Raw genomic sequence first — 115,343 nt, forward strand, 5'->3', positions numbered from 1 at the left:
ACAAGTTTGAAGAAGCTAAAGGAGAAAGTGAAACCTTAGCAGGTTTTATTTTAGAGGTCTCAGGAAAGTTCCCAAAAAAAGGCGAAAAAATAAACTTCAATAATTATACGTTTACTATTGAAGCGTTGGCTAAAAAGCGTATAAAACAAGTAAAAGTTACCCGAAATGCGTAAATTATTTTTGCTGGTATCAGCAATACTTTTAATTAGTTGTGGTGAAGAAACTTTACCCAAACCCAAAGGATATTTAAGTTTAGAATACCCAGAGAAAACCTATAAGAGAATCACGCTTCATAAACCATATTCGTTTGAAACGGCGCAAATAACCGAATCTAAAGATTTACCTAAAAACTGGATGAATGTTGAGTATCCAACGTTAAAAGCATCTGTTGACATAACGTACCGTCCTATTGAAGGAAATTTAAGAGAGTTGTTAATGGAATCAGAAAAATTAGTGTTTGAGCATGCTATAAAAGCAGATCAAATTACCGCACCAGTTGAATATGCGAATCCAGATAAAAAAGTATACGGTAGTGTGTATCAAATTTTAGGGAATGCAGCTTCACAAGTCCAATTTCATGCGACAGATAGTTCTAAACACTTTTTAAAAGGGTCTTTATTTTTTTATACCAAACCAAATTACGATTCTATTTTACCAGCAGTTGAGTATATCAAAAACGATATGATTCATATGATGGAAACGTTGGAGTGGAAGAAATAAATTAGCCAACTTTTCTGCTCTGCAACCACAAATAAAACTGCAATCCAAATAAAATAGCACCTGATAATAGGTGTACAGCTTGGGTTCCTAAAGGGAATTCAGCATAATACATTAAAATACCCGTAATCGTTTCTAAAAAGATTAAAGCAACAATCCAATTTACCAATTTATACCCCAAGCCTTTTACCTGATTTAAGTAAAACAAACCTAAGTTTACCAATACAATTGCTATGGTAAATGAACGGTGGATATAAAACTTTAAACTAGGGTTCATTAAACTATAATGTTTGTTTTCAAATCCGTGTAGCTTAACTTGCTCATCAATAAATTGTCGTACTTGTGTACCTAAAGCAATTTGAATTAATGAAAATACTGCGGAAATAATAATTAGTTTGCTAAACAATGAGTTATAAGCTCCTTTTTTTCGGTCAGAAAGGATAAAAAGCAACCATAATAGCAATGCTACAATAATTAAACCTCCTACCATATGAATGGTAATAATGGTAGGTTTTAGGTTAGAATCTACCACTGTTTTACCTAACCATGCTTCAAAAAGGAGTAAAAAGAAAGCTCCAAATGATAATAAAGTAATTTGCTTATTTTCTCTCCAAAAAGAAAGAGAAATAATGATTAAAAACAAAAAAGGAATACCCGCTAAAGCAGAACTTAATCGGTTGATATATTCTGTCCAGGTATGATATTTGTTAAACTTAGCGTAGTTGTGTTTGGTGTATTTTTCCCAATTATTAGCGTTGAACTCTTCGGTAGTTTTTATATTGTGTTCAGCAACAAACAGCGCTTCATCTTTTACAATAATCATCCCTTTTTTATACTCAGAGTTTGGTTGCCATGTAATTTGTTCTTCTGAGGTAGGAGGAACGTAATATCCAAAACATTTAGGCCAATCAGGACACCCCATTCCAGAACCCGTCATACGAACAACTGAGCCCGCTAAAAATATAACGTATACAGAGATTAACGCAATTTTTACAATGAGAGGAAAGTGTTTTTTCATGCTACGAAAAGTTTTAGCAAAGATACAATAAACGCATAAAAAAAGCTCCTCATTTGAGGAGCTTAGTGTATATGCTTATAAGATAATTATGCTTTCTTTGTTTCAGCACAACAAGGCTTTTCACAATTTGTAGCGCAAGCCTTTTTCTCAGTTTCAGTTTTTGCACAACACTCTTTATCACAAGCAGCTTTTTCTGCATCAGTTTTGTTTGCGCAACACTCCATTTCACACATTTTTTTCTCAGCTTCTTTTGTAGCACAACAAGCTTTTTTACAATCTGCTTTGCAAGCTTCTTTGCTTATTTCAGAAGTTTTATAAGCTTCATTAATACCATCAACAAAAGCCATCAATTCTGCTTTGTTAGTTTTGTTAGCATCAAACTTTACGTTAGCAATACTATCGTTAAATATTACGTTAGCTTCTAAAACGCCTTCTTTTTTATTTAAATCTGAAGCTATTTTTCTTGCACAACCTATTTCGCAGGTCATTCCAGAAATAGCAAAACTAGCTTCTTGTACATTTGCAGCTACCTCTTCAGTTTTAGGAGCTTCTTCTTTTTTAGCTTCGTTTTTACAAGCAACCATAGCTAAACTTACAAAAGCAGCAACAAAAAATATTTTTAAAAACTTCATCATTTTTATTTATTGAGTTATTCGGCAAATTTATCAATAAAAACAAAATTAAAAATAGAAATGAACGACTTTTGTGTTTAAATAAGCTGAGAATGAATAATCAACAACAAAAATGGTTGTTTTTAATAGTGCTTTCGCTCGTTTGGGGAAGCTCTTTTATTTTAATGAAAAAGGCACTTATCGGTTTAACTCCAGTTCAGGTAGGTGCATTACGAATGTTAATTACTTCGGTTTTTTTATTGTTAATAGGGTTTAGAAGTTTAAAAAGAATTGAAAAAAGACATTGGAAATATGTAGCTATTACGGCTGCTTTAGGAACTTTTTTTCCAGTGTTTTTATTCGCTTTTGCAATCAAAGGAATTGACAGTTCAATAACAGCAATTTTAAACTCTCTCACCCCGTTTAATACGTTTATTTTTGGAGCGATGGTGTTTGGGTTTGCTTTTAAAAGGAAACAGTTTATTGGAATTTTAGTTGGTTTGGTAGGTACTTTGGTTTTAATCTTAAAAGGAGCCGAATTAAACCCGAATCAAAACTACTGGTATGCATTGTTGGTTATTATAGCGTCAATAGGGTATGCGTTTAATGTAAACATGATAAAAAAATATTTATCTGATTTAGATGCATTGGCAATTACTACAGGACATTTTTTATTATTAGCTATTCCTGCATTATTGGTGTTGGTGTTTTCAGGGTTTTTCTCAGAGTTTGAAGTAACCCCAAGAACAACAAGTGCATTAGGATACATAACAATATTGTCTATTATTGGAACAGGAATAGCGAAAGTGCTATTTAATAAATTGATACATATTTCTTCACCTGTATTTTCTTCTTCCGTAACGTATTTAATTCCCATTGTCGCTGTGTTGTGGGGAATTGTTGACGGAGAAAAATTAAGCTTAATTCAACTATTTGCAGGAGGAGTTATTTTATCAGGAGTTTGGTTGGTGAATAAAGCGAAGTAGATTTTTAGAGGGAAGATTTAAACTAGTATATTTTGAATAAAAAAAGAACCTAAACAGATGTTTAGGTTCTTTTGTCTTTTATAAAAGTCTAATTTTTTATTGAAAATCAGCTTCAGAAACTCCTTCGTTTATTTTGATTTCTTTGGTAATGAATTCCATTTTCATTGGTCCCATAGTTCGAATCATTTTATGAGGGAATTTAATTCCGTCTACCTCTTTATAATCTTCAAATACTACAGGTACTTTAACTTCTCCTTGAGGCCCTTTTTGAGGAACAATTTCTTTTACCTTTAATCCAGATTTTACATCATAAAAAACCTCTTTTTTACCATACTTAATTACATAAGCGTTATTTCCGTCTATAGGCTCAATTCTATCTAAAGTTCCTTTTTTGTATGCTTTATCAGTAAAAGGAGCAGTATTGTTTTTTACCTCTTCTAAATCATCACCTGATATTTCTTTCTTTTGTCCACCAGCTTCTTGATATCCTTTAGTTCCGTCAAAAATTACTTTTTGCATCACATTGCCCATCATAGAAACTACTACTGAGGATTTGTTAGGAGTTGCAATTTTTTGAACTAAATTTAACTGCATTCCTTGAACTTCAGCATTAGAAGTGATCATTACAGAATTTACACTTGCTACTTTGTCTTTTCCTCCAATGGCTTCGAAATAATTGTCTACTACGCTAGACGCTGTAACACCGTTAGGAATTGGTAAGCTCATCGCTGGTTTTTCAGTAGGGTTACCATTTTTGTCAAAATAATTGATTTTGTAATCAGCTGTCTTTTCTAAATTCTTTAAAACATCAATTCCTTTTCCAGTAATGATAATACGAGCTTTATCTCCTTTGAAATATTTGATTGCTGCATTTTGAACTTCTTCTAATGTTACAGCGTTTATGTTTTCAAGATATTTTTCGTAAAAATTTTCAGGTAAATTATAACGAGCAATATTAAGAGCGTAACGTGCAGCAGTTGCAGGTTTTTGAACGTTTCTAACAAAGCTACCAATATATTCTGCTTTAGAATTTTTTAGTTCTTCTTCAGATACTTTCTGATATCTAATTTTGTTGATTTCTTTTTGAATTTCTATTACAGCACTATCAGTAACTATATTTCTTACAGCAGCACCAGCTTTAAATTTACCAGCTCCATCAAGTTTGTTTTGAGAAATGCTTGAATATGATCCATATGTATATCCTTTGTCTTCACGAAGGTTCATAAATAAACGTGCAGTTCCCCCTCCACCAAGGATGTTATTTGCTAATAATGCAGCATAATAATCTTTATCTCCTAAAGTTAAATCAACAGAATTAACAACAGCAATTTCAGACTGTACAGCATTTGGCATATTAATGAAGTCAATCTCTGTAGTGTCTACATTCTTTGGTGTTGGCAAAGTATAGGTAGGAATGTTTCCTTTAGCCCAATCTCCAAATAATTTTGTTATTAACTTTTTAGTGTCTTCAAGATTTATATCTCCAACCACAACTAAATAAGCATTATTAGGTTTGAAATAGGTATTGTAGTTGTTTTTAACATCTTCTAAGGTGATGTTTTTGATGCTCTCGTTAGTTATAAATTCACCATATGGATGATTTTTACCGTAAACCAAAGCGTCTTCCACTCTAGAAGCTACTACTTTTACATTTTTTTCGTTAGACTTTATTCCCTCTAAAGTTCTTTCAACCGATTTGTCAAATTCTTCTTTAGTGAATTGAGGATCTTTTACTCCATTGGCCATTAACTCTAATACTTCAGGGAAGTACTTTGTTAAAGATCGAGTAGAAGCACCGTTACTTCTAAAAGATACAGAGGCACCTAGATAATCGATACGTTCGTTATAATCATCTTTAGATATTTTTGAGGTACCATTTCCAAGTAAGTCTCCCATTAAATTAGATAAACCAGCTTTATTACCTTCTAATACAGGTTGGTTGTCAATAGTTAAAGAAGCAGATACCCTAGGGAGTTTATGGTTTTCTACCATAATTACTTTCAAGCCATTAGATAGGTTAAATTTCTCCGCTTTTCCTAATTTAACTTTAGGAGCAGGTCCTGGTTTTGGTTGAATACTTCTATCTATTTGTTGAGCTGATACAGCAAAAGACATGGTTACAACTGCTAATGCTGATAAAATTGTTTTTTTCATAAGTATGTCTAGTTACTGAATTATTTTTTAGATTCTGGTAAATACTCCATTACCAATCTTTGGTTTTTGTTTAAATATTTTTTTGCTACTTCTCTAATTTCTTCTCTTGTGATAGAACGGTAAATTTCAATTTCTGTGTTGATTAAGTTGGTATCACCATACAGCACATTAAAACGTGCTAATGAGTTTGCAATACCTTCAACACTTGAATTAGAGTTTACAAAATCATTCTCAAATTGGTTTTGAAGCTTTTGAAAGTCTTTTTCTGAGATCAATTCGTTTTGAATTTTAGCAATTTCTTCATCTATTTCTTTTACCAAATCAGTAAGCGAAGTTTTACCTAACGGAAGTGCAAATAAAATGTAAGTTCCATAATCTTCTTGACTTAAGTTGAAAGCTCCTGCTTGTAATGCCATTTTTTTATCATCAACAAGTTTTTTATACAACACAGAACTTTTACCACTACTTAAGTAAGTTGAAATCATATCTAAAACTCTAGCATCTCTAGTTTTCATAGACGGAGTTCTATATGCTTCAACAATAGCAGGAATTTGAATATTAGGGTCGTAAGCCTTTGCTGTAAACTCTTTTGTTATTGGATCTTCTTTAGGGAAGTTTCTTGTGATATCTTTCCCTTTTGGAATGGATCCAAAATAAGCATCAATTAACTTTTTAGTATCCTCAATGTTAATATCACCAGCAACAACTAAAGTAGCATTGTTTGGCACGTAGAATTTTTTGTTAAATGCTAAAAACTCATCTAAAGTAGCAGCATCTAAATGCTCCATTTTACCGATGGTTGTACCTTTATAAGGATGCTTTTTAAACATGTGCTTTTTTACATTTTCTAAGAAGCGAGAGTATGGTTGGTTATCAACTCTAAGACGTTTTTCTTCCTTTACAACTTCGTTTTGAGTATTTACTCCTTCTTGTTTTATAATTGGGTGAAGTAATCTTTCAGATTCCATCCATAAACCTAACTCAAGATTGTTAGAAGGGAAAACTTCATAGTAATAAGTTCTGTCATCTGTAGTATTAGCATTATTGGTTCCTCCATTAGAAGAAACTATTTTAAACCATTCTCCTTTTTTAATATTTTCAGTTCCTTCAAATAGTAAGTGTTCAAAAAAGTGAGCCATTCCTGTGCGGTTAGGTTGTTCGTCTTTTGCTCCTACGTGGTACATTACTGAAGTAGTTACGACAGGTGCAGTGTTATCTTGATGCAAAATAACGTGCATTCCGTTGTTTAAATCGTACTCTTCAAACTCTACTTTTTGCGCGTTAGCAGCAAGACCTACTAACAAAGCAGAAGCAAGAGTGATAACAGTTTTTTTCATTGATTGATGTTTGAATTTTATTAATTTTAATGAATGTGACGCGAAATGATTCTTTTTGTTACAATTTAAAAAGAAGAAAAAGAGCTCTTTTTTGTGTTAAAATAGTAATTTTCTGAATAATAGATTGTTTTTTGGTGTAAAAAATGTATATTTGCACCCGCATTTTCATTATGAAGATGAGAGAAAAGTATAAACGCAAAACAAATAGTATGTACGCAATCGTAGAGATAGCAGGGCAACAATTTAAAGTAGCAAAAGACCAAAAAGTATACGTACACCGTTTACAAGAGGCAGAAGGATCAAAAGTAACTTTTGATAAAGTAATGCTTGTTGAAGATAACGGAAACGTTACTATTGGCGCCCCAGCTATAGAAGGTGCAGGAGTAACTGCAAAAGTTTTAGGTCACTTAAAAGGTGATAAAGTAATCGTTTTCAAAAAGAAAAGAAGAAAAGGTTACAAAAAGAAAAATGGACACAGACAGTATTTAACTGAAATCCAAATTGAAGGAATTGCTACTTCTGGTGTTAAGGCAGCTGCTAAAAAAGAAGCTCCTAAAGCAGAGGTAAAAGCTGAATCGAACGATTTAAGTTCTATGACTGTTGCAGAATTAAAAGCTTTAGCAAAAGAAAAAGGTATTGCAGGATACACTTCTTTAAAGAAAGCAGAATTAATTGAAGCGTTAAGTAAATAATTAACTTTAAAAACTTACAAAGATGGCTCATAAGAAAGGTGTCGGTAGTTCGAAGAACGGTCGTGAATCGGAATCGAAACGATTAGGAGTAAAGATTTTTGGAGGACAAGCTGCTATTGCAGGTAACATTATTGTTCGTCAAAGAGGAACTCAACACAATCCAGGTGAAAATGTTTACATGGGTAAAGATCATACTTTACATGCTAAAGTTGATGGTGTTGTAAAATTCCAAAAGAAAAGAGATAATAAATCATACGTTTCTGTAACTCCATTCGAGGCTTAAGAGACTAACTGATTAGAATAAATAAAAACTCAAACATTTTTAAATGTTTGAGTTTTTTTGTTTTTAAAGAAATAATACTTTGTGTAAATAAAAAAAAACACCGCTCATTGAGCGGTGTTTTGTAACTTAATATCATTATTGATTAATCCCCCAATTTATCAATATGATTCCCCTTGTGTATTACACTACAAATATCGATGTAATATGCGTGTTACAGTAGGGTATTTGTATAAATGGTGTATTTTTTTGTATAAATGGTAAATAGACTACATTTCTATTGAGATTTTATATTGTTTTGTTGTAAAAATGACAATTCATATATTTTATTTTTAAGATATTATCAGTTACATTTGGGTTAAATGTATGTACGATGTTAAGAGCTGTAATTGTTGATGATGAGCCAAAGGCAATCCAAGGGCTTTCCTGGGAATTATCGAGTTTTAGTGATGATATAGAGGTTATTGAAACTTTTACTGACGCAGAGAAAGCAATTAAATATATTAATAAAAATGTTATTGATTGTCTTTTTCTAGATATTGAAATGCCTACAATGGATGGCTTTCAGTTGTTAGAAAAGCTAGAAAATAGAGATTTTGCTATTGTTATTACAACCGCATATAATGAGTATGCTATTAAAGCATTAAAAAATCAAGCGATAGACTATTTGTTAAAACCTATAGATTCTGATGATTTAGAAGAAACCATAGAGAGAATTAAAAGTCATCATAAGAAATATGACAATACGGAAAAGGTTGAAAAAATACTGTCAAACTTTAATAAAAAGTTCAATAGGAGGAAAATAACAATTAATACAGACGGAAAATTAGTCTTCCTGTCAGAGGATGAAATTTTATTTGTTGAATCAGATGGAAACTATTCGACAATACACACTTCAGGAAATAAAAAGATAGTAGTTACCAAAAAACTAAAAGAAATAGATTTATTACTACCAGACGATCATTTTTTTAGAATACATAATTCATTTATCATTAATTTGAATAAAATCAAGGAGTTTTTAAAATCAGAAGGTTATGTCGTGTTAGAAAATAACCATAAAATTCCTGTATCACGTCAAAGAAAATCGGACTTCTTAGAAAAATTTTAATGAAACAGCTAATAAAATTCTTGCTTATTTTCTTTACTGTATTTTCATGTTATTCACAACAAGAAAATAAAAGTATAGATAGCTTAATTCATACAGCTGTTACTAAAAAAATAGATGATTACTACGAATTGCATCATTTCTTTGAACAAAAACGATTTGATAAAAAAGAAATAGATTTACTTTTAGATCAGAGTATAAAAAACGACTATAAATTAGGTGAAATTTATGCCTATAATTTATTTGGAGTAGATTATAGAAACAATGCTTATTTTGATGCCTCTGTAGAAAGTTACAAGAAAGCCTTAGAGTTGGCTAGAGCGATAAAAAATGTAGATGCAGAGATTGTTACGCTCAACCAAATAGGTGTGGTGTATAGACGACAAGATAAAATCAGAAATGCATTAAACTATCACCAAATGGCATTGGAATTGGCAGATAAAATTGAAATGCCAAACGAAGATACTAAGTTAAGTATTAGTATATCCAACAATAGTATAGGTAATATATATCTTGCACTAAAACAATATCAGTTAGCATTAGAAAAGTTTAAGAAATCAATACTAACACAAGAAAAACTAGGTAATAAAAGAGGACTAGCCATCAATTATCAAAATATGGGTCTTGCTTTTAAAAACCTTGGAGATATTGATGCTGCACTAGAACACTACCAAAAATCTCTGAAATATAATTTAGAGATTAAATCAGATTTAGGAATTGTTATTTGTCACCAAAGTATTTGCGATGTTTTATTATTACAAGGAAAATATAATGAAGCATATAAATATATAAGTGAAGTTGTGCCAATTTCTGATAGAATAGGAAACCAGTACTATACTTCTGAGGTATATGCTACGCTCGGAAATGTGCAATTAAAGTTAGATAGCTTAGACAAAGCGCAGGTAAATATAGAAAAAGGGTTAGCAATCGCAAATGAGCATAAAATACCTTCAGGAATCAATCAATCAAATTTATACTTGTCTGAGCTTTATGAGAAAAAAGGAGAGTATAAAAAAGCATATGAGTTTTATAAAAAAGCTATCGAAGGAGAGCGAAAAACCTTTAATGATAAGAATATTTCATATGTAAATAACTTAATTAATAAATACGATAATGAGGTAAGTAGCAATAAAATTAGAAGTTTGGCAAAGGAAAACGAAATTGCTAAACTAAAGCTTTTAAGAAATAGAAACATTTTAATAATAACTCTGGTTTCTATAGCCTTGTTAGGGGTTTTATTATACTCAATGTATAGGCAACGATTGTTGAATAACGATAAAAAAATATTAAAGCTAGAACAAGAAGCTTTAAGAATTCAAATGAACCCTCATTTTGTTTTCAACGCTCTAAATTCAATAAAGCTATACATTATCAACAATGAGCAAAAAAATGCAGTACATTATCTAAACAAATTCTCAAAATTAATTCGCAGTATTTTAGAGTCTTCCTCTGTAAAAGAAGTAACCTTAAGTGAAGAATTAAAAACAATGAATTTATACATGAGTATCGAAAATATTCGGTTTTCAAATGAGATAAATTATGTAGAAAAGGTTGATTCTAATGTAAATATTGAAAGGATAAAAGTTCCGCCTTTAATTTTACAGCCTTTTTTAGAAAATTCTATTTGGCATGGTTTGTCATCTAAAAAAGGGAAAAAGGAAGTTGAGCTGTCCGTAAATAAGATATCTGATGAGTTTATTCGAATTGATATTATTGACAATGGTATAGGACGAGATGCTGCTATGAATATAAAACAGAGCAAATCTTTAAATCGAAAATCAATAGGAGTAGATTTAACAAAAGAGCGACTACAAAACTTTACTAACGAGTTTAAAAATAAATACACCATTGTTTATACTGATTTAACTAATAAAGAAGGAAAAATTATAGGAACTAAAGTTTCATTAATAATTCCTATGCGTTAAAAATCAAAACGTAATTGAACCCAAACAGGTTCTTTTTTTTCTGTATTTAAATTGCTAAAAGAAATACCCAATAAACGAACAGAATTATTAAGAGTGTCTTGATACAATAACTCTTTTACGATAGGATAGAACTCTTTTTTTAATTGAAGATAATGGTTGGTAGTTTTACTACGGGTTTGTAGCGTAAAATCGCTGTATTTGATTTTTAGGGTAACTGTTTTCCCCTTGGTGTTTGATTTTTTCATGCGACGTTCTAATTCATCGGCTATTTTTTCAAGACGCTCCAGCATAAAAACTTCCGAAGATAAATTTTCGCGAAAAGTAGTTTCGGCAGCAATTGATTTTCGAATACGGTCAGGTTTTACAGCTGAGTTATGTATACCTCTAACAATATTATAGTAATGCAATCCTGATTTCCCAAACAGTTTAGAAAGTTCTTCCAGCGACTTTTGTTTTAAGTCTAAGCCAGTAAAAATGCCTAAATTGTGCATTTTGGCGGCCGTAACTTTCCCTACTCCATAAAATTTATTTACAGGTAACTGTTCTAGAAATTCTAGAACTTCTTCTGGATTGATAGTTTTTTGTCCATTGGGTTTATTAATATCAGAAGCAACTTTGGCTATAAACTTATTAATAGATATTCCTGCGGATGCTCGTAATTCTAATTCCTCCCAAATTCGTTGGCGAATTTCTTGAGCAATCATACTTGCAGATGGATTCCCTTTTTTGTTTTCAGTAACATCTAGGTAGGCTTCGTCTAATGATAGAGGTTCTACCAAATCTGTATAATCGTAAAATATCTTCCTAATTTTAGATGATATTTCTTTGTAACGATCAAATCTGGGAGAAACGAAGATAATATGTGGGCATTTTTGTTTAGCTAAAATACCACTCATGGCAGAACGAACTCCGAATTTTCTGGCTTCGTAACTGGCGGCAGAAACTACACCTCGAACTTCGCTACCACCTACAGCAACAGGTTTACCTCGTAATTCAGGATTATCCAATTGTTCTACAGATGCATAAAAGGCATCCATATCTACATGAATAATTTTACGAAAGGGAGGTTTAAGTTCCATCCTGTAAAAATAATAAAAGCCCTCTTAAGATTAAGAGAGCTTTATAATAAGTCTTTGTTCTTTTTGTATAAAATTATACTTGTTTTACCTCAATAATTTTAACAGGACAGGCTTTTTTCGCTTCGTGTGAAGCCTCAAAAATACTATCGTCGTGTGATTTTATGGTAAAGAAACCTTTCTTTTCTGTGGAATGCAATAAAACTGATTTTCCATCCTTTTTCGACATTTGAAATTGTGCTGGAGCTAACTCCACACAATAATTACAGCCAATACACTTGTTTCTTTGTAAGGTAATTACAACCATTAGTTTTTAGCAAATTCAGTTTTTACAATTTTGTATAACTTGTCTGATGGGCGAATTCTGAAATCTAATTTCATAGTAACTTCATCTCCTTTGGTAGCAGTTTGTGCTTCCTTATCGTTTACAAACATGCTTTTTAATTCCATTTCTTGAGCACCTGTAGTTGGTCCTGTAATTAAAATGGTGTCACCTACCGCTAAATCGTATGCTTCTATTTTAAATTCACCAATTTCAGCTTTAGGAAAATAATGTAACCCTTTTCCTAAGTACACTTTCTTTTGAGTAGCATGAGAACCTGGTTCTTTACTCCACTCTCCTAATTTCTGACCTAAGTAATATCCATTCCAGAAACCACGATTGTACACCTTTTCAAGTTCTTGCATCCAGCTAATAACCTTTTCTTTATCGTATGTCCCATTGTGTAAGCTGTCAATAGCGTCACGATAACATTTAATTACTTTGGCAACATATTCAGGAGCACGACCACGACCTTCAATTTTTAATACTTTAATTCCAGCATCTGCAACTTGGTCTAAGAAATCAATCGTACATAAATCTTTTGGAGACATAATGTACTCATTGTCTAATTCCATTTCAAAACCAGATTCCTGATCAATTACAGTATATTTTTTACGACAATTTTGTTTGCAAGCACCTCTGTTTGCAGATGAGTTATGTGAGTGTAAACTCATGTAACATTTCCCTGAAACAGCCATACACAAAGCACCGTGACCAAAAATTTCAATTTCTAACAAACGACCTGAAGGTCCTTTGATTTCTTCTTTTTCAATTTGCTCGGTAATCTTTTTTACCTGACGTAAGCTTAACTCTCTACTCAACACTACAGTATCGGCAAACATGGCATAAAACTTCACCGTTTCGATATTGGTAATGTTGATTTGAGTAGAAATATGCACTTCCATATCTTCAGCTCTTGCCATTGCAATTACAGCTTGATCCATTGCAATTACAGCAGTAATGTTTGCTTCTTTGGCTCTTTTGATTAAGGTTTTTACGATAGATAAATCATGATCGTACACAATGGTGTTTAATGTTAAATACGTACGAACATTTTTTTCAGAACATCTACGAGAGATTTCTTCTAAATCATCTAAAGTAAAATTGATAGATGCTCGAGCACGCATATTTAATTGTTCTACACCAAAATATACAGAATCACATCCATTGTCTAAAGCTGCTTGTAACGATTCAAAATTACCAGCAGGAGCCATTAACTCAATCTTTTGCATTACTTTTTAAATTTTAAAGCTTCTGAACGCCCTTTTTTAAATATTTTATTGCTCGCGTGTTTTCCTTTACGCAATTCTTTTTGCTCTTCGTATGGTAAATGAATGATGTCTTGGCACTCAGGAGAACAAGTGTTTTCCATTTTTTCAGCGCATTCATCGCATTGAATGAATAGTAAGTGACAACCTTCGTTGGCGCAGTTGGTGTGTGTGTCACAAGGTTTTCCACATTGATGACAATTGGCAACTACATCATCAGAAATTTTTTCAGCTCTTCGGTGGTCAAAGACAAAATTTTTACCCAAAAATTTATTTTCTAAACCTTCATCTTTTACCTGACGAGTATATTCGATGATTCCACCTTCTAACTGGAAAACATTTTTAAAACCTTTGTGTTTATAGTAGGCAGATGCTTTTTCACATCGAATTCCACCTGTACAATACATTAATAAGTTTTTGTCTTCTTTATGGTCTTTTAAATCTTCTTCAATAATATCTAACGAATCTCTAAACGTATCAACATCTGGAGTTATAGCACCATCAAAATGCCCAATTTCACTTTCATAATGATTACGCATATCTACACAAACCGTATTTGGGTCTGCTAGCATTTCATTAAACTCTTTTGCATTTAAATGCACCCCTTTGTCGGTAACATCAAAAGTGTCGTCATTTAATCCGTCAGCAACAATTTTGTTACGAACTTTTACTTTTAGTTTTAAAAAGGATTTATTATCGTGCTCTATAGCCACGTTTAAGCGAATACCATTTAAAAAAGAAATACTATCTAGTTGCTTTTTTAAAGCTAGAAAGTTTTCTGAGGGAACAGATATTTGGGCGTTAATACCTTCGTAAGAAACGTAGGTTCTTCCTAATACATCTAGTTCATTCCACTCTAGGAATAATTTATTTCTAAATAAAGTTGGATTTTCTATCTTATGATATTGATAGAATGAGATTGTAATACGGTCTTTACCCGCATCATCAATTAATTTAGCGCGTTCTTCTGCGCTTAACTTGTTGTACAGTTGCATGCTATACTTTTTTAAGTTAAACAAATATGTTGTGGTTTTTCTAGAAAACCGGTGCAAATGTACTGATTTTTTGAGTTTTACTGTTTAAAACAATACTATTTAAGGTTAAATGGTATATTTTTTAAATTTTAACGTATTTTTTCTAACAAATGAGATACAACCAATTTGTTTTTTTTAAACCTTTGTAGCTGACAAACAATAAATTTTATACTCAAATAGCAAAAAAAATGAGAGTAGCAGTGGTAGGCGCTACCGGAATGGTAGGTAATGTAATGTTACAAGTATTAGCAGAACGTAATTTTCCAGTAACAGAATTAATTCCTGTTGCTTCAGAGCGTTCAGTAGGAAATCAAATTGAATTTCAAGGAACAAATTATACAATTGTTGGTTTAGAAACCGCAGTAGCTATGCGACCAGACATTGCGTTGTTTTCTGCTGGAGGAGAAACTTCTTTAGAGTGGGCACCGAAGTTTGCAGCTGTTGGAACAACAGTAATTGACAATTCTTCTGCTTGGAGAATGGATCCAACAAAGAAGTTAGTAGTTCCAGAAATTAATGGAGATGTATTAACTAGCGAAGATAAAATTATAGCAAATCCAAACTGCTCTACTATTCAGTTAGTAATGGCGTTAGCTCCGTTACATAAAGAATATACAATGAAACGTGTGGTGATTTCAACTTATCAATCTGTTTCTGGAACTGGTGTTAAAGCTGTTCAGCAATTAGATAATGAAGAATCAGGCGTTAAAGGAGAAATGGCGTATCCGCACCCTATTGGAAGAAATGCATTGCCACATTGTGATGTGTTTTTAGAAAATGGTTACACTAAAGAGGAAATGAAGTTGGTAAAAGAACCTAAAAAGATTTTACGAGACGATTCTTTTAGTATTACAGCTACGGCAGTCAGAATACCAACAGCAGGAGGGCACTCTGAGTCAGTGAATGTTCAATTTGAAAATGATTTTGAATTAGATAAAGTACGTGAGTTGCTTACACAAACTGATGGTGTTATTGTGCAAGATGATGTGCAAAATAATGTATACCCAATGCCAATTTTGGCAAACAACAAAGATGAAGTTTTCGTGGGTAGAATTAGAAGAGACGAATCTCAACCAAATACCTTAAATATGTGGATTGTTGCTGATAACCTGCGTAAAGGAGCGGCGACCAATACAATTCAAATAGCAGAATATTTAGTAGCTAACAATTTGGTGAAATCATCGGTTACTGCTTAGATATAAATTATAATAGTACATTTGAAATCCTGCGCTTGTAAGTGCAGGATTTTTATTTTTGAAATATGAATAGAGAACAAATAATACAGCATACGATTGAGTTTGTAAAAGATACCTTAAAAGGAGCAGAAGGAGGGCATGATTTTTTTCATATTGAACGCGTATATAAAAACGCATTGTTGATTGCAAAAGATGAAAGTGTAGATGTGTTTGTAGTTTCTTTAGGAGCTTTACTGCATGATATAGCGGATAGCAAATTTCATAATGGAGATGAAACTGTTGGTCCGCAAAAAGCGAGAACATTTTTAGAAAGTCAGAAGGTTCCTGAAGAAATAATTACTCATATAGAAAAGATAATTACTAACATTTCTTTTAAAGGAGGAAATTTTGAGCAAAAATTTACTTCTGCTGAACTCGATGTAATTCAGGATGCAGATCGACTAGATGCTATAGGTGCTATAGGTATAGCTCGTTGTTTTAACTACGGAGGTTTTAAAAATAGGGAATTGTATAATCCTGAGGTTCTTCCAAAAATGAATATGACAAAAGAGGAATACAAAAAGTCAGCAGCACCCACAATTAATCATTTTTATGAGAAATTATTGCTGTTAAAAGATAAAATGAATACGCAAACAGGAAAAGCTATTGCTGAACAAAGACATGCTTATATGGAAGGTTTTTTAGAGCAATTTCACAATGAATTGAATGGAAATAAATAATATGTTTTACGTTAATAATGTAAACTTTAGGTTAGTTTAATAAAAAATTAACGTTAAAATTTGGTTCTTATTGAATTTAATATATATTTGCTTCAGTTAATAATCCCCCTTTTTATTAATATAATCCCCTTATTGTAGAAAAATAGCATCTAAATATATTCAGATGCTATTTTTATTTATAGGATATTGATTGTAAGATCAGGTTATTTACCAGGAAACTCTGGTTTGCGTTTCTCTAAAAAGGCAGAGGTTCCTTCTTTAAAATCTTCGGTACCAAAACAATTCCCAAACTCAGTAATTTCAGTTTCAAAACCATTGATACCATCTTTAAAATTAGCATTTACAGCTTTAATGGCTGCACTAATAGCTACAGATGAATTGCGCATCACTTTTGATGCAATTTTTTCTGCAAGAGGAAGTAATTCTTCCTGTGGAGTTACGTGATTCACTAAACCACACTCTTTAGCTTCATCAGCAGTAATCATTCCCGCAGTCATAATTAATTCCATTGCTTTTCCTTTACCAACTAATTGAGGTAAGCGTTGTGTACCTCCATATCCAGGGATTACCCCTAAAGATACCTCAGGTAACCCCATTTTTGCATTATCAGAAGCAATTCTAAAATGACAAGCCATGGCTAATTCTAAACCACCTCCTAATGCAAAACCATTAATAGCTGCGATAACAGGAGTTGACAAATTTTCAACGAAATCAAATAACGTTTCTTGTCCTTTTTTAGCTAACATACCTCCTTCTTCCACAGAAAAATGAGCAAATTCAGAAATATCTGCACCAGCAACGAAAGCTTTATCACCGCTTCCTGTTATGATAATTGCTTTAATAGTAGTATCATTATCTAGGCTTTTAAAAGCGTTATGTAACTCTTCAATAGTCGCTTTATTTAAAGCATTAAGTTTTTTAGGTCGGTTAATTGTAATAGTTGCTAATCCGTTAGATTTTTCAACTAAAATATTTTCAAAATTCATGGTATTATGTTTTTGGTAAAATTACTGTAAAAACGGTTCCAATTCCTTCACTGGAAGTGAATGAAATGTTACCATCATACGCTTCAATTATTTTTTTAATCATTGGTAAACCTAAGCCCATACCACTTGTTTTGGTAGTGAATTTAGGTTCAAAAATGAGTTCTTTGTTGGTGTCGTTAATTCCTTTACCATTATCTGAGACCGTAATTTTTACACTATTCCCCTCAGAAGCAACTTTAACTTCAATTCTAGGATAGGTTTCAGTATCTTTTATAGCTTGTATTGAATTTTTAACAAGATTGGTAACAATACGGATAAGTTGCGTTTTATCTAAGTTAGCATATAACTCTTGTTCTTGTGGGAGGTATTGTATGTAATCTTCAGTAAAAATGTCTAATGAGTGTTTTACAACATCAACAACATTTAATTTTTCGCGACGTTGTGTTGGCATTTTAGCGAAATCTGAAAAAGCAGAAGCAATAGAACTCATTACATCAATTTGTTGAATAAGTGACTTACTATATTCTGCCATTTTTTCTTTGATGTTTGGATCTTCTGGGTCAAATTTTCTTTCAAAACTTTGTACAGATAAGCGCATGGGAGTTAATGGATTTTTGATTTCGTGCGCTACCTGTTTTGCCATTTCTCTCCAGGCTTGCTCTCTTTCACTTTGAGCAAGTTTTACAGCACTTTCCTCTAGCTGATCAATCATGTTATTATAGGCTGCAACTAATGAGTTTATTTCTGAACTTGCTGAGTCTAAATTGATTTTTTCGTTGCGTTTGTTTAAACGAGTTTCGTTTATTTTTTCTGAGATGGTTTTTATTGATCTTGTAATATAACTTGATAAAAAGTAAGCCAATACTACTCCTAAAATAAGCATGAGCACATATACCAAAAGTAAACGTGTAATAAATTCTCTAAGTTCATTTTTTTGCTCTTGATTGTCTTGTGCAATTTGAAGTTCTAAGATTCCTATTCTTTTAAAACGAGTATCGTTTATATAGGAATATGAAGATTGGTAAGTGATTCCTTTTTCGGTCCTACTTTTTAAAATTTTATGGTTCGAGTTGTTGGCAAGATCTCTTATGGTTTCTTTAGAAAGATTAAAACCTTCTTTCTTATCAAAATTATAAGGGATAGATGATTTTAATAGATTCCCTTCCATATCATACATAGATATAGTAAGCTTATGAACATAAGCAATATCATAGATACGATCTTGGAAAATTTTAGCTAAATTTTTAGTAGTTACGGCATAGGTAGTTCTACGTTTTAGCTCTATTTCTATATCTTGTTTTGTGGATGCTTCTTTACGAGAAAAACGTAAAACATTATAATCTTGAGTTTGTTCGTCATACTGAACAATGGTTACGGTAACAATTAAAATAGAAGCCAATAATACCAGAAGTATCATTGACAAGAAAATTCTAATTCGTAATGATATGTTGTTAAATAATCGCAATTTTATAATTCAATTCTTTTAGTTTTCATTAACAAAGTATCGTCATTTACTCCATCATCATCCCAATCGTAAGTAGCTATTCCATTAAAACCTTCTTCGGTTATTTTTATTGCATACCAAACTTGTACCTGTTTTCCTAAATAAGGGTAGTCAACAAATAAGCTATCTCCTTTTGTGTTCCATTTACCACCTGTTTCACCTACTTTTTTTCCATCAGGTTGCACAAACCATGCTGTAAATGTTCCATCATTTTTATAGCTCGATTGTGCTTTCCCTGAATTTGGAGCGCTAAAGTCATCTTCAAAAACAGCAGTACTATCAGTTTCGTTGGCGGTTAAATATTCAATTTTTAAATAAGTAGTTTCCCAGCTGCCTACCAAATAATCTTTTAACAAAGGTTTGGTTGTGCTTATTTCATCTACAGTTTTGGTGTTTTCTTTTTTTTCCTGTTTACAGGCAACAAAAAACATTCCGAAAATTAACGCTACAATAAAATAGTATGTTCTCATAATTATTATGATTGAAGTTTTTCTTCTTTTGTGTGTAATAAACGCGTTAGTTTGATAGATAAATCTAATAAAATAATTTTAGCGTTTCCGTTTCTTTCAATATGATATTGGGCATCACTTACTTCCTTTTCAATAGTCATGATATTACCACTGTGAACAAATGGGGCAAATTTTGATAACTCAAAATTAGCCGATTGCGTTTCCAAGAACACCAAATCAGGTGTTCCATAATTTAGTAATAAGGCTTGTCTGAAAAACTGTAAACAATATTGTAAAAATTGTTTTTGGGTTTCCCTTCCTGTTTTTGAAATTTCTTCAGACCAACCAATTAAATCTTGAATAACAGCAGCATTTCCTTTAGCTCTAAAAGCAGCACGAATCCAAGTAATAAACCACTGCTGAAAAATTAAATCGTTTGAATTGTTGTTGAGAATATGAAGCGCTTTGTTGTAATTTCCTTCAGATTGGTGTGCTATTTTAATAGCCTCATTTTCTGAAATACTTTTTTGTTGGATCAAAGTACTTGCAATATCACTTTCGCTTAATACAGGAAAGTGTAACGCTTGACATCGAGATTTTATAGTGTTTATAATTTGCTCTTCATCTTCAGTAACTAAAATAAAAACTGTTTTACTCGGTGGCTCTTCAATTAGTTTTAATAGTTTGTTTGAGGCAGCAACGTTCATTTTTTCTGCCATCCAAATAATCATCACTTTAAAGCCACCTTCGTACGATTTTAATTGTAATTTTTTTACAATATCTTCAGCTTCATCAACACCTATTTGACCTTGTTTATTTTCAACACCAATGTGTTGTAACCAATTAAACAAACTTCCGTAAGGTTGTTTATCAATGAAAGTTCTCCAATCTTCTAAAAATAAATTACTAACAGGGTGTTTTTTAACGGCGTCGCTTGTTGTAACAGGGAAAGCAAAATGTAAATCAGGGTGCTGTAATTTGTTGCATTTTATATTACAAGCTTCAGCATTATCAGAAAAATTGCACAGTAGATGCTGAGCATACGCAATAGCCATAGCTAAGGTGCCACAGCCTTCTTTACCCACAAAGAGTTGTGCATGCGGAATTCTATTATTTTCAGCTGATTGCTGTAAGTGTTTCTTTATATGTTCTTGCCCAATAATATCGTCGAAAATCATACCACAAATATAAGACAACAAGTAGAGAGAACAACCTATTGTAAATAAATGATATATTGTGTTGATATATTGTTTAGAATGATTCTATTTTAGTATATTTGCAAGCTAAAATATACATGTTTTTGAGTACAATTGCATCATTACAGATAGGGGAAAGAGGAATTATATCTGAGGAGTGCTTGGATAGAATTCCATTAAAGTTGTTAGAAATGGGGTGTTTACCAGGAACTGAAGTTGAATTACTTCAAATAGCTCCTTTAAAAGACCCTATGTATATATGTGTGAATGGAAGTCATTTAGCAATTCGAAAAGAAACGGCTTGTCAAATTTTAATTACTAAGATATAACTGATGAGCAACCGCATAAAAGTAGCGTTAATAGGTAACCCAAATACAGGTAAAACATCATTATTTAATCAATTAACAGGTTTAAATCAAAAGGTAGGAAATTACCCAGGAGTTACGGTAGATAAAAAACAAGGAGTTTGTAAATTATCTAAAAATAAAACCGCCACTATTACCGATTTACCAGGAACCTATAGTATTAACCCTACTTCTTTAGATGAAAGTATTGTTTTAAAAGCTTTGATGACTGCTCATCGTGATGAGAAACCAGACGTAATTGTGGTTGTAGCCGATATTGAAAATTTAAAACGGAACTTATTACTGTTTTCTCAAATTCAAGATTTAGAAATTCCAACGGTTTTAGCCTTAAACATGGCAGATCAACTACAACGTAAAGGAATTTCTATAGATATACCAGTTCTAGAAAAAGAATTAGACACTAAAGTGGTGTTAATGTCGGCAAGAAATAATGAAGGTGTTGATGATCTTAAAAAGATAATTGCTGATTATGAGTTGTTAAAAGTACATTCAAACTTTAATGAATTAGCTCAAAAAATTGATGCAGACTATTTTAATAGAATGGCTAGTGTAAGTAATGAATTTACAGCATATGAACTGTGGATGATGCTTACCAAAAAACACAACTCGTTACTTTCAGTAGAGGAAAAAAAGGCCATCAAACCATTTGAAGATGAAATAGCGAAACAGAAAAAATATCAGCATAAAGAAACGATATATAGATATCAAAAAATAAATGCAGTTTTAAAGAAAACATATCATGTTGATGCTTCAAAAGCAACCGATTTAAGAAGTAAACTAGATCGTGTTTTCACTCACAAGGTCTTCGGATATGTCATTTTCTTCGGATTGTTATTATTGATTTTTCAATCTATTTTCGATTGGGCATCTACACCAATGGACTTTATCGATGGGTTATTTGCTGATATTGCAGAATTTACTAAAGCACAATTGCCTGCTGGAATGTTTACCGATTTGTTAACCGATGGAGTTATTCCGGGGGTTGGAGGAGTTGTAATTTTTATTCCGCAGATTGCAATTTTATTCTTGTTTATTTCCATTTTGGAAGAAACAGGATATATGAGTAGAGTGGTTTTTTTAATGGATAAAATCATGCGTCGATTTGGAATGAGTGGTAAAAGTGTTATACCGTTAATTTCAGGTACCGCTTGCGCTATACCTGCAATTATGGCTACCCGAACCATATCGAGCTGGAAAGAGCGTTTAATTACTATTTTGGTAACCCCATTCACTACTTGTTCTGCTCGATTACCGGTTTATGCTATTTTAATTGCATTAATTATACCTGATACTAAATTACTTGGGTTTTTTAGCTTGCAAGGATTTACATTACTAGTATTGTATACGCTTGGTTTTGCAGCAGCCATAATTGCTGCATATGTGCTACACAAAACATTAAAAATCAAAAACACCTCTTTTTTTGTGGTTGAAATGCCTAATTACAAGTTGCCATCAGCCAAAAATGTGTTGTTTGATGTAATAGAAAAAACCAAAGCATTTGTTTTGGGAGCAGGGAAAATTATTTTAGCAATTTCAATAGTACTATGGTTTTTAGCATCTCATGGACCATCATCGTCATTTGATAATGCTGAAAAGAATGTGGTTGAAAATGCGACAAATCAACAACTGTCAGAAGCAGAATTGTCTAAAAAAGTAGCTTCAGCCAAGTTAGAAAATTCGTACATAGGAATTGCGGGAAAAACAATTGAACCAGTAGTCAAACCATTGGGTTACGATTGGAAAATAGGAATAGGGTTAATCAGTTCTTTTGCTGCTCGTGAAGTGTTTATAGGTACATTGGCAACGATATATAGTGTAGAGGATGATGGAGAAGATTCTACTACCATAAAGCAAAAAATGGCATCAGAAATTAATCCGGATACTAACGAAAAACGTTTTAATTTTGCTACAGGAGCTTCACTCTTGTTGTTTTATGCTTTTGCAATGCAATGTATGGCAACTTTAGCAATTGTAAAACGCGAAACTAAAAGCTGGAAGTGGCCCATAGTACAATTAGTAAGTATGGGAGTTTTAGCATACTTGTGTGCCTTTGCAGCCTATCAAATTTTAAGCTAATGCAAGAGATTATAACATATATAGTTGTTTTTGGAGCTGTAGCTTTTTTAGTGAAGAAATTCTTTTTTAACACTAAAAAAAGTAATTGCGACACTAATTGTAAGTGCTCTTAAAAGCCTTTAACAATACCTTATCATTACAATTTTTGTAAAAGATGTATGTTTGTGGTATTATACTTGGTAGAAAAAAAAGATAATCAGTAAATTTTATATGAAGAGAATACTTTTAGCAAGCGTAGCTTTTATAAGCTCTTTTGCTTATTCACAACAGGAAATTAAAGTAGATTTGTTTGATGCTCTAGCACTTAAGACTTTAGAGGTGTCATATGAGTATTACACAACTGAACGTTCATCGGTTGGGGTTTCAGCATTGTTTAATTTTGAAAAAAGATCAGCAGATTTTAGATACAACGAAAAGACTATGTTCACTCCTTTTTTTCGCCATTATTTTACCAATAGTAGTACATGGAATTATTTTGGAGAGGTTTTTATGGGGGTAAACACAGGAGAAAGAAAAACTATCATTGCCGGAACCAATAATTACGAATACAAAGACTACACAGATGGAGCGTTAGGATTAGCGTTTGGGTCAAAATATGTATCACCAGGAGGCTTTGTGCTCGATATTTATGGAGGTTTAGGTAGAAACTTATTTACTTCAGAATCGCGTTCAGTAGTACCAAGAGTAGGAATAAATTTAGGATATCGATTTTAAGACATTCAATAGATATTAAAAACAAAAAGCTCGCAATTGTGAGCTTTTTGTTTTGTAACGAAACACTTAATTAGATTAAGCTTTTATTTCTTTGATGTTTGATTACATTGGTGATCACAAAACTCAATACGGCAGGCAAAACCCAACCTAAATTTTGGTTAGCAAAAGGAATGCTATTTTTTAATCCTGATAAATATGCAGGATTCACAATAAAATTTAAAAAATCAGGAATACTGAATAGGAATGTTATTCCGACAACAATTTTAAAAACGATAGTTGAGGTGTATTTTTCTGGTAATACATTTAATACAATCAACACGATGGTAATTGGGTAAATAAACATTAAAGCAGGTAAGGCAATGTTGATGATATATTTCACGTCAAACTGACCTACAGCGATTCCTAACAAACATCCAATAATGGCTGTAATTGTAAAAACTTTTTGAGAGTTATTGTTAATTCCTTTAAAATAATCAGCTGTACCAGTAATAACTCCTACAGCAGTGGTAAAACAAGCCAAAGCAACCAAAACACTTAAAAAAACACTTCCAATATTTCCTAAAGTTTGATTGCTTAAAGAACTTAAAATTTCTGTTCTAGTAGCATTTTCACTGAAAGAGGTACTGAATAAAACTCCATTATAAATTAGTCCTGCATAGATAATTAGTAAGCCTAAACCAGCAATAAATCCGGCTTTGGTTATCAATTCTTTTTTTTCTTCAAAAGAAGTATTGGTGTTAAAGTTCATCGAAATTACTAAAACGCCACCAACAACTATGGATGCAATAGCATCAAAAGTTTGGTATCCTTCGAGTAACCCATCAACAAAAGGAGTTTTAAAAGTAGATGAAGTTATAACCTCTGGAGCGGTGTAAATTCCAACAAAAATAATAGCAAGTAAAATGAAAATAATTAAGGGAGTTAAAAATTTTCCCAACAAAGTCAATACTTTAGATCTATTCATTGAAAATATAAAAACAAGCCCAAAATAAACACTACTTGTAATTAACGAGCTGCTATTAAAATAAGGAGCTATTGCCATTTCATGAGTTACTGATGCAGTCCTTGGGGCTGGTAGAGCAATACAAATAGCGTATACAATAAAACAATAGGTAAGACTGAATGTAGGAGAGACTTTTTTTGCAAAATCATACATGGTACCTTGCAATCTAGCATGTGCTAAAATCCCTAAAAGAGGAATAAAAACAGCAGTGATAAAAAAGCCTAGGGTTACCCATAACCATAAGTTCCCAGCTCCTTTTCCTAAAAATGGAGGTAAAATTAAATTTCCTGCTCCAAAAAACATGGAAAATAAAGCAAATCCGTTTATAAATATCTCCTTAGTTTTGTGCATTGCTTAACAAATTAATAGCAAACGAATATACATTAAAAAATGATTGCAAAATTTAAAGAAACTTCGGTTTTTTATACAGATACAGGCAAAGGAAGTTGTGTTGTTTTACTACATGGTTTTTTAGAAAACAGCACGATGTGGAATGTTGTAGTTGAAGAGGTTTCTAAAAGAAATAGAGTGGTTTGTATCGATTTATTAGGTCATGGAAATACAGGTTGTATAGGATATATCCATACAATGGAAGAAATGGCTGATGCTGTTGAAGCTGTATTAAAAGAGTTGAAAATTCGTCGAGCTATTATGGTAGGACACTCAATGGGAGGGTATGTGGCGTTGACTTTTGCAGAAAAATATCTAAAGAATGTAAAAGGAATATGTTTGATGAACTCCACATCACAGGCGGATAGTGAAGAAAGAAAGAAGTTACGACTTAGAGCCAATCAAATGGCAAAAGACAATTACGAAACCTTGGTAAAAATGTCTATAGGTAATTTGTTTGCTGAAAATATGCGTTTGCAACTTTCCGAAGAAATTGAAAATACCAGAGAGGAAGCATTAAAAACTTCTGTTAGAGGATATATAGCTGTTAGTGAAGGAATGCGTTTACGTACCAATAAAGAAGAGGTGTTGCAAATGATTGATAAACGATTGATCATTGCAGGAAAGCAAGACCCGATATTGAATTATACGATTCTTGAGGAAGAAGCTGAGAGAACAAACACTCCTTTGGTAGAATTACCAAATGGACATATGAGTCATATAGAAGCTAAAGAAGAATTATTAGAAGCTTTATTGGAGTTTATAAAATCCTGATAATTTCTGCTACTTTTGTAGAAAATAAAAATAGTAGTTCATGAAAGTTCATCATTTAGCCAAACAAAATTCGATTCTTAATAAATTTTTAGCAGAACTTAGAGATGTTTCCATTCAAAAAGATTCGATGCGTTTTCGAAGAAATATCGAACGAGTTGGTGAAATTTTAGGATATGAACTTAGTAAAGAACTAAACTATGATGTTAAAGAGGTAGCTACCCCATTAGGAATTAAACAAACAAACTTATCAACTAACAATATTGTATTGTGTTCTATTCTTAGGGCAGGATTACCATTGCATAACGGTATGTTGAATTATTTTGATGATGTCGAAAATGCGTTTATTTCTGCGTATCGTCATCATCCTAATAATGATGAAGAATTCGAAATTGTTGTAGAGTATTTTGCATCACCTTCTATTGATGGAAAAACGTTGTTGTTAGTTGATCCAATGCTCGCAACTGGACGTTCAATAGTAGAGGTTTATGAAGGAATAAAAAAATACGGAACTCCTAAAGAAGTAATTATAGCTTCAGTTATTGGTTCTATGGATGGTGTTGAATATGTTGCAAAACACTTGCCAGAGAGTACTACATTATGGATTGCTGATATTGACGAAAAATTAAACGAAAAAGGGTATATCGTTCCGGGTCTTGGAGATGCAGGTGATTTATCGTACGGAGCAAAACGGTAAATTACATAATAGCACTTACCGTAAAGGAAGCTATTAAGAATAAAGTAATAATAGCATCGGCATACCATTTTTTCTGAAAAAACTCAATTCCATTCGCTATAATTACCGAAACAGGAAAGAATACATACAGGAATTCACTTCCAGAACCATCTTCAACTAGAATTAAAATTACAGATGAAATAGTAAGTTGTGTAAGAACTAGTATCCAGTTTCTTCTGAATTTATTCTTAACAGAAAATGCTCTTGGACTTTTTAAGAAAATAGAAGCAACTAAAAAGAAACCGATAAAAAGAATAGGGAATAACGATTTTTGATGAGAGTAAAAACTCAAATCAGGATGAAAATTCCAGTTAAAAAGTGCAGAGAACCTCTCAGGTTCATCGTACCAAAAGTTATAGGTATAGTATAAAAATACAGGGCCAAAAAGACCAATTATAGGAATTGATAGTGTTTGATAAGTAAAACGTTGATGTAAAAATATAGAGAGATAAAAAAGTATAATGAGTAAGCCCGTATAAGGTTCTATTAAAAACGATATACCAAGCCATAAACCTCCATCAAATAATTTGTGAAAAATATTTTTATTAGATTGTAAACTGTATACTTTTCGTAAAAAGAGCAGTACTGTTAAGTTGGCATAAAAGGTTTTATTAATAGCTATGGTATCAGGAAAAAAACCAATTAATATTACAAAAAACAAAAAAGCAAAAGAGTTGTCAAAAGTCAATAAATTTTTCGCAATGATAAAGTTGTAAACAGAAAATACGACTAAAAACCATCCTAACTCTTTTACAAGATTAAAAGACAATTCTTTAGAAAAAAGACTCAAAAAAAAGTACCCTAAAAAAAGTGCAAAGAGTACAACAAAATTTACAGGCTTAGATTTGCCGAAAAAATTGGCTAACATGGTTTCTTTTTATATTTTTGCAGTTGTAAAGATACTTAAGATATGATAGCAGGCAATATTTTTAAATGGATTGGTAGTTTATTTACCGACTTATTATTCTTACCATTTCAATGGTTACGCTTAAACGTTGCTAAAGGTGACGGTGGATGGTGGTCTTCAAACGCTATTAACTGGTTGTTTTTAGTAGTTCTATTAGTGTTATTCGCTTACTGGATGAAAGAATCAGCGAAGTTTTTAAAAGAAGGAACTGAAGATAGAGCCTAATTTCTACACACTTTGGGAAGTAAAAACAAATTAAAACGTTTCAGAGAAAATGAAACGTTTGCAAATGTTATTCAACCAACTCGAGAAGAAGTAGTCAATGATTTTCCACATAAAGGAAAATGGAGTACTTTCTTCAAAAACGACAACCCAATAGTTTTAGAACTAGGTTGTGGTAAGGGCGAGTATACAATTGCTTTAGCAGAAAAAAATCCTGATAAAAATTTTATTGGTATTGATATCAAAGGAGCACGTTTTTGGCGAGGAGCTAAAACAGCGTTGGAAAAAGATATGAACAATGTGGCTTTTATCAGAACTCAAATAGAGTTGGTCGATTATATTTTTGCTGAAAACGAAGTCTCTGAAATTTGGATTACTTTTCCAGATCCTCAAATTAAATACAAGCGTACCAAGCATCGTATGACAAACACTGAGTTTTTAAAGAAATACCACCGTATTTTAAATTCAGAAGGCGTTGTAAACCTAAAAACTGATAGCGAGTTTATGCACGGATATACCTTAGGTTTATTGCATGGTGAAGGTCACGAGATTTTACATGCGAACCACGATGTGTACAAAAATGTATACAGTCCAGAGGAAGTAACTGGAACACAAACTTTTTACGAAAAGCAATATTTAGAAATCGGAAAACCGATTACCTATATAAAATTCAAACTCAATTATTAATCCTGCATATTTGCAGGATTTTTTGTTTTTGGGCGTTACCCTTTGGGTCGCGCTTTCCGCGTTACACGGTTACTTGCTACAATCGCTAACGCGGATAGTATCTAGTGAATGTCATTTCGAGTAAAATGAGAAGCCGCAAGGTTCAACGAAGTTAAACGTTAGCTCTTTAAGTCTTATATTTACGACATGACAGATAAAAATTTCTTCGAAAAAGTATATGAAGTCGCACGTTTAATTCCGTATGGAAGAGTAACAAGTTATGGAGCCATAGCTACTTATTTAGGTACAGCTCGTTCAGCGCGTATGGTAGGGTGGGCAATGAATAATTCTTCAGAAAAGGAAGTGCCAGCACACCGAGTGGTAAACAGAAAAGGTTTGTTGACAGGAAAGCATCATTTCGATGGAACCAATCTTATGCAACAATTGTTAGAAAGCGAAGGAATCAAAGTAATTGATAACCAAATTCAAGATTTTGAAAATGTCTTTTGGAATCCAAATGTGGAGTTGTGATAAATTTTAAAGATATATCCTATTTAAAAAATGGAACTTCTAGACAAAAAGAAGCCTATAAAGTATTGTTGGAGTTAGATATTCTTGAGCTTTTGAAAAAGTTTAATCCAATTTTAGTTGGTACAATCCCTATTGATATTGATGTAGAATCAAGTGATTTGGATATTATTTGCGAATGCAAAAATCATTCAGAACTTCTTGAGATTGTAACCAAAAAGTATGGAGAATTCTCTGGATTTCACGTAAACACAATTCAGTCGTATAAAAATTTAAAAACGACAATCATTGCATTTGAGTATAACACATTTCCAATAGAGTTTTTTGTGCAAAATAAACCTTCAGAACAGCAAGATTCCTACTTGCATATGCTTATTGAGTATCAAATTTTGTTGAAAGAAAATGAGGAGTTTAAATCGGAAGTTATAGCGTTAAAACAACAAGGACTCAAAACAGAACCAGCGTTTGCAAAACTTTTAGGCTTAGAGGGAGATCCATATGAAGCGTTATTAATCTACGGATTTGAGAAAGATTATATTTCCTGATATTTCAAAAATAATTAGCAATAATCTTCGAAATCCGTGTCTATAAAACCAACTTATTATCCTATAAATATTACCAATCTAAAGACTTTATTTTCTGAGGGCTAAAACGTATCTTTGCAGTTAAGATTAAATAAAAATAAGCAACAAGAGTATTACTTGCTGCTCAAAGCATACAGCATAAAACATGAGTTTTAAAAAACAAGATATATACAAGGCATTAGAAACAATTACAGCGCCTGGAGAAGGCAAAAGTTTAATTGAAAATGAAAATGTAACTAACGTAGTGAGTTTTGGTAATGAGGTGATTGTAGATGTTACGATAGCAAACCCTTCGTTACAGGCAAAAAAGAAAGTTGAAGTTGAGATTATGAAGGCTATTCATCAACACGTTGATCAGAAAATTGACGTAAAGGTGAATGTGAAAGTTGAGGTTCAACCTAAGGAAAATCCTAATCAGATTAGAGGGAAAGAAATTCCAAATATTCAGAATATTATAGCTATTGCTTCAGGAAAGGGAGGAGTAGGAAAGTCTACAATAACTTCAAACATGGCAGTTTCATTAGCTAAAATGGGCTTTAAAGTTGGAGTGTTAGATGCCGATGTTTATGGACCTTCTCAACATTTAATGTTTGATGTAGAACAAGAAAAACCATTAGCAGTAAATGTAAATGGGCGTTCTAAAATGAAACCTATTGAGAGTTACGGAGTAAAATTATTATCACTAGGTTTTTTTACCAATCCAAACCAAGCAGTAATTTGGCGTGGACCAATGGCTTCAAAAGCATTAAATCAATTAATTTTTGATGCAGATTGGGGAGAGTTAGATTTCTTACTAATCGACTTACCTCCAGGAACAGGAGATGTACACTTATCAATAGTACAAGCTGTGCCAATTAATGGAGCTGTGGTGGTAAGTACACCGCAAAACATTGCTTTAGCAGATGCTAAAAAAGGAGTAGCAATGTTCCAACAAGAAAGTATTAACGTACCAGTGTTAGGTATCGTTGAAAATATGGCGTATTTTACACCAGCAGAACTTCCTGATAATAAATATTATATTTTTGGAGAAGGAGGAGCTAAACATTTAGCAGAAGACATAGAAACAAGTTTCTTAGGAGAAATACCTTTAGTACAAAGTATTCGTGAAGCAGGAGATGTTGGACATCCAGTAGCTTTACAAGAAAATACACCATTAGCAGAAGCTTTTACTGAGGTAACTAAAGAAATGGTTTCGCAACTATTAAAAAGAAATGCAAATTTACCACCTACAGAAGTAGTACGAATTACTACCATGAGTGGTTGTAGCACAAAATAAGTATTATGGCAACAGCAGACATAAGAAATAACGTAGAAAAAGCTTTAGAAGAAATTCGTCCATTTTTAGTAAGTGATGGAGGTAATATAAAGCTGTTATCAATTGAAGATGATACCGTAAAAGTACAGTTAGAAGGTGCTTGTAGTGGTTGTTCTGTCAATCAGATGACTTTAAAAAATGGAGTGGAAGCGACCATTAAAAAATACGCGCCAGAAATTAAAGAAGTAATAAACGTAGCCTAACTGATAAAAGTCAGGTTTTAAGCTTAACTATTACAGTAATTTTGGGCGTTCGAGCGTGCTTTCGTTACTCGCTTCCCGTTTAAAAAAAACGGGAGAGCTCAAACAAACCACTCAATCACTAACGCATAAAACATTCCTGTCTTAGGTAACAAGGCAGGAATTGTCAGTATAAAAAGACAATTTGTAACTAAAATGATACAAACAGACATATTAATTATTGGAGCAGGACCAACGGGATTATTCACGGTTTTTGAAGCAGGATTATTAAAATTACGTTGTCATTTAATTGATGCTTTACCACAACCAGGAGGGCAGTGTTCAGAAATTTATCCAAAGAAACCTATTTACGATATCCCAGCATATCCTGAGATTTTAGCAGGAGATTTGACTGATAAATTAATGGAACAAATTAAGCAATTTGAACCTGGGTTTACCTTAGGAGAACGTGCCGATACGATTGAAAAACAGGAAGATGGAACATTCATCGTAACTACCAATAAAGGAACAAAACACCAAGCACCAGTAGTAGCGATTGCTGGAGGACTCGGAAGTTTTGAACCTCGTAAACCACCTATTCCTAACATTGCTAATTTTGAGGATAAGGGAGTAGAATACATGATTAAAGAGCCTGAGCTGTATCGTGATAAAGATGTGGTAATTGCAGGAGGAGGAGATTCAGCTTTAGATTGGTCTATTTTCTTAACTGATGTGGCTAGATCGGTAACGTTAATCCACAGAAGAAATGAATTTAGGGGAGCCTTAGATTCAGTTGATAAAGTACAAGAGTTAAAAGACGAAGGAAAATTAATGCTAATTACACCAGCTGAAGTAACAGGAATTGTTGGTGAAGGTAAGGTAGAAGGTGTTGTTATTGAGCAAAAAGATAAAGAACCATTTACTTTAGCATGTGATCATTTTATTCCATTATTTGGATTGGCACCAAAGTTAGGACCAATTGCCAATTGGGGATTAGAGATTGAGAAAAATGCTATCAAAGTAAATAACGCTTTAGATTATCAAACGAATGTAGAAGGTATTTATGCTATTGGTGATGTAAATACGTATCCTGGAAAATTAAAGTTAATTTTATGTGGATTTCACGAAGCAACTTTAATGTGTCAGAGTGCTTTTCAACGTATTCATCCAGATAAAAAATATGTGATGAAATATACAACGGTTGGCGGTGTTGACGGTTTTGATGGTACTAGAAAAGAAGCACCAAAAGCAGTAGTAAAAGCAATTAACTAAGCGTGAAATTAATAGAATACATACAACAGTTATCAGAAGACAAATTATTGTACTTCGCATTGCCTATATTTTTCATTTCTATGTTGGTAGAATACCAATTTGCCAAAGAAAAATACCACGGTAAAGATACCGGTGTATCATTGTTAATGATGGTGTTTTCTGCTATTGTTGAGTTTATTCCAAAAGTTTTAGCCTTTGTAGCTTTTTTCTATTTATATGAAATAAGTCCGTTGAAAGGCATAGTACAACGTCAATGGTGGGCATGGATTCTATTATTATTGGCTGATGATTTTGCTTATTATTGGTTTCATCGTTTAAATCATGAAGTGCGTTTGTTTTGGGCAGGTCATGTACCACATCACTCGTCGATACACATGAATTTAGGAACAGCATTGCGTCAAGGAGTGGGTGAACGTATTCATAAATTTTTCTTTTGGATGTGGATTCCGTTGTTGGGATTTGACCCATTAATGATGTTTACCATGATGGGAGTTAGTTTGATTTATCAGTTTTTTGTACATACAGAGCTAGTTGATAAACTGCCAAAACCAATCGAATTAATTTTCAATACACCATCACATCACCGAGTGCACCATGCTTCTAATATTAGATATTTGGATTGTAACCATGCGGGAATTTTAATTATTTGGGATCGTATGTTTGGTACCTTTTCTAAAGAATTAAAAGATGTTGATAAACCTGTATACGGTCTTACAGTAAACATTGAAACGTTCAACCCTGTAAAAGTTGCAACTCATGAATATACTGCTATTTGGAATGATGTAAAAAGAGCAGATAAGTGGAGTGATAAGCTGAATTATATATTTAATTCACCAGGTTGGACGCATGATGGAGAAGATAAAAGAGCAAAAACACTTCGAAAAAAAATGAATTTGTAAGATGGATCAAGATATTACTATAAAAATTACTGATCGTGACGGAGTAACTCACGAGGTACAAGCCCCAACAGATATGGCAATGAACTTAATGGAAGTGGTACGCTCTTATGAGTTAGCTCCAGAAGGAACCATTGGTATTTGTGGTGGAATGGCAATGTGTGCTTCATGTCAATGCTATGTGAAATCAGATCACGTATTACCAGAAATGGGAGACGATGAAGAAGCAATGTTAGCAGAAGCTTTTTATGTGGAAGATAATAGCCGATTAGGTTGTCAAATACAAATAACACCAGATTTAGATGGTTTAGAGGTTGAATTAGCTCCAGAGAGTTAAAAGACCAAAAAATAAAATTTTAAAGGCGCAGTATTTTAAGTCAAACTTAAAATACTGCGCCTTCTTTTTTATCGAGAAATGCTATTTGCGTCATTTTAATTTCCATTTACGTCATTTAGTTTGATAGCAGGGAATATATTTTTGTTTAAAACTATTAAGACTAAATAAAAATAAATGATTCTCAAACCACACCCTTCTTTAAAGGAACTATCGTTAAATAGCTATTTGTTTAATGATGAATCAGTAAAATTATACGAAGAGTATATCCAGAAAACATTCACTTACACTCAACAATTCTTATCCAATAGAACTTTTTACCAAGGAGATAACCTTGAAGAAATTCAAAAAAATAAAGAACAAGCAAAGCTATTAAATATAGAAGAAACACACACTATAGATAGTGTTTTGGAAGAGTTAAATAACTTGTATATAAAAAATGCAATTGCTTTTCATAATCCGAATTATGTAGCGCATTTAAACTGTCCAATTACTTTGCCTTCAATCATTGCAGAAATGATTACAACCACAATTAATACTGCAGTTGAAACATGGGATCAAAGTACTTCAGCAACCTTTATAGAACAAGAAGTAATTCAATGGATAACCAACGTATTTAGTTTTTCCGATAATTCAGACGGTGTTTTTACAAGTGGAGGAACACAATCTAATTTTATGGCGCTGCTTATGGCTCGAGATAATTATGCCTTTAAAAACTTCGGGATAAACATCAAGCAACATGGTTGGAGTAATGAAATAAGTAAGTTTAGAGTTTTTTGTTCAGAAAAGGCACATTTCAGTATTCAAAAAAGTGCCGCTTTGTTAGGTATGGGCTATGATGCAGTTATTCCTGTAAAGGTTGACAAGAAAATGCAAATGGATGCCAATGAATTGGTACTAGCCATAGAAAAGACAAAACAGGAAGGAAACATTCCGATAGCGGTTGTAGCAACATTAGGAACTACCGATTATGGTAGCTTTGATCCGATACAAACCATAGGAAAAATTGCTAGAGAACATGAAATGTGGTTACATGCAGATGGTGCTTATGGAGGAGCCTATGCACTTACGAATACGCATAAAGAGTATTTTAAAGGAATTGAGTTAGCCGATTCTATTACCATAGACTTTCATAAAACGTTGTTTCAACCTGTAAGTTGTAGTGCCTTTTTAGTTAATAACAAACAACACTTTCAATATGTATCTTATTATGCAGATTACTTAAACCCTATTGAAGATAAAGATCCACAACGTCCAAATCTTATTGAAAAATCAATTCAAACAACACGTCGATTTGATGCCTTAAAGGTATGGTTGACCTTAAAAACAATGGGGACTAAAACCATTGCCAATTACTTAGAAGAAGTGCACTATTTAGCCAAAAAAGTGCATCATGTTATTCAAGATCAAGCTTGTTTTGAAACTGTTCACGTACCAGAACTAAGTACCCTAGTATTTCGATATAAAGCAGAAGGAATAATCGAGAATAGCATTCATAACACAATTAATTTATATATCAAAAATACCTTATACAAAGTTGGAAAAGCATCAATAGCAAGTACAAAATTAGACGGTAACATTTATCTGAAATTTACGCTGCTAAATCCTAAAAATACAATTAACAACCTCCTAAACATTATAGAAATGATTAAGACTACGGGAGAACAATACAAAACTACAAACTAAAAAAGATGAAGAATACTATATTAGATTTTATAGCCATAGGTGTAGGTCCTTTTAACTTAGGATTGGCCTGTTTATCAGAACCAATTGAAAACTTACATGGAGTCTTTCTTGATAAAAAAGAGAAATTTGATTGGCATCCAGGAATGTTATTAGAAGATACTACCCTACAAGTCCCTTTTATGGCAGATTTGGTAACACTTGCCGACCCAACCAGCCCTTTTAGTTTCCTTAACTATATAAAAGAACAAGGAAGAATTTATTCTTTTTATATACGAGAAAACTTCCTGTTGCTTAGAAATGAATACAATAACTATTGTCAGTGGGTAATCAGCAAGCTATCTAACATCTATTTTAACACGGAGGTTACGAATGTAGATTACGATCAAAAAGATGAAATATATGTGGTTACAAGTATTTGCACAAAAACACAGGAAATTAAAATTTATAAAGCTAAGAAATTAGTGTTAGGAACTGGAACACAGCCTTTCATTCCTGCTTGTTGTAAAAAGTTGAAAGATGTTGCAGTTCATTCATCAGAATATTTACCAAATAAAGAACAATTACAGCATAAGAAAAGGATAACAGTACTAGGAAGTGGACAAAGTGCTGCGGAAATTTTTTCAGATTTATTACAAGAAATAGACACTAAAGGATATGAATTGAATTGGATAACCCGTTCACCTCGCTTCTTCCCTTTAGAATATGCGAAGCTAACACTGGAAATGACTTCTCCAGAGTATGTAGACTACTTTTATAACTTGCCAGCATCCAAAAGGGATATGCTAATTAAAAATCAAAAGCATTTATATAAAGGGATAAATCAGGATTTAATAGGAGCGATTCACGATACATTATATGCGAAACGAGTCCTATCAAAAGAACCTTTAAAAGTTTCATTGCGTACCAATTCGGAATTGAAAACTACCAAAGTATCAGATACCGGTATTAAACTTGAACTTCATCAAGTAGAACAAGACAAATATTTTAAACATGAAACTGACGGATTGGTGCTCGCCACAGGATATGAATATCAATTACCTGATTTTATAGAAGGAATTACAGACCGAATTTTATGGGATTATCAAGATCGTTTCGATGTACAACGCAATTATAGTATAGATAAAAATCACAACGAAATCTTTGTTCAGAATGTAGAGCTACATACACATGGTTTTGTAACCCCTGATTTAGGGATGGCAGCTTATAAAAACTCATACATTATTAAAGAAATAACAGGAGTAGAATATTACCCTATTGAGCAAAAAATTGCATTTCAGCAATTTGAAGTGACGCAGGAAGAAGAAATAGAGCTCAATGTCTTTGCATAGAGGTATGAAGTTAAAAACATTTTTAATACTAATGACACTGGTTGCAGTAGTAAGCGATTATTTACTACATCCATTTTATCCGCAGTTTTTTGAGCTTCGTTTTGGAATGAAGAATCCTAAAAATGTTGGATACTATTTTGCAGCCATCTGCTTTATGGTAATGATTGCATTTCCTTTTTGGGCGTATGTTTCTAAAAAAGTTTCCGAATTAAACATTTTAGTTTACACTCAGGCAGTTGCAGGTATGTTAGCATTGTATTGCTATTATACTACATCATATATTAATTTCTGGATAGTATCACTTGTAATGGTACTGTTTAAAGGAAGCTATTTACTGGTATATCCTTACATTTTAAAAATCATTACAAAAGAAGAACATCCAAGTACAATCGGATTACTTTCAGTAGTGGTGCATTTAGGAGGAATCTTAGGAGCGGTGTTGGGAGGTTTAACAGTAGATTATATAAACCCAAGTAGTATTTTTTTAATCATGGCTGCAGGCGATTTTATTCAAATGGCTATGAGTGGTTATTTATTAAAAAGTAAAAAGTATGCTACTGATTTAATTATTTCAGAAGAGTCAGCCGTAACTGATGAAAAAATTATTCCAAAAGGATTTATTTTGAAATTAGGCTTGATTACATTGATATTGTATTTCAGTGATTTTTTAATCAGACCTTTCTTTTCATCATATTGGGAAAGTTTTTCAATGTATAAAAGCAAATTGGTTTCAGGGACTATCTATGCCATTCCAGGTTTTGTTGCCTTAGTAGCATTATGGATTAATAACAAACGAAAATCAAAAGGACACGAAGGAATTATAAACGCCTTGTGTATAGGTTTGATAGGGCTGGTATTGCAAGGAATACCCAATGAAGCAGCAGTTGTTTTAGGAAGAATTATTTACGGATGGGCAATTTTTCAAGGAGTCGTGAAATTCGATATTTTATTATTCGAGTTGAGTTCTCCAGAATCATACTCGGTAGATTACAGTAAAATACATTTCTTTCAAAACCTAGGTGTACTATTAGCTTCGCTAAACGTAGGGATTATAGTCGATAGCTTTGGTTTAAGTATACCTTTCATTATTGCTTTAGGCGGATTTACACTCACACTAGTCTTGTACTTTATCGTGTTTAAATCGGTAAGGAAAGTACACAAACAATTAGCCAAAGCTTAAATTATGAGAACAACAGAAACCATAGCTTTTTCAAAAAAATACAAAGATTTTGGAAGAATTACCATTCGTCCTTTTCAAGTAAAAAAAGACAGTGTTTTTTTACAAAAATGGGTAACACAAGAGTATGCTGTTTTTTGGGGAATGCAAAACGCAACGGTAAAAGAAGTTGAAGAAGAATATACCCAACTTATAGCCCCAGAACATTATGATGTTTTTGTAGGAATGTTTGATGACGAACCTGCATTTGTATTAGAGCGTTATAATCCGCAACTAGACATTATTCATAATTTTTATAAAGCTAAAACGACCGACTGTGGCGTACACATTATTGTGGCACCACCAAAAATCACTAAAACACCAAACTTTACGTGGTTTATGTTTCGATCTATCATGGATTTTGTTTTTACGAACCCTACTATCAATAGAATAGTAATAGAACCCGATATCCGAAACAAAAAAATGTTTGCACTGTGTCAACGCATAGGTTTTCAACTAGGAAGCGTAATAGAATTACCTAACAAAACAGCACAACTAGCATTTTTAACCAAAACCAATTACCAACAACAAATACAATCCTTTATACCATCAAAAAGAAGTGCCATGAACACCTTAGATAATGTGGTTTCTCCACAACAATCAACCCAACATATACAACCAGAGGTTTGGCAAAAAGCTAACCTATTATTAGTAAAAAAAGCACTGTGCGAGTTTTCGCATGAACTATTAATTCAACCAGAAATAATTCAAGAGCTAAGCGATGGATACAATCAGTATAAAGTTTATGCAGATGATATTGAAACCCAATATGAGTTTGAAGCAAAACCAATGGCTTTAAATCATTTGATGATTGATGAAAACTCTATAAAAAAATATGCAAAAGATGTTGAAGAAGAAATCGATGCGATTGCTTTTATAAAAGAATTTAGAAAAGCATTAGGAATTGCTGATGAAAAAATGCCTGTGTATTTAGAAGAAATTATAAACACATTATACGGAAGCGCATTTAAAATGACTAAAGGAAATCCAACAGCAGTAGCATTAGCGATAGCTGATTTTCAAACCATAGAGCAATCTATGACGGAAGGACATCCAGGGTTTGTAGCAAATAATGGAAGAATAGGTTTTGATAGTAGCGATTATCGTTCGTATGCACCAGAAGCAGGAAATTCTTTTTCGTTATTATGGTTGGCAGGACATACATCAAAAGCAGTTTTTTCAGCGATAGAAGCATTGCCCTATGAAACTTTAATACATCAGGAGTTAGATGCCGATACTATAGCACAATTCAATAAAATAATTAAAGAAAAAGGCTTTAGCCCAAAAGAGTATTTATTTATTCCTGTTCACCCATGGCAATGGTTTAACAAACTAGCTACAATTTTTGCTTCAGAAGTTGCCAAAGGAGATTTAATCTGTTTAGGATATGGACCAGACCAATACTTAGCACAGCAATCAATAAGAACCCTATTTAATATAACTAATCCACAGAAATTTTATACAAAAACGGCATTGTCTATTCTAAACATGGGCTTTATGAGAGGATTGCCATTGTATTATTTAGGAACTGCTCCTAAAATGGCAGTTTGGTTAGAAAACCTGTTGTATAATGATGCGTATATAAAGGAAAACGGATTTAGAATGTTGAGTGAAATTGGTTCGGTTAGCTATGTGAATCCATATTTTGAAGAATTTGGTCCGCACAACGATTACAATAAAATGTTAGCATCGTTATGGAGAGAAAGTCCATATTCAGTGGTTAAACAAAATCAAAAACCATTAACAATGGCAGCATTATTACATATAGACCATCACGGAAAAGCATTACTGCCAGAGATAATTAAAGACTCTGGAACTTCAATAGACAACTGGTTACGTAGTTATTTAAAAGCATATTTAAGTCCGATGTTACACTGTTTTTATGAGTACGATTTAGTGTTTATGCCCCATGGTGAAAACATTATTTTAGTATTAGAAAATAACATTCCTGCATATGTTTTATTAAAAGATATTACGGAAGAAGCATGTATTTTAAATCCAGAAGTTGAGCTGCCAGAAGACTTAAAAAGAATGTATGCACCCGTTCCGGAAGACGTAAAATTACTATCCATATTTACAGATATGTTTGATGGTTTCTTCCGTTTTTTAGCTCCAATTTTAGAAGAGCACGCTAATTATAGCGAGAACCGTTTTTGGAAGTTGGTAGCAGAAAATATTCAAGAATATCAAGAACAGTTCCCAGAATTGTCGAAGAAGTTTGAACAATATGATTTGTTTGCTGAAGACTTTAAACTGTCGTGTTTAAATAGATTACAATTAAACAATCACAAGCAGATGATTGATTTAGACGACCCCGTTGCCTTACTACAATTTGCGGGTAAACTAGACAACCCAATAGCAGTATTTAAAACTCAGGAAGTATAATTATGGTTCAAACGTTTCAAAAAGTATTTAGCAAAGAAATAACTGGATTAGGAGTAATAAGTATTCGTCCGTTTCAATTAGAAATTGATACACCAATGTTGCATAGTTGGGTAACAAAACCGTATGCAAAATATTGGGGAATGTTAGATAAGTCTTTAGACGAAGTGTATAGTGAATATCAAGAAATTGAAAACAGCCTACATCATCATAGTTATATCGGGATGTTAAATGATACTCCTGTGTTTTTGATGGAACAATACAAAGCATCAAAAGATATTATAGCAAACTATTACGATGTACAGGAAAACGATTACGGAATGCACGTTTTAGTAGCCCCAGTGGAAAAAAAAATACCACAGTTTACTTGGTATGTATTTTCAACTATTATCGATTATTTTTTCAGTTTGCCACAAATAGAAAGAATTGTCGTTGAGCCTGATGTGAACAACGAAAAAATACATACGCTAAATAAAAAAGCAGGTTTTGAATACCAAAAAGAAGTTGAGTTACCTCATAAAAAAGCGGCCTTAGCTTTTTGTACAAGAGAGATGTACCAATCAGCTTTAACCAAATTAGAACAACATGACAAATAATATAGCACATTTACAACCCGAAGTATGGAGTTTTGTAAATCGTCAATTAATAAAAAAAGCCATTAGTGAATTCTCTCACGAACTTATTTTAACTCCCGAATTTATTTCAGAAGAAGAGGATGGATGCACATACCAAATAACTTCTGATAATAAGAAGCTTATCTATCGATTTATAGCAAAAAAATATTTGCTTGATCACTGGTTGGTAGATGTAAAAAGTATCACCAAAAAGAACAGTACTTCAGAAGAAGTTTATCTAGATGCATTGCATTTTATAACAGAGTTTCAGAACACATTAGGTATTCCTAATGAGTTTTTAGCAACCTATTTAGAAGAAATAACAAGTACACTTTCAGGAGCAGCATATAAATATGTAAATGAGAAATTTTCAGCAAGTGAATTAGCAGAGAAAAGTTTTCAAGAAATAGAACAAGCGATGACTGAAGGTCACCCCTGTTTTGTAGCAAATAATGGTAGAATAGGATTCAATATTGATGATTACCATGCATATGCACCAGAAAGCAATCATCCTTTTAAACTTGTATGGATCGCGGCACATAAGGAATATGCGACCTACACAGCTTTTAAAGGTTATGAATATGAAAAACTTTTAGAAAGTGAGTTAGGAAAAGAAAAATTAACGTCATTTAAAGAAGTTGTAAAGAAGCAAAATGTGGCTCTAGACGATTTCATTTTTATGCCTGTACATCCTTGGCAATGGAAAAATAAAATAGTAGCCGTTTTTGGGGCAGACATAGCACAAAAAAATATCATTTTGGTAGGAGAAAGTGACGATGAATTTTCAGCACAGCAATCTATTAGAACATTATTTAATGCCTCAAATCCAGAAAAATTATACACAAAAACAGCTTTATCTATTTTAAACATGGGCTTTATGCGTGGATTATCTCCGTATTATATGCAAAGCACCCCACACATCACAAAATGGATAACAGATTTGTTGGCAGATGATACATACCTAAAAAATAATGGTTTTACCATGTTAGGTGAAGTAGCAACGGTAGGATACCACAATCATTATTACGAGGTATTAGGAAAAACGAATCCGCATAATAAAATGTTATCGGCCTTGTGGCGCGAGAGTCCGTTTACAAAAATTAGCTCCAATCAACGTGTGCTTACCATGGCAGCTTTATTACATGTAGATTACCAAGAAAATTCATTACTAGCATCTTTAATAGAAACATCACCATATGATACAAGTACTTGGTTTCAATGTTATTTAAAAGCTTATTTAGCTCCTTTATTGCATTGTTTCTATAAGTACGAATTTGTGTTTATGCCTCATGGAGAAAATCTTATTCTAGTATTAGAAGAAAGCACTCCTGTATATGTTTTAATGAAAGACATTACCGAAGAAGTGATTGTTTTTAATGAAGAAATACGCTTACCAGAACACGCTGAAAGATTGTTTACTAAAACTTCTGATAAAATGAAAGTGCTAACCATTTTTACAGATGTTTTTGATTGCTTTTTCCGTTTTATGGCGCAACAATTAGACAGTTATGCAAACTTTTCAGAAGAAAACTTCTGGGAATTGGTGGCAGAATGTGTGTATGAGTATCAGGAAGAGCATCCAGAGTTTTCAGAGAAATACAAGCGATATGATTTGTTTGTTGATGAGTTTGATCGCTGTTGTTTAAACAGGTTACAATTAAGTAATACAAAACAAATGTTGAGTTTAGCCGACCCAATCGAGAGCTTAAAATTGGAAGGAACCTTAGAAAATCCGCTTGCTAAATTTAAAAAAGAAGAGGAAATAGAAACTAAGATAATAATTCAAAACACGTAAAATAAATACATTACAAATGCAAAAAACACAAAGAGTAAGGGCTGTAGACTTTGTAAGAGGGTTTAGTGTTCTTGTTATGATTCCAGTGCATGTGATGATGATTTTTTCAAGTATGGATACTTGGGAAAATTCGATAACTGGAAATATAGCTCAGTTATTAGAAAGAGGATCACCTGTTTTTCTTATTGTAATGGGGATTTCATTTGCATTCTCAAGAAACTCAAATAAAAAAGGAATTCTTAAAAAAGCGTTATTCATTATTACTTTAGGGTACATTTTAAATTTCTTAAGATTTATAGTACCACTTTTGTTTTTTGGAGGTTTCCCAGAAAGCTTTGTAAAGGCAAGCGGGCTTCAAGTAAGTAATTCATATAGCATGCTAAACTACTTCTTAAAAGGAGATATGTTTCAACTGATAGGTATATCATTATTTTTAATAGGTATATCGTTTAAGTTCTTAATTAAAAATAAAAACATACTTATAGTTATTGCATTGGTTGTCATGTGGCTTTCAAAAATAGTAAGTGGTATTCAATTAGGAATTCCTGGGGTAGATTATGTTTTAAATCTTATTTGGGGTAATAACTTTGATGTATATTTTCCTTTATTTCCGTGGATTTCATTTATTCTGACGGGGTTATATCTAGGATTAAGATATCAGGAAGCACCTGAAAACGCTGATAAATCTTTATTCAGACCAATGTTGTACATCGGAATCGTTTTTCTCGTAATAGGGAAGTTACTGTGTGATTATAATTATGAATACCATTTTGGAGATTATTATCATTTAGGTCCAGGAGGAAGTATGGGGTTAATGGGATGTATTTTAGTTCTTTTCTGGGTGTATTATTTAATAGAGCGAAATCTGCCTAAGAACAATTATGTAAGTAAGTTGTTCTTTTACTGCAGTAAAAATGTCACTCCTTTTTACATTATACAATGGGTGTTAATTTATTGGTTGTTAGCGTTTACAGAATTCTCAGCTTATAGTGAACCAATGGTTTTAGCCATTATGCTAGTTGTAAATTTAGGAACTTTTAGCTTATTGTATCTGTTTAACAAATACAAGGTTACCAAGAGAAGTAAAAAAACAAGAGTGGTACAACAAATGGTATAATTATGAGGAAGTTATTAGTTATTATTGTTGTTCTATTACAGCTTAAATCCATAGCACAAGCAAAACTAGCAGGGAGCTATGGATTAGATCCTACTGTTCAAGAATTTTTAGAAGTTATCCATTCTTATCAAGGTCCACCATTGCAAAAATTACCGTTAGATGTAGGTAGACTTGCGATGGAAAACATGCAAAAAGATTCAACCATAGCTTACGACAAAGTTACTTTTACCAAAACTATTTTTAAGGAAGGGAATCGAAAAATAAACGCAGTAATAATAAAGCCAAAAAAGGCAGAAAAATTACTCCCTACATTAATATACTTTCATGGAGGAGGTTGGGTGTTCAATAGCTTTGAAACACACAAACGTTTAATGAGAGATATTGCTTTAAAAGCAAACGTAGGGGTGGTTTTTGTAGAATATTCAAGAGTACCAGAAGTAAAGTATCCTGTAGCAAATGAAGAAGGATATACAGCAGCTTTATTTATGTCGAAATATGGGAAAAGATATGGATTAGATTCAAACAGAATTATAGTTGGTGGTGACAGTGTAGGAGGAAATATGGCAACAATTGTAGCAATGAAGGCAAAAGAGGAAGGAGTTCCTAAAATTCTTGGACAAGTGTTGTTGTATCCTGTAACCGATACTAATTTAAACACGAAATCATACGAACAATTTTCAAAAGGACATTATTTAACTAGAGCTACTATGAAATGGTTCTGGGAAGTATATGCTCCTGATAAAAGTACACAATCACTAACAACTGTTGCCCCTTTAAAAGCTAGTTTAGAAGAACTTAAAGGTTTACCTAAAACTCTTTTAATAACGGCAGAATATGATGTGCTAAGAGATGAAGGAGAAGCATATGCTAAAAAGTTACGAATGGCTAAAGTACCAGTTGTTTCAACAAGATATGGAGGAGCAATACATGATTTTATAGTACTAAATGCTCTCAGGGAAACCGAAACATCAAAAGCAGCTGTAGTACAAGTGTGTACTTTTTTAAAGAATAATTTTTATAAGAATAATTAAAAATGGATTTATCGTCTATAAAAACACTTGTAGGTCAATTAGAACATATGAGTATAACAGTACTTGTTTTAATGTTAGTTGAATGGGGAATTCTTATTGTAACAAGTTATGTAGAAAAAAATAAAGAAGGTGTGGTTAGCATTGTATCTTATTTAGTACAAAGTATTCCGTATTTTCTATTGTCAAAAGTATTGATTGTAGGCACCATGTTTTTGCTATATGAAAATAAGTTGTTCAACTTGGGTTTTCAATGGTATGTGTGGATAGCAGCTTACTTGTTGTACGATTTTACAGTGTTTTTTATTCATTTATTAGGACATAAAGTTCGAGTTTTATGGTGTATTCATGGTGTACACCATACTGCAGAAGAAATGAATTTAACTGTAGTTGCAAGAGGATCAATCTTTGATGTGTTTTTTACTCCGTTCAATTTTATATGGCTTCCAATAGTAGGGTTTCATCCATTAATGATTTTTGTAATTGAGCCTATAGCAAGGCTATATGCAACTTTAACACATATAAATGAAAAAGTTATTGGGAAGCAAAAATGGTTAGATAAGATATTAATTACTCCTTCAATTCATAGGGTTCATCATGCTAAAAATCATATTTATTTAGATAGAAATTATGGCGAGACCTTTAGTATTTGGGATCGTTTATTTAAAACCTTTCAAAAAGAGTTAGAGAATGAAAAAATTCAATATGGAATTATGCATGACAAATTGAATAGTGAAAGCCTATGGGATGTACAGTTTCTACTATGGAAAGAGTTATGGTTAGATGTTAAAAAAGCGCCAAGATTAACAGACAAAGTAAATTATATTTTTAAGCCTCCAGGTTGGAACCACATTGATGGAGGAAAGAAAGCAAGAGAGTACAGAAATGAAGCTAGGTTAAATAAACTTGATAAATAAAAAAGTATAAAATTAGATTCTAATTTTTAAGAAGGGAAGAATAACTCTTTCTAAACTCTTTAGGAGTGACTTTTTCAAACTTTTTAAAAGCAGCTGTAAAATGAGTAGGGTTTTTATACCCTACCATATCAGCTACTTCATAAATAGGTTTTTGAGTGTGGATTAATAAGTTTTTAGCCTTCTCCATTCTTAATTTTTTAGCGTAATTAAAAATAGTTTCATCAAACAATTTTTTAAACTCATTTTTTAAAACATTTTGATTCAATAATACTTTACGAGCAAGTTGCTGTATGGATATTTGTTCATGTAGATTTGTTTGAAGTATAGCTTCTACCTTATATATTTTCTTAAGAATGTTTTCATTAGAACTGCTTGTTTTTTCTGTACGAATAGCTAACTGCAGGTGTAGCAATTCTAAAATTTTTGATTCTAAAAAAAGACGTTTAAGCAACCCTTTTTGTGAATTAAGGAGTATTTCGGTAACAATTTTCTCCATATTAGAAGTTAACTGTTGAGTGAAATTTTCCTTTTTTTTTAAGCCAAGAGCTTTATCATTGGACAAAAGAGCTTGCATTTGGTGTTTCTGTATGAAATAATCATACATTCTAATTTTAATCTCGTTTATAGGCTTATCTCTATAAAAAAATGTTTTATTGTCTATATTGCTATTATACAAGAGACAGCTTTCATTTTTTTCGAGGATGAGGTCATTTTTGAAATTAGAAGCACGGATAATTTTTTCTCCTTCAATTAAAACAGAAAGTTCTAAAATACTTATGTTATCATTTGAGATAAAAAGAAAATCCTCTTTGAATCTAGCATTAATAATATTAATTAATAAACCATCAAAATAATAACTAGTAACAAACCCTTTGCCATAGACGGGATTAATTGTAAATATAGAGGTCTTTATACCGCAATCTAAACTTTCAGTTTGTAGTTGCAATATTTTTTTTAACTGTGGTGTTTTGTTGTTGGCAATAGCAATTTCCATGAAATATAGGGAGACTAGGAAATGAAGAATAAGCCGATGGAACAAGTGACAAGGTTATTTTGAATATCTTGTCACTTGTGTCACGGTGTTTAAAAGGGTTTGATGAGTTAGTTAGTGGTCTTTAATCCATTTATAAATATTAATGATTAAAAATACACTAGCTATAGCTACTAAAAGAAGCATGAATATCTCAGAGATGTTACTTGCTTCATGCATAATAGCTTCAAATAAATGATATACGTTGTATAATCCAGCAATACTTGCCCAAACTAGCGAGGTTACCCTAAACCATTTTTTAGAAATCTCAATGGTTAGCAAACCAAAAAGCAAGCACATTCCTTCAAATAGTATGCGGTACATATGATGTGCAAAAGGAGCTTCACCTGTTGCGCCCTCCATTACTAAGGTTTCATTGTAGTATATATTGAACAGTCCATAAATATGGTGAACTATCCAGCCAATTGCTAAAAATATCCAAAGTATTATAATTTTTGTTCTCATAGGTATGTGGTTTTTATTTTTTAATAATTGATTGTTTTTTTCAGCGGTTAAAATTTGAGTCGTTTTTTGAGTTTCTTCAGTTAACAACTGCTTACGATTTTTGTAATCTATAGGGTGTTTCGCAAAAGCGCTTTGGGCTTTTGCTTCTGGTTTAATTTTAAAGTAGACGAATAGGGCAGTAATTGAAATGCCTATCCATAATAAATCGATTGTAAGGATATCAAATTGTTTAGCCTTGTAAGTGTTCCAAATCCAGTTGTTGGAAACTATACCACTAGCAATTGGAATTAAAAAACCAAGAATAGCTCCTGTTAGAAGAGTAATTTTGTTAGTGAAGTAATTATTTCTTTTAAACCTGAAGTAAATGGTAGCTAATAACCAAATAACAAAAAACCAAGTATATAAAATACTCATTTTTTGGGTTTGATAGTTTTCAGGCAGAATTTTCACTACTAAGAAAAACAAAGCAATAACAGGATACAAAGACAAGCAAATAGCAAGATAAATATGTCCTACTTTAGCTGTGTATAAACGTTGTTTTAAACTCATACTTTTCTTGTTACGAGCTTCTATCCATATGAGTACACCAGTAATAATTACAAAACAAGTGATAAGCGCAAGAATAAAGTAAATAACTTTTACAGCAATACCGCCAAAATTACCATAATGTAAGCGGCTTACAGAAAGTTGAATGTCATCTGTATACTTACTTTCATTAGGATTTCTTACAATCGAAGTTTCATCTGTCTCGAAATCATACAATATCATTCCAGAACTTAAAAAACGTTCTTTATAATCCAGTTCGCCAATCAAGCAATATTTCATGTTGGTACCTCCATAGTTGTTAATTAAAACATAGTTTGAATTAAAATGAGACCAACGGTTGGCGTTCTCTTTCACAAACTGGTTTACACTAGGGATTTCTTTATCTGTTTTAGCAATCCACTCATACGATTTACGGTCTGGACGTAAATCTTCCATTAGTTTATCTTGATTACCACCGTATAAAAAGTTTGCAGGAAGTAAAACAAACAAGCTTAAACAGAAATAAGCAGCAGTAACTGCGTACATAAACTGAAAAGGAAGTCCAATGATACCTAATACAGTATGAGCATCTGTCCACACCCTTTTTAAAGAAACTTTTGGGTTGAATTGATAAAAATTTGAAATAATTTTTTTCCAATGTACAATCACACCAGTAACAATGGCAAATAAAAAGAATAAGGATACAAAACCAGCAAGATAAATTCCTATAGTGGGGATTTGCGTAAAGAAATGTAAGCGGTATAAAAACTCCCCTAAACCATATTTTTCTACATAACTAGCGGTTTCACCAGTATGAATGTTTATAGCTTGATAGTTTTGATATTTCGCTTCATCAGGAATGTTTACTGTATCTTTTGCAGCTGAAGTTAATACATAGATATTGTCACTGTTATGCCCTAAATAAAAACGAATATCTCTACTTGTTAAATGATGCTTTGCTGAGAGTTTTTTTAATAAGAAATCATAATCAATATTTTCTCGAGCAATATTTTGTGAATGTTTGCCATCTTCCCAGGCTTCAATTTCATCTTTAAAAAGAGCAAAAGCCCCCGTAAAAAAAATAACATACAGGGCAACACTTATAACAATACCACTAACGGTATGTGTGTTAAAAAACACATTGTAATTTCTGTTACTCATTACATAAAGGGATTTTGTTGATTTCCGAAGTAATAGATAACATATAGGATTATTGAAATCATGAAGTACAAAATCCAAGCTTTCCATCCATTTTTAAACAAAAAAGGGACAATTAATAAAGCACCCCAAACAATAAAAATGGTATAGATAGATGTAATTAATATTTCTTTAGGATTGGGTAACCATAAAACTAAGCACATATGTAGTAAGGCACTTATGATATATCCACCTATTAAGCCTGCAGAAATTTTTGCAAACTGCTGCCAAGGTGATTGGTTTAAGTATTTAGAGTTAGCAGGCATATTATAAAAAGTATTCTATTATAAAAGTTAACGTGAATAAGACTGATAAGAAAATATAGTTTATCACTCTTAAAGGAACAATGAGAATGATAAGACTTAAAAAAAGTGAAGTAGCCACAAGCCATGTAATGATTCCAGCTGAAAGCCCAAAAAAGGTGATAGATAAGGATAATCCTACAAGTATGAAGATTAACCCAGATATCTTGGTATAAAATTTATTACTGTGAAGCCATTTTTGCAAGGAAATAGCATAAGGCAAATAAGCTTTTTCAGAAGAGTTATATAAGGCATAACATCCGAGGAAAATAATAAGAAAAGTAACTGTTTTCATAGTGGTTTATTGGAGTAACAAAACCCTGAACATAAAGTTCAGAGTTTTGTGTTTATAATATTTAATAATTCAAATAACTATTCATGTTTAAAATTTATAACTAATAGTACCTAAGAATGTTCTTGGGTTTTGAGGGGTAATGGTACTCCATCCTGTAAAATATTCTTTATCAGTAATATTGTTAGCCTTCAAAGCAATTCTATATCTTGATGTTTCGTAATAAATTGAAGCATTGAAAATGGTGTAAGCAGGTAAGATGAATTCTCCTAATTGAGGGTAACTAGCCATAGTGTTAAATTCACTAGTACCATTAAATCCAGCTCCAAAGCCTAAGTTTTTTAATACTCCATCTTGCAATTTATAATCAGCCCAGAAGTTGTAAGCGATTTCTGGACCTGCTTCAGCATATCTTTTTCCTTCAGAAGCTGGAGTGCTTGGTGAGCTAACAACCTTAGCATCGTTATAGCTAAAACCTCCTCTTACGTTTAATCCGCTAACAGGGTTAGCATTAATTTCGACTTCAATACCTTGACTATTTACTTTTCCGTTTTGTTGCTTACTAGGACCGTAACCAATTACTTTATCGCTCACCGTAATATTGTAGTAGTTTACAGTAGCATCTAATTTATTGTTGAATAAGTTTGTTTTGACACCAAACTCATATTGATTGGCTTTTTCTAAATCGTAAGAAACTAACACACGATCAGATGTTGGATTATTAGGATCGCTTGGTGCTAACTCTGGATTTACATAAGAAAACCCATTTTGATAGTTTGCAAAAACAGAAAGTTTATTCAACATAGGTTGATAAACAATTCCAAACTTTGGTGAAAAGGTAGATTTAGTATACGTTTTTTCGTCATCTGAAGTGTCATTTTTATCTCCTTTATAATTGAATCTATCATACCTAACTCCAGCCATTAATGAAAGTTCAGGTAAAATATTTACCACATCAGAAGCGTACACGCCAATAATATTTTGGTTTACATTTGTGTTACTTCTTGCACTGTTAGTTAAAATAGCATCTACGTTTTCTTTATTAATAGGGACACCTGAAACTATTTGACCTTGTGGAGTCACAGCGTTTACCATACCCCATCCAGAGCTTTTATTGATAGATTGAGAATCTAAATAATCGAAACCAACAACAAGTCTATTACGTACCTCGCCAATTTTGAAGTCACCAGTAAAGTTTTGCTGAATATTGAAAGTGTTGGTTTCAGAATCGGTATTTTGAGCTAGTAAACTAAAAAGTGGTAATGCTTGTGTGTTGTCTTGTGGATTTACAGGATTCCATAAATAAGTGTAGATTCCTTTAGATGTAGCATTTCCTCCAGCTATAATAGTTTGAGAGGACCAATTATCAGTAATTTTGTAAGATACTTCTCCTCTATAATTTTGTGTTGGGTTGTTTATAGTGACATCGTTATTGGTTAATGATTTACTTGTGTCGTAGTTCAATTCTTTTAAATTTTTAAATACTAAAGGAACTGACCTGTTTAAAAATAAAAATGTAGGATTGGTTTGTTCATTAGAAGATAATTCGTAGCTAAAATTTAAGGATAATTTGTCATTTATTTTATACGATAATGAAGGCGCTAAGAATAGTGATTTTCTAAATCCTTGATCTTGAAAGCTATCTTCTGATTGATACCCTGCATTTAATCGTAAGGAAATATTTTCGTTATCTTCCAAGTCGGTATTAACATCTAAAGCAATTTTTTTAAAGTTAAAAGAACCTCCGCTAATAGTAATATTACCACCAGTGCCTTGATAAGGTTTTTTAGTAATAATATTTATAAGACCACCATAAGAAGTAATAGTACTACCAAATAAGGTGGCTGAAGGTCCTTTAATGACTTCAATTCTTTCTACGTTATTAGGGTTTACAAAGCCATTAGTAATACCAGAAACTCCATTTACTAGTTTAGGTTGGACAGCAAAACCTCTAAGAGCATAATATCCAGCCCCATCTCCACCACGACCAGTTGAGGTCCAAAGTTTACTAATTCCGACAGAATTTTTTAAGGCATCTTCAAAACTTGTAGTACTTTGAGAAACTAACAGCTGATTAGTGATAGTGCTATAAACTTGTGAGTTTTCTATGTTTTTTAAAGGTAGTTTAGCTACATAAGCGCTTTCTTTTCTTGAAAATTTATTTTTTCTGTTAGTGTCGACAACTACTTCACTTAAAAGTTCATTTCCCTCAAAAAGAACAATTTTTAAATTGTTTGAAGTTTGATTAACGATTACTGTTTTGGTTTTATATCCAACATAAGAAAAAACCAAAGCTTGTTCAGTTTTGCTTGTTAGTCTTTTTATTTCAAAGGAACCATTAACATCTGTTTGTGTTCCATTTTCGGTGCCTTTTGTAATGACCGTAACGCCAATTAAAGGAATACCATTGTTATCTTCTACAATACCACGTATTATGTTTTCTTGTGCTATTGAGACTACTGTAAATAAGATAAAAAAAGTTGTAATTATTTCTTTCATTTTGTTTATTTAGATTGAATAAAAATAAAATTTAAAACAGCAAATGTATTTTATAAGAACAAACAAACAAAGTTTATTTAGATTAATTTTAAATAAAAATTTTTAAGGATTTGAAAATTGGTTACTTAATAGAAAATTATATTCTGTATATTTGTGAGAAGAATAATTAATTATGATGGCTTGTAACCCCTTTGATGGTTTACTTATACTTCTGAAGTTTCTAATAAAGAGAAACCCAGAGTGATTTATATGATTTGGAGAAAGTAGTTTAATTTAAAAATCTTTAAATCAAAAAAATATGCCTTTTTATCATAAATTAGGAAAAATTCCACCTAAAAGACATACTCAATTTCGTAAAGAAGATGGAAGTCTATATTACGAACAATTATTTGGTACGATTGGTTTTGACGGGATGTCAACCAACAGTTATCATGAATACAGACCAACAATGGTCAAAGAAATTCGGAAGCAATATTCGGTTGCTCCTAAAGTAGCCAGAGAAAATAACATTCAATCATATCGTTTTAGAGGGTTTCAGGTACAACCAGAAAATGACTATTTAAAAAGTAGAAAAGTAGTACTTACCAATTCTGATTGTAATATCATTTTAGCAGCTCCAAAAGAATCTACAAAAGATTATTTTTATAAAAATACTGATGCAGATGAGGTAATTTTCATCCATAAAGGAACAGGAAAGTTGCGTACCATGCTTGGGAATTTAGATTTTAAATATGGTGACTATTTAGTAATCCCTCGAGGTATTATTTACAAGTTAGATTTTGATACTGACGATAACAGAATGTTTATTGTAGAATCATATCGTCCAGTATATACACCAAAAAGATACCGAAACTGGTTTGGACAATTATTAGAACATTCGCCATTCTGTGAGCGTGATATTCGTAGACCTGAAGAATTAGAAACACATAACGAAAAAGGAGATTTTGTTATCAATGTAAAAAAGCAAGACGAAATTATTGAAATGGTGTATGCAACACATCCTTTTGATGTGGTTGGATATGATGGATATAATTACCCATATGCTTTTTCAATTCACGATTTCGAACCAATAACAGGACGTATTCATCAACCGCCACCAGTACATCAAACATTTGAAACTGACGCATTTGTGATTTGTAGTTTTGTGCCCCGTTTGTATGATTATCACCCACAAGCAATTCCTGCACCATATAACCATAGTAATATAGACTCTGATGAGGTATTGTATTATGTTGATGGTGATTTTATGAGTAGAAATGATATTGCACCAGGTCATATATCATTACACCCAGCGGGAATTCCTCACGGTCCACATCCAGGAGCTACAGAAAGAAGTATTGGAGAAACAGTAACCGAAGAATTAGCGGTAATGGTAGATACTTTTAAGCCATTAAAAGTAACGGAAGAGGCTATGAAAATAGCAGATGAAGATTATTACAAATCTTGGTTAGAATAACAACATTAACAAACAACATCATGAGTAAAGAGATAAAATCAGTAAACTACGGTTTAGAAAAAATATTTGAAGGAACACAGGACTTCTTACCACTTTTAGGAACAGACTATGTAGAGTTTTATGTAGGTAATGCAAAACAAGCTGCACATTTTTATAAAACAGCATTTGGGTTCCAATCATACGCGTACAAAGGATTAGAAACAGGATCAAGAGATGAGGTTAGTTATGTGTTAAAGCAAGATAAAATACGCTTAGTATTAACAACACCTTTAAACAGTGAATCACCAATTAATGACCATATTGTAAAACATGGTGATGGTGTGAAAGTAGTAGCTCTTTGGGTTGAAGATGCTCGTTCCGCATGGGAAGAAACCACTAAGAGAGGAGCAAAATCATACATGGAGCCAACCGTTGAAACAGATGAACATGGAGAAATTGTTCGTGCTGGTATTTATACCTACGGAGAAACAGTTCATATGTTTGTAGAGCGTAAGAATTATGAAGGAGTGTTTTTACCAGGTTTTCAAGAGTGGAAATCAGATTATACCCCACCATCAGCAGGACTGAAATATATAGACCATATGGTTGGTAATGTTGGTTGGGGACAAATGGATAAATGGGTAAAATGGTATGAAGACGTGATGGGATTTGTAAACTTTTTATCTTTTGATGATAAACAAATTCATACTGAATATTCAGCATTAATGAGTAAAGTTATGAGTAACGGAAATGGTCGTATAAAATTCCCAATTAATGAACCAGCTAAAGCAGCTAAACGTTCACAAATTGAAGAGTACTTAGATTTTTATGAAGGAGAAGGGGTGCAGCATATTGCTGTGGCTACTGATGATATCATTAAAACAGTCTCTCAATTAAAAGCGAACGGAGTAGAGTTCTTACCACCTCCACCTCAATCATATTATGATATGATTCCAGAGCGTTTAGGCGAGCATATGGAAATAATGAAAGAAGATATTTCAAAATTACAAGAGTTGTCTATTTTGGTTGATGCAGATGAAGAAGGGTATTTATTACAAATCTTTACAAAACCTGTTGAAGATAGACCAACGCTATTCTTTGAAATTATTCAACGTATGGGAGCTCGCGGATTTGGAGCAGGAAACTTTAAAGCGTTGTTCGAGTCAATTGAAAGAGAGCAACAATTAAGAGGAACGTTATAAAATCACAAATTATAAGATAAAGCAAATTAAAAACCTTGATTCAAGACCGATTTAATGTCTTGTTTCTTGGTTTTTTGTTTTTAAATGATGGATCGATATTTACTAATAAAATCTCCTTTCTCATAAAACTTACTTGCATGAATAGTAAGTTTTAAATTAATTACAAAAGAATATATAAAAATGAAGAAAGAAGAAATATTAAAAGCAATTGAAGAAAAATACGATAAGTTAGGAGTTCCTGTTGAAGCAATGTTAGAAGGATTACTTTGGAGCGAACCTATAACTTATTGGGATTATATACAAACCGATGCACTTTTAGGGTTACAAATCCCTAGAACTACATTACCTGATGAAATGGTGTTTATCATGTATCATCAAGTAAACGAATTGTTGTTTAAAATGGTATTGTGGGAAATTGATCAGGTAGCTAAATCCTCTGAAATTACCGCTGAAAAGTTCTCAAAGCACCTAATGCGCATCAGTCGTTATTTTGATATGTTGTGTAGTTCGTTTACGGTAATGGGTGAAGGAATGGATGTAGAGCAATACTTAAAATTTCGTAATACCTTAACTCCTGCTAGTGGATTTCAAAGTGCCCAGTATCGTAAGATTGAGTTTGCTTCTACCGATTTGATCAATTTGATAGATGCTCGATATAGGGATACGATTGATAGAAATTCATCATTTAAAAATGCTTATGATCATTTATATTGGCAAGCAGCAGGAAAAAATTATACAACAGGTCAAAAAACTACTTTGTTAACCTTGTTCGAAAAAAAATATATGGGTGATTTTATAGATTTTATGGAAGATTATAATGATTGTAACCTTTCTAGAAAATTTAAACAATTGCCTAAAGAAGTACAGGAAGATGAAGAACTAATTAAAGCAATGCGTCATTATGATTATACAGTGAATGTAAAATGGGTTATGGCTCATTATAATGCAGCAGGAAAATACCTAGGTGGAGGTGATGGAGATTTGGAAGCAACTGGAGGTAGTAATTGGCGTAAATATTTGCATCCAAAGTATCAAAGAAGAATTTTCTTCCCATACCTATGGAGTGAAGAAGAATTAAAAAATTGGGGAACTTTTTAGTCACAATAACAATAAAATAAAAGCTGTTTAATGTTCTGTTAAACAGCTTTTTTAATTTTTGGAATGGTAATTGTCTATCAATTTTCATAAGTTTGAACATTATGAGAAAAAAAATAGTATTTTTTATATTCTTAGTAGCAGCGCAAAGCATTTTTTCACAATGCTGTAAAACAGCTTATAAAAGTGGTGAATGGCTAAGGTTTGATATGAGTTATAGCGGTTTTTTAAAAGCAGGAACAGCAGTTTTGGAGCTTAAAGAAAAAAAGCTAGATGATAAAAAAGTATTGCATGCTGTAGGAAAAGGTAAAACAACAGGAGTAATCAGTTGGTTTTTTAAAGTTGATGATCGATACGAAAGTTATTTTGGTATAGATAAAGTTGAACCTTATTTATTCAAAAGAAAAATAGATGAAGGAGGACATAAAAAAAATCGCCATGTAACTTTTAATCATGATAAGAACACAGCATATGTTCAGGATTTTCGCAAGAAAAAAGACACGCTTATTTCTGTGAATTCACCTCAAGATATGATTTCTACGTTCTATTTTTTAAGAAGTCAAAATATTAAAAACCTTAAAAAAGGAGAAGAAATTAAATTGGATATGTTTTTCGATAATAAGAGTTATCCATTTAAACTAAAATTTTTAGGCTATGAAACATTAAAAACTAAATTTGGTAAAGTCAAAACGCTAAAATTTAGACCATTAGTTCAGGCAGGTAGAGTGTTTAAAGCGCAAGAAAGTGTAACCATATGGATTTCGGCCGATGATAACAAAATACCCGTAAAAATGAAAGCATCATTAGCAGTAGGATCATTGCGTGCAGAGTTAGATGCATACAAAGGGCTAGCGAACCCTTTTGAAATAATAGTTGACTAAAAATATAAAAGCTGTTTATGAATTGTTAAAGTGTAAGGAAAAATAGTATTTATTTGTACTTTTGCGCATAAACTCAAATTTAAAGCAGCTTTTTTTTGAAAAAATTCATCCTTCCATTTATTATTTTGTGTCTTATTTTTTCTTGTAAAGAGGAAAAAAAAGTAGTTGTATCTGAACCAGTTAAAATAGAAAAACCAAAGCCTGTTATAGCTTATGGTTTTAATTTAGATAATTATACGGTTATTAATGATACAATTAAAAATGGAGAGAGTTTTGGGATTATTATGGATAGATATCATGTGATGTATCCTAAAATTAATGAAATAGCTACTAAAATAAAGGACACTTTTGATGTTAGAAGAGTTAGAACTGGTAGAGCATATACAATATTAGCATCTAAAGATTCGTTAGAACAGGCGCAGGTTTTTATTTATAAACATAATAAAGTAGAAGCTACAATTATTGACTTTAAAGATTCAATAATATCAGCATATAAACATAGAGAAAAAATAAAAGTTGTAGAAAAAGAAATTGCAGGCAAAATTTACTCGAATTTATCAGTTACAATGGATAGTTTAAAACTTAGACCAACACTTACAAATACTGTTGCAGATATTTATGCTTGGACTTTAGATTTCTATCGTTTACAAAAGGGAGATACTTTTAAGTTAATCTATGAGGAGAAATATATAAATGACACTACGTTTGTAGGGTATGGAGAAGTAAAAGCAGCTATTTTTACACATGGAGGTGAAGATTTATATGCTTATAAGTTTGTTGCAGATTCGATAAAAAAAATACCTGAATACTATGACCAAGATGGAAATATGCTACGTAGAGCATTTTTAAAATCACCCATAAAGTTCCAGTATAGAATCTCTTCAAGGTATAATTTAAGAAGAAAGATAGCTTTATATGGTAGGGTAAAAGCGCATAAAGGAACTGATTTTGCAGCACCTTATGGAACACCGATTATGACAACTGCAAGTGGTACTGTTGTTGAGTCAGCAAGAAGAGGAGGTAATGGTAATTACGTAAAAGTAAAACATAATAGTACATATACAACTCAATATTTGCATATGAAAAGACGGAATGTTAGGGTGGGTGACTATGTAAAGCAAGGAGATGTTATCGGTTGGGTAGGTATGACAGGAAATACTAGCGGTCCTCATGTTTGTTACCGTTTTTGGAAATATGGAAGACAGGTTGATCCTTTTCGTGAAAAATTACCTTCAGCAGAACCTTTGGATCCTAAAATTAAACCTACATATTTAGAATATATAAAACCATTTAAACAGCAGTTAGATAGCATAAAATTGCCAAAACCTGAACCACTTTCGTTTAAAGAAAAAGAAATTTTAGCTACAAATTAACTATGCCATTATCAAATATAAATCCAACTCAAACTGCTGCTTGGGAAAAATTAACAGAACATTTTAACGAAGTAAAAAGCGTTGAGTTAAAAAACTTATTTCTTGAAAATAAGAATAGAGAACGTGAATTCTCTGTTTGTTTAGATGAATTGTCTGTTGATTATTCTAAAAATCGAATTACAAAGGAAACGATTGATCTGTTAATATCCTTAGCTGAGGAAGTTGAATTAAAAGATGCAATTGAAAAATATTTTTCAGGAGATAAAATTAATGAAACTGAAAACAGAGCAGTGTTGCATACAGCCTTGAGAAGTAGTTCTGATTCTTCTATTGTTGTAGACGGAAAAGATATTAAGCCTAAAATTCAATCTGCTTTTCGAAAAATGAAAGCTTTTAGTGGTAAAGTAATTTCAGGAAAATGGAAAGGGTATACAGGTAAACCAATTACTGATATAGTTAATATAGGAATAGGAGGTTCTGATTTAGGACCAAAGATGGTAGTTGAGAGTCTTAGGTTTTATAAAAATAGATTAAACATACACTTTGTTTCTAATATTGATGGAGATCATGTGTCTGAGGTGTTAAAAAAAGTTAACCCAGAAACCACCTTATTTATAGTAGTTTCTAAGAGTTTTACTACTCAAGAAACAATAAATAATGCTAACACAATACGAGATTGGTTTTTAAAATCAGCTACAGTTTTTGATGTTTCTAAACATTTTATTGCCGTGTCTTGTAATTTGAAAGCAGTAGATAATTTTGGAATAGACAAAAAAAATGTGTTCCCAATGTGGGATTGGGTTGGGGGACGATTTTCACTATGGTCAACAGTAGGTTTGTCTATCTGTTTAGCTATAGGTTTTGAGAATTTCAAAGAATTATTAAGAGGAGCAGAAAAAATAGATAAGCATTTTAGATCTGCAAGTTTTGATAAAAATATACCTGTAATGCTGGCTTTGATAAGTATTTGGTATAATAATTTTTTTGAAGCTGAAACAGAAATGATCTTACCTTATAGTGAATATTTGGAAAAATTTCCAATGTATTTACAACAAGCGGCAATGGAAAGTAATGGGAAAAATGTTGATAGAAATGGTGATGAGATAGATTACCAAACAGGGACTATTGTTTGGGGAGGAACAGGAGTGAATTCTCAACATGCTTTTATGCAGTTACTACACCATGGAACTAAATTAATACCTGTTGATTTTATTGGATTTAAAGAATCTTTATATAATTTAGAGGATCATCATGAGAAACTAATGGCAAATTATTTTGCCCAACGAGATGCTTTGGCTTTTGGTAAGACAAAAGAAGATGCACACTTAGATTTAAAAATAAATAACCACTCAAATAAGATTCATGAACTTTTACCTTATAAAGTATTTAAAGGTAACCATCCAAGCAACTCAATTTTATTTGATAAATTAACTCCATTTTCTTTAGGGATGCTCATAGCTATATATGAACATAAAATTTTTACTCAAGGTGTAATCTGGAATATTTATTCTTTTGACCAGTTTGGTGTAGAGCTTGGAAAAGAATTGGCTCAAAAAACGTTTGCTTCTGATAAATATTTTAAAAACTAAACCTTTTTAGATTTTTTTAAGATATAGTGATTTTTTGTTAATAAGCTTATTGAAATGTAATTAACTGAAAGTCAGTGAAAAACATTTTTTTTCTTACTTTGTAATGTCTTAATTTCTTGTTAAAACTTAACATTAAGTTAATACTGACAATATGTAAAAGCAGGATATTTGCACTTGCATTTAATAACAATTAGATTAAAAAATGAAAACATTTAAAAATGTATTACTTGTAGCTTTGTTCTTTGTAACGGCTACGGTCTTAGGACAAACAAAAATTACTGGTAAAGTAGTTGACGAAATGGGGGAACCATTACCAGGAGCTAACGTTGTAGTAAAAGGGACTACTAACGGAACTGCTACTGATTTTGATGGTAAATTTATGTTAAGCGCTAGCGCAGAATCAGGAGTAGTAGTAGTGTCTTTTGTAGGGTACAACAAAAAAGAAGTATCTTACTCAGGAGCAGCAGACTTAGGAACAATAGCTTTAGAGCCTTCTAACACTTTAGATGAAATTGTAATCATAGGTAAAGGGGTAATTGATTTAGCTGGAGGAAGAAAAACACCAGTAGCGGTTTCTACAATTAAAGCAGCTGAGATTCAGAAAAAAATAGGAACACAAGATGTTACTATGGCTTTAGTAAATACTCCATCTGTTTATGTTGCAGGACAATCAGGTGGTTTTGGAGACTCTAGAATTTCTGTACGTGGATTTGATCAAACGAATACAGCTTTCTTATTAAACGGACAGCCAATTAATGGTATGGAAGATGGAAAAATGTACTGGTCTAACTGGTCAGGAGTTAACGATATTGCTAGTGCAGTACAGATTCAAAGAGGGTTAGGAGCTTCAAAATTAGCTATTTCTTCTGTTGGAGGTACTATGAACTTTGTAACTAAGACAACAGACAAGAAAGAAGGAGGGTATTTTTATGCTGGTACCGCAAATGACAACTACTATAAGGTATCTGCTGTATATAATACAGGTTTGAGTCAAAGTGGATGGGGAGCGAGTGTTATGCTTTCTCATTGGCAAGGAGACGGATATTTTGATGGTACAAAGGGACAAGGTCAAACTTATTTTATTTCTTTTGGTTACAAGCCAAATGAGAAACATAATTTCAACTTTTTACTTACAGGAGCTCCTCAATGGCATGATCAAAATTTCACAAAAAGTATCCAAACATACTTAGACAAAGGTACTAAGTATAACGATAATTGGGGTACTTATAAAGGAGAGTACATGTCAGAAAGAAGAAACTTCTATCATAAACCAGTATTAAACCTTAACTGGGATTATGATATTTCTGAAGTGTCAAGATTATCTACTGTTTTATACGCTTCGTTTGGTCGAGGAGGAGGAACTGGAAACAGAGGGTCTAGAGTAAGAACAGCTGATGGACTTATAGATTATGATGCAATTTATGCAAATAATGCAGCTGCTGGTGGAGTAGGTATGTTTGGTAATGGTACATATATTACTAGAGCTTCAATGAATAACCATGAGTGGTTTGGTTTAGTTTCTAACTTTGAACATGATATCAACGAAAATTTAACTTTTAATATTGGAGCAGATGTTAGAACATACTATGGAACTCACTTTAGACAAGTAGCAAATTTCCATGGTTTAGATTCTTGGACAGAAGATAGAGATTTAAAAGATGGGACTCATAATGAAGTTGGTCCTACTGTATCGGTTACAGCTACTGAAAGCTTTGGTACTAATCCTTGGTCAACAATGTTTAATTCAGCTGGAGAAGATCAAAGAATTGATTATGATAGTAGCGAAAGAATTACTTATGGTGGAGTATTTACTCAACTTGAGTATTCAAATGATAACATGTCTGCGTTCTTCCAAGGAGCTATTTCTAATCAACAACACCAAAGATTTGATAGATATGATTATTTACCAGAGTATGAAGATTCAAAAAAAGTTGATAACTTAGGTTACAATTTAAAAATGGGACTTGGTTTTAAAACTTCTGAAAAGGGATCATTCTATTTCAATACAGGTTATTATTCTCGTCAACCTTACCATGATAATATTTTTAACAATTTTGATAACTCTATTAACCCAAGTTCTCAAAATGAAGATATTTATGGTTTAGAATTTGGATATAACTTTAAATCAGAATTTTTCAGTGCAAATGTTAACTTATACAATACTGTATGGAAGAACAGAGTTGATGCAACTACTGATGTTGTAAATAATGTTGTTACTATTACTGAAACTACAGGTCAAAGTCAATATCATAAAGGAGTTGAATTTGATTTTGTAGCTAAACCATTAGCACAGTTAAATGTTAAAGGTTTCCTTTCAGTAGGAGATTGGATTTATACAGGGGAGGTAGTTACAAGAACTTTAGATGAAGATAGAAATGTTACAGCTCCATCTACAACTGTAGAAGTAGATGGTCGCCATGTAGGAGATGCAGCTCAGTTTACAGCTGGTCTTGGGTTTGATTATTCTATAACTGATGATCTTAGCATTGATTCTGATTACAGATTCTATGATGAATTGTATTCTAATAATGGTGCTACAAATGAAGATTTAAAATTACCTTCTTATGGTTTATTAGATGCGGGTGTATCTTATAAATTAAGATTAGGTGAAGGTTCTAAATCTTTAAACTTTAGAGCGAATGTTAATAATGTTTTAGATACTGAATATATTTCAGAATTAAGAAGTTCTTATCAGGTAGGTGCAGGTACAACAAATACCTATAAAGGTATTGATACTCGTAACTCTGGTTACTTTGGTATGGGTACTACATGGAATTTCTCTGTAAGATACAACTTCTAATTATTTAGAATTAAAAATATTCAAAAACCACCTCACTAGAGGTGGTTTTTTTATGCAGAAAATTCAGTATTTTTACACAGACAAAACTTAAAAATCATGATGAAAACATTACACTCTTATTGGGCATACGTTGTATTAGCAGTTTTAATATTTACGGTTGTAAATGCTATTATAGGATTAGTACAGAAAAAAGAATTTACCCACAAAGAGTTCCGTTTAGGCTTATTTACGCTAATCACAGCACATATTCAATTATTAATTGGTTTAGGATGGTATTTTATGTCACCTTGGTATAAGGCTTTAAAAGCAAATGGAGGAGAAGTAATGAGTGAACCAATGACACGATTATTAGCTATTGAACACCCTTTAACAATGATTATTGCTATTACATTAATCACTATAGGATGGTCTAAACATAAAAAACAAGTTAAAAGCGAAGCTAAATTTAAAACCTTTGCCATCTTTTATGGATTGGCTTTAGTGTTAATATTAGCAAGAATTCCTTGGAATAATTGGTTTTAAGACAAATTTATAGTCCCGCTTTCGCGGGATTTTCTATTTTTGCGCTTTAGTAAAAAGTTAATAATGAAATTTTTAAGCTATATACTCTCATCAATCTTTGGATTGGTATTTTTTTCTTTACTGTTAATTTTCCATCCAATACAGTGGGTGGGGTTAAAACTTTTTGGTCAAGAAGGGCATCAAAAAGTAGTAAACATCATGAATTGGTTTCTAATAAAATCACTGTTAATATTAGGAATTCGCGTTCAATTTGAAAATAAACAAGAGTTACCAGAAAATACTACATTAATTTTTGTAGCAAATCATCAAAGTACATTTGATATTCCGCCAATTATTTGGTATCTTAGGAGGCACTACCCAAAGTTTGTATCTAAAAAAGAATTAGGAAAAGGAATTCCAAGTATCTCTTTCAATTTAAAATATGGAGGAGCTGCTTTAATTGACAGGAAAGATCCTAAGCAAGCCTTATCTGAATTAGGTAAGTTCGCCAAACGAATTAATGAAAATAAATGGTCTGCAGCGATTTTTCCGGAAGGAACAAGAAGTAGAACAGGAAAACCAAAGGCATTCTCTGTAAACGGGCTTAAAATGATAGCTAAATACAATCCACAGGCTTATATCGTTCCGTTATCAATAAATAACTCGTGGAAAGTATTTAAATACGGGAAATTCCCATTAGGAATTGGCAGTCCGATAAAAATTGTAACTCACGAACCTATAAAAGTTGATAGTTTACCGTTTGATGAGTTAGTAACCAAAGTGGAAACAACAGTTAAGTCTGGAATACACTAAAAAACAAATAACAATAAATATAAACCCTTAAATTTAATTATGTCATTACAAAACATTCGAAAGGAAGTAATGCAAACGCTGGAAAAAAACATTGACAGTTTTGTAGACAAATTCTTAATGCCAATCGAAAAAATTTGGCAACCGACCGATTTTTTACCAAACTCACAACAAGATTCTTTTATTGATGAAGTAAAAGAAATTCAAGAGCTATCAAAAGAGCTTGATGATGACTTTTGGGTGGTTTTGGTAGGAGATACTATTACTGAAGAAGCATTACCAACTTATGAATCTTGGTTGTTAGACCTAGACGGAGTAACACAACAACCGGATAATGGTTGGGCAAAATGGGTTCGTGCTTGGACCGCTGAAGAAAACCGTCATGGAGATGTGTTAAACAAGTATTTATATCTTTCAGGAAGAGTAAATATGCGTGAGGTAGAAATGTCTACACAGCATTTAATTGCTGACGGATTTGATATTGGTACCGCTACCGATCCGTACAAAAACTTCGTATATACAAGTTTTCAAGAGTTAGCAACGTACATTTCACACAATAATGTAGCCAAAATAGCTAAAAAACAAGGACACAAAGCTTTGGCAAAAATGTCTAAAATCATTGCTGGAGATGAAATGCGTCATCACATGGCCTACACGGAGTTTGTTAAAGAAATTTTTAAGATAGATCCAAGTGAAATGATGTTGGCATTTCAACACATGATGAAGCACAAGATTGTAATGCCTGCTATGCATTTAAGAGAATCTTTCGGTGCTAAAGGAAGTTTATTTGATGACTTCTCTGCAGTAGCACAAAGAATAGGTGTGTACACTGGTTTTGATTATGTAGATATCTTGAAAAAGTTAAATACGACTTGGGAAATTGATAAGATTACTAATTTAACCCCAGAAGCAGAAAAAGCACGTGATTTCTTAATGAAATTACCAGACAGAATGTATCGAATCACTGAACGTATCGTAGTGCCCGATACAAAGTTCAATTTTAAATGGATGATTCCAGCATAAGAATAAAAAAGCAACCTATTAGGTTGCTTTTTTATTGGAATATAAATTTGTCTTGGTCGTCCAAAAAACGAAAACGGTTACGCGTTTCTATTAGTTGATGTTTATCTAATTCAATAATCAATATTTCCTCAGTTCCTTGGTTGTTTTTAACTAAACAGTTTCCTAAAGTATCATAGCAAACCGTATTTCCTGTATACTCATAGTTGTTGGCATCAACACCTACTCTATTCACACCTATTGTATAGGTCATATTTTCAATAGCGCGCGCTTTTAATAAAGTATCCCAAGCTTCAATACGAGGTTGAGGCCAACTGGCTACATACAGCAATAAATCATAATTATCGGTATTTCTAGCCCATACAGGAAAACGTAAATCATAACATATTAACGGACAAATTTTCCATCCTTTATAGTCAATTATAATTCTTTCAGTTCCTGCAGAAAACACTTCATGTTCACCTGCCAGCGTAAAGGTGTGTTTTTTGTTATATGAGTTTATTTTTCCTGAAGGATGCACAAATAATAAACGATTGTAAAAACGATCATTTTCACGAATAACGATACTTCCAGTAATTGCAATAGCCTTTTTTCGAGCTAAATTTTTTAGCCATTGAACAGTTTCGCCATCCATAGTTTCAGCAACAATTGAAGCATTCATGGTAAATCCTGTAGTAAACATCTCAGGTAAAACGACTAAATCAATTTCATCTGACAAACCTTTGATTTTTTCTTCAAATCGTTTTCTGTTTTCTGCTGGATTTTCCCAAACCAAATCCGATTGAATCAAAGTTACTTTTAAAGTATTTGCTGTGTTCATAATCATATATTGTCTGTACTATCAAAAGTAGGATAAAAATTGTACTTTGCTTACAAGAAAACTAAGGTATGCAGTCTTTTATTTCAGAAACGTTAGATACTATTTTACAAAACACCAAATCGTTTGAAAATGTTGTGTTTATATTACCTTCACAAAGGGCAGGAGTTTTTGTAAAAGAAACGTTTAAAAAGAAAATTTCGGCAGGTTTTTTACCAGAGATTATAAATATTGGTGATTTTGTTGAAGAAATTTCTGAAATGAAAAAGATTGATGCAGTTCAGCTCCTTTTTCATTTTTATACTATTTACAAAGAACAAGAAGAGAATCCAGATTCGTTTGATGTGTTTTCGTCTTGGGCATTTACACTTTTGCAAGATTTTAATGAAATCGATCAGCACTTGATCAATTCGAGAGAAATCTTTGTGTATTTGCGAGATATTCATCGTTTACGAAAATGGTCGGTAAAAGGAGAGTTTAAAGAAACCGAATTGATGAAAGATCACTTTTCTTTTATGGAAAAGTTGAATAAGTATTACGATGCGTTTTATCAGTTTTTGGTTGAAAACAATATCGGATATCAAGGGGTTTTATATCGAGAATCAACTAAAAAAGTAGCGGATTTCATCCATAGAAATCAACAAAAGAAATACTTTTTTATAGGGTTTAATGCGTTAAATGCTGCGGAAGAATTGTTATTCGAACAATTTTTGTTGAATGGAAATGCAGAAGTCTATTGGGATATTGACAAAACGTTTTATGAAAGTCAACATCAAGCGGGAAGCTTTTTAAGAAAGTATAAAACTCGATGGAAGTATTATCAGCAGCACCCAATTCAAACGATTAAAGACTACTTTTCAGAAAGAAAACATATTGAGGTAATCGGAGCTTCTAAAAACATCACGCAGATAAAGTATGCAGGAGAGATTTTAGAAAAACTTCCTAATTATAATAACACAGCGTTGGTTTTGGCAGATGAAACACTATTACCAATTACGTTGAACTCGTTACCAGCAAGTGTAAATGCTATCAATATTACGATGGGATATCCACTAAAAGATATTCCAACAACGAGTTTAATCTTTGCTATTTTTCAATTATTTCTAAATCAAGAAAAGTTAGAAAAGAAGGAAGAGAACCTTTTTTATCATAAAGATGTGGTACGCTTGGTAAAGGATGCTACTATTTATCGATTATTACAGGTTGATGAGCAAACAAACATTGCAGATGTACTTTCAGAAACAGTAGCTAAAGAGAATAATACCTTTATTAATCAAGAAGAAATTATAACATTTCTTTCTCCAGTTAGTAAGGAGATTCAAGAAAGAATAGCTACTATTTTCAATTCGTTTGTATCGATTAGTGAGTTTCTAAACAGAATTATTGAGTTAATCAACCTGCTGAAAGAAAATGCTAACGAGTTAGAAAAGGAATATTTATTCCGTTTTTACACAGCATTTACTCAGTTGCAAAACTTGCATAATGAATTTGGTTATGTACAAGATTTAAAAACGTTGCATCAATTTTTTAGGCAACTAATACAATCAGAAAGTTTATCATTTCAAGGAGAGCCGTTACAGGGATTACAGTTAATGGGAGTATTAGAAACACGTGTGCTAGATTTTGAAAATGTAATCATCACTTCAGTGAATGAAGGTGTTTTACCAGGAAATCATCAACAAAACACGTTTATTCCTTTTGATGTAAAAATAGAGTTTGGTTTACCAACATACAGAGAAAAAGATGCGCTGTTTTCCTACCACTTTTTCCGATTGTTACAACGTGCCAAAAATATTTACATTTTATACAATACCGAGCACGATGTATTTGGAAGTGGAGAAAAAAGTCGTTTTGTAACGCAGTTAGAAATGATGCGAGACGATATTACTGAAAAGATTATAAGCCCGAAAGTAGTAACATCACCTATTCAATTAAAAGAAATTCAAAAGGATGAAAAGGTATTAGAACGTTTACAAGAATTAGCTCAAAAAGGAATTTCTCCATCGGCATTGACCAATTATTTATATAACCAGATTGCATTTTACAAGCAGAAAATTTTAAAAATAAATGAGCTAGAAGATGTAGAAGAAACTGTTGCCGCTAATACGATGGGAACAGTAGTACACGATACGTTAGAGGAATTGTACAAACCTTTTATAGGGAAGTTTCTGCAAGCACATGATATTGAGGGAATGCAACAAAAAATAAAAAAATTCATCACTTTTTACTTTTCGAAACATTTTAAAAACGGCGATGTAACCACAGGTAAAAACCGATTGATTTTTGAAGTAGCCAATCGTTTTGTAGAGAATTTTCTATTGAAGGAAAAACAATTGCTGAAGGATGAGAATAACCAACTAAAAATAATTGCTACAGAGCAAGAGTTGTCTTCAGAAATAAAGGTGGAAGGAATTGATTTTCCTATAAAAATAAAAGGAATTGTCGATCGAATTGATGAGCTCAATGGTGTTACTCGAATTATCGATTATAAAACAGGGATGGTTGATAATACAAACTTAAAAGTAATCGACTTTGAAGTGATACGTGATTTAAAATACCACAAAGCTATTCAGGTAATGTTGTATGCATTTTTGTATACCCAACACACACAATTTAATTTTGAGAAACCCTTAGCAGCTGGAATTATCTCATTTAAAAATTTAAAAAGTGGCTTTTTACAAATGAATTTTTCATCCAATTATCGAAAACCTGATAATGCTATTACAGAGGAAAGGTTAGAAGAGTTTATGACCGAAATAAAAACAGTGTTAACAGAATTATACAATCCTGTACTCAGCTTTGTAGAAGCTACTAATTTACCTTATTAATAATGTTTTTTTATCTTGTCAATTAACTCAAGAGCATCTTCTTTTTCCATTCTTAAAACCAAGTCCTCAGCGAGGTTTTCAATTTTATCTTTACTAAAAACATATAATTCTTCATAAATCATATTACATAAGTCGGAAAGAAATATTTTGATAAAAGGTTCAATCCTATTATAAAAATTTAAAAGGTGTTTGTAGGTAATTATTTTTTCTGAAAAGAAAGGAGATGTAGGAACTCTTTCATATTCTTCTTTATTAAAAATCAGGTTTAATGTTTTTTCTTCTACTTTTTTAGAATGTTTTATTGAATTATTTAGTTGCTTTAATTGATATATTTCTTCATATCCTTTTAGCTTTTGAAGGTTGATGTTTTTACTATTTAAAAAAGTTTCAACCGTTTTCCAATTAAAGAAGTCTCTTTTGTTTTTAATTTTGAAAGAGTCAGAGATAAGTTTTTTAATGTTAATCTCTATGGATTTAAAAGCATAAACAATTTTCATTTCAGCTAAAGCTTTTAATTCTTCTTCTATATACCAAATAACAGTTTGATTTTCTGATTTAAATGATTCCAGTTCAAAATTTAAAGTTTCTGTATCAAAATTTTCATGATGGTGATTTTGTTGAAGGGACTTTCTTAGTTTTTCATTGAGTATTTTTATACCTTCTTCTTTAGAAGAAATTAAACTATCTATTGAAGCATCAAACTTGTTGTCTTCGAGTTCTAAAGTGGCTAAAAAATGATCAAAGGAGTCTTTGTTAATTTCTCTTAAGTCAGATGTAATATGGTAGTTGTATTCTTTTTTCATTTTTTTAATTACTATCAAGAGCTTACAGCTTGAATATTTAAATAAACAATTTCCCAATCTTGGTTGTTACTTGTATAGGTTTTTAAAGTTTTAAAACCAATTGCTTTATGCGCATTGACAGATCGAGTATTCTTTTCATCAATTTCTGTGATAATAGAGTCGTATATTCCAGAGAATTCTTCTTTCATTTTTGCATACAAATCTCTAAAAATACCCTTACCTCGATAATGTTTGTCTATACAAACTTGTCCCATTAATATATAAGGTTTAGTACCTTGTGAAGTGGTATCTATTTCATCAAACATAGGAATGAGAATAGGGATGTCATTTCTGAAAATTTTAGACATTGATAAAGCATAACCAACAACAGTGCTATTATTTTTTGCAATGATATGTGGATGTATATCGTTCATTTTTTGCAACAACTCTAAGTCATGACGAACCGTAACAAATCCCTGTTCTTTTTTATCTGTTTCTGATAATTTTTCGGGTAAGTTTTGTTGTTGCAATTCCAATATTTGAAGCAATTCTGTTGGGTGGGTTGCAGTAGTGAACTCAATCATAATTAAAAGATAAAAAAGTGGAGCATATCGGAGTCGAACCGATGACCTTTTGACTGCCAGTCAAACGCTCTAGCCAACTGAGCTAATGCCCCAATAAAGATTGTTATGCATTTACATTATTAGAAATGACTTAATACCAAATATAGTATTTTTAAGGATGCGCATTCACCCAAACTTCTCCATCTTCAAAAAATTCTTTTTTCCAAATGGGCACTGTTTCTTTTAAGGTGTCAATGGCATACTGACAAGCTTCAAAAGCGGCTTTTCTGTGTGGAGAAGAAACCGTAATAATTACAGGAATATCACCAATAGTTAACAAACCTTCTGCATGATGAATAGCTATTTTGGTTACTCCAAATTTTTCTAAAGCAGCATCTGTAATTTTTTGCATTTCCTTAATTGCCATAGGCTTGTAAGTAGAAAAATCAAGTTGAGTAACCTCTTTGTTTTGAGTAGTATTTCTTACAGTACCTACAAAAACAGCAATTCCACCACAAGAAGGATCGGCTACAAAATCGTAACATTCTTGTAAATTGAGTTTTTCTGAAGTTATTTTTATAGAAGCAAGATTCATTATTTAACTATAAAGAGATTAAAACTAAAGTTAAAAATATAGTATTTTCGGCAGCTGAAAATACTAAATTAAATAATATGAAGAAAAGTATATTGCTATGTTTTTTAGCTGTTTTTACATTGAAATTAAGCTCCCAAGAAGATTTGATGAGCATATCTTTGGATAAGAGTGGGGTTTTTAAAGAAAGCAAAAGAAGTGTTTTAAATACTATTTATAAAGACGAGTTAAATAATTTATATACCATAAGAACTTTAGATTCTAAAGGAAGTTTGTTGATTGATGTTTTTGATAGTAAGTTTAATAAAATTAACTTTTTTGAACATAAAATTGAAAGAAAACGTAGAATTGTAGGAGGTTTTTTTAAACAGGGCAAATTAGGGTTTGTAGAATATTATACAAATAATAAAGAAAATAAAATAGAGGCTTTTCTATACACTTCGCTAAAGAATGAACTTAAATTTGAAAAGAAGAAAATTTTTGAGGTCACTCTTGATAGATATCCTTCTTTTTTTGAATCAGTTTTTTCAGCTTCAAAAATTGACAAAGATTTTAAAGGAAATATGTCATTTTCTAGATCGGGAAATTATAATGTTTTTAATATTGATTCTTCCGATAAAAAAAATGAACATCACAGTATTAAGGTTTTTGATGAGGATTTTAATAGATTATGGGAGAAAGAATTTGAGTTACCATATAAAGATAAGAGGTTCAAACTTCAAGAAGTTAAAGTTTCTGATAATGGAGAAGTATTTGTTTTAGGAAAAGTATATCCAAAAAAGAAGAAAGAAAAAGGAGGTAATTATCATTATGAATTATTTAAAATTGTAGAAAATAATGTATCATCGATAAAAATATCTGTTGAAGATCATTTTGTAGCAACTTTAGAGTTGGAATTAACAGAAAAAAATAAATTGAGTTGTCTTGGTTTTTATTCTGATATAAATGAAAATAGATTTAAAGGAGTATGCTCATTTATTTTAAACACAAAAGATATTAATATTGAAAATTCAACATTTTCGCCTTTTACAGAACAATTTTTGAAGGACAAATATGGAGAGTCTAAAGATCGAGAATTAAGAAATGTTAAGTTTAAAGATGTTTCTTATATGAAAGAAGGAGGAATGATTATCACTGCAGAAGAATTTTTTATAACAACAACGTATGTACACAACCAATATGGAGGATATACGAGAATATCATATAATTTTGATGATATAATTGTTCTTAGATTAGATAAAGAAGGCAGGTTAAAATGGGCTAGAAATATTAATAAAGCTCAAACATCAAATTATTTTTCAGATCCATTAATGTCATTTGGAACAGCACAATATAATAATGATAAATACCTAATTTTGAATGCACATAAGAAAATGGGAGAATTATCTGGTGGGAGAATTAAATTTAGAGAAAGTTTTTTATGGAATACAACAAAAAATAACACAAACTTATATATTGTTAAGTTAGATCCAAGTGGTGAAATTGTTTATAAATCGCTATTATCTAATAAAGAAGAAGAAACACCATTTAATTGTAGGTTTATAGAGCAAGTTTCAGATAAAGAACTAATTTTATATGGTCAAAGAAAAAACAAAAAACAATTTTTAAAAATAACAATCAATTAGATTTAAGTGATGAAAACATTGAACGATTTCAATTTCGAAAATAAAAAAGCATTAATCCGTGTAGACTTTAACGTGCCTTTAAACGATACTTTTGAAGTAACAGACGATACAAGAATTCAAGCAGCAAAACCAACGATTATTAAAATATTAGAAGATGGAGGTAGCTGTGTGTTAATGTCGCATTTAGGGCGCCCAAAAGGTAAAGAAGATCAGTTTTCGTTACGTCATATTGTTAGCAAAGTAACAGAAGTGTTAGGTGTACAAGTGAAATTTGTTGATGACTGTATTGGCTCAGCAGTTGAAGAGGCTGTAACCAATTTAAAAAGTGGAGAGATTTTACTACTAGAAAACTTACGTTTTTATCCAGAAGAAAAAGCAGGAGATGTTGCGTTTGCCGAACAATTATCTAAATGGGGTGATGTATATGTAAATGACGCATTTGGTACTGCACACAGAGCACATGCTTCTACTGCAATTATTGCACAATTTTTTCCAGAAAATAAATGTTTCGGTAATTTATTAGCAACAGAAATTGAAAGTATTGATAAAGTATTAAACAATTCAGAAAAACCAGTAACTGCTATTTTAGGAGGTGCGAAAGTGTCGTCTAAAATTGGTGTGATTGAAAATATTATTGAGAAAGTAGATCACATCATCGTTGGTGGTGGGATGACGTTTACGTTTATTAAAGCTTTAGGAGGTAAGATTGGAAACTCATTAGTTGAAGAGGATAAATTAGCCTTAGCCTTAGAAATTTTAGCGAAAGCGAAAGAGAATAATACTGAAATTCATTTACCAGTAGATGCTGTTATTGCAGATGCTTTTTCAAACGATGCCAATACACAAGTAGTAGACACAAATGAAATTCCTGATGGATGGATGGGGTTAGATTGCGGACCTAAAACCGTTGAAAAATTTGCTAAAGTTATCGCAAAGTCTAAAACGATTTTATGGAATGGTCCTTTAGGAGTTTTTGAAATGGAAAAGTTTGCACAAGGAACCATTGGTTTAGGAAATGCAATTGATGAAGCAACTAAGAATGGTGCATTCTCGTTAGTTGGAGGAGGAGATTCAGTTGCAGCGGTAAAACAATTCGGATTTGCTGATAAAGTGAGTTATGTGTCTACAGGTGGAGGAGCGATGTTAGAAATGTTAGAAGGACGTACCTTACCAGGAATTGAAGCAATTTTAAAATAATTTGTCATTTCGAGCGGTAGCGAGAAATCTCATTAAAGGGAGTAACTTTTTAAATTAAAGATTTCTCAATCGTGCCTCTTTCGAAATGACTATTGGTTTATAGTAAACCTTAATAGTTATACAACAATATGAAATATACAACACTACCCAATACCAATGTAAAAGTTTCTAAAATTTGTTTAGGAACGATGACATGGGGGCGACAAAATACAGAAGCAGAAGGTCATGAACAAATGGATTATGCCTTAGAACAAGGGGTGAACTTTTTTGATACCGCGGAATTGTATTCTGTACCAGCCACCCCAGAAACATATGGAGCTACTGAGAAAATTATAGGTTCTTGGTTCAAAAAAACTGGAAATAGAGATAAAGTAGTGTTAGCATCTAAAATTGCTGGAGGAGGCGATTATACTGCGCATATTAGAACAGGAGGATTTAATAGAAAAAATATATCAGAAGCGATTGAAGGTAGTTTAAAACGTCTACAAACCGATTATATTGATTTGTATCAGTTACACTGGCCAGATCGTGGAGTGAACTGTTTTGGAGTACGTGATTATCCGTATAAAACTTCTGCGAAAGAAGCTGAAAAGCATTTAGAAATTTTAGAGACTTTAAATGACTTTGTAAAACAAGGAAAAATAAAGCACGTAGGTTTGTCTAACGAAACGCCTTGGGGAACGATGAAATACTTGCAAACAGCAGAGCAACATGGTTTACCAAGAATGGTTACGATTCAAAACTCATACTCGTTAATTCACAGAGGATATGAGGTGGGAATGTCTGAGGTTTCTATGAGAGAAAATATTGGATTACTGGCTTACTCTCCACTAGCACAAGGAGTATTAACAGGAAAATATATTGACGGAAAAACTCCAGAAGGAGCGAGAGGAACTTTATTTCCAAGGTTTATTGCTAGGTATAAAAATGAAGGTTCAGAAAAAGCAGTTTTAGAGTATCAAAAAATAGCAACTAAATACGGATTGACGTTAACAGAACTATCATTGGCGTATATCAATCAGTTACCATTTGTAACGAGTAATATTATTGGAGCTACTAAAATGAGTCAGTTAAAAGAGAATATCAATTCTATCAATATAGAATTGTCTGATGATATTTTAGCAGAGATTGAAGCAGTACATACAATGATTCCTAATCCAGCACCTTAATTAGGTAGTGATGCAATAAATAAAAAAAAACGAAGTAAACTTTACTTCGGTTTTTTTTATACATTTTATTCTTCAACTATTTTAAAAGAAGTAGCTTTAAATCGACCGTTTTCAATTTTTCCAGCAACTTCTGCTTTTCTAACCACATTACAAAAACCAATATTTTCATCATGTGCATCGCCATAATCGTCTATGTGAGCACCATCAATAAAATAGGCTTGACCATCTATTTTTATGGCTAAATCACATCCGTTTTGATTTTTCAATCCGAATTGACATTGTCCGCAAGAAGCTTCAACGATTTGAGTTTTTTCTTTAGGAGTGTTGCAAGAAGCAATTCCAATAAAAGCTATAATTAGTAATTTTTTCATAGGGTGAATATAGGTAAATAACCATAAAAAACCCAGAATAAATTTATTCTGGGTTTTTATCTTTATACTATTTATTGGCTAACTTTCTTCTTCTCCAACAGGTTCTCCTTGTGTGGTTACTGAACCTGTACTAGCATTTCCATATACTGGAGTTTCATTTCTAAGAATATCAATTACTCTAGCGAAATTTTCGGCTGTCATGTATGGGGTTTCTTCTCTTTTTCCTTGAAATGTAGTAAAGTAAAATTTTCCTAAATCAATTTTAGGATCCCATAATGCTTGATAGCTCGTTAATTTTGTCCATCCTGTCGTTCCTTGTGCATAATGTGGCATAATAATTTTATTTTGAGGTTAATAGTTGTGTAAAACTATCAAAAAATAATACTGTAATACCAATCGTATTCCCTGTTTATAAGAGGGAGATACTCCTGAATTTTAAGGATAGAAAGACCAAAATTTTAAGGGTTTTATAATTAATACCCTATCTTTTTACGAACTCTTTGTAAAACATCTTTTGCGATTATACGAGCCTTTTCTGCACCCACAGCTAATGCTTCATCAATTTCATGACGATTTTCCATATAGTGGTTGTACTTAGTACGAATATCAGCGAATTCTTCTATGATTAATTCGTATAAAGCTTGTTTAGCATGACCATAACCATAGTTTCCACCTTCATAATTTGCACGCATTTCAGCTATTTGCTCTTCAGAAGCTAATAGTTTATACAAAGCAAAAACGTTATCAGTATCTGGATCCTTAGGATCTTCTAAAGCTTTACTATCTGTTTGAATCCCCATAATTTGCTTACGCAATTTCTTGTCTGGTAAGAAAATATTGATGAAATTATTTCGTGATTTACTCATTTTTTCACCATCAGTTCCAGGAACTAATTTGGTGTCTTCACTTATTTTTTCTTGAGGTGGAACTAAAGTTTCACCCACAATATTGTTAAATCTGTTAGCTACATCGCGAGTCATTTCTAAATGCTGTAACTGATCTTTTCCTACAGGCACAATTTCAGCATCGTACAATAAAATATCTGCAGCCATTAACATCGGGTAGGTAAATAAACCAGCATTTACATCGGCTAAACGATCGGCTTTGTCTTTAAAACCGTGCGCCAAGGTTAAACGTTGGTATGGAAAAAAGCAGCTCAAATACCAAGTTAACTCAGTAACTTCAGGAATATCACTTTGACGGTAAAATACTGTTTTACTAATATCTATACCACAGGCAAGCCAAGTTGCAGCAACACTATAGGTGTTTTCTCGCAATTCGTTTCCATCTTTAATCTGAGTTAAAGAGTGCATATCGGCAATGAAAATAAATGATTCATTTTTAGAATCATTTGCCATATCAATAGCAGGTAAAATTGCTCCTAATAAATTTCCTAAATGTGGGGTTCCTGTACTTTGTACGCCTGTTAAAATTCTTGACATAGGTCTGTTTTGTAATATTTGTATTTAAGTTATTACTTAAGCAAGCAAAAATAAGCTTAAAATTTATCAAACAAAAGAAATTACTACATTCGCACTTATAGTTAAATTCTACAGTAGAGATTTGTTACAGTAAAGTTTAGTTCTTCTACAAAAGAAAGGGTTAAATGGAATTGGGTTAATTATAAATTAAAGATTTGAAATATATATATTTTCCTTTTAGACTTATTTGGCGTATTTGGTTTTATGTACTCGTCATTATTTCCATATTAATTATGGCGCCATTTATGTTGATACTTACCTCAGATGAAAAATACTATCCTATTTTTTGGAAGGTAATGAGGGGATGGTCGTTTTTTTTGATCTATGGAATGGGCTTTAGGTTAAAGGTAGAAAGAGAGCAAGAAATTGATCGAAATAAAAGCTATATGTTTTGTGCCAATCATGCATCATTAATAGATCCATGGGTACTAATAGCTACAAGTAAAAATCCAATTGTTTTTGTTGGAAAAAAAGAATTAGTAAAGTTGCCAATTTTTGGGTTTTTCTACAAAAAAGTAGTTGTGATGGTTGATAGAAATGATGCCAAAAGTAGGAAAAATGTATACGGGAGAGCCAAGAACAGACTTAAAAATGGAACGAGTGTAGCTATTTTTCCTGAGGGATTAGTACCTACTGAAAATATCGTACTAGCTCCTTTTAAAAATGGAGCGTTTAGTTTAGCAATAGAGCATCAAATACCCATAGTACCTCAAGTATATTATGATGGAAAGCGTTTATTTTCTTGGGATTTTTTTAAAGGACGTCCAGGGACTTTAAGAGTAAAGCAGTGTAAATTTATTGAGTGTGATGAGCTAAATTTAGAAGAAAAAGAGCAGTTAAAAAATAAAACGTACAATTTGATATACAATGAATTAATAAATGATGAGTTGTATATGGAAGATACTTATAGACCAAATAATGAGCGAGAATTTAAATCACCATTATAACGATAAAGAAGAAAAACTGAATATACTTACACATGGTTTCGGATTGTTGCTAAGTATCATTGTTTTCCCATTTTTAATACAAAAATCGTTTGTATATACTGATTTTTGGAAAATATCTAGTTTTTACGTTTACGGAATAAGCATGATAATTCTTTATGCAGCATCAACATTTTATCATGCTGCAAAAGAACCAAAAATTAGACGGAAGTTAAATATTTTTGATCATGCTGCAATTTATGTGCTCATTGCAGGAACCTATACTCCTTTTTGCTTATTAGTATTGCCCCAAAAAATAGGATGGTATTTGTTTATAGTAGTTTGGATTTTTGCTTTAACGGGTGTTATTCTCAAGTTGTTTTTTACTGGGAAGTTCGATAAGCTATCAACAGCTATATATTTGCTAATGGGGTGGCAAATTATATTTTTAATCAAACCTTTGATTGATAATTTTTCAAATAGTGGTTTACTATATCTTTTTTTTGGTGGAGTTTTTTATACCGCTGGGGCTATTTTTTATTCCATTAATAAGCTAAAATATAACCACGCAATATTTCATGTTTTTGTTCTCTTAGGAAGCTTTAGTCATTTTATGACTATATACTTATATATCTAGTGTTTAAATACTCGTTGTAAGCTTTTTGTCTGTTAAAAAAATAAATAAAAAGTAATTTAAATGTTAATTTATTGCAAATGGTTATTTTTTTACTTGTATTAGTTAGTATTGTATCAATCTAACATGTTTTATAGTTGTAGATTTAAGTATTTAAAAATCAATCAATTATGAAGCAAAAAACTATTTTGTTACCCTTCTTAAGCTTTTTAATTTTAGTATCAACAACACTTACAGCTCAAGATTGCAGGGTAACCAGCGAAAATCAAAAGGTATTTTTAAAATACCCAAAATCAAAGGTAGAATACAATAACTTTAATGTTCTAACAAAAAGAATAGTTAAGGAGAGAAAACAGACAAGACTTAATAAGTCTGGTGAAACATATACAATTCCCGTAGTTGTGCATGTTTATGGTGATGTTCAACATGGGAAAACAGTTACATACGACAAAATCAAAATTGCACTCGACAAATTAAATGAAGACTTTAATGGTTTAAATGATGACTTTAATTCTATTGATCCTGTTTTTGACGGTAGAAAAGCAACACTAAGTATACGTTTTGCATTAGCAAAAATTGATCCTAATGGAGGAAGTACCAACGGAGTTGTTTTTCATGCTGAAAAATCAGGTTATGGTAATGGCGGTGGCTATGACGATCAAATAGCTGCGGATGCTTGGGACAACTACAAGTATATGAATGTATATATTATGGGAGATTTGTATGGAGATGGAGGTGCTACAAACTCTGGGGTTGCATGGTATCCAAATACATCCATGTCAGATAATAATACAGCAAGAGTTGTTTATAATGGACGATATATTTATGGTAATACAGATAAAGAATTTGCTTCTGTGTTAACTCATGAATTTGGCCATTGGTTAAATTTAATTCATACGTTTGAAGGTGGATGTAATGATCCGAATGGCGATTATGTGGATGATACACCAAAAGAAGACTCCAATTCTGGAGACGATGGTTGTACTGTAGGCGCCAGTGATTGTGGTAATTTAATAAACTACGAAAATTATATGGGATACGATGCTGCTGCTGGATGTGGAAAAATGTTTACAAAAGGTCAGGTTGATAGAATGCTAGTGACATTAGAGCATCCAGCTCGTAAACCTTTGTGGCAGCAAGCAAACTTAACAGCTACAGGAGTAAATTTAGATGGAGCATCATTAATAGTTGATTCTACTATAGTGGAAGAAGCGTTGTCAAATGATGGTTCAATGGTTGATGAGGCAAAAAATATATCTGTAGATGGAACTACGTTTTCAGTTTCTTCAGGAAGTTTAACTTCTGGAACTCATTTTGATGCAAATCTTCCTCAAGGTATATCTGTTCAAATAACTGCACTTAATAATACAACGCTGAGTGTAAAATTTACAGGGAAAGCAACAAACCATGCTAAATTAAATAACACTACAGGTTCTGTTACATTTAAAGATGCTGCAATTTCAGGAGGAACATCTTCTTTAAATTCTAATAAAGTAACGTTTAATTTTTCTTTTTATGATCCTTACAAAGTAGTGTATTTTGATAACCAAGATTACACAGCTAATTCAGGAAATACCTGGACGTTTTTTACAATAGACGGTGCTACTAACAATAGGTTTGGAACTTTTTACGAGAATAATTCGTTGATATTAGAGACCTATAAAAAAGCATTGATATGTCAAACAGGAACTAGAAATGTGAAGCCAATTGAAGAGAATACAGTAATTAATCAGGAAAGTTCTTGGGTAGATGGAGGAGGATATCCCGATTTGCATGTAATTAGAAAGTCGAGTTATACTTCTTGGGATGGTAAAACAGCTTACATAGGTTTTCAATTAGAACTATATCCAGGAAAAACTAATTATGGTTGGTTTAGAGTTAGTGTTAACAACAATGGAACGTCATATTCTTTATTAGATTACGCATATAGTACAGAGCCTTTTGGTGCTATCAAAGCTGGAAGTAAGGTTTGGGATGGGAATACTGGAGCTACATGTAGTGACGGAATTCAGAATGGAGATGAAACAGGTGTAGATTGTGGTGGTTCTTGTGAGCCTTGTGCTGTAATATATTGCGATTCTAATGGAAAGAGTGTTAACGATGAATTTATTAGTAAAGTTGAATTAAATACTATTAGTAATAGTTCATCAGGATCAAGTGGAGGATATGAAGACTATACAAAAAGTATATCTACATCATTATCAAAAGACAATGATTATTCAATAACTATCACTCCCAGTTGGAGCAGTACTGTTTATTCAGAAGGATACAGTGTTTGGATTGATTACAATCAAGATGGGGATTTTACAGATGCAGGTGAACAAGTATGGACTAAAGCAGCCTCAAAAGATACTTCGGGAACAGGTCAGTTTTCAGTTCCCAGTACCGCTAAATTAGGAAGTACTAGAATGAGGGTTTCTATGAAGTATAATGGCATACCTACTTCTTGCGAATCGTTTAGCTATGGTGAAGTAGAAGATTATAAAGTAATTATAAGTGAAGATTCACAGCCAACGTGTAGTGATGGAATTCAAAATGGAGATGAAACTGGAGTTGATTGTGGAGGTAGCTGCGCACCTTGTAGCACAAATGATGAAATAGTATATGTTGATATTCCGGATTTAACAGTAAGTGCTAGTAACACTTGGGAGTTTTTTAGAATAGAAACTGGAGATGACACAGGATATGGAGCGTGGTATAGTAGTGGTTCAGTAAGACTTGTTACTTATGATAAAGATGTTGTTTGTGATGGAAATACTAGAAATGTATTGCTTTTAGGAGAAAATGTAGTAGTAGGTTCATCAAGTAATTTTGTAGTAGAGTCTAATAGCTATGTGGTTAGTTCTGATGATTACTCTAGTTCGAATGGAAAGACAGGATTTATAGGATTCACATTTAAAATAAATGGGAATACACATTACGGGTGGTTTCACATAACCGTAGCAAATGATGGAAAATCATATTCAATTACTGATTATGCCTATAATAAAACGGCTAATGGAACAATTTATACAGAAACAAGAGGAACTGTAGGACCAGATAAAAATGGTTTAGATACAAACATAGTGTCAGTGACTCCTAATCCATTTAACATGAAAGCTAAAATTGATATATCGAGTATAGAGAATAAGAGCGGAATGAAATTAGAAGTGTATGATTTATCAGGAAGGTATATTTATGGAAGAGTAATTCCTTCGTCATCAACATCAGTTATAGTAGATGATACCATGATTAAAAAAAGTGGAATTTATTTGTTAAAATTATACACAGAAAAAGATGTCAAAACAATGAGTGTAATAAAAGAATAAAGAAACATTCTTAATTAAAGCTTTGAGCCTGTTTGAGTTTTCAAACGGGCTTTTTACCATTCATTATAGGGGTGCTTACTTAAGTTTGAATTGTAATATTGGGCAATTCCTGTAACTTCTTTTCCTAACCATTGAGGTTTAGCAAAATGCTCGTTTTCATCTTCCAACTCAACTTCAGCAATAAATAATCCGTTATTTTCTCCTAAAAACTCATCTACTTCAAAAATGTGTTTTCCCGTTTTTATCAAATATCGGTATTTTTCAATAATACCTTTTTCGCATAAACCGAAAAGTTTTTCGGCTTCGTCTCTATCAATTTCCTTTTCCCATTCAAAACGAGTAGTTCCATTAGCATTTGAAGGGCCTTTGATGGTTAAAAAGCCTTTGTCGTCTTTAATTCGAACACGTACTACGCGTTCTTTGTCAGAATTTAAAAATCCTTGTTTGATGTAGTTTTTTTGAAAAGCATCTTGTTTAAAATCTAAAGATGTTACTAGGAATTTTCGCTCTATTTCTACTGTCATATCAAACCAAATCAAATTTGTACGAATGTACCATTTTTGTTGGTATTATTGAATATCTTTGATTGATGATTTTAACAGATAAATTCAATTAAATGGCGGTTGTTACTACGAAAGCTATTGTTTTAAGTTCTCTTAAGTATGGTGATACTAGCTTGATTGTAAAATGTTTTACTTTGCAAGAGGGAGTGAAATCCTATATGATAAAAGGAGTGTTAAAGGCAAAAAAAGGAAAACTGAAGCCTGCACATTTTCAACCGCTAACACAGTTACAACTTGTAGCAAATCACAGTAATAAAAGTTCATTACATTCTATTAAAGAAGTACAGGTAATTCATCCGTATGAAACTATACATACTTCTGTGGTTAAGCAAACGATAGTATTATTTTTATCCGAAGTGTTGTCAACAATAGTTCAAGAGGAAGAAGAGAATTTGTCCTTGTATCAATACATAGAAACGTCTTTAATTTGGTTAGATACCCATAATGAAGTTGCGAACTTCCATTTATTGTTTTTACTGAATTTATCAAAGTATTTAGGGTTTTATCCAGATGTTTCTGAAGTTGATAAAAAAGCCTTCAATTTATTGGAAGGGAGGTTTACAGATCTTGTTTATGATAAAGGAAGTTTATTAGGTGAAGAAATAATGCTATTCAAAAGTATGTTAGGCATAAATTTTGATGCAATACACACAATTTCTTATTCAAAAAAAGAAAGACAAATTATTCTTCGAATTATAGTTCGATATTATGAATTACATTTAGAAGGATTTAGAAAGCCCAAATCATTAGATATTTTAGAAACTGTTTTTAGTTAGTTTATGAAACAAAAAATTACTATATTTTTTTTACTACTTGTTACTTCCATTTTTTCCCAAAACCTTACCATAATTGATGCTGAAACAGGAAAGCCTGTTGATGCTGTTGCAGTGTTTAACAAAGAGAGAACTACATCAGCCGTGAGTGATGATGTTGGAAAAGTTGATATTTCAGACTTTCAAAAGAATGAAATTTTAATTTTTTCACATGTATCATATGCAGAGTATCAAGAAAAAAAATCAGTACTAAAAAAGAACAACTACCGTGTGTTTCTATCAAAAAATTCAGAGCAGTTAGATGAGGTGGTAGTTTCTGTATTTAAAAATAAGGAAAAAACAAATCGAATTGCAGAGCAAATTGCAATAGTGTCATCCGAAGAAATAGAAAAGCTATCACCACAAACATCAGCAGATTTACTAGCAAGTGTACCAGGAATAAAAATTCAAAAATCACAGTTTGGAGGGGGTAGCCCTGTGATGCGTGGTATGGAAAGTAATCGAGTGTTGCTAGTGGTTGATGGAGTGCGAATGAATAATGCAATTTACCGAAAAGGACACTTACAAAATTCTATCACAGTAGCTCCTAATTTATTAGATAGAACTGAAATTGTTTTCGGACCATCGTCGGTAATTTACGGTTCAGATGCTTTGGGGGGAGTTATTCATTATTATACGAAGACACCAAAAATATCAGAAAAAGGAAGTGAAGTTAAAGGAGGTACTTTTTTACGATATAGTTCAGCAAACAAAGAAGTGACTAATGTGGTATCAGCTGAACTTCAATTTAAAAAATGGGCATCGTTTACAAGTGTATCACATAGTAATTTTGGAGATTTAAAAATGGGAAAAAATCGTTCTCATGGTTTTGACGATTGGGGAAAAGTTCCTTTCTACTCAAATAATACGAGTACATATTATAACGACACACCTGTTGCAAACTCTGATGAAAACTTGCAAAGAAATACGGGCTACAGCCAAACGGATGTGTTACAAAAATTCTATGTTCCTTTTTCTAAAAACACCGATTTTAAATTAAACTTACAGTATTCTACTTCTTCTAACATACCACGTTTTGATAAATTGACGGAACTTAAAAAAGGGAGTTTAAAGTTTGCAGAGTGGTATTATGGACCTCAAGATCGTTTATTAATTTCCCCACAATTGATTATCAATCCAAAGAAAAAATGGATGGATAATGGAACAATTACACTAGCATATCAGAATATAAAAGAAAGCCGCATTCAACGAAAATTTGGAAGTTTAGACAGGTCTTACAGAAAAGAAAATGTTGATGTTTTTAGTTTGAATGGAGATTTTGCTGTGTTATTAGCAAAGAATAGAAATTTGGGATACGGATTTGAAGTAGCATATAACGATGTTGCATCAAATTCCTATGGAAAAACATTGCGTGTAGACGGAAACAAAATTATTGATTTCGACGGAGATTTTGTTGTACAGTCTCGTTACCCTGATGGAGGGAGTAGCTATTTAAGCTCCGCTTTTTATGTAGATTACCGTCAAGATATTACTAGTAAATCTACCTTAAATACAGGAATTAGAGGTACACATACAGTATTGAAAGCAAAATGGATTGATGAAACATTTATTGAGATACCTCAAAATGATATTCGATTAGACAATCAATCAATTACTGCAACAATCGGTTATGTATATAAACCGACTAAAAACTGGCAATTAAATGGTGTTGTTTCTTCAGGTTTCCGTTCTCCAAATATTGATGATGTTGGGAAAATTAGAGAAAAGAGTGGTAAGTTAACCGTTCCAAATACTGAGTTAGGACCAGAGTACGCCTATAATTTTGAAGTAGGGCTTCAAAAGTATTTTAACAATAGAAAGTTTAGAGTTGGGTTGAATGCATACTATACAATCATAGATAGAAACATCACAAGAGTTCCTTATTCGTATTTTGGACAAAGTACTGTGTTTTATGATGGTGATGAATATAATACTGCTGATGGAGAAATTTTAACAAATTTAAATATGGGAAGAGCTTATATTACTGGTTTCACAGCAAGTTATGAAGGTAAATTGTTTAAACACTGGAAAACATCAGGCTCAATTACTTATACAAAAGGACATACCTATCGTGATGATTTGCCATCTAGCGGTCCATTATCGTCTATTCCACCCTTATTTGGGCGTTTCGATTTGAATTATGTTCACAAGAAGTTCGAAGGAGGGGCTAACCTAGTTTTTAATGCTAAAAAAGATATTTCAGATTATAACTTGATTGAAGGGATTGACAATCCTCAACAAACACCTATTGTAAATCCTGATGCTACTGAAGATATTGACAAGTATTATGGAACTCCAAGCTGGATGACTGTTGGTTTATACGGAAAATATCAGCTTAATAAAAACATAGCTATACAAGCTCAGTTATTTAATTTATTAGATGAACATTATAAGGAGTTTGCCTCAGGAGTTTCTGCAGCAGGACGCAATATTTCAGTATCTTTGCAAACAAATTTTTAAGCAAGAACAAATGATTAATTTTTTTAGATTAGTAAGTTTATTAGAAGGAATATCTTATATATTATTACTTTTTATAGCAGTGCCAATTAAATATACTCAAGGAAATCCTGAGTATGTAAAAATGCTAGGAATGCCCCATGGATTACTATTTGTAGGATATATCGTATTGGCAATTATGTTGAAGTACGATTTAAACTGGAACACTAAAAACTTCGGAATCGTTTGTTTGTTATCTATATTACCTTTCGGAACATTTTTCGTTGGAAAATATCTTAAACAAGAAGGAGATTATAAAAAATCTTAAGACAGACTTAATATGTAAATTATAGAGTAATCTTTTAATCTAAGTTTTCTAATTAAAAGATTACTCTATATAAATAACTAATAATTTATCCTCCGCTTACTGGTGGGATAATAGCAATTACATCATTTTCTTGTATTAAAGCTTCATCGGTAGCATAGCTCTCATTAATGGCTACGGCATAAGAACTCATTTTTTGGAACTCTGGAAATTCAGCTGAAAGAAATTCTTTAAAACTAGCAACGGTGCTTTTGTTAGGAAGCTCCATTGTTAGTGAAGAATTACCTGCTAAGTCTGCAGCTATACCAAAAAGTAATAGGGTTGTTTTCATGTAAAACGGATATGATACAAAGCTACAACTTTATCCCTAAAACAACTCTGTTTTCGTGCTTTCCATTAAAAGTCGAACGAGCAAAGTCTACTCGTAATAAGCGCCATTTTCCAAAACCAACATTATCTAATCCTACAGCAAATTCAGAGTATGGTTTGTTATCTGGTGTAAACAATGCTTTTCCACTGGTAACTAAATGGAAGTTAAGTTTGTTTAGTAAAGGAATTTTACTCAATAAAGCACCCTTAAAATTATATTCTCCGTGCAATTCAACAAATTTATCGTTAGTGCTTAATTGGTAATAAGGAAGCATGTAAAAATTATCTAAATAATTGCTTTTAGGAGCTATTAGTAAGCGGTTTCCATTAAAGTGAGCATAATCGATAAACGGAATGTCTTTTTGTTCTAAAAATAGTCCTCCTTTAGCTTTGTATGCAAATTCTCCCCAGTTACTCAAATTGATTTTTTGGCGTAATTCAGAAAATACAAGGTCAGAATTCCATTCTGTATTTCCGGAACCAAAATTCTTTTTATATCCAATAAATAATGATGGATACTTACGACTTGAGATATTGTATTTCCCGTTAGGATATGATAAATACTTTTGTCCAAAATTTATGTTTGTTCCAAGAGAAAAAGTCCACATATGGTGTGGTGTAAATCCAGTGGTAAAGTTGGAAGGTTCTTGTGGATTGTTAGAAGTATAACTTACATCATCTTTAGGAAACATCACATAATCAGTAGTGTTAAATAATGGTTTTCTATCTGCAAATTCTAAAGAAGAGAACATACGTATTCCATTAGTTACTTCTTGTGAAAATGAAACTTTAGCAAAAGTTTTTTCATAATTTTTTAGGTAATTCCTTTCAAAAAATACTGAGCTTATCGTATTCCAAAATTTAGAAATAGGTTGTTTTTCGTTGAATTGCGGTGTAGCGACTCCTCCAGACATAGTTAAAACAGGTTTGGTAGTATTGTTCCATTGGTAACTAAAATTAGCAGTAGGGCGTACTTTCTTTTCAGAAAAGCCATAGTTTACATCTGCTCCAATACTTAATCGTTTTCCTTTTTTGTTTAGTAGTTTACGATAGTCAATCCCTATAGTAGAATTCCAACCTTGTACGGTATTAAAGTTGAGGTTTTCAATAGGGGAAGAAGTGCTTAATGACCATTTATTGAAAGAATCTTCGTAGGTGTATCCAAAAAGAATATCTAACGGTTTAAATTTATTGTTTTTACCATCAATTGAATCCAAATACTTTTCAGATGTTCGAATGGTTTTAATGCTATCTTTTAGCTTATAATCTGATATCTCTTCAGAAGTTAAAGCAACGGGACGAATGGTTTTCCAGTATACAGAATCTTTTTCGGTAGCATGTTCAGCAAATGAAAGTATTTCATTACTAAAAGTCTGCTCAGTAAAGTTAGGAGTGAAATTATAATTAGAATATGCGGCAGAAAATCGTCCGTTAAAATTAAAGCCAAACATTCCTGCTTTAAAGTCGATGGTTTGAGTTACAGGTACCCAAGCTTTATTATTGGTAGAGAAATTATAATTCTGTTTAATATGTAAAGTATCCACTATAGGTAAGCTTATTTGTGTCCCAGTAACAATAACATCAGCACCATAAATAGCCCAATCATCTTCAACTATGTAAATAAAACCACTAAAAACACGATCGTTCTTTCGTTTTGGAAGTAATTGGATTTTGTTGATCAACTTTCCGTTTTTATCATAAAAAACACCTGTTAGTTTGTAGTTGTAATAGCCAAAAGCACCATTAGCGATAGGGGAAATTACTTTAACATCAGCCAAATCAAAGGAGTTTTCGTAAAAGTTAAAATTTACATCTTCAGCCTGATTAAAACTAATTCCGTTGTCTTGTCCACTAACTTTTGAAGCGATAATATGCTCTTTAAAATTTTTAGGTCTTTTTTGAAATGCAATTTTAGAGACTGTTTCAGATAGATACACAATTCCACTTCTGGTTGAATCCAGTCCACCTCCCATATCACCAATATCTTGTCCTAAAAACTTTTTCGGTAGGTCTTTAACTTTGAATAAACCTCGAGAGTAAAAATCAGCAGTGAATTTTGCGAACTTATCAGTATTCTTTGCTTTATTAGCAATAGCATTTCTAATGATTTTATTGGCAGGATTTTCTTCTGAATTAACAACAACTTCATCCAAGGTAACTTCTTCTTCCTCTAAAATTATGTTTAAAGTATGAGGAAAAGAGTTTACATCTATAATTTTCTTGACCGTTTTATATCCCAACATTTGAAAAATTATAGTGTATGTACCTGTTTTGGCAATGGGTAAACTATAGTCACCATTATTGTTGGTAGTGGTACCGGTAATAGTATTTTCTAAATATACACTTGCTAAAGAGATAGGGTGGTCTTTAACGTCAGTAACTTTTCCTTTAATTTGAGAAAAGGTAATTGAAGAATATATTAAAAGTATAAGTGTAGCTATATTTTTCATAGTCAGTTGGTTGATTGTGACAAACATAAAAGAAGAACTTTGTAAAATGTATTTAATAAGTGTTAAATAACTTACAAAGTTCTCTTAATACTATGTAGACTATGAAATAAGAAAAATGTTACTAAAAATTACTTAACAGTATCTTTTTGTTGGCTTTTCTTCTTTTTTCCAAATAAACCACCTAAAACGTCTGTTACTTTTTTTACTGTTTCGCCTTTTTTGTTGGTTGTAGAGGTGCTGTCTTTCTTTTTGTCACCTAATAATCCGCCCAAAGCATTATTTACTAGGTTATCTTTTTGCTGTTGAATCAATTTCTGACTCAATTTAGTAACAGATGAAGATAAATCTGTCGTAACCGACGGATTTGTCATATTACCTGTTATGTTAGCAGTAACAGGAACCGTAATATTTTGTTGTTCTTTAGGGCTTAATTTTGAAAGCAGTCCTTGAGCTTCGTTACCTAAATATTTGGCAGGAACATTAAGAGTAACATTATAACTCATTGTTTTGTCAAAACCATGACTACCACCAACAGTAATTCCAATGTCGTTATATTTTAAATCAAAAGGTTTTACCACTACTTTACCATCGCTAAAAGATAGGTGGGTTTTAATGTCTGATAAGTCTAGTTTTGTTAAATCAATAAATGATAATTTATCATTTAATAAACTTAAAGCTTTTGTTTTTTCAGGATTGATACTAGTAGTTAATAATTCTGCCAATGCTTTACCTGAAACAGAAGCTAAATTTGGAGTAAAATCATCATTTAAACTTCCTGCTAAATCAATGTCAGAATTTAATTTACCACTCATAGCTCCTGCAATAGGACCTAATGATTGTAATAAATCTAAGCCAGTAAATGATTGTGCAATGTCGAATGATTTAATTCCTAATTTCATGTCAAAAGTAGGTTGCTTTGGTTGGGTGTTAACTTCTCCGTTTAGTGCAATTTGACCGTTAAAAATATTTGCATCAACATTTTGAAGTATGGCTTTTTCATCCTTTAAAAGCAATGTTCCTTTAACATTTTGCAGGGTTAGATTGTCATAGTGTACTGTTTTTGCATTAGCCATTACAGAACAATCTAAAAATGCAGGAATTTTTAAAGATTCTTTTGGAGCGTTTTCATCAGAAGTTTCCTCTTTCTTTTCAGAGGTTTCGGGATTTTCTTGCATAAAATCACTTACATAAAATGCGTTTGAGTTTAATGCGAAGTTTCCTTGTAGTTTTTTGTCAGAAAGTAAAAAACCTAATAAGTTTTTAAGAGTTCCAGTAGCGTTTAAGTCACTTTTTCCAGTAGTTGCGTCAAACTTAGTTAATGAAACAGTACTTGGAGTGAAATTAACAACGGTATTTTTAATATGAATAGGATTCACCAGATCTTCTGAAGAAAAGACAAAATTACTCACCTCCATTTTTCCGCTATTTTTAATACGACTTACAATACTATTTTCAATAGCTTTCATATCAAATTCAGTATGTAAATCCGCTTTTAAAATTCCACTTAGTTCATTTTCTAAGTTAATAGGGTAAGCTTGGTTTAATTTAGCAAGATTCAATGTTCCTTTTACGGTAGCATTAACTTTAGGGTTTGTTGTTAAGTTGTATACATTTCCTTTTCCAGAAAAAGTATCTTCATCAATTTTAAAAGATAAGTTATTGATGGAAACAAAGGTATTTTCAGTTTTACCAGTGGTGTTTTTTATTTGCGCGTCTATATTGATGTTTTGAACACTTTTAGGTAAATCAGGATATTTAAACGAAGCGTTGTTAGATTGCATAGTGATGTCTAACTTCGGAATATGATTATCATCAATAATTCCATTTATTTTTCCATTTACACTAAAGTTACCAGTTGTAGAAACATTTGCAATACTTTTGGTATAAGCTTCAGGAATTAACCCTAAAAAGTTTTTAAAATCTGACGAAGGAGTTTTAAAATTAATGTCAACCTCTTGGTTGTTCTCATTCATTTGAAGATATCCGTCAAAAATTAAAGGCAAGTTATTCAATTTGGCTTCATTTTTTAGGAAAGAAAACTTCTTGTTAGTTAAGTCCATTCCTAAAACAGCATCCAATTGTATTTTTTGATTTTTAGCATAGGTGTTTCCATCCATTCCGAATGAAACTAAGGTAGATGTTTGTGTATCTAACTCGGTATTTGATTGTGAAAAATCACCACTTCCGCTATGGTTAAATTCTGTTAGCTCAAGAGTTAATTTTCCTTGCTTATCGTTGTACTTTATGGTTGAATTATTAATTGCGTATGAATTAATAGACAATCCAAAAGAAGATGGTTCTTCATTTGTAGTTTCTTCTGTTTTTGAAGGCTTTGCAATATCGTAATTTGCATTCCCTTTTTCATCAACTAGTACATTTACCAAAGCTTCGTCAATAGTAAATGATTTGATATTTAGCTGTTCAGAAGAAGCTTTAAAAAGATCGGTAAGCCTTAACGCTAAATTTATTTCTTTAGCATATACTAAAGTATCGCCTTCAAAAGGAGCTTTATTAATAACAGTTAAGTTCGATAACTGTACCGATGCATTTGGGAAATTTCTAAGTAAACTTAAACTCGAGTCGCTGAAGTCAACTTGTGCATTTACATTGTCGTTAATGGTGGTTTTCACCAAGTTCATTACTTTATCTTGGAATAACAGGGGAATGCTAATTAAAAGGATAAAGAAAAAAATAATAACGCCTAATACTATTTTATAAATCTTTTTCATTGTGAATAAAGTTTGTCATGTAATACTAACGAACAAAGTTCAACAATTATTTGTAAAAAGAAAGTCAATGAAATGATAAATTTTCTTTTGGTAATTTTGCGCTGATAAAATCACGTATTTTGAACCAGAAACAACAATATTCAAACTTTATTAAAACACAGGCAAAACGCTTGGGGTTTTTGGGGTGCGGTATTGCAAAAGCTGATTTTTTAGAGGATGAAGCTCCGCGATTAGAAAAATGGTTAGAAAATGGATATCATGGAGAGATGCATTACATGGAAAACCATTTTGATAAACGCTTAGATCCAAGGTTGTTGGTAGAGGGTTCAAAATCGGTGATTTCTTTGTCGTATAACTATTTTCCAGCCGAAGTTCAGCAAGAAGGAAGTTATAAGATTTCTAAATATGCTTACGGACAAGATTATCATCATATCATCAAAGATAAATTGCGAGAATTATTGCAGTTGATTAATGATGAAATAGGAGAAGTTTCAGGACGTTGTTTTGTTGATTCTGCCCCTGTGTTAGAACGTGCTTGGGCAGCAAAATCAGGGTTAGGTTGGAATGGGAAACACTCGTTATTAATTCAAAAGCAACAAGGATCCTTTTTCTTTTTAGCTGAATTGATTATTGATTTAGAACTCGAATACGACACGCCTTTTAAAACAGATCATTGTGGTAGTTGTACTCGTTGTATTGATACGTGTCCAACACAAGCAATTTTACCTAATAATACAGTAGATGGGAGTAAATGTATCTCATATTTAACGATTGAGTTAAAAGATGCAATTCCATCAGGGTTTGAAGGACAACTGCAAGATTGGATGTTTGGGTGTGATGTGTGTCAAGATGTATGTCCTTGGAATCGTTTTTCAAAACCACATGAAGAATCTTTGTTTACACCGCAAGAAAGTTTATTGAATATGACAAAACGTGATTGGCAAGAATTAACTCAAGAAACGTTTAGTAAAGTATTTAAAAAATCGGCAGTAAAGAGAACTAAGTTTTTAGGGCTCTCAAGAAATATTGATTTTTTAAAAAAATAAAACAGGCTCTAGAGCCTGTTTTATTTTAGTGTTATTTTGGATCAGTTTCTCCGAAGAAAAACCAGTTGATTCCTTTTTTAATAATTCCACTCTCTTTAGAAGGAGCATTATCATTGTTTTCTTTTGAGTTAGAAGCTTCTTGTTCAAATAAATTTACTACAAAATCTTCATAAGATGAATTTACTTCTTCTTGAAGGTAAGAGTTAAAATACAATTCACTTGCTTTTTCTCCTTTAACTTTTTCAATTTCTAACAAAGTTTTGTATAAAGGTTCAATTTTTTTCACAACATTTTCAGGTAAAGCTTTTCTTCTTCCTGTATAACCTGTAATTTTTCCTGTTTCATCTTTTTCTACATCAAAATCAGTAATAACCCAGTAATATCTACCTGTTCTTGTTAAGTTTTTAACAATAGCGTGAAAGTTGTTTCCCTGTTTTAGATTATCCCATAATACCTTAAATACAACTTTAGGCATATCTGGGTGTCTAATAATATTATGAGGTTCTCCAATCAGTTCTATTTTATTGTACTCTGAAGCTTCTTCAAAGGTGTCGTTCATGTATAAAATAGTTCCAACAGAATCAGTTTTACTAATAATGGTTTTTGATTTGTCCCACTTAACCTCCTCATCTATGACTTTGGAAGGTTTAAGAGTGTCATTTGTGTTCATTTATGTTTTTTTAATAGTTTCGGGTAGCTTTTTTTAAAGGTCAGCAAATGTAAAGCTTTTTTACTTCAAGAGTAAACTACTTTTTTTTTAAAAAAGGTTAAAAAAAGTTAAAGTTATAATTAAGAAATAGAAAAATATTGTGCCAGCACTTTATGTTGAGAATAAGGGAAGAGTACAAAGTGTTTTTAAATAAAAAAGGATAGAGTTCTTAAAAACTCTATCCTTTAATGTATACTGGTTAAGGGAATTTATAGGGGGTATTTATTTTGGATCAGTTTCTCCGAAAAAGAACCAGTTTAACCCCTTTTTTATAGGACTTGTTTCGTTTTTAATTTTTTCAGCTTCTTCTTTAGAAAGTTCTTCATTAAATAAATCAACAACAAATTCATTATAGGTTTTACCAACCTCTTCTTTTAAGTAAGCATCAAAATACATCTCACTTGCTTTTTCTCCTTTTAATTTTTCAATGTCTAAAAGTGTTTTGTATAGAGGCTCTACTTTTTTAACAACACCACTTGGTACCGCTTTTCTTCTCGCTGTATACCCAACAATATTACCTTCTTCGTCTTTGTCTATGGTAAAGTCGGTAATTACCCAGTAGTATCTACCAGTTCTCGTTAGGTTTTTAACTATAGCATGAAAGTTTTCACCTTTTTTTAAGGCATCCCATAATACTTTAAAAGCTACTTTAGGCATGTCTGGGTGACGAATAATATTATGCGGTTCACCCACTAACTCAATAGTGCTGTACTCGCAAGTTTTAGAGAAAACATCGTTTGCGTATAATATGGTTCCGTAAATATCTGTTTTACTTACAATGGTTTTTGTTTTGTCCCATTGTACTTCTTCGTCAATAATGTGTCTTAATGTAGTTTCCATTTATTCTGTTTGGTTTAAAGTTGTACAAAAGTCAGAAGTATTCAGGAGATTAAATATGACTTTTATCAGGTTACAAAATATTTTTACTTCATAAACAAAATGTATATTTGTAAGTTCAAACAAACAAGAACGAACCTATGAGAGATTCTAGAAAGAGGCATGAAGCTCTACTTTATCATGCTAAACCGAAGCCAGGAAAAATAGCAGTAGTACCTACTAAAAAATATGCGACACAACACGATTTGTCGTTGGCATATTCACCAGGAGTAGCAGAGCCTTGTTTAGAAATAGCAAAAGACAAAAACAACGTTTATAAGTATACTTCAAAAGGTAATTTAGTAGCAGTTATATCTAATGGAACCGCGGTTTTAGGACTTGGGGATATTGGTCCAGAAGCATCTAAACCTGTAATGGAAGGAAAAGGATTACTGTTTAAAATTTTTGCTGATATTGATGTTTTTGACATTGAAGTCGATACGACTGATGTAGATAAATTTGTTGAAACAGTAAAAGCTATTGCTCCTACTTTTGGAGGAATCAATTTAGAAGATATCAAAGCTCCAGAAGCTTTTGAAATAGAAAGAAGATTAAAAGAGGAATTAGATATTCCTGTAATGCACGATGATCAACATGGTACAGCTATTATTTCTGCTGCAGCTTTAAAAAATGCATTGGAAATTAATGAGAAAAACATTGAAGATGTTAAAATAGTTGTAAACGGAGCAGGAGCTGCGGCTATTTCATGTACACGTTTGTATTTAGCTCTTGGAGCTAAACGTGAAAATGTAGTAATGTGCGATAGTAAAGGAGTTATTAGAAAAGATAATGAGAATTTAACTTCTCAAAAAGCAGAGTTTGCTACTAGCCAAGATGTACATACCTTAGAAGAGGCGATGTTAAATGCAGATGTGTTTATTGGACTGTCAAAAGGGAATGTTGTGACTCCTGAAATGCTCTTATCGATGGCGAAAAATCCTATCGTTTTTGCTATGGCTAACCCAGAACCAGAAATTGATTACGATTTAGCAATTGCTACAAGAGATGATATTATTATGGCTACAGGAAGATCAGATCATCCTAACCAAGTAAATAATGTATTAGGTTTTCCATTCATTTTCCGTGGAGCATTAGATGTTCGAGCAAAGAAAATCAATGAAGAAATGAAAATGGCAGCGGTACATGCTTTAGCAGATTTAGCTAAGCAATCAGTACCTGAGCAAGTAAATATAGTATACGACGAAGTAAGTCTTTCTTTTGGAAAAGAGTATATTATTCCTAAACCATTTGACCCAAGATTGATTTATGAAATTCCACCAGCGATTGCAAAAGCAGCAATGGATTCTGGTGTAGCTCAAGAACCTATTGATGACTGGGACAAATACCGTGAAGAATTAATGGATCGTTCAGGTACAGGAACTAAAGAAGTACGATTGTTACATAACCGAGCTAAAAAAGATCCAAAACGTTTGGTGTTTGCAGAAGCAGATCATTTAGATGTATTAAAAGCGGCGCAAAGAGTTTATGAAGAAAAAATAGGGAAACCGATTTTATTAGGAAGAAGAGAAATCATTTTAGAGCTAAAAGCAGAGTTAGGTTTTGATGCAGATGTGCCAATTATCGATCCTAAAACAGATGAAGAAGAAGCAAGAAGAAATCGTTATGCGGAGGCTTTTTGGAAAACAAGACAACGTAAAGGGGTGACGTTCTTAGAAGCGCAGAAATGGATGCGTGAGCGTAACTATTTTGCTGCAATGATGGTGAATTCTGGTGAAGCAGACGCTTTAATTACAGGGTATTCAAGACCTTATCCGTCAGTAGTAAAACCAATGTTAGAGTTGATTGAAAAAGATCAAGGAGTAACGAGGGTGGCGGCTACGAATATGATGTTAACAAAACAAGGACCATTGTTCTTAGCAGATACAACCATCAATATAAACCCAACTGCAAAAGATTTAGCTAAAATTACGCAGTTAACCTCAGTATTAGTAAAAATGTTTGGAATGAAACCAAATGTAGCAATGCTAGGTTTTTCAAACTTTGGTTCTTCAAAATCTGAAAGCTCAACCAAAATAAGAGAAGCAGTTTCATACATTCATCGTCATTATCCTAATGTGGTAGTTGATGGTGAGTTACAAGCAGATTTTGCTCTAAATCCTGAATTGTTGGCGAAAGAATTTCCTTTTTCTAAGCTTAATGGAAAAAGAGCGAATGTGTTGATATTTCCTAATTTAGAATCGGCAAATATTACTTATAAGTTAATGAAAGAAGTTGATGAAGTAGAAACTATTGGGCCAATTTTATTAGGAATGAGTAAGCCTGTGCACATTTTACAATTAGGGGCTAGTGTGGATGAAATGGTAAATATGGCGGCAGTAGCTGTTATTGATGCTCAAAATAAAGAAAAGCAAGCAAAAAATAGTACAAAGGCTATAAATGCATAAGGCTTTTTTTTAAAAAATAATTTTGCCTATTTTAGGCAAATAGAAAAAATAGCTGGATGATTACACAAATTAAGGGGAAGCTTGTGGAAAAAAATCCTACATATGCCGTGGTAGATTGCAACGGAGTAGGATACTTAATGAATATTTCTTTAAACACATTTTCATCACTACCTAGTGATGAAAATGTGTTGTTATATACACACTTATCTATAAGAGAAGACGCTCATACGCTATATGGTTTTTCAACAAAAATGGAACGAGAGGTCTTTTTATTATTAACTTCAGTTTCTGGAGTAGGCCCCAGTACAGCAAGAACCATGTTATCTTCTATGACTTCAGAAGAAGTTCAACAAGCCATCGCTTCTGAGGATGTGAAGCTGATACAATCGGTGAAAGGCATTGGAGCAAAAACAGCACAGAGAGTAATTGTTGATTTAAAAGATAAGGTTTTAAAGACTTTTGGATTGGACGAAGTTTCTGTGGTACAGAACAATACAAATAAAGAAGAAGCGTTATCTGCTTTAGAGGTTCTAGGCTTCGTTCGGAAGCAAGCCGATAAAGTAATAGGGGGAATATTAAAAGAAACACCTGATGCAAGTGTTGAAATACTTATAAAACAGGCGTTGAAAAAATTATAAAAAAGATTGGAAAAAGCAGTTATGAATAGATTACTTACAGCACTTACTTTTTTAGTGAGTGTTGTTTCGTTTTCACAAAATACACAAGTCAATAGTACAAAAGCTATTAAAAAAGATACTGTCGTTCCTCTCAAATATAATTTTAAATACAACCAAAACGGAACTCTCTATTTAAATAACCCTACTCAAAAAATTGTTACTTACGATAAAGCGTTAAACAAATTTATGGTGGTGGAAAAAATTGGAGACTACTATGTAGGAACTCCTATTTTTATGACCCCTAGAGAGTATGATGAGTATCGCTTAAAAAATGACTTAAAAGACTATTTCAAAGAAAAGGTAGATGCAACGAATCCAAAGAAAAAAGGAAATGATGCAGCTCGTAAAAATTTACTTCCAAAATATTATGTAAACTCTAAATTTTTTGAATCTGTTTTTGGAGGAAATACAGTTGAAGTAAATCCAACAGGACAGATAAATATAAAGTTAGGAGGGGTATATCAAAACAACGAAAATCCTCAAATATCTGTTGAGAACCAAAGCAGTTTCACATTTGATTTTGATCAACAAATTAGTGCAAGTTTACAAGCAAAGGTAGGTAAACGATTGAAAGTGACAGCTAATTATGATACCCAATCGACTTTCGATTTTCAAAACGTTATTAAGTTAGAGTACACTCCTACCGAAGATGATATCATTAGAAATATTGAGGCAGGTAATATTAGTATGCCAATTAAGAATTCATTAATCAATGGAGCACAATCATTGTTTGGGGTGAAAACTGAATTACAGTTTGGTAAAACATACATAACTGCTGCATTTTCACAACAGAACTCACAATCTAAAACTGTGGTAGCTCAAGGAGGTGCTACCATAGAACCGTTTGAGTTAAGAGCTTCGGATTATGATAACGACCGACACTTTTTCTTATCTCAATATTTTAGAGAAAATTATTCAAACGCGTTAAAAAACTATCCATTAATCAATAGCCCTATTAATATTACAAGAGTTGAAGTTTGGGTAACTAATAGAAATCAAAATGTAAGTGATTATCGTAGTATTGTAGCATTAGCCGATTTAGGGGAGTCATATGATGCAAATGAGGTAAACCCAACAGAAATAACAACAACCCCAGGAGCAATATCAGTAAACTCTCAATTTATACCGTATAATGGAGTGAACAATTTAAGCTCGTTATTAACTGCTACCACAGATGGAATTAGAGATGTGGCAACAATTGATGATGCTATTAATGGGATTGGAGTACCTGCAAAACAAGGATTCAATTATACATATTTACAAAATGCACGTAAGTTACAACCAAATGAATTTAGGCTACATCCTCAGTTAGGGTTTATATCTTTAAATAGAAGATTAAATGATGGAGAAGTATTAGCTGTAGCGTATGAATATACGGTGGTTGGAGCTTCAAATGGAGAAACTGTTTTTAAAGTTGGAGAGTTCTCAAACGATGGGATTGTTGCCCCTGCTAATATTGCAGTTAAATTACTTCGTAGTGAAATTTTAAACACAATACGTTTAGATGATACAGGTACGCCAATAGTTCCAGCTGAAGCATTCCCAACTTGGCGTTTAATGATGAAAAACGTGTATGCTTTAGGAGCATTTCCTTTACAACGTGATGGTTTCCGTTTTGAATTATTGTATCGAGATGATGAAACAGGGACTTTACAAAATACCCTGCAAAATGCGCTAACTCCAGGAATAACAGATAAACCATTATTACGTATTTTAAATTTAGATAAATTAGATCAAAGTGAATATGCGGTTCCTAATGGAGATGGTTTTTTTGATTATGTAGAAGGTATTACGGTAAATTCAGAGAGAGGGTATGTGTTGTTTCCAGAACCAGAACCTTTTGGAGATGATTTAAAAGATGAATTAACCAATGCTACAGATCAAGACAAATATGTCTTTGAGGAATTATACTTGACTACTAAGATTCAGGCAAAAAATGAATATCAGAATAAAGACAAATTCTTTTTAAAAGGATATTTTAAGTCAGAAACAAGTAGAGGAATTTCTTTGGGGGCTTTTAATGTCCCAAGAGGTTCTGTAAGAGTTACTGCTGGAGGTAGACAATTGGTTGAAGGGATTGATTATGTGGTCGATTATCAATTAGGACGTGTACAAATTTTAGATCCAGGTTTAGAAGCCTCGGGGATTCCAATTAATGCTTCTGTAGAAAACAATACTTTTTTTAATCAACAGCGAAAAACATTTATAGGAATAGATGTTGAACATCGTTTCTCAGACCAATTCATATTAGGTGGAACATTTTTAAATGTAAGCGAAAAACCTATTACTCCTAAGGTAAATTTAGGTGGAGAACCAATTGACAATATAATGTTTGGTTTGAATTTAGATTATTCTTCTGAAGTACCTTATTTAACAAAATTGGCTAATAAACTACCGTTTGTTGAAACTGAGGCTCCGTCAAATGTTTCGGTACGAGCTGATATGGCGTATTTATTACCAGGATCTCCAAGTGGAATTAATGTAGATGGTACCGCTACTTCATATTTAGATGATTTTGAAGCATCTCAAATACCAATTAACTTGAACTCACCACAACAGTGGTTTTTAGCAAGTACACCAGAATCACAGGGATATGATGGAGGGTCTTTTGGATTAGAATATAACTATAAAAGAGGGAAATTAGCATGGTATAATATCGATCAGTTATTTTATGGTAGTGGGAATAGACCAAGCAATATTGATGAAAATGAGTTGTCAAGAGACGAGGTTCGTCAAATTCGTTACAATGAATTATTTCCCAATACAGATTTAGATATTACCCAACAAAATTTGGTACGTACGCTAGATTTGGCATATTATCCAGCAGAAAGAGGGCCTTATAACTATAATGAGAATGCAAATACGGTAACTCCAGAAGAACGCTGGGGAGGAATTATGCGATCGCTAACTACCAATAATTTTGAACAAGCGAACGTAGAATACATTCAGTTTTGGTTAATGGATCCTTATGAGAATTATTCGATTACAACTGAAGAAGGATTGCAAGCAGGAATCAACCCACAAGATCCATCTAATCAAGTAGGGAAATTATTTATCAACTTAGGAAATGTTTCAGAGGATATTTTGAAAGATGGTAGAAAACAATATGAAAATGGGTTGCCTGCAGATGGAGTAAAAGTAGATGGAGGTAATGTACGTTCATCATTTTGGGGTAATACACCTATAAATCCTTCAATTTTATATGCTTTTGATTCTAGCAATGATGCCAGAACCAATCAAGATATTGGTTTAGATGGGTTAAATGATGAGGAAGAAAGAGCAAAATACCCTGCTTTTGCTGGGTTGGATGATCCTGCAGGAGATAACTTCCAGTTTTTTAGAGGAGGTGCTATTGAAAATACCGATCCTTCGGTATTATCTCGATATAAAAATTACAATGGTACGGAAGGAAACTCGCCAACAGCAAGTCAATCAGGAGAATCATATCCAACATCATCAACCACCTATCCAGATACAGAAGATATCAACAAAGATCAAACAATGAACCCTGTAAACAGCTACTTTGAATATGAGGTTTCATTAAACAAAACAGATTTAGTATTGGGTCAAAATCATATTATTGATGTAAAAACACAAGAAGTTACGCTGTTAAATGGAGCAACAAGAAACTCTACTTGGTATCAATTTAGAATTCCAGTCAGAAATTCTGATGCTCAAAAAATTAACAATATTACCGACTTTAATAGTATTCGTTTTATACGTATGTTCTTGTCGCAGTTTAAAATGCCAGTGGTATTGCGTTTTGGTGAGCTAGAGTTGGTAAGAGGAGATTGGAGAAGATATACAAAAAATGTTCCTGATGATGAGCTTAATAATTTTGAAGTAGGGGTAGTAAGTATTGAACAAAATCCTAATCGTTATCAATTACCCCCAGGAATTCAAAGAGAACGTTTACAAGGAACCAATAGAGTTCAACGTCAAAATGAACAATCGGTTACCTTAAAAGTTACAGATTTAGAAGCAGATTCCTTAAGAACAATCTATAAGAATATTAGTATTGATATGCGCAGGTATAAAAAGCTACGTATGTTTTTACATGCTGAAAAGATAAGTAGCGCAAACGATGCTGGCAATGATGATATGGTAGCGATAATACGTTTAGGTACCGATTTAAACGATAACTATTACGAAATAGAAAAACCGTTAAAAATATCTACTTCGTATGCATCACCTACAGATGTTTGGCCAACGGATAATGATTTAGATATTCCATTGAAAGAATTAGCCAATCTTAAAATTAATAGACCTGCAGGAGATCCTATTTCTAATGTTTTTTCTGGGGTAACTTCTAATGGGTTGAATATATCTGTTAAAGGTAATCCAACTCTGGCACAAGTAAGAACGGTAATGTTAGGGGTTAAAAATGATACTAGTTCTCCAAAATCGGTAGAAGTATGGTTTAATGAACTGCGTGCCGTTGGTTTTGATAATAAAGGTGGTTGGGCAGCAGTTGTAAATGCTGATGCGAATATGGCCGATGTATTAGATGTATCCTTAGCTGGACGAATGTCAACTGTTGGTTTTGGTAATGTAGAAGATCGTGTACAGCAACGAAGCATAGAAGAGGTAAAACAATATAGTGTAGCTACGAATATACAGCTAGGTAAAATGATGCCTAAAAAATGGAACATGCAAGTACCTATGAGTTATAGTTATGGTGAAGAGTTTAGAGATCCAAAGTACGATCCGCAGTTTCAGGATGTTGAATTAAAAGACGCTATTGATAAAAACCCAAATAGTAAGAATGCACAAGATTATACAAGAAGAAAGAGCATTAGTTTTATCAATGTAAAAAAGAACAGAAACCCAGAAAGTAAGAAAAAACCTAAGTTTTACGATGTAGAGAATTTTTCTGCTTCATATGCGCATAGCGAAGAGTTCCATAAAGATTATAATATTGAAAAATATGAAAATAAAAATGTAATGGCAGGAGCTAGTTATAATTTTAATTTTGTTCCTTTCGTTATAGAGCCATTTAAAAAGTCAAAAGGATTTAAGAGTCGATATTTAAAGTTTATTAAAGATTTAAATTTTAATCCGGTACCTAAAACCTTAGCTGTTAATTCTAGGATTAATAGAAATTACAATAGTCAGCAGTCAAGAAACCTAATTGATTTACCAGTAGCACAGCCAGAATTAATTCAGCGAAGATTTTTATTTAATTGGGATTACACAATTGGTTTTGACATTACTAAATCGTTACAGTTAAATTTTAACGCCGCTAATAATTACATATATGATAGTTTTGGCGAAGAAGAAAACTTAGAGGTATACGACCAATTTTTTAATGTAGGAAGACCAGATAATTATCATCAAAAATTAAATGCTACCTATAAATTACCACTAGATAAATTCCCGTTTTTAAACTTCATCAGTTCTGATTATGGTTATACGGCAGATTTTGATTGGAAAGCAGGATCGCAAAGTAACTTAGTATTACCAAGTGGAGATAATATTAGTTATTTAGATGTTGTGGGTAATATGATTCAAAATGCAAATACTCATAACTTAAATACCAATATAGATTTTGGACGTTTTTATAAAATTATTGGAGTAGATAAATTGTTGTTAAAAGGAGCTAAAAACCAACCAACACAAAAAGGAACAACCGCTCTTGGAGGCAAAGAAGTAGTTCAAAAAACAAAACTTAAAAAGAGTGCTTCTTTTGGTCAAAAGTTAGGAAAAGGAGTGTACGATGTATTAACATCAGTAAAAAGAGCAAAAATTAGTTACTCACAAAATAATGGAACCTTATTACAAGGGTATAAGCCTTCGATAGGGTTCTTAGGAAGAAATAATTTTGACGGAGGAATGGCTCCAACGCTTGGTTTTGTCTTTGGTAGTCAAACAGACATCTTAAATAAGGCTATTGAAAATGGATGGCTAGTAACCAGAACAAGTCAAGATGATCCTAACCAACCTTATTATAGTAAGACCTATGGAAAAACAAGGTATAAAAAGTTAGATTATAATGTGTCTGTTAAACCACATAAAGATTTAACTATTGATTTACGTGGAAATAGAATTCAAACAAGCAATTTATCACAACAACTCGATGTTATTTCTGATGGTAGTGGAGGATTTCAACAAGACCCTAACATCAAGCCTTTTGAAACAGGAAACTATAGTATAAGCCATGTAATGATAGGTACAGTTTTTACTGATAATGAAGAGTTGTATCAAAAGTTCTTGGATTATAGACAAACGATTTCAGGAAGAATAGCGAACGAACAAGGAGTAGCTGCTAATGATTCTGATCCGAGTAATAATAACCCAGGATTTAAAACAAATGGGCAACAAGCCATGTTACCAGCTTTCATTGCTGCATATTCAGGAAGTAGTCCTAATTCTATAAGTACTGGGGTGTTTAGAAATATCCCTATTCCGAACTGGACATTGAACTATAACGGGTTTATGAAATTTAAATGGTTTAAGAAAAACTTTAGTTCATTTACATTGTCTCATGGGTATAAATCATCTTATACTATAGGAAATTACACCAATAATTTACAGTACGATACTACTAGTTCAACAAATACAAATACTTCTGGTAATTATCAACCAGAACTCTTAATTTCGTCCGCAACTTTGATAGATGAGTTTTCTCCATTAGTAAAAGTAGATTTTAGAATGAAAAATTCTGTTTCTTTTAAAGGTGAAATTCGAAAAGATAGAAGTTTAACGCTAAATTTTAATAACAATACTTTGACAGATGTTAAAGGAACAGAATATGTTTTAGGATTTGGATATAAGATCAGAGATGTTAAATTTGTGACCAGATTTACAGGAAAGAAAGAAACCTTAAAAGGAGATATAAATTTAAGAGCTGATATTTCGTTAAGAGATAATTTGACGTTGATAAGAAGTGTTGATGAAGAGAATAGTCAAATTACAGGAGGGGAAAAATTATTTGGTTTGAAATTTATTGCCGATTATAATTTAAGCAGCAACCTAACAGCCTCTTTTTATTATAATCATCAAACATTTGAGTATGCGGTTTCTACTACTTTTCCAAGACAATCTATTAACGCAGGAATTAATTTAGTATACAACTTAGGAAATTAAAAACAAACACAATAAAAAATAATTACAATGAACATTCCATCAGAATTAAAATACACTAAAGACCACGAATGGGTTAAGGTAGAAGGTGATGTAGCAACTATTGGTATTACCGATTTTGCACAAGGTGAGTTAGGAGATATCGTATATGTAGATGTGGATACTTTAGATGATACTTTAGATGCAGAAGAAGTATTCGGTTCTGTAGAAGCAGTAAAAACTGTTTCAGATCTTTTTATGCCAGTATCAGGTGAAGTAGTAGAATTTAACGATGCTTTAGAGGACGAACCAGAATTGGTAAACTCTGATCCTTATGGAGAAGGATGGATGATAAAAGTAAAATTATCAGACGATTCACAAGTAGCGGATTTATTAAGTGCTGAAGAATATCAAGAACTTATTAAAGGATAAATTAATAATACTAGCAATACTTATCTCGATAAGTATTGCTATTGTTAGTTTAATAAAGCTAGGTAAAGCCCCTGTAAAAATTAATCATATAGATAAATTAGAACATGCTTTTGCTTATTTTGTATTAACCATCATATGGTTAAGAGCTTTGATAACAACAAAAATTAATAAATACTTTATAGTTTTTTGTTGTTTTTTTTACGGCATAATTATTGAGGTTTTACAAGTAACTATAACAACGTATCGATCAGGAGAGCTTTTAGATGCTGTTGCAAATTCGATGGGTATTTTGGTGGCTTTAATTACTTACAATTCATTTTTTAAGAAAAATAAAGCTATTTAAAGATTAAGCTTGTAAAAGTTGAAATAAATTAATTAAATTAGCGAACTATTAAAAACATTTAGGATGGAAATTAAGAAAAATCCAAAATCAAACTTAGAAAACTATAGTAAACTGTTTATGCAGATAGGTTTGGTTTTAGCTTTATTTGTAACGTATGTTGCTATTGAGAGTAAAACATATGATAAAGAGTATGGAGATTTAGGAGTGGCTAATATGGCTTCAGAAATTGAAGAAGAAACTATTGAGCTTCAAGTTGAGCCACCAAAGCCAAAACCAAATACCCCTCCACCACCAGCTCCTGAAAAAATTGAAGTAGTAGAAGACGAGAAAGAAGTAGAAGAGACAGTTATTGAGTCTACTGAAACAGACGAATCTGAAGCTGTAGAAGTAGAAGATATTCAAGAAGTAGAAGAAGTAGAAGAAGTAGTAGAAGATGTACCTTTCGCTATCATTGAAGAGGTTCCTGTATTTCCTGGATGTACAGGTACTAAAGCTCAAAAGAAAGCTTGTTTAAATGAAAAATTACAAAAACACGTTCAACGTAATTTTAACGCTGAATTAGCTAACGAACTTGGATTATCACCAGGTAAAAAGAGAATTTACGTTCAATTTAAAATTGACAAAGATGGTTCTATTACTAATGTAGTGGCGAGAGCTCCGCATCCAAGGTTAAAACAAGAAGCAGAAAGAGTAGCAAAAAAGATACCAAAAATGGAACCAGGTAGACAAAGAGGTAGACCTGTAAGAGTAGGTTATACATTACCAATTACATTCAACGTTGAATAGTTACTACTTATTTAAAAATAAAAAAAGCAACCCATTTTGGGTTGCTTTTTTTATTGGCATGTTTCTTGTTTTCAATAAAAACAATAATTATAAATACAATTACTATGAAAACAACAAAAAAACATGCACGAAAGCAATTAGAGAGTTTCTCAACTATTTTTATGCAACTGGGTTTGGTGCTTGCCCTGTTTGTAGTTTTTCTTGTTTTAGAACACAAAACAGTTAAAGAAACAGCAATAGTACAACCGTCAACAGACAGAGTTTATGAACCTATACCTACATTTCAAAAGCCAATTATTGTTAAAAAACTAGAACAGACAAAAGAAGTAATAAAAAAGAATGCTGTGCCTAAAGAACTTTTAAACCCTAAAGTTGTAGATAATAAAACAGATAACACAACTGTTGTAGATACTCCAAAGAATGATATTCCTTTGATTAATTTGTCGAATTTGCCACAAGCGAAAGAAGAAGAGATTATAGAAACGAGTGATGATCCAGTTTCAATTAACAATGTACAGAAATCACCTGTTTTTAAAGGATGTGAAGGTTTATCAGAGTTAGAGAATAGGAAATGCTTTGAAAGAAAAATACAGCAGCATATACAACGTAATTTTAATGCAGATTTAGCTCAAGATGTAGGGTTGAGTTCAGGGAAATACAGAATTTCAACTCAGTTCGTTATTGACAAAACAGGAAAAATTACAGATATACAAATTAGAGCACCACATTACAAGTTAGAGAAGGAGGCTAATAGAGTAGTTCACAAAATTCCACAATTTCAACCAGGGAAACAGAATAATAAAGAGGTAAAAGTAAAGTATACGTTGCCAATTACTTTTAAAGTTGAATAGAAAACAAAAGCTCAATCAAAATGATTGAGCTTTTATATGTAAAATATAAATAAACAAATAGTTTTAATAAATGAATATGGGTACTGCTAGAATCTTAATAATAATGGCTTTACTATTTGTGTTGAAAGTGGGGACAAATATCAGCTGAAGAAGAATAAAATAATTAAAGTTTAATTTAATATTTATATAGGGTTAAAAAAACATTAAAATTTTTTAAAAAGTATTTTGTAAAAATAAAATCTTGTCTTATATTTGAATCGTGGTTGAAAAACCACTTTCTTTTTCTTTTTCATAGCAATTTTTCCCACTCAATTTTGAGTGGGTTTTTTTATGGGGTATTTTTAAAGTTAGATTTATTACAACAGGATTTTACCCTCTAAAAGAAGAGAGTTTTCTACTAAGATAATCTAATACTTGGTTGTAGTTTTTAATTCTTAAAAAAGGCTTATGCTTTTGAGAATAGTGATTTGTAAAACACATATCCAAAACCAACAAAAAGCATTAAATGAAAAGGAAATAATCCGAAGTCTCCTCCTTGGTCACCTACTATAAAAGCACTGTACATACCAAAAGCAAAATAAACAGCTAACAAGCCTTCGATAATTACATGTAATGATGGTTTTTTACGAATATATTTATTGGTTTTCCAACTATCTTTTAGTGATTTAATATTGAATTTTGGTGTTCTAACAAATTCACTTTTTTTACCTATATGTCCTTCTAATACAGCAATCGTATTATGTAGTGAGAAGCCCATCGCGATAGAAAAGAAAGCAAAAAAAGCTCCTATATATTTTATAAAGTTTATGAACCCTCCTCCGTAGGTTTTTTTGTACATAAACCAATAACAAATAAAGAAAATTATCGTGCTAACAATAAAAAAGCTCATCACTAAAAAGTAAATTCTTAAATGTGCATATTCATTTTTGATATACAACATAGGAATGCTTAATATAGCGACTAAAAAAATACAGGTAAACATAGAACTGTTTAACAAATGTAAAGTTCCATGAATTTTTGTTTTAAGCGAAATAGTATTGCTAGTAATAATTCTTTTTAGCATTTTTTGAAAGTTCTCAGCCCCTCCTTTGTTCCATCTAAATTGTTGAGAACGTGCAGCACTAATCACAACAGGTAATTCGGCAGGTGTAACTACATTTTCTAAATATTTGAACTTCCATTTTTTTAATTGTGCTCGGTAGCTCAAGTCTAAATCTTCCGTTAAGGTGTCTCCTTCCCAGTTTCCTGCATCATAAATACATTCTTTACGCCATATACCAGCGGTACCATTAAAATTGATAAAATGACCTTGGCTATTACGTCCTACTTGCTCTAGTGTAAAATGAGCATCTAAGGCAAAAGCTTGAATTTTAGTTAAGGTTGAATAATTTCTGTTAATATGTCCCCATCTAGTTTGAACTACTCCAATTTCTGGATTTTTAAAATAAGGAACAGTCTCTAAAAGCCAGTTTGTTTCAGGTAAAAAATCGGCATCAAAAATAGCTATAAACTCGCCTTTAGCAGTTTTAAGTCCTTCTTTTAAAGCTCCGGCTTTAAAACCTTGACGATTTTCGCGTCGAATATGTTGAATGTCTAAACCTGTTTTTTGAAGTTCTTCTATTTGTTTTGCAGTACTTTCAACCGATTCATCTGTAGAATCATCTAATACTTGAATTTCTAATTTTTCGCGAGGATATTCTAGTTTAGCAATATTGTTTAGCAAACGTTCCATTACATACAATTCGTTAAAAACGGGTAATTGAATAGTTACAAATGGAATTTCATCTGGGTTTGTAAAATCAAATTTAGGTGAGTTGTCATTTTTCTTTCTTGCTCTTAAATAATTAAGAAGTAAGTTTAATTGCGCTAAAGCGTATAATAAAATAAGAACTAATGATATAGTGTATAGCGTAATTATTGTGTATTCTAAAACCATTATTTAAAGTGATATTAAAAAAAATCTGACTTGTTTTTTTGACGCCGCTAAGATACTATCTTTTATGGTTTTTGAAACTTTTGATATGTTTTAAATGAAAAAATCCGACAAATAGGTTTATTTATCGGATTTTATGTTGGTTTTTTGAAAAAATCACTTCTTTTTAGGGTGTACTAATTTCATTTCTTCAATTAAATGTTTTGCTCCAGCATATTTATCAATAATAAATAATACGTAGCGAGCATCCACCATAATATTTCTACAAATTTCAGGGTCGTAATTCATATCACTCATGGTTCCTTCCCACACACGATCAAAGTTTAATCCAATTAAATTCCCATGCGCATCAATAGCAGGACTACCTGAGTTACCTCCTGTTGTATGATTAGTTCCTAAGAAACATACAGGAACTTTTCCGTTTTTATCTGCATACTGACCAAAATCTTTAGCGTCGTATAAATCACGTAATTTCTGCGGAACATCAAACTCGTAATCACCAGGTACATATTTTTCAATCACACCATCTAAGTAACTCACAGGATTGTAATATACTGCGTCTCTTGGAGAGTATCCGTGAACTTGTCCGTAGGTAACACGTAATGTACTGTTAGCATCTGGAAAATAGCGAGCATTTGGCAAGGCTTCCATCAAAGCCTTCATGTAGGTTTTTTGTAAAGCAGTAATCGGTTGGTTTTTTTGCTGAAACTCAGGATTGATTTTTTTGTAAAATTCTTCAATCATAGGTTTTGCATATAGGTAGGCAGCATCTTTGCTTAAATTTTTAACTACTTTTTTAGCATCTCCTTCCAATAATTTTAAAGCTTTATCTAAATTGGTAAAACTCGTTTTGTTGTAGATAGAAGTATTTACATTGTTAGGGTTGTATAAAGGCATTACATTGTTAAATACACCTTTGTCTACATTTACATCAAAGTTTTTGTGAATTCCTTTGATCTGATTAATTAAAGCGGTTCTTGCTTCTTCAAACTTTTCTGGCTTATTTAAAGCAACTTGCTCTAATTGATAAGCTCTAAAAGTCATTTGCATCAACTCGTTAGTTACTAAAAAAACTTCAATAAAGTTTCTTCTTTTAATATTGATTTTAGCAAAATCAGCGTATAATTTATCAAACTCTGGAAGAATATTTCCGTAACTAGCTTCTAACCCTTTTTCTTTTAACGCTTTTTTAAAAGTAGCTTCAAAAGCTAAACGTTCTGCAATAGCGTTACTCTTTTTGATTCCTAAGTTTTCTCCAATCCACTTTTTCCAAGCATTGGCAATGCGTGCTTGTTTTGATGCATATTTGATACGAACAGCATCGCTCGCTTTCATTTGTGCATCAATTTCTTTTAACGCAGCTTCTCTTATAGCAATGTTACTTGGGTTAAACTCTTGTGTAATGTGTTTGATAGCAGCAGCTGGTAAATACTCATTGGTACGACCTGGGAACCCAAAAACCATCGTAAAATCACCTTCTTCAATTCCGTCTAAAGAAACTGGTAAAAAGTGTTTTGGTTTATAAGGAACGTTGTCTTTGCTGTATTTAGCAGGACGGTTGTTTTTATCAGCGTAAATTCTAAACAACGAAAAATCCCCTGTATGACGAGGAAAAACCCAGTTATCTGTATCGCTACCAAATTTTCCGATACTACTAGGAGGAGCACCAACCAAACGAACATCTTCAAATTTCTCAGTAACAAATAAAAAATACTGATTTCCTTGGAAAAAGGGTTTTACCTTAACATCTTGCCATGTTTCTTTTTGTGTTGTTTTTCTAATTTCATTGATGTTTTTATCAATAGCTGATTGCTTTTCACGCTCTGTCATTGTATTAGTAACCCCGTTTAAAGTTTGAGAAGTTACATCATCAATACGTACAATAAACTCAACATATAAATTGTCGTTTGGCAATTCTTCATTTTTGTTCATTGCCCAAAATCCATCTTTTAAATAATCATTTTCTAAAGAAGAATGTGATTGAATTTGTCCAAAGCCACAGTGGTGATTAGTTAATATTAATCCTTCAGGAGAAATTACTTCACTCGTACACCCTCCATTAAAATGCCCAATAGCATCTTTTAAACTTGAGTTGTTAACGTCGTAAATATCTTTTGCGGTTAATTTGCTTCCTAAAGAAGTCATTTCTTGTTCGTTCATTCCTTGTAAAAGAGAAGGAATCCACATGCCACCTTGTTGTGCAGTAACTTGAACGGCAATAAATAAGAATAGAATTTTTATGTACTTCATCTGTTAATTTTTAAAACGCTAAAGATACAAATTGACCGTTAACTACTTTGGTTAAACGAAGAAGTATTAAAGTTAAAAAGAGTTAAAAATGAAAAAACCGCTAAGGTTGTCTTAGCGGTTTTTATTTTATTGGTGAAGAATTATTTCTTACCGTTTACTTCTTTAATATACTTTTCTAAAGCCATAGTCATTGATGGAGTTTCTGGTGTTGGTGCAGCAATATCTACACGCAACCCTCTATCTTCAACAGCTTGGATAGTTGTATTACCAAATACAGCTATTCTGGTATTGTTTTGTTTAAAATCAGGGAAGTTTTCAAATAAACTATCAATTCCTGAAGGGCTAAAGAATACTAAAATGTCATAAAAAACATTTTCTAAATCTGATAAATCGCTTACTACAGTTCGATATAAATCGGCACGTTTCCAGTCAACTCCTAATTGATTTAATTCTTCGGGGATTGACGGTTTTAACTTGTCTGATGATGGTAGCAAGAATTTTTCGTCTTTATGTTTTTTGATTAACTTAGTTAATTCAGGAAATGTTCTGTTTCCAACATAAATTTTACGTTTACGGTAAACCACATACTTTTGCAAGTAGTAAGCTACTGCTTCTGATTGACAAAAATATTTCATGTCGTCAGGTACAGTAAAACGCATTTCTTCTGCAATTCTGAAGAAATGATCAACAGCATTTCTACTAGTTAAAATAATTGCAGTGTAATTTTTTAAATCCACTTTTTGAGCTCTAACTTCCTTTACAGGGATTCCTTCAACATGGATGAATGAGCGAAAATCAACCTTCACTTTTTGCTTTTCAGCTAAATCAAAATAAGGTGAAGTTTCTGTCTTTGGTTCAGGTTGAGAGACTAAAATAGTTTTCACTTTCATAAACTTTCTCTATTACGTAGTTGTTGTTTTATAAAGAATTAATAGCGGTGCTATTTCAAGTGTGCAAAAGTACAAAATAAAATAAAACATTTTACCAATAACAATTCTTTTATTATTGTTTAAAATTAAAAAGGCTCTGAAAACAAATAAGATACTAAAAGAGCTTATTAAAAAAATCGGACTTTTAAAAGTGAATTGATATAAGACAACAAAAGGGAGTAGCCATAAACATGATACATATAAATACCCAAGTTTTGTGAGCAAAAAGTATTTGAGAATTTGAGTAAGTCCTAAAACATTAACTAAGAAATAATCTAATGCTTTTCTAAAAAGGATATAACACAAAAGGCATAAGAATAAAATTGAAAAAGTGTAAAAGTCATGTTTAAATGATTTCGGTAACAAAACTAAAAACGCAAATAGCGATATAACTATGGCAGTATATGTAAACAAAATCAAATTAAAAGGACTTGTAAAAGAAGGATTATCTTCCACACGTTTCTGAAAAAAACCTGGCGTATAAAAAGCGGTAGCATAGCCCAATAATTTGTCTGAGTTTAGTAATTTCATTAATGACAGCAATATGATAGCTATTAAAATAACTATAGTAATCCAACTTTCATTATTAATAATCCGTTCTACTGCTTGCAATTGTTTTTTATGCTTTTTATTAACACAAAATTAGTAATAAATTAGTGTATCTTTGCCCTAATTCATACGAAAATTACATGAAGTCAGACGCTTTAGTTATAATCCCTACATATAACGAAAAAGAAAACATCGAAGCTATTGTTCGAGCAACGTTTGATCAAGAAAAGGTGTTTCATGTATTGGTGGTAGACGATAATTCACCTGATGGAACTGCTGAAATTGTAGAAAACTTACAAAACGAATTCCCTGAACGTTTGTTTATTGAAAAGCGAAAAGGAAAAAACGGATTAGGTACGGCCTATATTCATGGATTCAAATGGGCTATAGCAAAAAAATACGATTATATTATTGAAATGGATGCAGATTTTTCGCATAATCCTAACGACTTAATTCGATTGTATAATGAGTGTGAGAAAGAAGGAGCAGATGTAGCAATAGGTTCAAGATATTCGGTAGGTGTAAATGTAGTAAACTGGCCAATGAGTAGAGTGTTGTTGTCATATTTTGCTTCAAAATATGTGAGATTAATAACACGAATGCCAATTCATGATACGACAGCAGGTTTTGTGTGTTATAAAAGAAAAGTATTAGAAACAATCAAACTTGACAAAGTTAAATTTGTAGGATATGCATTTCAGATTGAGATGAAATATAAAGCATGGAAACACAAATTTAACATCAAAGAAGTTTCGGTAATTTTTACTGATCGAGTTTTAGGAAAATCGAAGCTTAGTAAAGGAATTATTAAAGAAGCAATCTTTGGTGTAATAAAAATGAGAATTAACGGATTACCAAAATAAGACAATGTTCCAAATAACCACTAGAATAGCAAAGAAAGAAGATTTAGAAACCTTGTTAGAGTTTGAACAAGGTATTATTGAAGCTGAAAGACCTTTTGATCCATTGTTGAGAGAAGGAAAAATTAGCTACTACAATTTAGAGGAGATGATTTTTGCTGAACATGTACATTTAATTGTAGCTGTTGCGGAAGATGAAATTGTGGGGTCAGGTTATCTTAGAATAGAAAAATCGGGTAGTTATCATAAAAATGAGTTAAACGGTTATATTGGGTTCATGTATGTAAAGCCAAATTTTAGAAGGAAAAGAATAAGTTCTGTAATTTTGGAGTCTTTAAAAGAATGGGCCAAGAAACAAGGATTGAAAGAACTAAGGTTAGATGTTTATAATGAGAATTTAGGAGCAATTAAGTCTTATGAACGTTTTGGTTTTAACAAGAGTTTGATTAACATGAAAATGGAAATTTAGCAGACAATGAAACAATCAATTTTAATTAAGAATGCACAAATCGTTAATGAAAACAAGGTTTTTAAAGGCGATGTTTTATTAGAAGGAGAATTCATTAAGGAGATAGGAGAAAGCATCACTTCTACAGATGATATGCAGGTAATAGATGCTACAGGAAAATACCTAATTCCTGGTATGATTGATGACCAGGTGCATTTTCGTGAGCCTGGATTAACACATAAAGCTAACATTGCTACAGAAAGTAGGGCGGCTATTGCAGGAGGAATTACGTCATTCATTGAAATGCCAAATACAGTTCCACAAGCAACGACTCAAGAATTATTAGAAGACAAGTTTGATATTGCAAGCAAAACATCGTACGCTAACTACTCGTTCATGTTTGGTGGTACTAATGATAATTTAGAGGAGTTGTTAAAGACAAATCCTAAAGATGTTGCAGGAATCAAGTTGTTTTTAGGATCTTCAACAGGAAATATGTTGGTAGATAATGAAGAAGTACTGGAAAAAATATTCTCATCAACTAAGATGCTAATCTCAGTACATTGTGAAGATGAGGCAACTATTAGAAAAAATACGGAGGAATACAAAGCGAAATATGGTGATGATATTCCTATGAAGTATCACCCATTAATCCGTAGTGAAGAAGCATGCTATTTATCGTCGTCAAAGGCAATTGAATTAGCAAAGAAAACAGGAGCGCGTTTACATATTTTCCATTTGTCTACAGAAAAGGAAACGCATTTATTCAGAAACGATATTCCACTAGAAGAAAAACAAATCACAGCAGAGGTTTGTGTACATCACTTGTGGTTTACCGATGCTGATTATGATACAAAAGGAACACATATAAAATGGAATCCTGCGGTAAAAACACAAAAAGATAAAGACGGTTTATGGAAGGCTTTATTAGATGATAGAATTGATATCATTGCAACCGACCATGCACCTCATACTTTAGAAGAAAAAGATAACGTATATACCAAAGCGCCTAGTGGAGGACCCTTAGTACAACATGCGGTTATAGCTGTTTTAGAAAAGGTAAAGGAAGGAGTATTATCAATTGAAAAAGCGGTGGAAAAAATGAGTCATAACCCTGCTAAAATCTTCAAAATTGAAAAAAGAGGTTTTATCAAAGAAGGGTTTTATGCAGATGTTGTTTTAGTTGATGCCGATAAGAAATGGACAGTTACCAAAGACAATGTTTTGTATAAGTGTGGATGGTCTCCGTTTGAAGGGGTTGAGTTTTCAAATCAAATAACACATACTTTCGTTAATGGAAACCTAATGTATAACCAAGGGGAGTTTAACGAAGAAATTAAAGGAAAACGACTATTATTTAATAGATAATGAGAACAGTTTTATATATACTTATCGGTTTAGTTTTGGTTTCGTGTACCAGTAACACGATTTATAAAAAACCTAAAAACTTGATTCCAAAAGATTCGATGGTGGCTTTGCTAACCGATATGTATATTGCTTCTTCAGCCAAGAACCAAAAGAATAAATTCTTAAAAAGAGAGAACAATTATGTTGTGTTGGTCTACGAAAAATATAAAATAGATAGCACTCGTTTTGACATAAGCAATACGTATTATACTTCAAAAATTGATGAGTATACAGAGATGCTAAAAAAGGTTAAATCAAACATTGATTCTTTAGAAGTAATGTATAGAGAAGAACAATTGGTTCAAGATTCTTTAAAAGGATTAACAGGAAAAGACAAGGTTAAAAAAGATACGTTGTTAAAAAGAAGAATGGAGTTAACAGATCTCCCTGAGGAATTGGTTCAAAAGAAAGAAAAAGCGCTTAACAAAAAAGAATTAGAAATAGAGAAGGAAAGGTAGTTTATGGTTGGAAATCACTGCAAACTTTAGAAATAACTTTATCAATGGGTTCAAATTCAAAGTGGACTTGTTTTTTAATTTTTTCTGAAGAATAATAAGATGTATTATGTGACGATTTTGCGGAACTTTTCATTAATAAAGGCTCTTTACCAGTTAGTTTTGTAAGTAACCAATCTATTCTCCAAAAAACACCAGTGATTAACCTCCCTGTTTTAATTGAAGGTCTTTTTTTATGCAAACCATCGGCAATAGAAAATAAAACATCTTTATACGATTTGTTTTCTGATACCAGGATAAAACGCTCGTTTTTCACAGTTGATTCAGTGAGTTGTATCATAACTTTTGCTACATCTGTTACTCCAACAAAGCCTGTTATTCCTTCAGTGTAAAAGGAAAAACCAGTATTGATTTTTGAGAATAATTTTCCAGAACCTTCATTCCAAAATCCACTACCTAAAATAACACCAGGGTTTACAATTACTACATTAAGCCCTTCTTGACTACCTCTCCAAACTTCCATTTCAGCCCCATATTTGGTTATAGAGTACTCATGATTGTCGGTTGAGTCTGTCCATTCGTTTTCTTCATTAATGGTTTTTCCGTTTATGGAATCACCAACGGCAGCAATAGAGCTTACAAAGCAAAGTTTTTTTACCCCTTGATCAATAGAAAAGTTTACAATATTGGCTGTTCCTTCAATATTCACCCTACGCATT

General features: G+C 32.2%; 101 protein-coding genes and 1 tRNA gene (1 of these 102 running past the window's edge). 65 read left to right on the plus strand and 37 right to left on the minus strand.

Annotation, left to right across the window (positions count from 1 at the left end):
• Together ACQY6M_RS04505 and gldD are read left to right on the plus strand one after the other, a co-directional pair.
• Positions 1–173: transporter associated domain-containing protein (locus ACQY6M_RS04505; protein ID WP_428744923.1), on the plus strand; the 173-nt coding region annotated here is incomplete at its 5' end.
• Positions 166–720 (plus strand): gliding motility lipoprotein GldD, encoded by a 555-nt coding sequence (gene gldD, locus ACQY6M_RS04510; protein ID WP_428743562.1) that lies wholly within the window; start codon positions 166–168, stop codon positions 718–720. The genes ACQY6M_RS04505 and gldD, both read left to right, overlap by 8 nt.
• Position 721: 1 nt before the next feature.
• Here the strand turns inward: gldD and ACQY6M_RS04515 are convergent, their stop codons facing one another.
• A complete protein-coding gene (locus ACQY6M_RS04515; RefSeq protein WP_428743563.1) occupies positions 722–1,735 on the minus strand; it encodes a COX15/CtaA family protein in 1,014 nt (337 codons plus the stop codon).
• Positions 1,736–1,821: 86 nt separating this feature from the next.
• Complete coding sequence (locus ACQY6M_RS04520; protein WP_428743564.1) at positions 1,822–2,370, minus strand: cation transporter; 549 nt, start codon at positions 2,368–2,370, stop codon at positions 1,822–1,824.
• Between the two features lie 89 nt (positions 2,371–2,459).
• Here ACQY6M_RS04520 and ACQY6M_RS04525 point away from each other — a divergent pair, with 89 nt between their 5' ends.
• Positions 2,460–3,332: a DMT family transporter gene (locus ACQY6M_RS04525; protein WP_428743565.1), complete on the plus strand. Its 873-nt coding sequence runs from the start codon at positions 2,460–2,462 to the stop codon at positions 3,330–3,332.
• A gap of 96 nt (positions 3,333–3,428) precedes the next feature.
• Here ACQY6M_RS04525 and ACQY6M_RS04530 read toward each other — a convergent pair whose 3' ends face one another.
• Together ACQY6M_RS04530 and ACQY6M_RS04535 are read right to left on the minus strand one after the other, a co-directional pair.
• Positions 3,429–5,486, minus strand: coding sequence for an insulinase family protein (locus tag ACQY6M_RS04530; protein WP_428743566.1), 2,058 nt, complete (start codon positions 5,484–5,486; stop codon positions 3,429–3,431).
• A gap of 20 nt (positions 5,487–5,506) precedes the next feature.
• Positions 5,507–6,823, minus strand: coding sequence for a M16 family metallopeptidase (locus tag ACQY6M_RS04535; protein ID WP_428743567.1), 1,317 nt, complete (start codon positions 6,821–6,823; stop codon positions 5,507–5,509).
• A gap of 209 nt (positions 6,824–7,032) precedes the next feature.
• On the opposite strand from ACQY6M_RS04535, the gene rplU reads away from it, so the two are divergent.
• From rplU to ACQY6M_RS04555, 4 genes are all read left to right on the plus strand, one after another.
• Positions 7,033–7,515 carry a 50S ribosomal protein L21 gene (rplU, locus tag ACQY6M_RS04540; RefSeq protein ID WP_428743568.1) on the plus strand — a complete coding sequence of 161 codons (483 nt, stop codon included), beginning with the start codon at positions 7,033–7,035 and terminating at the stop codon, positions 7,513–7,515.
• 22 nt (positions 7,516–7,537) lie between these two features.
• Positions 7,538–7,798 carry a 50S ribosomal protein L27 gene (rpmA, locus tag ACQY6M_RS04545; RefSeq protein WP_028891690.1) on the plus strand — a complete coding sequence of 87 codons (261 nt, stop codon included), beginning with the start codon at positions 7,538–7,540 and terminating at the stop codon, positions 7,796–7,798.
• 370 nt (positions 7,799–8,168) lie between these two features.
• The gene (locus ACQY6M_RS04550; RefSeq protein ID WP_428743569.1) at positions 8,169–8,903 is read left to right on the plus strand and encodes a LytR/AlgR family response regulator transcription factor; all 735 of its coding nucleotides are present in this window, start codon (positions 8,169–8,171) and stop codon (positions 8,901–8,903) included.
• Positions 8,903–10,825, plus strand: coding sequence for a tetratricopeptide repeat-containing sensor histidine kinase (locus ACQY6M_RS04555; RefSeq protein WP_428743570.1), 1,923 nt, complete (start codon positions 8,903–8,905; stop codon positions 10,823–10,825). The genes ACQY6M_RS04550 and ACQY6M_RS04555 overlap by 1 nt, the downstream gene beginning before the upstream one ends.
• On the opposite strand, the gene dinB is transcribed toward ACQY6M_RS04555, so the two are convergent.
• From dinB to ACQY6M_RS04575, 4 genes are all read right to left on the minus strand, one after another.
• Positions 10,822–11,904, minus strand: a complete 1,083-nt coding sequence (gene dinB / locus ACQY6M_RS04560) for a DNA polymerase IV (RefSeq protein WP_428743571.1) — start codon at positions 11,902–11,904, stop codon at positions 10,822–10,824. The genes ACQY6M_RS04555 and dinB overlap by 4 nt on opposite strands.
• Positions 11,905–11,977: 73 nt before the next feature.
• A complete protein-coding gene (locus ACQY6M_RS04565; RefSeq protein WP_047787972.1) occupies positions 11,978–12,208 on the minus strand; it encodes a ferredoxin in 231 nt (76 codons plus the stop codon).
• Positions 12,208–13,455, minus strand: coding sequence for a peptidase U32 family protein (locus ACQY6M_RS04570; protein WP_428743572.1), 1,248 nt, complete (start codon positions 13,453–13,455; stop codon positions 12,208–12,210). The genes ACQY6M_RS04565 and ACQY6M_RS04570 overlap by 1 nt, the downstream gene beginning before the upstream one ends.
• Complete coding sequence (locus ACQY6M_RS04575; protein WP_428743573.1) at positions 13,455–14,486, minus strand: rhodanese-related sulfurtransferase; 1,032 nt, start codon at positions 14,484–14,486, stop codon at positions 13,455–13,457. The genes ACQY6M_RS04570 and ACQY6M_RS04575 overlap by 1 nt, the downstream gene beginning before the upstream one ends.
• A gap of 227 nt (positions 14,487–14,713) precedes the next feature.
• On the opposite strand from ACQY6M_RS04575, the gene ACQY6M_RS04580 reads away from it, so the two are divergent.
• Together ACQY6M_RS04580 and ACQY6M_RS04585 are read left to right on the plus strand one after the other, a co-directional pair.
• Positions 14,714–15,721: an aspartate-semialdehyde dehydrogenase gene (locus tag ACQY6M_RS04580; protein WP_428743574.1), complete on the plus strand. Its 1,008-nt coding sequence runs from the start codon at positions 14,714–14,716 to the stop codon at positions 15,719–15,721.
• A 65-nt stretch (positions 15,722–15,786) separates the two neighbouring features.
• Entirely contained in the window at positions 15,787–16,440 is a 654-nt protein-coding gene (locus tag ACQY6M_RS04585; protein WP_428743575.1) for an HD domain-containing protein, read from the plus strand.
• A gap of 203 nt (positions 16,441–16,643) precedes the next feature.
• Here the strand turns inward: ACQY6M_RS04585 and ACQY6M_RS04590 are convergent, their stop codons facing one another.
• The 4 genes from ACQY6M_RS04590 to ACQY6M_RS04605 are packed head-to-tail and all read right to left on the minus strand — an operon-like array spanning position 16,644 to position 20,557.
• Positions 16,644–17,426, minus strand: a complete 783-nt coding sequence (locus ACQY6M_RS04590; protein ID WP_428743576.1) for an enoyl-CoA hydratase/isomerase family protein — start codon at positions 17,424–17,426, stop codon at positions 16,644–16,646.
• A gap of 4 nt (positions 17,427–17,430) precedes the next feature.
• Positions 17,431–18,843, minus strand: a complete 1,413-nt coding sequence (locus tag ACQY6M_RS04595; protein ID WP_428743577.1) for an ATP-binding protein — start codon at positions 18,841–18,843, stop codon at positions 17,431–17,433.
• A gap of 50 nt (positions 18,844–18,893) precedes the next feature.
• On the minus strand, positions 18,894–19,400 hold the full coding sequence (locus ACQY6M_RS04600) for a hypothetical protein (RefSeq protein WP_428743578.1): 507 nt from the start codon (positions 19,398–19,400) through the stop codon (positions 18,894–18,896).
• A 5-nt stretch (positions 19,401–19,405) separates the two neighbouring features.
• On the minus strand, positions 19,406–20,557 hold the full coding sequence (locus ACQY6M_RS04605; protein ID WP_428743579.1) for an ATP-binding protein: 1,152 nt from the start codon (positions 20,555–20,557) through the stop codon (positions 19,406–19,408).
• A 122-nt stretch (positions 20,558–20,679) separates the two neighbouring features.
• Between ACQY6M_RS04605 and ACQY6M_RS04610 the strand changes: the two genes are divergently transcribed.
• The 3 genes from ACQY6M_RS04610 to ACQY6M_RS04620 all read left to right on the plus strand — a co-directional run bounded on the left by ACQY6M_RS04610 (position 20,680) and on the right by ACQY6M_RS04620 (position 23,730).
• On the plus strand, positions 20,680–20,904 hold the full coding sequence (locus ACQY6M_RS04610) for a FeoA family protein (RefSeq protein WP_428743580.1): 225 nt from the start codon (positions 20,680–20,682) through the stop codon (positions 20,902–20,904).
• 3 nt (positions 20,905–20,907) lie between these two features.
• Entirely contained in the window at positions 20,908–23,016 is a 2,109-nt protein-coding gene (gene feoB / locus ACQY6M_RS04615) for a ferrous iron transport protein B (protein ID WP_428743581.1), read from the plus strand.
• Positions 23,017–23,226: 210 nt separating this feature from the next.
• Entirely contained in the window at positions 23,227–23,730 is a 504-nt protein-coding gene (locus tag ACQY6M_RS04620; protein WP_428743582.1) for a DUF3575 domain-containing protein, read from the plus strand.
• Positions 23,731–23,800: 70 nt separating this feature from the next.
• On the opposite strand, the gene brnQ is transcribed toward ACQY6M_RS04620, so the two are convergent.
• Positions 23,801–25,084, minus strand: coding sequence for a branched-chain amino acid transport system II carrier protein (brnQ, locus tag ACQY6M_RS04625; RefSeq protein WP_428743583.1), 1,284 nt, complete (start codon positions 25,082–25,084; stop codon positions 23,801–23,803).
• Positions 25,085–25,123: 39 nt separating this feature from the next.
• Between brnQ and ACQY6M_RS04630 the strand changes: the two genes are divergently transcribed.
• Both ACQY6M_RS04630 and upp read left to right on the plus strand, forming a co-directional pair.
• Positions 25,124–25,897, plus strand: a complete 774-nt coding sequence (locus ACQY6M_RS04630; protein ID WP_428743584.1) for an alpha/beta fold hydrolase — start codon at positions 25,124–25,126, stop codon at positions 25,895–25,897.
• Positions 25,898–25,937: 40 nt separating this feature from the next.
• On the plus strand, positions 25,938–26,591 hold the full coding sequence (upp, locus tag ACQY6M_RS04635) for a uracil phosphoribosyltransferase (protein ID WP_428743585.1): 654 nt from the start codon (positions 25,938–25,940) through the stop codon (positions 26,589–26,591).
• A gap of 1 nt (position 26,592) precedes the next feature.
• Here the strand turns inward: upp and ACQY6M_RS04640 are convergent, their stop codons facing one another.
• Positions 26,593–27,498 (minus strand): DUF6427 family protein, encoded by a 906-nt coding sequence (locus ACQY6M_RS04640; RefSeq protein ID WP_428743586.1) that lies wholly within the window; start codon positions 27,496–27,498, stop codon positions 26,593–26,595.
• Between the two features lie 42 nt (positions 27,499–27,540).
• Here ACQY6M_RS04640 and ACQY6M_RS04645 point away from each other — a divergent pair, with 42 nt between their 5' ends.
• The 18 genes from ACQY6M_RS04645 to ACQY6M_RS04730 all read left to right on the plus strand — a co-directional run bounded on the left by ACQY6M_RS04645 (position 27,541) and on the right by ACQY6M_RS04730 (position 45,616).
• Positions 27,541–27,762: a DUF6341 family protein gene (locus ACQY6M_RS04645; protein WP_428743587.1), complete on the plus strand. Its 222-nt coding sequence runs from the start codon at positions 27,541–27,543 to the stop codon at positions 27,760–27,762.
• Between the two features lie 12 nt (positions 27,763–27,774).
• Positions 27,775–28,446, plus strand: coding sequence for a tRNA (guanosine(46)-N7)-methyltransferase TrmB (trmB, locus tag ACQY6M_RS04650; RefSeq protein WP_428743588.1), 672 nt, complete (start codon positions 27,775–27,777; stop codon positions 28,444–28,446).
• Between the two features lie 186 nt (positions 28,447–28,632).
• Complete coding sequence (locus tag ACQY6M_RS04655; protein WP_428743589.1) at positions 28,633–28,956, plus strand: MGMT family protein; 324 nt, start codon at positions 28,633–28,635, stop codon at positions 28,954–28,956.
• Complete coding sequence (locus ACQY6M_RS04660) at positions 28,953–29,498, plus strand: DUF4269 domain-containing protein (protein ID WP_428743590.1); 546 nt, start codon at positions 28,953–28,955, stop codon at positions 29,496–29,498. The genes ACQY6M_RS04655 and ACQY6M_RS04660 overlap by 4 nt, the downstream gene beginning before the upstream one ends.
• Before the next feature lie 184 nt (positions 29,499–29,682).
• On the plus strand, positions 29,683–30,813 hold the full coding sequence (locus tag ACQY6M_RS04665) for a P-loop NTPase (RefSeq protein WP_428743591.1): 1,131 nt from the start codon (positions 29,683–29,685) through the stop codon (positions 30,811–30,813).
• A gap of 5 nt (positions 30,814–30,818) precedes the next feature.
• Positions 30,819–31,055 (plus strand): NifU family protein, encoded by a 237-nt coding sequence (locus tag ACQY6M_RS04670; protein ID WP_028891714.1) that lies wholly within the window; start codon positions 30,819–30,821, stop codon positions 31,053–31,055.
• A gap of 192 nt (positions 31,056–31,247) precedes the next feature.
• Positions 31,248–32,303 (plus strand): NAD(P)/FAD-dependent oxidoreductase, encoded by a 1,056-nt coding sequence (locus ACQY6M_RS04675; protein ID WP_428743592.1) that lies wholly within the window; start codon positions 31,248–31,250, stop codon positions 32,301–32,303.
• A 2-nt stretch (positions 32,304–32,305) separates the two neighbouring features.
• On the plus strand, positions 32,306–33,202 hold the full coding sequence (locus tag ACQY6M_RS04680) for a sterol desaturase family protein (protein WP_428743593.1): 897 nt from the start codon (positions 32,306–32,308) through the stop codon (positions 33,200–33,202).
• A gap of 1 nt (position 33,203) precedes the next feature.
• Positions 33,204–33,536, plus strand: a complete 333-nt coding sequence (locus tag ACQY6M_RS04685) for a 2Fe-2S iron-sulfur cluster-binding protein (RefSeq protein WP_428743594.1) — start codon at positions 33,204–33,206, stop codon at positions 33,534–33,536.
• A 174-nt stretch (positions 33,537–33,710) separates the two neighbouring features.
• On the plus strand, positions 33,711–35,219 hold the full coding sequence (locus tag ACQY6M_RS04690; protein ID WP_428743595.1) for a pyridoxal phosphate-dependent decarboxylase family protein: 1,509 nt from the start codon (positions 33,711–33,713) through the stop codon (positions 35,217–35,219).
• Positions 35,220–35,224: 5 nt separating this feature from the next.
• Positions 35,225–36,547, plus strand: a complete 1,323-nt coding sequence (locus ACQY6M_RS04695) for a lysine N(6)-hydroxylase/L-ornithine N(5)-oxygenase family protein (RefSeq protein ID WP_428743596.1) — start codon at positions 35,225–35,227, stop codon at positions 36,545–36,547.
• Positions 36,534–37,727, plus strand: coding sequence for an MFS transporter (locus ACQY6M_RS04700; protein ID WP_428743597.1), 1,194 nt, complete (start codon positions 36,534–36,536; stop codon positions 37,725–37,727). Before ACQY6M_RS04695 ends, ACQY6M_RS04700 begins: the two co-directional genes overlap by 14 nt.
• 3 nt (positions 37,728–37,730) lie before the next feature.
• Positions 37,731–40,148, plus strand: coding sequence for a GNAT family N-acetyltransferase (locus tag ACQY6M_RS04705; RefSeq protein WP_428743598.1), 2,418 nt, complete (start codon positions 37,731–37,733; stop codon positions 40,146–40,148).
• A 2-nt stretch (positions 40,149–40,150) separates the two neighbouring features.
• Positions 40,151–40,741 carry a GNAT family N-acetyltransferase gene (locus tag ACQY6M_RS04710; RefSeq protein WP_428743599.1) on the plus strand — a complete coding sequence of 197 codons (591 nt, stop codon included), beginning with the start codon at positions 40,151–40,153 and terminating at the stop codon, positions 40,739–40,741.
• On the plus strand, positions 40,731–42,554 hold the full coding sequence (locus tag ACQY6M_RS04715) for an IucA/IucC family protein (RefSeq protein ID WP_428743600.1): 1,824 nt from the start codon (positions 40,731–40,733) through the stop codon (positions 42,552–42,554). The genes ACQY6M_RS04710 and ACQY6M_RS04715 overlap by 11 nt, the downstream gene beginning before the upstream one ends.
• A gap of 16 nt (positions 42,555–42,570) precedes the next feature.
• Entirely contained in the window at positions 42,571–43,671 is a 1,101-nt protein-coding gene (locus ACQY6M_RS04720) for a heparan-alpha-glucosaminide N-acetyltransferase domain-containing protein (RefSeq protein ID WP_428743601.1), read from the plus strand.
• A gap of 2 nt (positions 43,672–43,673) precedes the next feature.
• A complete protein-coding gene (locus ACQY6M_RS04725) occupies positions 43,674–44,702 on the plus strand; it encodes an alpha/beta hydrolase (RefSeq protein WP_428743602.1) in 1,029 nt (342 codons plus the stop codon).
• A 2-nt stretch (positions 44,703–44,704) separates the two neighbouring features.
• On the plus strand, positions 44,705–45,616 hold the full coding sequence (locus tag ACQY6M_RS04730; protein WP_428743603.1) for a sterol desaturase family protein: 912 nt from the start codon (positions 44,705–44,707) through the stop codon (positions 45,614–45,616).
• A 19-nt stretch (positions 45,617–45,635) separates the two neighbouring features.
• Here ACQY6M_RS04730 and ACQY6M_RS04735 read toward each other — a convergent pair whose 3' ends face one another.
• The 3 genes from ACQY6M_RS04735 to ACQY6M_RS04745 form a co-directional block, all read right to left on the minus strand.
• On the minus strand, positions 45,636–46,610 hold the full coding sequence (locus ACQY6M_RS04735; RefSeq protein ID WP_428743604.1) for a helix-turn-helix domain-containing protein: 975 nt from the start codon (positions 46,608–46,610) through the stop codon (positions 45,636–45,638).
• Between the two features lie 111 nt (positions 46,611–46,721).
• Entirely contained in the window at positions 46,722–48,797 is a 2,076-nt protein-coding gene (locus tag ACQY6M_RS04740; protein ID WP_428743605.1) for a PepSY-associated TM helix domain-containing protein, read from the minus strand.
• Positions 48,797–49,099 carry a hypothetical protein gene (locus ACQY6M_RS04745; RefSeq protein ID WP_428743606.1) on the minus strand — a complete coding sequence of 101 codons (303 nt, stop codon included), beginning with the start codon at positions 49,097–49,099 and terminating at the stop codon, positions 48,797–48,799. The genes ACQY6M_RS04740 and ACQY6M_RS04745 overlap by 1 nt, the downstream gene beginning before the upstream one ends.
• Positions 49,100–49,185: 86 nt before the next feature.
• On the opposite strand from ACQY6M_RS04745, the gene ACQY6M_RS04750 reads away from it, so the two are divergent.
• Positions 49,186–49,311 carry a hypothetical protein gene (locus tag ACQY6M_RS04750; RefSeq protein ID WP_428743607.1) on the plus strand — a complete coding sequence of 42 codons (126 nt, stop codon included), beginning with the start codon at positions 49,186–49,188 and terminating at the stop codon, positions 49,309–49,311.
• A 206-nt stretch (positions 49,312–49,517) separates the two neighbouring features.
• Here ACQY6M_RS04750 and ACQY6M_RS04755 read toward each other — a convergent pair whose 3' ends face one another.
• Complete coding sequence (locus ACQY6M_RS04755; protein WP_428743608.1) at positions 49,518–51,926, minus strand: TonB-dependent siderophore receptor; 2,409 nt, start codon at positions 51,924–51,926, stop codon at positions 49,518–49,520.
• A gap of 298 nt (positions 51,927–52,224) precedes the next feature.
• On the opposite strand from ACQY6M_RS04755, the gene ACQY6M_RS04760 reads away from it, so the two are divergent.
• From ACQY6M_RS04760 to ACQY6M_RS04805, 10 genes are all read left to right on the plus strand, one after another.
• Positions 52,225–53,382, plus strand: coding sequence for a homogentisate 1,2-dioxygenase (locus tag ACQY6M_RS04760; RefSeq protein ID WP_428743609.1), 1,158 nt, complete (start codon positions 52,225–52,227; stop codon positions 53,380–53,382).
• Positions 53,383–53,402: 20 nt separating this feature from the next.
• The gene (gene hppD / locus ACQY6M_RS04765; RefSeq protein ID WP_428743610.1) at positions 53,403–54,563 is read left to right on the plus strand and encodes a 4-hydroxyphenylpyruvate dioxygenase; all 1,161 of its coding nucleotides are present in this window, start codon (positions 53,403–53,405) and stop codon (positions 54,561–54,563) included.
• Positions 54,564–54,743: 180 nt separating this feature from the next.
• A complete protein-coding gene (locus ACQY6M_RS04770) occupies positions 54,744–55,661 on the plus strand; it encodes a tryptophan 2,3-dioxygenase family protein (protein ID WP_428743611.1) in 918 nt (305 codons plus the stop codon).
• A 101-nt stretch (positions 55,662–55,762) separates the two neighbouring features.
• Positions 55,763–56,539 (plus strand): DUF3108 domain-containing protein, encoded by a 777-nt coding sequence (locus tag ACQY6M_RS04775; protein ID WP_428743612.1) that lies wholly within the window; start codon positions 55,763–55,765, stop codon positions 56,537–56,539.
• A gap of 95 nt (positions 56,540–56,634) precedes the next feature.
• The gene (locus tag ACQY6M_RS04780; RefSeq protein ID WP_428743613.1) at positions 56,635–57,912 is read left to right on the plus strand and encodes a peptidoglycan DD-metalloendopeptidase family protein; all 1,278 of its coding nucleotides are present in this window, start codon (positions 56,635–56,637) and stop codon (positions 57,910–57,912) included.
• Positions 57,913–57,914: 2 nt separating this feature from the next.
• A complete protein-coding gene (pgi, locus tag ACQY6M_RS04785; protein WP_428743614.1) occupies positions 57,915–59,501 on the plus strand; it encodes a glucose-6-phosphate isomerase in 1,587 nt (528 codons plus the stop codon).
• A gap of 202 nt (positions 59,502–59,703) precedes the next feature.
• A complete protein-coding gene (locus tag ACQY6M_RS04790; protein WP_428743615.1) occupies positions 59,704–62,301 on the plus strand; it encodes a TonB-dependent receptor in 2,598 nt (865 codons plus the stop codon).
• A gap of 99 nt (positions 62,302–62,400) precedes the next feature.
• Positions 62,401–62,823, plus strand: coding sequence for a hypothetical protein (locus tag ACQY6M_RS04795; RefSeq protein ID WP_428743685.1), 423 nt, complete (start codon positions 62,401–62,403; stop codon positions 62,821–62,823).
• Positions 62,824–62,886: 63 nt separating this feature from the next.
• Positions 62,887–63,615, plus strand: a complete 729-nt coding sequence (locus tag ACQY6M_RS04800; RefSeq protein WP_428743616.1) for a lysophospholipid acyltransferase family protein — start codon at positions 62,887–62,889, stop codon at positions 63,613–63,615.
• Between the two features lie 39 nt (positions 63,616–63,654).
• A complete protein-coding gene (locus ACQY6M_RS04805) occupies positions 63,655–64,635 on the plus strand; it encodes an acyl-ACP desaturase (RefSeq protein WP_428743617.1) in 981 nt (326 codons plus the stop codon).
• A 31-nt stretch (positions 64,636–64,666) separates the two neighbouring features.
• On the opposite strand, the gene ACQY6M_RS04810 is transcribed toward ACQY6M_RS04805, so the two are convergent.
• The gene (locus ACQY6M_RS04810) at positions 64,667–65,452 is read right to left on the minus strand and encodes an amidohydrolase (protein ID WP_428743618.1); all 786 of its coding nucleotides are present in this window, start codon (positions 65,450–65,452) and stop codon (positions 64,667–64,669) included.
• 68 nt (positions 65,453–65,520) lie between these two features.
• Here ACQY6M_RS04810 and ACQY6M_RS04815 point away from each other — a divergent pair, with 68 nt between their 5' ends.
• A complete protein-coding gene (locus ACQY6M_RS04815) occupies positions 65,521–68,277 on the plus strand; it encodes a PD-(D/E)XK nuclease family protein (protein WP_428743619.1) in 2,757 nt (918 codons plus the stop codon).
• Here ACQY6M_RS04815 and ACQY6M_RS04820 read toward each other — a convergent pair.
• The 4 genes from ACQY6M_RS04820 to ACQY6M_RS04835 form a co-directional block, all read right to left on the minus strand.
• The gene (locus tag ACQY6M_RS04820; protein ID WP_428743620.1) at positions 68,274–69,080 is read right to left on the minus strand and encodes a hypothetical protein; all 807 of its coding nucleotides are present in this window, start codon (positions 69,078–69,080) and stop codon (positions 68,274–68,276) included. The genes ACQY6M_RS04815 and ACQY6M_RS04820 overlap by 4 nt on opposite strands.
• 14 nt (positions 69,081–69,094) lie before the next feature.
• Positions 69,095–69,643, minus strand: coding sequence for a GNAT family N-acetyltransferase (locus ACQY6M_RS04825; RefSeq protein WP_428743621.1), 549 nt, complete (start codon positions 69,641–69,643; stop codon positions 69,095–69,097).
• An 18-nt stretch (positions 69,644–69,661) separates the two neighbouring features.
• Positions 69,662–69,735, minus strand: a tRNA-Ala gene (locus ACQY6M_RS04830).
• A 59-nt stretch (positions 69,736–69,794) separates the two neighbouring features.
• Positions 69,795–70,217 carry a molybdenum cofactor biosynthesis protein MoaE gene (locus tag ACQY6M_RS04835; protein ID WP_428743622.1) on the minus strand — a complete coding sequence of 141 codons (423 nt, stop codon included), beginning with the start codon at positions 70,215–70,217 and terminating at the stop codon, positions 69,795–69,797.
• A gap of 77 nt (positions 70,218–70,294) precedes the next feature.
• On the opposite strand from ACQY6M_RS04835, the gene ACQY6M_RS04840 reads away from it, so the two are divergent.
• From ACQY6M_RS04840 to ACQY6M_RS04850, 3 genes are all read left to right on the plus strand, one after another.
• The gene (locus tag ACQY6M_RS04840; RefSeq protein WP_428743623.1) at positions 70,295–71,839 is read left to right on the plus strand and encodes a hypothetical protein; all 1,545 of its coding nucleotides are present in this window, start codon (positions 70,295–70,297) and stop codon (positions 71,837–71,839) included.
• A gap of 9 nt (positions 71,840–71,848) precedes the next feature.
• Entirely contained in the window at positions 71,849–73,036 is a 1,188-nt protein-coding gene (locus tag ACQY6M_RS04845) for a phosphoglycerate kinase (RefSeq protein ID WP_428743624.1), read from the plus strand.
• A gap of 128 nt (positions 73,037–73,164) precedes the next feature.
• Positions 73,165–74,205: an NADP(H)-dependent aldo-keto reductase gene (locus ACQY6M_RS04850; protein ID WP_428743625.1), complete on the plus strand. Its 1,041-nt coding sequence runs from the start codon at positions 73,165–73,167 to the stop codon at positions 74,203–74,205.
• A 65-nt stretch (positions 74,206–74,270) separates the two neighbouring features.
• Here the strand turns inward: ACQY6M_RS04850 and ACQY6M_RS04855 are convergent, their stop codons facing one another.
• The 3 genes from ACQY6M_RS04855 to trpS all read right to left on the minus strand — a co-directional run bounded on the left by ACQY6M_RS04855 (position 74,271) and on the right by trpS (position 76,018).
• Complete coding sequence (locus ACQY6M_RS04855) at positions 74,271–74,576, minus strand: DUF6370 family protein (protein WP_428743626.1); 306 nt, start codon at positions 74,574–74,576, stop codon at positions 74,271–74,273.
• A 78-nt stretch (positions 74,577–74,654) separates the two neighbouring features.
• On the minus strand, positions 74,655–74,909 hold the full coding sequence (locus ACQY6M_RS04860; protein WP_428743627.1) for a hypothetical protein: 255 nt from the start codon (positions 74,907–74,909) through the stop codon (positions 74,655–74,657).
• Between the two features lie 140 nt (positions 74,910–75,049).
• On the minus strand, positions 75,050–76,018 hold the full coding sequence (gene trpS, locus ACQY6M_RS04865; RefSeq protein WP_428743628.1) for a tryptophan--tRNA ligase: 969 nt from the start codon (positions 76,016–76,018) through the stop codon (positions 75,050–75,052).
• Positions 76,019–76,212: 194 nt separating this feature from the next.
• Between trpS and ACQY6M_RS04870 the strand changes: the two genes are divergently transcribed.
• From ACQY6M_RS04870 to ACQY6M_RS04880, 3 genes are all read left to right on the plus strand, one after another.
• Positions 76,213–77,004, plus strand: coding sequence for a lysophospholipid acyltransferase family protein (locus ACQY6M_RS04870; protein WP_428743629.1), 792 nt, complete (start codon positions 76,213–76,215; stop codon positions 77,002–77,004).
• Positions 76,976–77,617 (plus strand): PAQR family membrane homeostasis protein TrhA, encoded by a 642-nt coding sequence (gene trhA, locus ACQY6M_RS04875; protein ID WP_428743630.1) that lies wholly within the window; start codon positions 76,976–76,978, stop codon positions 77,615–77,617. The genes ACQY6M_RS04870 and trhA overlap by 29 nt, the downstream gene beginning before the upstream one ends.
• Positions 77,618–77,784: 167 nt before the next feature.
• Complete coding sequence (locus ACQY6M_RS04880) at positions 77,785–80,922, plus strand: M43 family zinc metalloprotease (protein WP_428743631.1); 3,138 nt, start codon at positions 77,785–77,787, stop codon at positions 80,920–80,922.
• Positions 80,923–80,975: 53 nt separating this feature from the next.
• Here the strand turns inward: ACQY6M_RS04880 and ACQY6M_RS04885 are convergent, their stop codons facing one another.
• The gene (locus ACQY6M_RS04885) at positions 80,976–81,446 is read right to left on the minus strand and encodes a CYTH domain-containing protein (protein WP_428743632.1); all 471 of its coding nucleotides are present in this window, start codon (positions 81,444–81,446) and stop codon (positions 80,976–80,978) included.
• 92 nt (positions 81,447–81,538) lie between these two features.
• Here ACQY6M_RS04885 and recO point away from each other — a divergent pair, with 92 nt between their 5' ends.
• The 3 genes from recO to ACQY6M_RS04900 are packed head-to-tail and all read left to right on the plus strand — an operon-like array spanning position 81,539 to position 85,061.
• Positions 81,539–82,261 carry a DNA repair protein RecO gene (gene recO, locus ACQY6M_RS04890; RefSeq protein ID WP_428743633.1) on the plus strand — a complete coding sequence of 241 codons (723 nt, stop codon included), beginning with the start codon at positions 81,539–81,541 and terminating at the stop codon, positions 82,259–82,261.
• Positions 82,262–82,264: 3 nt separating this feature from the next.
• Positions 82,265–84,757: a TonB-dependent receptor gene (locus tag ACQY6M_RS04895; protein ID WP_428743634.1), complete on the plus strand. Its 2,493-nt coding sequence runs from the start codon at positions 82,265–82,267 to the stop codon at positions 84,755–84,757.
• 10 nt (positions 84,758–84,767) lie between these two features.
• Positions 84,768–85,061: a DUF3817 domain-containing protein gene (locus ACQY6M_RS04900; protein WP_133535345.1), complete on the plus strand. Its 294-nt coding sequence runs from the start codon at positions 84,768–84,770 to the stop codon at positions 85,059–85,061.
• 85 nt (positions 85,062–85,146) lie between these two features.
• On the opposite strand, the gene moaD is transcribed toward ACQY6M_RS04900, so the two are convergent.
• The 3 genes from moaD to ACQY6M_RS04915 form a co-directional block, all read right to left on the minus strand.
• Complete coding sequence (gene moaD, locus ACQY6M_RS04905; RefSeq protein ID WP_428743635.1) at positions 85,147–85,389, minus strand: molybdopterin converting factor subunit 1; 243 nt, start codon at positions 85,387–85,389, stop codon at positions 85,147–85,149.
• 22 nt (positions 85,390–85,411) lie between these two features.
• Entirely contained in the window at positions 85,412–87,877 is a 2,466-nt protein-coding gene (locus ACQY6M_RS04910) for a DUF5686 family protein (RefSeq protein WP_428743636.1), read from the minus strand.
• 128 nt (positions 87,878–88,005) lie between these two features.
• The gene (locus ACQY6M_RS04915; protein WP_428743637.1) at positions 88,006–90,606 is read right to left on the minus strand and encodes an AsmA-like C-terminal region-containing protein; all 2,601 of its coding nucleotides are present in this window, start codon (positions 90,604–90,606) and stop codon (positions 88,006–88,008) included.
• A 119-nt stretch (positions 90,607–90,725) separates the two neighbouring features.
• On the opposite strand from ACQY6M_RS04915, the gene queG reads away from it, so the two are divergent.
• Entirely contained in the window at positions 90,726–91,652 is a 927-nt protein-coding gene (gene queG / locus ACQY6M_RS04920; protein ID WP_428743638.1) for a tRNA epoxyqueuosine(34) reductase QueG, read from the plus strand.
• Positions 91,653–91,683: 31 nt separating this feature from the next.
• Here queG and ACQY6M_RS04925 read toward each other — a convergent pair whose 3' ends face one another.
• Complete coding sequence (locus ACQY6M_RS04925) at positions 91,684–92,322, minus strand: PAS domain-containing protein (RefSeq protein WP_428743639.1); 639 nt, start codon at positions 92,320–92,322, stop codon at positions 91,684–91,686.
• A gap of 261 nt (positions 92,323–92,583) precedes the next feature.
• Positions 92,584–93,201 carry a PAS domain-containing protein gene (locus ACQY6M_RS04930; protein WP_428743640.1) on the minus strand — a complete coding sequence of 206 codons (618 nt, stop codon included), beginning with the start codon at positions 93,199–93,201 and terminating at the stop codon, positions 92,584–92,586.
• A gap of 137 nt (positions 93,202–93,338) precedes the next feature.
• Here ACQY6M_RS04930 and ACQY6M_RS04935 point away from each other — a divergent pair, with 137 nt between their 5' ends.
• The 7 genes from ACQY6M_RS04935 to ACQY6M_RS04965 all read left to right on the plus strand — a co-directional run bounded on the left by ACQY6M_RS04935 (position 93,339) and on the right by ACQY6M_RS04965 (position 105,793).
• A complete protein-coding gene (locus ACQY6M_RS04935; protein ID WP_428743641.1) occupies positions 93,339–95,642 on the plus strand; it encodes an NADP-dependent malic enzyme in 2,304 nt (767 codons plus the stop codon).
• 56 nt (positions 95,643–95,698) lie between these two features.
• The gene (gene ruvA, locus ACQY6M_RS04940; protein ID WP_428743642.1) at positions 95,699–96,280 is read left to right on the plus strand and encodes a Holliday junction branch migration protein RuvA; all 582 of its coding nucleotides are present in this window, start codon (positions 95,699–95,701) and stop codon (positions 96,278–96,280) included.
• A gap of 21 nt (positions 96,281–96,301) precedes the next feature.
• Complete coding sequence (sprA, locus tag ACQY6M_RS04945) at positions 96,302–103,405, plus strand: cell surface protein SprA (protein WP_428743643.1); 7,104 nt, start codon at positions 96,302–96,304, stop codon at positions 103,403–103,405.
• A 27-nt stretch (positions 103,406–103,432) separates the two neighbouring features.
• Positions 103,433–103,813: a glycine cleavage system protein GcvH gene (gene gcvH, locus ACQY6M_RS04950; protein ID WP_428743644.1), complete on the plus strand. Its 381-nt coding sequence runs from the start codon at positions 103,433–103,435 to the stop codon at positions 103,811–103,813.
• Positions 103,779–104,156: a VanZ family protein gene (locus ACQY6M_RS04955; RefSeq protein ID WP_428743645.1), complete on the plus strand. Its 378-nt coding sequence runs from the start codon at positions 103,779–103,781 to the stop codon at positions 104,154–104,156. Before gcvH ends, ACQY6M_RS04955 begins: the two co-directional genes overlap by 35 nt.
• Before the next feature lie 63 nt (positions 104,157–104,219).
• Complete coding sequence (locus tag ACQY6M_RS04960) at positions 104,220–104,942, plus strand: energy transducer TonB (RefSeq protein WP_428743646.1); 723 nt, start codon at positions 104,220–104,222, stop codon at positions 104,940–104,942.
• A gap of 104 nt (positions 104,943–105,046) precedes the next feature.
• Entirely contained in the window at positions 105,047–105,793 is a 747-nt protein-coding gene (locus tag ACQY6M_RS04965) for an energy transducer TonB (protein ID WP_428743647.1), read from the plus strand.
• Positions 105,794–106,238: 445 nt separating this feature from the next.
• Here the strand turns inward: ACQY6M_RS04965 and ACQY6M_RS04970 are convergent, their stop codons facing one another.
• The 4 genes from ACQY6M_RS04970 to ACQY6M_RS04985 form a co-directional block, all read right to left on the minus strand.
• On the minus strand, positions 106,239–107,729 hold the full coding sequence (locus ACQY6M_RS04970) for a cellulose synthase family protein (RefSeq protein WP_428743648.1): 1,491 nt from the start codon (positions 107,727–107,729) through the stop codon (positions 106,239–106,241).
• A gap of 153 nt (positions 107,730–107,882) precedes the next feature.
• Entirely contained in the window at positions 107,883–109,976 is a 2,094-nt protein-coding gene (locus ACQY6M_RS04975; protein ID WP_428743649.1) for a S46 family peptidase, read from the minus strand.
• A 140-nt stretch (positions 109,977–110,116) separates the two neighbouring features.
• Entirely contained in the window at positions 110,117–110,866 is a 750-nt protein-coding gene (locus ACQY6M_RS04980) for a uroporphyrinogen-III synthase (protein WP_428743650.1), read from the minus strand.
• A 12-nt stretch (positions 110,867–110,878) separates the two neighbouring features.
• A complete protein-coding gene (locus ACQY6M_RS04985; RefSeq protein ID WP_428743651.1) occupies positions 110,879–111,517 on the minus strand; it encodes a DUF4271 domain-containing protein in 639 nt (212 codons plus the stop codon).
• 77 nt (positions 111,518–111,594) lie between these two features.
• On the opposite strand from ACQY6M_RS04985, the gene ACQY6M_RS04990 reads away from it, so the two are divergent.
• The 4 genes from ACQY6M_RS04990 to ACQY6M_RS05005 are packed head-to-tail and all read left to right on the plus strand — an operon-like array spanning position 111,595 to position 114,627.
• Complete coding sequence (locus ACQY6M_RS04990; RefSeq protein ID WP_428743652.1) at positions 111,595–112,317, plus strand: polyprenol monophosphomannose synthase; 723 nt, start codon at positions 111,595–111,597, stop codon at positions 112,315–112,317.
• A 4-nt stretch (positions 112,318–112,321) separates the two neighbouring features.
• Positions 112,322–112,783: a GNAT family N-acetyltransferase gene (locus tag ACQY6M_RS04995; protein WP_428743653.1), complete on the plus strand. Its 462-nt coding sequence runs from the start codon at positions 112,322–112,324 to the stop codon at positions 112,781–112,783.
• A gap of 6 nt (positions 112,784–112,789) precedes the next feature.
• A complete protein-coding gene (locus ACQY6M_RS05000; protein WP_428743654.1) occupies positions 112,790–114,130 on the plus strand; it encodes a dihydroorotase in 1,341 nt (446 codons plus the stop codon).
• Positions 114,130–114,627 carry a DUF4296 domain-containing protein gene (locus ACQY6M_RS05005; RefSeq protein WP_428743655.1) on the plus strand — a complete coding sequence of 166 codons (498 nt, stop codon included), beginning with the start codon at positions 114,130–114,132 and terminating at the stop codon, positions 114,625–114,627. Before ACQY6M_RS05000 ends, ACQY6M_RS05005 begins: the two co-directional genes overlap by 1 nt.
• A gap of 1 nt (position 114,628) precedes the next feature.
• Here ACQY6M_RS05005 and ACQY6M_RS05010 read toward each other — a convergent pair whose 3' ends face one another.
• Positions 114,629–115,343, minus strand: the 3' portion of a protein-coding gene (locus tag ACQY6M_RS05010) for an SDR family oxidoreductase (protein WP_428743656.1). 287 nt of this gene lie beyond the right edge of the window; only the last 715 of its 1,002 coding nucleotides appear in the window; the start codon falls outside the window, past its right edge; the stop codon is at positions 114,629–114,631.

Source organism: Tenacibaculum sp. (genome assembly GCF_050290165.1).
Lineage (GTDB): Bacteria > Bacteroidota > Bacteroidia > Flavobacteriales > Flavobacteriaceae > Polaribacter.

Excerpts from the sequence above, each read along its gene's own strand:
- gldD (WP_428743562.1), top strand. The coding sequence starts at position 166 with ATGCGTAAATTATTTTTGCTGGTATCAGCAATACTTTTAATTAGTTGT.
- ACQY6M_RS04515 (WP_428743563.1), bottom strand. The coding sequence starts at position 1,735 with ATGAAAAAACACTTTCCTCTCATTGTAAAAATTGCGTTAATCTCTGTA.
- ACQY6M_RS04520 (WP_428743564.1), bottom strand. The coding sequence starts at position 2,370 with ATGATGAAGTTTTTAAAAATATTTTTTGTTGCTGCTTTTGTAAGTTTA.
- ACQY6M_RS04525 (WP_428743565.1), top strand. The coding sequence starts at position 2,460 with ATGAATAATCAACAACAAAAATGGTTGTTTTTAATAGTGCTTTCGCTC.
- ACQY6M_RS04530 (WP_428743566.1), bottom strand. The coding sequence starts at position 5,486 with ATGAAAAAAACAATTTTATCAGCATTAGCAGTTGTAACCATGTCTTTT.
- ACQY6M_RS04535 (WP_428743567.1), bottom strand. The coding sequence starts at position 6,823 with ATGAAAAAAACTGTTATCACTCTTGCTTCTGCTTTGTTAGTAGGTCTT.
- rplU (WP_428743568.1), top strand. The coding sequence starts at position 7,033 with ATGTACGCAATCGTAGAGATAGCAGGGCAACAATTTAAAGTAGCAAAA.
- rpmA (WP_028891690.1), top strand. The coding sequence starts at position 7,538 with ATGGCTCATAAGAAAGGTGTCGGTAGTTCGAAGAACGGTCGTGAATCG.
- ACQY6M_RS04550 (WP_428743569.1), top strand. The coding sequence starts at position 8,169 with ATGTTAAGAGCTGTAATTGTTGATGATGAGCCAAAGGCAATCCAAGGG.
- ACQY6M_RS04555 (WP_428743570.1), top strand. The coding sequence starts at position 8,903 with ATGAAACAGCTAATAAAATTCTTGCTTATTTTCTTTACTGTATTTTCA.
- dinB (WP_428743571.1), bottom strand. The coding sequence starts at position 11,904 with ATGGAACTTAAACCTCCCTTTCGTAAAATTATTCATGTAGATATGGAT.
- ACQY6M_RS04565 (WP_047787972.1), bottom strand. The coding sequence starts at position 12,208 with ATGGTTGTAATTACCTTACAAAGAAACAAGTGTATTGGCTGTAATTAT.
- ACQY6M_RS04570 (WP_428743572.1), bottom strand. The coding sequence starts at position 13,455 with ATGCAAAAGATTGAGTTAATGGCTCCTGCTGGTAATTTTGAATCGTTA.
- ACQY6M_RS04575 (WP_428743573.1), bottom strand. The coding sequence starts at position 14,486 with ATGCAACTGTACAACAAGTTAAGCGCAGAAGAACGCGCTAAATTAATT.
- ACQY6M_RS04580 (WP_428743574.1), top strand. The coding sequence starts at position 14,714 with ATGAGAGTAGCAGTGGTAGGCGCTACCGGAATGGTAGGTAATGTAATG.
- ACQY6M_RS04585 (WP_428743575.1), top strand. The coding sequence starts at position 15,787 with ATGAATAGAGAACAAATAATACAGCATACGATTGAGTTTGTAAAAGAT.
- ACQY6M_RS04590 (WP_428743576.1), bottom strand. The coding sequence starts at position 17,426 with ATGAATTTTGAAAATATTTTAGTTGAAAAATCTAACGGATTAGCAACT.
- ACQY6M_RS04595 (WP_428743577.1), bottom strand. The coding sequence starts at position 18,843 with ATGATACTTCTGGTATTATTGGCTTCTATTTTAATTGTTACCGTAACC.
- ACQY6M_RS04600 (WP_428743578.1), bottom strand. The coding sequence starts at position 19,400 with ATGAGAACATACTATTTTATTGTAGCGTTAATTTTCGGAATGTTTTTT.
- ACQY6M_RS04605 (WP_428743579.1), bottom strand. The coding sequence starts at position 20,557 with ATGATTTTCGACGATATTATTGGGCAAGAACATATAAAGAAACACTTA.
- feoB (WP_428743581.1), top strand. The coding sequence starts at position 20,908 with ATGAGCAACCGCATAAAAGTAGCGTTAATAGGTAACCCAAATACAGGT.
- ACQY6M_RS04620 (WP_428743582.1), top strand. The coding sequence starts at position 23,227 with ATGAAGAGAATACTTTTAGCAAGCGTAGCTTTTATAAGCTCTTTTGCT.
- brnQ (WP_428743583.1), bottom strand. The coding sequence starts at position 25,084 with ATGCACAAAACTAAGGAGATATTTATAAACGGATTTGCTTTATTTTCC.
- ACQY6M_RS04630 (WP_428743584.1), top strand. The coding sequence starts at position 25,124 with ATGATTGCAAAATTTAAAGAAACTTCGGTTTTTTATACAGATACAGGC.
- upp (WP_428743585.1), top strand. The coding sequence starts at position 25,938 with ATGAAAGTTCATCATTTAGCCAAACAAAATTCGATTCTTAATAAATTT.
- ACQY6M_RS04640 (WP_428743586.1), bottom strand. The coding sequence starts at position 27,498 with ATGTTAGCCAATTTTTTCGGCAAATCTAAGCCTGTAAATTTTGTTGTA.
- ACQY6M_RS04645 (WP_428743587.1), top strand. The coding sequence starts at position 27,541 with ATGATAGCAGGCAATATTTTTAAATGGATTGGTAGTTTATTTACCGAC.
- ACQY6M_RS04655 (WP_428743589.1), top strand. The coding sequence starts at position 28,633 with ATGACAGATAAAAATTTCTTCGAAAAAGTATATGAAGTCGCACGTTTA.
- ACQY6M_RS04665 (WP_428743591.1), top strand. The coding sequence starts at position 29,683 with ATGAGTTTTAAAAAACAAGATATATACAAGGCATTAGAAACAATTACA.
- ACQY6M_RS04670 (WP_028891714.1), top strand. The coding sequence starts at position 30,819 with ATGGCAACAGCAGACATAAGAAATAACGTAGAAAAAGCTTTAGAAGAA.
- ACQY6M_RS04675 (WP_428743592.1), top strand. The coding sequence starts at position 31,248 with ATGATACAAACAGACATATTAATTATTGGAGCAGGACCAACGGGATTA.
- ACQY6M_RS04685 (WP_428743594.1), top strand. The coding sequence starts at position 33,204 with ATGGATCAAGATATTACTATAAAAATTACTGATCGTGACGGAGTAACT.
- ACQY6M_RS04690 (WP_428743595.1), top strand. The coding sequence starts at position 33,711 with ATGATTCTCAAACCACACCCTTCTTTAAAGGAACTATCGTTAAATAGC.
- ACQY6M_RS04695 (WP_428743596.1), top strand. The coding sequence starts at position 35,225 with ATGAAGAATACTATATTAGATTTTATAGCCATAGGTGTAGGTCCTTTT.
- ACQY6M_RS04700 (WP_428743597.1), top strand. The coding sequence starts at position 36,534 with ATGTCTTTGCATAGAGGTATGAAGTTAAAAACATTTTTAATACTAATG.
- ACQY6M_RS04705 (WP_428743598.1), top strand. The coding sequence starts at position 37,731 with ATGAGAACAACAGAAACCATAGCTTTTTCAAAAAAATACAAAGATTTT.
- ACQY6M_RS04710 (WP_428743599.1), top strand. The coding sequence starts at position 40,151 with ATGGTTCAAACGTTTCAAAAAGTATTTAGCAAAGAAATAACTGGATTA.
- ACQY6M_RS04715 (WP_428743600.1), top strand. The coding sequence starts at position 40,731 with ATGACAAATAATATAGCACATTTACAACCCGAAGTATGGAGTTTTGTA.
- ACQY6M_RS04720 (WP_428743601.1), top strand. The coding sequence starts at position 42,571 with ATGCAAAAAACACAAAGAGTAAGGGCTGTAGACTTTGTAAGAGGGTTT.
- ACQY6M_RS04725 (WP_428743602.1), top strand. The coding sequence starts at position 43,674 with ATGAGGAAGTTATTAGTTATTATTGTTGTTCTATTACAGCTTAAATCC.
- ACQY6M_RS04730 (WP_428743603.1), top strand. The coding sequence starts at position 44,705 with ATGGATTTATCGTCTATAAAAACACTTGTAGGTCAATTAGAACATATG.
- ACQY6M_RS04735 (WP_428743604.1), bottom strand. The coding sequence starts at position 46,610 with ATGGAAATTGCTATTGCCAACAACAAAACACCACAGTTAAAAAAAATA.
- ACQY6M_RS04740 (WP_428743605.1), bottom strand. The coding sequence starts at position 48,797 with ATGAGTAACAGAAATTACAATGTGTTTTTTAACACACATACCGTTAGT.
- ACQY6M_RS04745 (WP_428743606.1), bottom strand. The coding sequence starts at position 49,099 with ATGCCTGCTAACTCTAAATACTTAAACCAATCACCTTGGCAGCAGTTT.
- ACQY6M_RS04750 (WP_428743607.1), top strand. The coding sequence starts at position 49,186 with ATGATAAGACTTAAAAAAAGTGAAGTAGCCACAAGCCATGTAATGATT.
- ACQY6M_RS04755 (WP_428743608.1), bottom strand. The coding sequence starts at position 51,926 with ATGAAAGAAATAATTACAACTTTTTTTATCTTATTTACAGTAGTCTCA.
- ACQY6M_RS04760 (WP_428743609.1), top strand. The coding sequence starts at position 52,225 with ATGCCTTTTTATCATAAATTAGGAAAAATTCCACCTAAAAGACATACT.
- hppD (WP_428743610.1), top strand. The coding sequence starts at position 53,403 with ATGAGTAAAGAGATAAAATCAGTAAACTACGGTTTAGAAAAAATATTT.
- ACQY6M_RS04770 (WP_428743611.1), top strand. The coding sequence starts at position 54,744 with ATGAAGAAAGAAGAAATATTAAAAGCAATTGAAGAAAAATACGATAAG.
- ACQY6M_RS04775 (WP_428743612.1), top strand. The coding sequence starts at position 55,763 with ATGAGAAAAAAAATAGTATTTTTTATATTCTTAGTAGCAGCGCAAAGC.
- pgi (WP_428743614.1), top strand. The coding sequence starts at position 57,915 with ATGCCATTATCAAATATAAATCCAACTCAAACTGCTGCTTGGGAAAAA.
- ACQY6M_RS04790 (WP_428743615.1), top strand. The coding sequence starts at position 59,704 with ATGAAAACATTTAAAAATGTATTACTTGTAGCTTTGTTCTTTGTAACG.
- ACQY6M_RS04795 (WP_428743685.1), top strand. The coding sequence starts at position 62,401 with ATGAAAACATTACACTCTTATTGGGCATACGTTGTATTAGCAGTTTTA.
- ACQY6M_RS04800 (WP_428743616.1), top strand. The coding sequence starts at position 62,887 with ATGAAATTTTTAAGCTATATACTCTCATCAATCTTTGGATTGGTATTT.
- ACQY6M_RS04805 (WP_428743617.1), top strand. The coding sequence starts at position 63,655 with ATGTCATTACAAAACATTCGAAAGGAAGTAATGCAAACGCTGGAAAAA.
- ACQY6M_RS04810 (WP_428743618.1), bottom strand. The coding sequence starts at position 65,452 with ATGAACACAGCAAATACTTTAAAAGTAACTTTGATTCAATCGGATTTG.
- ACQY6M_RS04815 (WP_428743619.1), top strand. The coding sequence starts at position 65,521 with ATGCAGTCTTTTATTTCAGAAACGTTAGATACTATTTTACAAAACACC.
- ACQY6M_RS04820 (WP_428743620.1), bottom strand. The coding sequence starts at position 69,080 with ATGAAAAAAGAATACAACTACCATATTACATCTGACTTAAGAGAAATT.
- ACQY6M_RS04825 (WP_428743621.1), bottom strand. The coding sequence starts at position 69,643 with ATGATTGAGTTCACTACTGCAACCCACCCAACAGAATTGCTTCAAATA.
- ACQY6M_RS04835 (WP_428743622.1), bottom strand. The coding sequence starts at position 70,217 with ATGAATCTTGCTTCTATAAAAATAACTTCAGAAAAACTCAATTTACAA.
- ACQY6M_RS04840 (WP_428743623.1), top strand. The coding sequence starts at position 70,295 with ATGAAGAAAAGTATATTGCTATGTTTTTTAGCTGTTTTTACATTGAAA.
- ACQY6M_RS04845 (WP_428743624.1), top strand. The coding sequence starts at position 71,849 with ATGAAAACATTGAACGATTTCAATTTCGAAAATAAAAAAGCATTAATC.
- ACQY6M_RS04850 (WP_428743625.1), top strand. The coding sequence starts at position 73,165 with ATGAAATATACAACACTACCCAATACCAATGTAAAAGTTTCTAAAATT.
- ACQY6M_RS04855 (WP_428743626.1), bottom strand. The coding sequence starts at position 74,576 with ATGAAAAAATTACTAATTATAGCTTTTATTGGAATTGCTTCTTGCAAC.
- ACQY6M_RS04860 (WP_428743627.1), bottom strand. The coding sequence starts at position 74,909 with ATGCCACATTATGCACAAGGAACGACAGGATGGACAAAATTAACGAGC.
- trpS (WP_428743628.1), bottom strand. The coding sequence starts at position 76,018 with ATGTCAAGAATTTTAACAGGCGTACAAAGTACAGGAACCCCACATTTA.
- trhA (WP_428743630.1), top strand. The coding sequence starts at position 76,976 with ATGAGCGAGAATTTAAATCACCATTATAACGATAAAGAAGAAAAACTG.
- ACQY6M_RS04880 (WP_428743631.1), top strand. The coding sequence starts at position 77,785 with ATGAAGCAAAAAACTATTTTGTTACCCTTCTTAAGCTTTTTAATTTTA.
- ACQY6M_RS04885 (WP_428743632.1), bottom strand. The coding sequence starts at position 81,446 with ATGACAGTAGAAATAGAGCGAAAATTCCTAGTAACATCTTTAGATTTT.
- recO (WP_428743633.1), top strand. The coding sequence starts at position 81,539 with ATGGCGGTTGTTACTACGAAAGCTATTGTTTTAAGTTCTCTTAAGTAT.
- ACQY6M_RS04895 (WP_428743634.1), top strand. The coding sequence starts at position 82,265 with ATGAAACAAAAAATTACTATATTTTTTTTACTACTTGTTACTTCCATT.
- ACQY6M_RS04900 (WP_133535345.1), top strand. The coding sequence starts at position 84,768 with ATGATTAATTTTTTTAGATTAGTAAGTTTATTAGAAGGAATATCTTAT.
- moaD (WP_428743635.1), bottom strand. The coding sequence starts at position 85,389 with ATGAAAACAACCCTATTACTTTTTGGTATAGCTGCAGACTTAGCAGGT.
- ACQY6M_RS04910 (WP_428743636.1), bottom strand. The coding sequence starts at position 87,877 with ATGAAAAATATAGCTACACTTATACTTTTAATATATTCTTCAATTACC.
- ACQY6M_RS04915 (WP_428743637.1), bottom strand. The coding sequence starts at position 90,606 with ATGAAAAAGATTTATAAAATAGTATTAGGCGTTATTATTTTTTTCTTT.
- ACQY6M_RS04925 (WP_428743639.1), bottom strand. The coding sequence starts at position 92,322 with ATGAACACAAATGACACTCTTAAACCTTCCAAAGTCATAGATGAGGAG.
- ACQY6M_RS04930 (WP_428743640.1), bottom strand. The coding sequence starts at position 93,201 with ATGGAAACTACATTAAGACACATTATTGACGAAGAAGTACAATGGGAC.
- ACQY6M_RS04935 (WP_428743641.1), top strand. The coding sequence starts at position 93,339 with ATGAGAGATTCTAGAAAGAGGCATGAAGCTCTACTTTATCATGCTAAA.
- ruvA (WP_428743642.1), top strand. The coding sequence starts at position 95,699 with ATGATTACACAAATTAAGGGGAAGCTTGTGGAAAAAAATCCTACATAT.
- sprA (WP_428743643.1), top strand. The coding sequence starts at position 96,302 with ATGAATAGATTACTTACAGCACTTACTTTTTTAGTGAGTGTTGTTTCG.
- gcvH (WP_428743644.1), top strand. The coding sequence starts at position 103,433 with ATGAACATTCCATCAGAATTAAAATACACTAAAGACCACGAATGGGTT.
- ACQY6M_RS04960 (WP_428743646.1), top strand. The coding sequence starts at position 104,220 with ATGGAAATTAAGAAAAATCCAAAATCAAACTTAGAAAACTATAGTAAA.
- ACQY6M_RS04965 (WP_428743647.1), top strand. The coding sequence starts at position 105,047 with ATGAAAACAACAAAAAAACATGCACGAAAGCAATTAGAGAGTTTCTCA.
- ACQY6M_RS04970 (WP_428743648.1), bottom strand. The coding sequence starts at position 107,729 with ATGGTTTTAGAATACACAATAATTACGCTATACACTATATCATTAGTT.
- ACQY6M_RS04975 (WP_428743649.1), bottom strand. The coding sequence starts at position 109,976 with ATGAAGTACATAAAAATTCTATTCTTATTTATTGCCGTTCAAGTTACT.
- ACQY6M_RS04980 (WP_428743650.1), bottom strand. The coding sequence starts at position 110,866 with ATGAAAGTGAAAACTATTTTAGTCTCTCAACCTGAACCAAAGACAGAA.
- ACQY6M_RS04990 (WP_428743652.1), top strand. The coding sequence starts at position 111,595 with ATGAAGTCAGACGCTTTAGTTATAATCCCTACATATAACGAAAAAGAA.
- ACQY6M_RS04995 (WP_428743653.1), top strand. The coding sequence starts at position 112,322 with ATGTTCCAAATAACCACTAGAATAGCAAAGAAAGAAGATTTAGAAACC.
- ACQY6M_RS05000 (WP_428743654.1), top strand. The coding sequence starts at position 112,790 with ATGAAACAATCAATTTTAATTAAGAATGCACAAATCGTTAATGAAAAC.
- ACQY6M_RS05005 (WP_428743655.1), top strand. The coding sequence starts at position 114,130 with ATGAGAACAGTTTTATATATACTTATCGGTTTAGTTTTGGTTTCGTGT.